This is a genomic window from Enterococcus sp. 12F9_DIV0723, assembly GCF_002174375.1.
In the GTDB taxonomy this organism is placed as follows: Bacteria; Bacillota; Bacilli; order Lactobacillales; family Enterococcaceae; genus Enterococcus_A; species Enterococcus_A gilvus.
Genome location: NZ_NIBK01000002.1, coordinates 502234 through 617576, shown reverse-complemented (window position 1 = coordinate 617576; position 115343 = coordinate 502234). Strand labels below are relative to the sequence as shown.

The window sequence follows — 115343 nt, the reverse complement described above, 5'->3', positions numbered from 1 at the left end:
AGGCGGATAAATGGGTCATGTAATCACGTTTATAAAAAAGCGGCTCTAAAGCTAAAAAAGAAGCGAAGTAGTTGGTGTTCCCCCAGCTAAAATCGACTAAATGATGTTCTTCAAAGAGCGCCTTGCGTTCATCAGTGATCGCTGTAAAATCTGCTAGCGACAACTGATACTTTTTATTTCCCCTTTTAAGCCATTGATTGATCTGTAAATTTACGTCGGGTGCTTGTTCAAATAGCGACTGGTTAAATAACGTACTATCAAATCTCTTCATCCCTTCATTCTCCCCTTTCATAGACGTAATAGCACAGGTCAATCGAAAAGGCAATCTTGAAATTTAGTCAAAAATGTGGTATTATAAAGAGAGTTGAGACTGTCTGTTTAAGCCTTTCTTAACTTTTTTTATTGCTTATTTTTTGTATCTAAAAATTTTGAGAAAATAAAAATAACAAAAGGAGCATAGTATGATTCAAGCAACCTTGCTCTATCTTCTCACCGCTGTATTCCTGATATGGGTTTGGAGTCCCGCCGCGCCGTTACGCTTCTTTCTACTTGTACTACTGATTTTTCTCTATTCGGTCACTTCAAAACGACTCCAATCAAAACGGCGAAAATAAGACGGCGTCCATCAATCATTCGTTAATCTACGTCTACAAATAAAAGCAAGCCAGATTAAATCTGACTTGCTTTTTTAAACGTGATGCTTTTTATCCTAATAAGCTCAAACGGCGCATCTTGATCGTCTGTTTCTTGGTTGGCAATCTTTCGGACAACCGATAGACCATCGATGACTTGTCCAAAAACAGTATAACGCCCGTCCAGTTCTGGGAGACCACCGACCGCTTCATAGTGGGAACGAACCTTTTCTGGCAGAGTCATGCGATACAGTTGTTCCTTGTCTGCCTGATTTCGTTCGACAATGAAAAATTGATTGCCATTGGTGTTCGGACCATGATTGCCTAAACAAACCGCGCCATCAAAGTGATATAGACCCTCATCGACTTCATCCTCAAAATACCCGCCGTAAATAGAGTGCTCCTCTTGCCCTGAACCGTCCAGGGCACCACCTTGAATGACAAAATCCTTGATCACTCGAGCAAAGGGGGTATTGTCATAAAACCCTTGTTTAGCTAGTCCACGCCAATTTTTGACGGCTTTTGGTGCATCCTGCCGAAACATTCGGAATGTAATTGTCCCCGCATCTGTTGCTATTTGGCAAAGCTCTTCGTTTGGTCCGACAGCCGACAACTGCATTAGGCGATCATTGGGGTATCTGATTCCTTGATCGGTAGCAATCACCTCTTGGATATACCAGTTCAGCTCCCTCACGCCTAAGCGAGCAATCTTGAGGGAATACGTATACTCCCTTTTTGCGGTCGCCACGCGATAAGACACGATGCCTCGCAAATTGTTGTGGGAATCTCCTTTGACTTTGAATAGACTCGTAAAATGCGCCTCTAAAAAAATAAGTTTTTGCCGTTTTAAGGTGCGAAAGTGTTTAGCTTCCTTGCCTAAAACAAAACGTTCGATTTTTTCTGTATCCCCTTCTGCCAATGCCTGCGTAAATGCTTGCAGCCGTTCAGTGATCTCTGCTTCATCCCAGTGACGAGGAATTAATTGATTGGTCACGGTCTCTGTTTCGATTTTTCGTTTCACAAAAACAGAAAGCGCTCCTAACGCTCCCGCTGTCAAAATAAACTTGGCCTTCTTCATAGCCTGCCTCCTAGCACGCGTTTTTTCTTATTGTAACAGAAAAAACATGAAGTAGTCATTCCGCTAGTGACAGAGGTCTGTATAAAGCGTTTATTTCTAATGCGATATTTATAGCGGTTATTCTCAAACGATGTCCGCTCAGCTACAGCGATTTCTTGAATTTGCGAATTTTCTTCATTGCCCACTCATAATGACTCGCAGTGGCGGACACAAAGTAACTCCCCAACGTACTGCCTCCCACCCACGAAAAGCTGCCCTTTGAGAACAATTCTTCGTTTGAGAACGTATCGGCTAATGCCATCACTTGCTTATGGCTTTCCGTTAAAAGCCGGCGTGCGGTCTCATAACTGGTGGTTTGGTGCTTCTCCCAAAATTCCACGTTCATTGCTCCGTAGTTCTTCCAGTTATAGCCCTCCTTCAAGAACTGCTTCGCCTCCCCTGCTTGATTCGCCGTCACCCAGTTCAACAGCAATTGATGCCATTCGTATAAATGGATCAGCACGTCGCGAAGATTTTTATCCCGCGTCCAATGAGCTTGCTTCTCATTTTCAACATCAAACTGAAACGTACTCATTAATTTTTCCTCTGGAATCGTTTCAAGTAGCGCGTTCATCTTTTCGTACGTGTCAGTCCCTGCTTGAATCAACTCTTTTTTTATTGTCGGTCTTCCCATAATAAACTCCTCCTCGAATCTCTTTGATACACTTATTGTAGACCAACACGTAACGTGGGAGTCAATACTTTTTCTTAGTACCACTGAAACAAAAAAAGCTTCTCCAGTGTAAACCAGAGAAGCCGTTCTTATTAAATGATGCCTTTATCGATTTGTTTTAGCTTTTGATAATGGGCATTGGTTCGTTGCAATTCTTCTGGACTGCCTTTCATCGTCAAGTGTCCATCTTCAATGAAAATGACTTGGTCCATTGCGTCGATCCCCTGCAAATGGTGGGTGATCCAAATCACCGTTTTCTCTTGCAATTCATGGAAAAAGGTATCGATCAGGGCTTGCTCCGTCACTGGATCAAGTCCCACCGTAGGCTCGTCCAACAAAATGATCGGTGCTTCCTGAAGCAAGATTCGTCCAAGCGCCAAGCGTTGGCGTTCTCCGCCAGAAAAGCGTAAGCCGGCTTCATCCACCATTGTTTCTAGTCCTTCCGGTAAACTCTCGACCAATTCCTTCAATCCTACACGCGCTAAAACTTGCCAGAGTGCTTTCTCTGTCGCCGCTTCATTTCCGATGCGCAAATTATTCGCGATCGTTGTATGGAATAGATACGGTGTCTGATGAATCACCCCTAGATAGTTGCTGATGGCATCATCAAATGCATAAGTCTCCTCTCCATTCAGCGTGACCTTTCCTTTTGTTGCCTTCAAATCGCCACGAATCAGATTCGCCAAGGTACTCTTTCCCGACCCACTTCGGCCAAGGATCGCGATCTTTTCACCAGGCTGCAATGTCAGATCAATCCCTGACAGCACTTGCTTGTGACTGTCTGGATAATGATAATGCACCTCATCAATGGTCAATGTCACCGGTCCTGAAACCGTCGGAATCGTCTCAAGATGTTCTTGGATTTCCGGCAGCTCATTCAGATTTTTAATGGAGTCTTGGTAACTATTTGTTTCTTGCGCCGCAGCCGGCAACGGTGCAAACGCATCGATCAATGGAAAGACCGAGAGTACAAAGGCAGCGATCCAATTCGCGGCTCCCCCGTGATTTCCTGGAAATTGCCGACTTGTCCATAGCAGCAACGCAATGGTGATCACACCAAACATCAATTGCAAAATAAAATTGCGTTTTCGTTGAAAGCTTTGAAGCTTGCGCGTGACTTCTCGTAGTGCTTCTTCGGATTTTTCGTGATGGTTCACATAATCCTGCCCCCGTTGACTAAAGATCCAATCCGACACCCCTAACACATTGTCGGTCAAATCGCTGTACAGTTGATTCTTCATTTGCTTTTGCTGCTCTTGCCGTGCACCGTTGATGATCACCGACCATAAAGGCAGTAAAAACACGACGATCCCCAGCAGCAACAGCATTGCCAATGCGAAAAAGGGCGAAAAATACCCGATCCCGATAATAATAAAGACGTACAACAACCAGGCGATGATCGTTGGAAAAATAGTTCGCAGATACAGATTTTGGATATGGTTGATGTCCTCTGAAAGAAGACCCAGAATATCTCCGGTGCGATGGTTCTGTTTAAAGAAAATCGCGTCCTGCTCCAACGAATCGTAAAGCTTCACCCGTAAATTCGACGTCATCTTCAATACCCAATTATGACTGACTAACCGTTCCACGTAGCGAAAGACTGGCCGACCGATCCCAAAAGCCCGTGTCAGCACGATGGGGATATAGATCAGCAAAATATTTTCAGGCAGCGAGGCAGCACGACTGATCAAGAAGCCTGAGTTGAACATCAACGCACCTGCACAGAAAAAAGTGATGAAGCCAAGCGTTAGCGCCAGTATCAACGATTTCTTGTACTGCTTGAAAAAGGGTTTAACCCATTCATCTGTTTTTAATACTTGAAACAAGCCGATTCGATTCATCCTTTTTCACCTCGCAATGCCTGACTCAACCTCATAAACGCGCCATTTTTTTGTTTTAATTCTTCCAAGGTTCCTTGCTCCACCAATTGACCGTGGTCCATTACCAAGAGATAATCCATCTCTGCTAACCAATGCAGTCGATGTGTCGCGAAGAAAACCAAATGATCGTCCATTAACGGCAGCATCCGTTCCTTCAGCTCAACTTCTGTCTCAATGTCTAAGTGGGCAGTTGGCTCATCAAACAGTAGAATTTTTCGTTCTTGATCTAAAAAGGCACGTGCCAAGGCAATTCTCTGTGCTTGTCCACCGCTAAGTGTGCGTGCGCCTTCGCCTAATTTCGTGTCCAATCCCTCCGACAATTCGTTGACCAAGTCCGTTAAGCCTGTTACCTCCACCGCTTTTAAAATCTCGTCATCCGTTGCTTCTGGATGATAAAAGGCAATATTTTCACGAACAGAGCGTTGGAAAATGTACGGATTTTGCGGAATGTAAATCAATTGTTCCTGCCACTGAGGCTGATCAAACGCAGGTAACTCATGATCGTTAAAGCGAATCTGACTTTCATTAGGACGTAAAAACCCGCTCAAGACATTGATCAGTGTTGATTTTCCTGATCCGCTCATGCCGATGATCCCGATTTTTTGATACCCCTTTACCGTAAAGTCTGCTTCTGCACCTAGCTTTTCTTCATAGTCATAGCGCACCTTTACCTGCAGTCGACTTTCTGGGGACCACGTCGGCAGACCGATCGTCACCCCTTTGTTCTCCGGCAGATCTAAAATAGCATTCACAGCATCCATCGCATTCTTCCCGTCCAAGGTCGCGTGGTAATCACTCGAAAAATCACGGATCGGCAAGAAATATTCTGGCGCTAAAATCAGCACCGTCAATGCAGGGAATAAAAGAATGACTTCATTGATTAGACGGAGCCCTAAAAGAACGGCGACTACCGCTACCGAAAGTGTCGTAAAGAAATCCAACGCAAAAGTTGAAAGAATCGCGATCTTCAGGGTATTCATCGTAGCCTGACGGAACCGCTCGCTGGTGGTGTAGATGCTCTTACTGTATTGTTTACTGATGCCAAAGAATTTCAGCGTGTCGATCCCTCGCAGAGAATCAATAAAATGATTCGACAGCACTTGGAACACTTTGTATTGCTTGTCCGCTTTGCTTTGTGCCGCATAACCTAAAATGATCATAAAAATGATGATCAAAGGAAATACCAGCAATAGAACCACGCCCGATTCCCAATCCAACAGAAAAATGGCGACCAGTAAGATCCATGGAATAATCATCATATTCAGCATTTTAGGCAGAATCAAATGAAGGTACTCTTCTACCTGATCGATCCCATCTAACGCTGTTGTGACGACACTCCCGGTCCCTTGTTTTTGCACCACCTGTGGACCTAAGCGGAAAATCTTTTGCAGCAGCTCGCTGCGCAAGTCTTTGGCCTGCTGGTACGCGTATTCTTCTAAAACGTGCTCCCGCAGATACGTCATCACATGCCGCAATGCGAAAGAAACAAAGAACAGCAGCAGCCAATTGATTTGATTGTTTAAGCCTTCCCCGTTCCATAAATGAGTGATCGTCATGGATAGACCATACGCTTGCCCAATTATAAAGATTGCTTGCAGGACAGCAGATCCTGCAAGCAACATCAGAATTTTTTTGATACCGGGAAGTTGTAATAACTTCTTGTCTATCATGAGTAAACTCCTAAATGATTAAATTGAAATGACTCTTTTGATTAATACGAACGACCTTCGCCACTGCTTAGAGCAGTATTAGTGATTTCATGTGGATTCTTGATCCGTTTGCGGAAAATATAGTACGACCAAGCCGTATATGCTAGGACAAATGGCAAGATCGTCAAAGAAATATAGGACATGATCTTCAACGTATACGGGCTAGATGAGGCATTTTGGATCAATAGATCATTGCCAGGGATCGAACTGATCAATAGCCGTGGGAACAATCCGCTGAACAACAATGCGACCAGCACGATCAATGTCAAACCGCTTGTAATAAAGGCGATCATTTCTTTGTTTCTAAAGACAGAAACATTTGCGATCACAGTAAGTACAACGATCAACGCTAGCAAGCCCAACGTCACGGCAAAATTATTTTGGAAGAAATCGGTTTTGATATACATCAATACCGCAAAAGCCACTAATCCAAAATAAAGCACGCCATAAAGCATTTGCGCATAATTCTTCGCGCGGTAACGAATCGGACCTTCTGTACGCAGCGCGATGTAATTCAAGCCGTGTAAGTAGCACAACAATGTCAGCGCTACGCCGCCTACGATCGAATAAAGATTGATGTAGTCTGTAAACGTCGCGGTCATGTTGCCATTCCCATCGATCGGCATCCCTTGAATCATACTGATAAACAAAACACCAAAGAAGAAGGGCACGATAAAGCTGCCAATACTCAATGTCCAATTCCATAGCTGTTTACGCTCTTTTGGCATATGACTGCGGAATTCAAAAGAAACGCCGCGAATGATCAGGCCAAAAAGAATGATAAACAAAATCAAGTAGTAGCCGCTGAAGAGTGACGCATACCAATAAGGGAAAGAAGCGAACATCGCCCCGCCCGCGGTTAACAGCCACACCTCATTGCCGTCCCAAACAGGTCCGATCGTTTCAACGATCTGGTCCTTCTCTCCTTCGTCGTGTGCCAATGATTGCACCGACATCCCGACACCAAAGTCAAAACCTTCAAAGAAGAAAAAGCCTGAAAACAAAATACCGATTAACACGAACCATAATAATTGTAAACTACTCATGTGTGAACGCCCCCTTATCAAAAGGATCAACAGAGCCAGTATCTTCATTCATTTGATCAAGACCAGGTCCTTTGTTCAATTCGCGTCTCACCAAATAGATCATCGTAACCGCTAATCCTGAGAATAATAAGAAGTAAATGATGTTTGAGATCAATAGCGAGGTGACCGACACATTAGGCGACACACTGTCTTCGATCGTAAACAAGCCATAGACAGTCCAAGGATAACGACCCAATTCCGTCACTAGCCAACCCGCTGTATTTGCTAGGAAAGGTGCGAAAGTACAAAGTCCCATCACCCAAAGCATCCAGCGCTTCTCATATAAAATAGGATTTTTCTTGCGGGTAAAGAACAAGCCCATGATGGATACTAACAGCATCAGCATTCCAAAGCCTGCCATGATCCGGAAATTCCAGAACAAGACATTGACTGGTGGGTAATAATTCCGATCCCCGTATTTTTTGACCAATTCTTTGTTGATGGTATCCATCCCTTTAATAGAACCAGAGGGTTTATTATAAGAAAGAATGCTCAACATGTACGGGATCTGTACGCCAAAGACCTGCTTGTGCTCCCGTTCGTTGTCCCAAGCGATCAACGTCCATGCGGCTGGATCCCCAGTATCCTCATAGGTACCTTCCATCGCCGCAAACTTCATTGGCTGACCTTCGATCAAAGCCTTCATTTGCGCGTCGCCCGCGCCTAAAACTAAGACCGAGCCAAACAATGTAATCACTAAACCAATACGCATCGATTTCATGAAAAACTCCCGCATTTTTTGGTCCTTGCGCTTCAATAATTGGAAAGCCGCAAGTCCCGCAGCAATCATTCCGCCCATCGTGATCGCAGCCGCGATGACGTGACCAAATTCATACCACACTTTAGGATTTCCAATCACAGCACCAAAATCAATCATCTCTGCTCGACCGTTACGAAGGGCATAGCCAACTGGATGCTGCATAAAACTATTTGCCGCTAAAATCCAGAAAGCAGATAACATCGAAGCTAGAGTAACTAACCAAATAAAGGTGACATGCATGAGCGGTTTTACCCGATCCCACGTGAAAATCCAGAGTCCCAAGAATGTGGACTCCAAAAAGAAGGCCAATAATGCCTCTACTGCTAATGGCGCGCCAAAAATATCTCCGACGAACCGTGAATAATCTGACCAGTTCATTCCAAATTGAAACTCTTGGATGATCCCGGTCACGACGCCTACCGCAAAACTTAATAGGAAAATGTTTCCCCAAAATTTCGCCAATTCACGGTATTTTTCATTTTTCGTTTTAACAAATAATGTTTCCATAATGGCAACAACTAATACCATCCCAATTGAGAACGGCACGAAAAAAAAGTGAAAAACCGTTGTCATGGCGAACTGAAAACGGGCCAACGTCACTATATCCATTTTAATTCCTCCCCTACTGTTGTGAATAACAAAACTAAAAATAAAATACCCTCTGGAATAACTATAGTCCTTAAGGAATAAATTGCCAAATGTTCAGCTTAAGCGCTTTTTATTGATGAAATTTGAGAAAAGAGGAAAATAACTATTTCAAAGAAAATTTACACAGACTTTTGGTCATAACAAGGCTATGTATTCGTTTTCCTTTTTAAGAATCTCACTAAAAAGCTATTTTTATAGCCAATTTCAGATGAGAAATTTGAGGGACAGGAATAATTCTTATTAAAAGAAAAAAATAAAAAACGATCCCCGTTTCAAGGATCGATTTTGTTAAACTAATCTTCGTCGTCCAATTTCTTTTCTAAGCGCTTTTGTCCGTATTCCTCAATGGAGAATATAACCCCAATCATTACAGCAGTAAATACCAAGGATGAAAGAAATGTAATCCCCAACACTGCTAAGAAATGACCATCAAAAATCCCAGTATACTTTTCGCCGTACATGGAATAATTTTTTACTCCATTGATCATTGAGATTACGATACTTATGCCGATAATCACTGCTGACCATACTTTTTTTCTCGTTTTCGGATTACTTGTCGTGCTATAACCTGCAAAAGAACCTCTGATCGCCAGATAAAACGCCGACACGATTAAGACGATCAATTCTGTCATATACTCGGAGACCGGCTGATTCATGAGGTATGCCTTAATAAAAATTGACAGCATTACCAACGTACTCACTAAAATGAACGCCTCACTTTGAAGCTGATTATTTAACTGCGTGATCCGTTCATCCCGGACTTTTTTATGCATTCTCATCTTATGATTCCTCCCAAAATAAATCGTTTAATGTTTTGTTGAGTGTTTTACAAATGGCGATACACAGCTTTAATGTCGGATTGTACTTTCCCGCTTCGATCAATCCGATGGTCTGTCTGGTCACACCAATGGAATTCGCCAAATCCTCTTGGCTCATGTCATTTTCCAATCTCGCGATCTTTATTCGCTTATTTTTCACTTTTCAACACAATCCTCCCTTTTCATTTCTACGATTTCATTGTAGCTTATAGCAAACATTTTGTAAACTATATATTGCATTTAGTTCAGTATACTTTACAAAGGATAGAAAGAACCAAACTTCCGCCTAAAATTCTGTGAACGAAAAAAACACCCGGCAGTTGATTGCTGGGTGTTGGTGCACGTTAATTGGTTACTTACTCCCTACCGCAATAGACTTCGATATGCTGCGGCAATACTTTGAATGACAAGGGCAGTTCAGGCCCTTCGTCGCCATCCACACTTGGGTGCAGGTCCGCGGATTCTTTTACTTCCAGACGGCCTTCAGTAAAGGGAGTGTACCCGATATTTTCTGTCGATTCATCGATACCTCTGATAATATCCGGTACACTTTTCAGTCGATCGGCAATGCTCTGATCCTTCAAATACAGCAGGTATAATTTTCCGTCATTGTTTTTTGCTTCAGGAACGATGTGGGTAAAGCCGCCAATGGTCCGTGTCAAAACGATCACCACCGCGCTGCTGTCGATCTCGGTGCTCTCGCCATCAATTTCCAATACGAAATGATAGTTTCCATCGTTAAAGACTTCTTTGACGCCATTCACAAAGTAAGCCAATTTCCCAAATTTTGTCTTTTCTTCCACGTCTACGTCACTAATGGCTTCAGGTATACTTCCCACCGAAACGATATTCATAAAATAGTCGTCATTGAGCTTTCCAATGTCTAGCGCTGTTTTTCGCTTAGGGTCAAAAGAATCGATCGCCTCTTCAGGGTCCATCGGAATATTCAGCGAACGACCTAAATCATTCACCGTTCCTAACGGGAAAAAGCCGAATGTTGGACGATACGGCTGTTCCGCCAATCCGCTGATCGCTTCATTGACCGTGCCATCCCCGCCCATCGCAAAAACACTATCGACCTCTTCTTCTGCGGCTTTTCTGGAAAACGCCGTCGCGTCTCCCTCCTGCTCCGTTTCAAGAACTTCGACTTCCTCATAAAATTGCTGCAATTTCTGTTGGGCACGGTCTTTATATTTCTTAGCCTCTTCATTCCCAGAACTAGGATTGACAATCAAGACTGCTTTTTTCATTGTTCGTTTCTCCCCTTCCATCTATCTGGAAAATACTGCGTATCCGTTTTCTATTTTTTCAGTATAACAGGTACAGGTTGATTTCCAGCGGGAGACGACTTATCCATAGAGTCTCTGCATAGTAATCAAAGAACTTCCGTAGTAAATCAAAATCAATTTATGCTTTCTTATATCGGGTATTTTTGATAGGTATAGCTTTTTTCTGACAGAATAAAGAAATTGTCAGATAATGAAAGCTTGTTTTTGTGACAACTGGGTCAAAATCAGATGCCAGAATCTTTGACATTGGCTAACGGAACCTTTTATTCGCTATAAGCGCATCGTTAAAAGAACCTAAAGCCTTCTTTAAACATCATAGCGCTGTGACAATTTTTGTTTGTGGGCAGACATGATCTCTTGAAATGAAATTCCATATTTGTCTGCGAGAATAACTATGTTGTCCAGCACATCCCCCAATTCTTCTGTCAAATTCTCTAATTGTGTTGGAAAATCTGAGGATTCCTCATCTGGACGGTCTCTGCCAATTTCAATCGTTCGAATTGCGCGACTTACCTCACCCACTTCTTCTGCTAAAAAATTTGCTCGAATAAACGGATCATACTGGTACCAATTTCGTTTTTTATAAAATTCACTGATCCATGCTTGATACTCATTCAATTCCATCATGCTCCCCCCTTTTACGAACGTAAGTTCTGACTCTATGGTATACTAATTTAAATGCAAAAGGAAGGGTTGAAAGAAATTGAATATTGTTGTTTATTGTGGCGCCAGCAGCGGGAATGATCCTATCTATCAGCAGGCTGCCGAAAAACTTGGCGGATGGATCGCTGAACAAAAACATACATTAATATATGGAGGCGGAAAGGCTGGATTGATGGGGATCATCGCTGATTCAGTGATTGCAAAAAATGGTGAAGTGATCGGTGTCATTCCAACTTTTTTAAGGAATAGAGAATTGGCACACCCCAATCTGACAAAAATGTACACGGTCGATACTATGTCTGAAAGAAAGCAAAAGATGTTGGATTTAGGCGATGCCTGTATTGCCCTTCCTGGCGGACCTGGTACTTTAGAAGAAATAACTGAGATGATCTCTTGGTCAAGAGTCGGTCAAAATCCCAACCCCTGTGTGCTATTTAACGAAAATGGCTTCTATGACCCATTAAAAGATCTGTACGATCATATGGTCAAAAGTGGCTTTCTTTCAACTCAAGACAGAGAAAAAACACTTTTTTCCAATTCACTCAATGAAATCAGTGAATTTATCCAAGAGTACACTCCGCCTGAAGTACGAACGTATTAACGATGAAAAAACAGTTAGGTGAAGTTGATCATCAACGATTTTTCACACAAAAAAAAGGGACTTTCAGATTTGTGAAAGTCCCTTGTTTTGATTCAGTCAATTAGTCATTCAAGTTGTACCGTAATTTCATATGCTCTGAGCCTGAGATGACCATATCGCCAAATAATTTTGTTTGACGCTTGAAGGATTCATCCGCCAATTTTTCGTTGGCTGCTGCTAGGAAGCCTTGAACGTCTTTTTCACCTGCTGCTGCTTTATCCGTTTCGTTTTGGATCACGTGGTAAGCGGACATTGCTTCTAATTCAAAGGTGTTGCGGAAATCTACATAAAAGTCGTAATCTGTATCCCCAAGCAACGCAGTCGCACAGCTCAACCAATACATATTGTTCATATCAAAAGTTCCCGTCGCATCTTTGTAGCATGACGGTGTGTCGTTGACATTGGAGTAGAAAGGCACCACTGTATTGAAGGTATTTGCCCCATAAGCCAACCAATGAACCCCAGCAATTTCAGCTGGTACATTGTTGCGAATTTGCAAAATGTGGACGTTGTGGTTACGGTTGATCCCGATTGGACGTAATTTCGTTTTTTCAACTTCTGTACCATCACCGTAAGGGTCAAATTCCGTGTTTTCGAAGTGAGAACTCAAGACAAATTTTACATCTTCGATAGAAATCTTACGGTTTGCCCGACAGATAAATGGTAAATCTTGATCCATAACTTCTTGTTCTACATCTGGTGTGAAATATTTTTGGCCATACCATGCCCGAGGATTGTTGTAAACCGTATCTTTAATAGAAGAGCTGCCAAAAATATGACGCAAGTTGTAGCCATCAAAATCTGGATTCAACTGATTGTCATCGATCAATGCCTTTAAATCCTTTGAACATAAAGTATCTGCGGAATCAAAATCAAAGTGATCAATGTTCATTCTGTTTGGTGCAACGACGTAAGCATCATCTGGGATACGTACGGCTGCCCAATGATGACCACCGATCGTTTCCAACCACCATACTTCTTCTTTATCAGAAAAAGCGATACCGTTTGGTTCATAAGTGCCGTATTCCTCCAATAAAAAGCCCATCCGTTCCACGCCTTCTTTGGCGCTGTGGATGTATGGCAAGACCAATGTCACGATATCTTCTTCACCGATGCCGCCTTCAACATAAGGATCAAGTCCTTGGATTCGTGGATTTGTCGTGATTGTTTCTGTCGCAGACATGGCGATATTCTCGCTATTGATCCCTGCTGCGGGCCAAATGCCGTTCGTTAAGATCGAGTTTGGCATAGATGTGTAACGCATTGGATTGTCAGGCAATTCAATCGTTACTCCGCTGATCACAGATTGATAAGATCTTGGTTGGTCTTCTGGTTGAACGACCACAAAACGTTGTGGGTCTAATGCTTCATGCCCATCATCGTTCCTTGAAATCATAGTTGAGCCATCGATCGATGCTTTCTTTCCGACTAAAATACTGGTACATGAACCTTTTACTCTCTTTGTCATACTTGAAACACTCTCCCTTTTCATGGTATCTCAAGTATAACGCTAATAAAAATAAACACCAAACGAAACCCTATTCAAAGATTTTCGCCACCAGTTCTCCTGTTTTTTCAGTTCCCTGTTCTTCTAATGAACGAACGATTTTTGAACCGATCACCACCCCATCACAGACTTCTTGGAAATTTTGTACCTGTTCCTTGGTCGAGATTCCGAAGCCAGCCAACACAGGAATCGTACTAACAGCTTTGACAGTAGCCAAATGGTCCATCAGATCTTGGCGGAAGTGTTGATCCGTTCCGGTGATGCCGTTGACTGTGACCGCGTAGATAAAGCCTTCCGCATCCTTTGTCAATTCCTCGATCCGCTCCTTTGGACTCGTCAAGGATACCAGCGTCAGCAGAGCCATATCTCCTAGATCAGGAGCCACTAGATCCCGGTGTTCATAAGGAAGATCAGGAATGATAAAGCCTTGGACATCCGTCTCCTTCAACTCTTCTACCAGCTCCTTGATACCATAATGGAAAAAAGAATTGCTGTAGCCCATCAAGATCAGCGGGACACTTGAACGCATGTTTTGCAGCTTCGCGATCAGCTTCTTTAAGGTTACTTGCTGAGCAAAAGCTCGTAGCCCAGCAGCTTGAATCGTCGGTCCATCCGCAACTGGATCGGAAAAGGGCACGCCCAATTCGATCGCCGCTGCACCTTGTTCCGCCAGCATCTCGATTTCTTCTTCCAATTTATCCAATCCCTGTGCGCCAGCCATGATGTAGGGCACAAATAGTTTTTCCGTTTCTCCTCGGCTTTTTAACGTCTTAGTTAAAGGTTTCATTCTGCTGCCTCCATTCGTTCTTTGATTTGCTGGACATCTTTGTCTCCACGACCAGAAAGATTCATCACAAGAATCTGTTCCTTACTCATCGTTGGTGCGACCTTCATAACTTGAGCCAACGCATGAGAACTTTCCAACGCCGGAATGATGCCCTCTAAACGTGATAAATAATGGAAGGCTTCCACCGCTTCCTCATCGTCGATCGCCGCATATTCCGCCCGACCGATAGTATGCAAGTAGGAATGCTCTGGCCCAATACCGGGATAATCCAACCCAGCCGAAATCGAGAAAGCCTCCAGCACTTGTCCGTCGTCGTCCTGCAGTAGATGCATCTTAGCCCCATGTAAAATGCCGACACTGCCTTTATTGATGGAAGCCGCATGCTCTTCCGTGTCCAAGCCGTGCCCTGAAGCCTCCACCCCCATCAAACGAACATCTTCGTCTTCAATAAATGGATAAAACATCCCCATCGCATTGCTGCCGCCGCCGACACAGGCGATCACTAAATCGGGCAAGCGGTCCTCTGCCTCCATGATTTGTCTGCGAGTCTCGATTCCGATCACACTTTGATAGTCACGTACGATCTCGGGAAACGGATGCGGACCTAAAACAGAGCCCATCACATAATGCGTGTCCTCTACCGTCGCCACCCAATAACGCAGCGCCTCATTCACCGCATCCTTCAAGGTCTTGCTGCCAGAAGTGACGCTTTCTACCTTGGCACCTAACAGCTCCATCCGAAAAACATTCAAGGCTTGACGCTTCACATCGACTTCCCCCATGAAGATCGTGCACTCCATACCGAAAAGTGCCGCTGCGGTTGCTGTTGCTACGCCATGCTGGCCCGCGCCTGTTTCAGCTACGACTTTGCGTTTGCCCATTCGTTTTGCCAGCAGCACCTGTCCAAGAGCGTTATTGATTTTGTGGGCTCCTGTATGATTCAAGTCTTCCCGTTTTAAATAAATCTTTGCGCCCCCCAGCTCACGAGTCAAGCGCTCCGCAAAGTAAAGAGGATTCTCACGGCCTACGTATTGCTTCAAATAATAATCCAGTTCTTCTTGAAAAGCGGGATCTTTTTTTGAAGACTCGTAGGTTTCCTCCAATTCCTTCACCGCGTACATCAAGGTTTCTGGAACAAACTTCCCGCCGTATTCTCCGTAAAAACCTGCTTCATTGGGTTCTTGATACATCTAATCACTCCTGTTTTTATTTTTTTGTGGTTTATTTTTAGTTTCGTATTGTTCTTTTTACAGCGTCACAAAATTGCTGGATTTTAGCCAAGTCCTTTTCTCCTGCCGTCTCTACGCCGCTGGAGACATCCACGACACGCGGATGAAAATACTGAATGGCTTCACCCACATTTTCAGCAGTTAATCCTCCCGCTAGCCAAAGTTTTTCTTTCGGAAGATTTCGCTGATCAATTAATTGCCAATCAAATGTGCAGCCATTCCCTCCCATCAGCTTGGCGGGCGGGGCATCCAATAAATAAAACGGATATTGCCCGTAAGTCATCGTTTCAGCTTCGTTACTGCCAAAGGCTCGAATGATTGGTCGAGAAAGCTTTGTTATATTCGTTGGCCCGTGGATCTGGACCATGTCTAATCCCGCTTCCGCGATGATGTCCTCCACTGCTTCGTTTGTCGGTGAAACAAATACACCGACCTTTTGAATTTCCTCTGGCAGATTTTGTGTTAATTTTCGAACCTGTTGCGGAGTTACTTGACGAGGACTTTCTGCAAGGACAAACCCTATATACGTTGCCCCGGCAGTTACCGCCGCCTCGATCGCAGCCGGAGTTTTTAACCCGCAGATTTTGATTTGAGTCATGTTCGTTTCACCCTCAATGCAGCGATTTTTTCTGCTGGATCACTTGCCCGCATCAGTGTTTCTCCTACGAGTATTCCATGAAAGCTTTGGCTGACTTTTTCGACATCTTCTCTGTCTTTAAAACCAGATTCACTGATATAAACCGTTTCACCTTCCGGCTGAACCAAATCAAGACTGGTTTGCACTGACACGTGGAAGGTTTTCAAATTACGGTTATTGATACCGATAATTTTCGCCCCAATTGCCTGCGCCTGCTTCAATTCGTCTTCGTCGTGTACCTCGACTAGCACTTCCAAGCCGCGAGCCGTTGCTTCTTGATAAAGGGCGGCTAATTTTGTGGCGGACAAGGCGGCGACGATCAGCAGTACGATGCTCGCCCCAGCCTGTTTAGCCCGCTCAAGCTGGCGCACATCAATGATAAAATCCTTGCAAAGGATCGGCACATTAACTGTCTGAGCGACTGCCGCCAGATCTTCGATGTGTCCCTTGAAAAAGACAGGATCGGTCAATACTGAAATGGCGCTGACCCCCGCCGCTTCGTACGCTTTGGCCTGCTTCAAAATATCGACCTCTTCATTAATATCTCCCTTTGATGGCGAGGCACGTTTGATCTCGCCGATCACATGCATGGTTTCCGGCTGGTCTTTGACGGTTTGATAAAAGGAAGGCCGCGTCTTAACAGGCATTGGTTCTACAGAAGCTAGGTCCTCGACCTCCTGTTTTTTTTCCTTCAAAATCGTGGTTAAAAAATCCATTACGCCACCTCCTGTTGTTTCATGATCAATTGCTGGAGACAATCATAGGCTGCTCCTGAGAGGATGGATTGCTCCGCCTCTTTGATTCCTTCTACCAATGTTTTTACCCGTCCGCTAGCTAAAAAGCCTAAGCCGGCATTCAGTAACACTGTCTCATAATATGCAGAAGGAACGCCTCGCAAAACAGATAATAAAATATCTTTGTTTCTCTCAACTGAGCCGCCGACGATTCCCTCCAGAGGAACCCGCTGAAAACCAGCTTCCTCAGGGTCAAAAGAAAATTCTTCCACCGCACCGTTTTGATACAGCGCGCAATGCGTCGCTCCTGCCAGATTCGCTTCATCCATTCCACCATGTCCATGAACAACGATGGCGCGTTTTCGCCCGAGTTGTCCCAAAGTCTTAGCCGTTTCCATAAGGGCTTCTCCTGCATAGGTCCCCATCAATTGATGTTCCAACGGGTACGGATTAATGATCGGTCCTAATAAATTAAAAATCGTGGGCGTCGCCAATTCTTTTCGAATGTGCATAACCGCCCCCATCGCTGGGTGTAAATTCGGTGCAAATAAGAAAGCAATACCTGTTTCCTTCAATAAATAATCAATTTTCCCGGGGCTGACTGTTAACGAAATCCCTAACGCCTCCAAGACATCCGCGCTGCCAGATTTACTGGAAATACTGCGGTTGCCATGCTTCGCCATCGGAATTCCTCCACCCGCCAAAACAAAAGCCGCCGTCGTACTAATATTGAAGCTGTGGGAATGATCGCCGCCGGTCCCACAGTTATCCATCACGCCGGAGGGAGCCGCCATCATGGGTGTCCCTTTCCCTTGCATGACTTGTGCTAAGCCTGTCAATTCAGCCGCCGCAACGCCTTTTACTTTCAGCCCTACCAACAATCCGCTGATCTGACTATCGGTCAATTGCCGGTCAAAAATGGCTTTGCCCACCTGCTGCATCTCACGAATGGATAAATCATTGCCGCGATATACTTTTTCAAATAATTCTTGCATTTAAATCCCTGCTTTCTGTAAAAATTGCGTAAGGTAACTGGCACCGTCTTCTGTTCCGATCGATTCTGGATGGAATTGCAATCCGAAAACGGGATACCTTTTGTGACGGATCGCCATGATGCAGCCGTCCACTTTCTCTGTTACTTCTAAATCCTGCGGTACAGCTTCTGGATCGATCATTAGCGAATGGTAGCGCATGACTTGCCGCTCCCCTGAGACCCGTGATTGTTTCCCGTGCATGATCGTGGGTGCACCGATGATTTTTCCACCGAACACTTCACCGATGGCTTGATGTCCGAGACAAATGCCTAAGATCGGTTTTCTGCGATAAAAACGGCGAATCAGCAGTTCAATTTTCCCAGCTTCTTCAGGCTTTCCCGGTCCTGGCGACAGGACGATCGCGGAAGCCTTCTCTGCGGTACGTAATAATTCTGGATCGTCGTTTCGTAAAATAGTTAAATCCTCTGGCAAAAGCTGGACCAGATTATACGTAAAGGAATCGTAATTATCGACAAGTAAAATCATTTTCTTACCTCCATCAATGCTTTGGCTTTTTGCAATGTTTCAAAATATTCACTCGTAGGATCAGAATCATAAACGATTCCTGCCCCGGCTTGCACATGCGCGTTGTTGTCTTTGATGACCATCGTGCGAATCGCAATGGCGAAATCCGCTTGATCCTCTACACCTAAAAATCCGACCGCTCCTGCATAGATCGAACGTTTGACCGTTTCAAATTGATAAATCCGAGTCATTGCTCGAATTTTTGGTGCGCCGCTGACGGTTCCGGCTGGCAGAGTCGCCTTCAGCGCGTCCATCGCGGTGCGTCCTGGCTGTAGCCTTCCTGTCACTACGGAGACAAGATGCATAACGAAGCGGTATCGCTCGATGGTCAAATAGGTCGGCACCGTCACAGAACCGCGAACCGCAACTTTTCCCAAATCATTTCTGCCAAGATCCACCAGCATTCGATGCTCCGCGATTTCTTTCGGATCGTTTTGCAGCTCGATTGCTAATGCTTCGTCCTCCTGTTTATCCGCCCCCCGTTTTCGCGTTCCCGCGATCGGGTTCGTCGTTACGGTATCGCCTTTGACTGTGACTAGGCTCTCCGGCGAGCTGCCGATAACCTGAACATCTGGAAAATCCAAATAGTAAAGATAGGCTGACGGGCTGCTTTTTCTCAACTGACGATAATAGTCAAAAGGCGCACTCGTGAATGCCGCCGACAATCGTTGGGAAGGAACGACTTGGAAGAGGTCCCCCTCCACGATTCGTTTCTTCGCTTGCCTGACGATCGCCTCAAACTCGCCTTGAGAAAAGTTACTGGTGAATGTCAACGGAGGAAGATTCCCCTCTGGCAATTCGATTTCCTGTTGAAGCGTTTCTTCGAGATTTCCCATTCGCTCTTCTAATCGAGCTTCTGAATCTTCGCTGTAGCAGTTTCCGACCACCAAAGTAGTGATTTGCTTCTGCTTGTCATAAATTACGTAGGATTCATACAGATAAAATTGTAGGTCTGGTACATTCAGCTCATCTTTCGGTATCTCCCCGATGTCTTCGTAGCACGCAGCAACATCGTAACCAACATACCCTATTGCCCCGCCTTGGAAAGGAAGTTCCTCCTGACACTCCTCATCAATCAGAACCTGTTTTTCCAATTCCTTTAACGGATCGGTACACGAAATTTTGTCATCGTTGATACGAAATTCTCCCGCTTGAAAAGTCAGCAGCTTGACTGGATCAAATGCGATGATCGCGTAATCCTGAACCTCAGATCTTCGTTCAAAGATGCAGGTTCCACGATTCTTCAAGCGATAAAAAATGGTGATTGGATCAAGCTTCTTATTAGATAACTGTTTAATTTTTTTCATCTTAAGGCTCCTTTATTTATTGATTGATTTTTACTGAAAAATGTTTTTTATTTACAACTAAGCGTGAAGATAAACTCGCAGCTACCTCGTTTTGAGGGTGTTCCTTTTTCAAAAAAACGAAAAAGTAACTTTGATTCTCGTCACGCATACGATTTTTCTAATCACGCTAAAGCGTGAAGATAAACTCGCAAAAAAAGCCCTCAAACCAAAAATAAACTTTGGTTTGAGGGCGCAAATAGCACGGTACCACCTCTTTTTACTGTTCGTAAACAGCAACTCTAATCGTCTAACAACGATCGTACTCTGTAACGGGAGCACCCGTCGTTCCCTACTGTAGTTCAAGAACGTGCCAACAAGTCCATTCACTAAGGAAAAAATGTTTCTTCTCATCAACCGAAACTTTCTGTGATTTTTTCTATCCTAGCTACTTCTCTTGTTTATGCTTTTGTTTTATTAAATTGATGCTTCTCTGAAGGACAAATTCATGCGCCTATCATTAATCTGAGGGAAAACTCTTTTCAAGGGTGGTCTTTTTTTTAAAACAAAAAAGCCCTCAGACCAAATAAACTTGGTCTGAGGGCGGATAATCCACGGTGCCACCTCAAGGATATGCCAAACAAGGCATTTCTCAATCAGTCGTCTAACAACGACCTTACTCTATATCGGGAGTTCCCGGAAGTTCCTACTATACGTTCAAAACTTCGTCCAAAAGTCCATTCGCATAATTCTCCTTACTGATTCGCAGCACCATCAGCTCTCTGAAAAAGGATTCGTTATGTTACTTCTCTTTTGTAAGACGCTTATTTCGTTGAATATTACGCGTTATCCTTCAACTTGTCAACCGTTTTTGACAACTATTTTTCTATGAGAGCCTAAAACTGTTCCCATTTTCGATATATTGCTAAAATAAATGTATTGGAGGCGAGTTCGATGAAAAACATGCACATTGGAACACTCACTTGGCTGCGCCATTTTTTATCAGGCAGTTACTTTAACCGCGGAAATGTCTGGCGCGTTTTCCCAGAGTTTTTTCAATCTGCGGAGGAGCAAACATACCCTGTTCCCGGCTTGAAAAAGGCCCGCTCAATCACGCGGGAAGGCGAAAAAGCAACGTGTTTAGACATGACACCGCAAGGACTGACGCTGACGGAAGACTATCTGCTGATTTCTGCCTATTGTCACACCCACGAACATCATTCTGTCATTTACGTCGTGGATCGCCGAAATGGCGCCAAGCTCAAGACGATCCTCTTGCCGGATCTGCCCCACGCAGGCGGTCTGGCCTATGATCCGACCCATCGGAAACTGTGGGTCAGTAATACACTTGGAAAAAACGCGGCGGTTGCAGCAATCACTCTCGAAGCGATCCTACACTATTCAGAAAAACAGGGCCCGATTGCTTATGAACAAAAAGTCCCTTTGAAAGAACTGCCTCGCGCCTCTGCTTTGACCTATGACAATGGGTATTTAGTGGTCGCCTTGTTTGCCTTGAAGGAACGTGGAACTGTCGTGTGCTACCCCTTTGATGACGAGGGGAATTTGACGCAGAAACCAAATGTTTCCAATCACTCACCGAACCTTGCACCCCTTGCTTCACCCTTTGGCTCGATGGCGATTCCGAAAAAAATTCAAGGCGTGACCTTTTATAAACAGTTCATGCTTCTTTCAAAATCTTGGGGCAAGCAGCCTGGGCAAATTTTTATTTTTGATATTCATAAAACCACTGATTTCTCAGATATTTCCCAAGCCATAAAAATCATCGAGACGCCCCCTTATCTCGAACAGATTTATGTAGAAGGCAACACACTCTTCGCACTATTTGAGAGTGGCGCTGCCGCTTACCGCAAAAAAACCTCTTTTGTCGTCAAAGAGGTTTTGCAGCTAGATTTACTTTCACTTATTCGATAAGTGCATCCCACCTCTTCAAATCGTTTTGAAGAGGTGTCACGTGACTGTTCCCAAATACAGGAAACCATCTGGAGCGCCCGGTGCACCTTTTGTGATTCCAAAGTTGAAATTCTTTCCGCTCTCTTCTGTCGCTACAGCTAAATGACATAGAGCGATCCCTACATCCAAATCTGTCATTTTATACATGATCCCCGGCAATCCGTTGATTTTCTTCTGCCTGTATACAAATAGCACACCTGGTTTTGCAATAATATACCACGGCTGACCATTTAATCCTGAGGGCGCTAATCGAACCGCATCTAAGCGAGAATCCGTTCCTTCAGAGATTTCCTTCAGCGGCTTGCGGTCAAAATCCGTTAATGTTCGCTTCTCTTCCTTTTCTGGATACCCAAAGGCCATCCCAATGATGAAATTCGGCTCGGCTTCTTTCGGCTTCAGCATCCCTAGCCAACGCGAAGCATACCCTTTGGAAAACAAATACAGATCCACATGCTGAAACAAAAATCCTGCACAGGTGTTTCTTAAAAATTGCTCCTTGCCATAAATCAAAAAATAATGAGGCGCCTTGGGAATCCCCATACCCTTGACTTCTTCTGGACCCACGATCTTATAGGTAATCTCCGCATCTGGCACTAAGGGAGGGATTGTTTGAATAAAGCTTTTGATATCAGCCAATGCCTCTCCTGATAGCGGCTGGTCCGTGAACTTACGTGTCGATTTTCGTGTGAAAATACTTGAATACAACGTCATAAAAAGCCTCCTTTTCCCGCTCGTTTCTTTCACTATAGGATACATCTCATTCCTTCGCAACAAAAAAAGCATCAGGGAAAAATCCCCGATACTTCCTAATCGACATATTTTGATTCTGTGTTATTCAACCATGCATAACCAAGTCCCATGACCAATCCGCCGCCGATAAAGTTTCCAATCAGCGTGAAGAATAGATTGTGGGCGACATTTCCAGCCGTCATCTCAGCAATCGTTCCATGAGAAGCAAAGTAAGCTAAAGAAAATGCTGGGAAATTCGCGATGACGTGCTCAAAACCTAAAAAGGCAAAGATGAAGATGATGAAGATGATCGCCATGACCTTCGCTGCATCGTCTTTCATTCGCAGACTGACTAAAACGGCAGTGTTTACGACGATATTCGCAAACATCCCTTCTACTAAGATTTGACCAGTGGATTTTGTCAACTTAGACGCGATCCCGGTAAACATATAGTTGTCTGGTTCTAAGTGTCCAAAAGGAGCGGTCAATGACAATAGATAGCCGCATAGAACGCCGCCAATCAAATTGAACAAAATACACGTAAATAATAATTTCACCGCAAAAGAGACGGACATCTTTTTCTTGTACACACCGATCGTGGTGTACAGCATATTCGACGTCCCTAATTCCGCATTCATAAATAGGATCATGACCAATGACCAGCTAAACATAAAGGCATACGCCATTTTTTCCAAACCAGGAATCGCTTCCTGCATTCGAATAGCGATATAAAAAGCAATAGCCGTTCCTAAAGCTAAAAAGAGACATGCAAGCATGGAACGTACTGCATAACGAGGCAAACTCGAATTAAACAAATCCATTTTTTTACTGATTGAATACTCCAACTGAGCCATCAAGTCTGAATGAGGCTTCACATGCTTTTCGTTTTCAGACGCAGGTGTTTCTTCAATTTCCATAAATAAATCCGATTTCATAAGGTTCCTTCCTTCTTGGCAAAAGCCATAATGTACAGGTATCATACAGGATTTCCAAAATATTTTCAATGAAAAGTTGTAAAAAAATGTAATGTTGAGAAAAATTGCACAAGTTATTTATTTTTTTTAATAAAAACCGTATGATTGAGTAAAAGAATGGAGGAATGTTTCATGACAAAGCAAACATTAAAAGCTGAAGTTGAATCACTCGGCGGCATGCGGCTGAAGTGCTCTTCTCGCGGATTTGAATTTATGATCGATGAACCAACCGGTGTCGGAGGAACAAACGAAGCGATGAATCCATTAGAGGCGCTGCTTTGTTCGTTGGGCGCCTGCAAAATGATGGTCGTTCGGTTCTTTTATCAAGCAAAACAGATCAACCTGCATTCAATGCGGGTCGAGATTTTAGGTGAGATCGATTCGGACCGTTTAAAGGGCAAACCGGATGTAAAGATCGGTTTTTCTAAAATCATTACCAACTATTACATTGATGCGGACAATACCGAGGAAGAGATCGAAGCACTGGTGGCTTTTATCGAAAAAACGTGTCCAGTCAAAGACACGATCGTCCATGCTCCAGAAATGGAGCTGCATATCAATCCCTAAACAAAAAGAAAGCCGAACGCTTGATTTCTTTCACTGTAGAAAGCAATCAAACAGTCGGTTTTCTTTTATTTATGGAGTTGCGAGTTTCATTGTCCCATTTTTATGCCAATTTTTCTTCTACTTTCGGGTCACTGCTCCCCTTTTTCGAGGCAAAGGAGAGAATGATCCCCAAGGCAATCGAACAAAAAGCAGCGACGATCACCCGAAGATTTTCTGGTAATAAAAACACGATCGTGTGTACAGGAATCCAGAAGAAGATCCCAACTTTTAACCAATTGAAGGTCACAAAGGACACCCAATCAATTTTCCCAATGATTTTTTTTAACGTCACTGGCTCGTTAGCCGCTGCTGATTCGATCCAAATGTCCATGACACGGTGGAAGGTATTCATCGCAGGGGCAAAGGTCAGATTCATAATACTGCTGCCGCAAAGGGCCTGGACGAAAGTCACTCCGGCAAAAGGAAGCAGTTTTCCTGCCTGTGCCGCGCCGGCACCACCCATAAAGACTGGAAAAACGAGGGTTACCATACAGCCGATGATTCCCCAAACGATCGCCCGGAATAAAACCTGCAGCGACAATTGATAGTTTCCCGAAGCGATCCGCTTGCCTAGGATATCCCCCATCGTCGCCAGTATCGCGAACTTGATAAAGCCGCCGATATAAGGATGAGCACTACTTGACGCTAAGATTGGATCTCTCGTCACAGGGATCACGAACAACGCCAGTAATCCAGCCAACAAAAGAACCCAGATAATGTCTCCTTTTTTCATAGTCTCCTCCTCCTATCATTTAGGCGGCTGGTATTCTTTGTCCATCACCACCACTGCTTTGATAACTTCGCCGCTAAGAGAATCCGCCTCTGCCTGATTGATATTCTCAAAATCATAGTATTTAATAAATTGGTCAAATGGAAATTCCCCGCGTTTGTAAAATTCGATCAGATTCGGCAAATGGTATTTAGCGATCGTATCTCCGATCAATACCCCGCGAACCTTTTTATTCCCGAAAACAAGATCAAAGAACGTATTCACTTCAAAGTTTTTCTGCGTAACCGCTAGTGGGACGAAGGTTCCAGAATTGCTGAGGGAGTGAAGCGCTTTGGTCATCACAGGTCCAACGCCTGTGGAGTCGATGACGTAATCCAACCCTTTTCCGTCGGTTAATTCCATAATGAATTCTTGCGGATCATTTTCTTTGCTGTTGAAAATATGACTGGCGCCTAATTCCTTCGCTTTTTCCAAACGACCGTCATTGATGTCGATTGCCACGATCGGGTAGCAGCCTGCGATTTTCGCTGCCATGACCGCTGAGAAACCAACCGCTCCCGTTCCAAACACCGCGATTCCTTCACCGACCTTTGGTTGCAGGACACTCAGGACCGCACCGCTTCCTGTTCCTAATCCGCAGCCCAATGGTCCCAATAAGCGCAGATCCACGTCTTTATCTACCTTCACGATATTGGATTCCTCAGTCAAGCTATAGGTAGAGAAGGAGGATTGATTAAAGAAGTTGTTGACCTCTGTACCATCTTCTGTGTGCAGCACAAATTCTCCCCGAGGATTTTTCCCGATATTGTTCACCGCAAACCATTTTTCACAAGAGGATGGGTGTCCTTCTACACAGTGCTTGCATTCCCCGCAATACGCGTAGGACAGAATCACGTGGTCGCCCGGTGCCACGGAAGTTACCGCATTTCCCACCTGCTCAACGATCCCTGCACCTTCGTGCCCCAAAACATTTGGAAAGTTGATGCTGTTTCCATTTCTTTCTCCGTAATCTGAACGACACAGTCCAGACGCGACGATTTTTACTAAAACGTCCTTCGATCCGACCTCGGCCAATTCTAGTTCGGTAATTTCATAGGGTGCGCCCTTTTCCTTTACTAATGCTGCTTTGATTTTCATGTGTGTTGCCCCTTTCCCTGTTCATTTGTTTTTTTACGAAATGTGTACGCTTCTTTTGTCCTTTTATTAAGACTGATCGTCTTAAGCGTCCGAGCTGGTAAATTGCTTCAATTCTTCCTGTCCTAAGACGACCCGTTCGGCTCCTTTTGACAGAGCAATCATTTCATGTTCCCCAGGAGCAGTGATGATCGGAGCAATGAAGCCTACCCGTTTTTTCAGTTCAGAAACGACCATTTTTGAGTAAGCGACGCCGCCGGTCAAAGCGATGCGATCCACTTGTCCGTTTGTCACAGTTGCCAGGCTCCCGATTCCTTTGGCAATTTGATAAATGTACCCTTCATAGACCGTCTTCAGCTCTTCATCGCCTGCCGCCACGCGTTCTTCGATTTTTTTGGCGTTGCTCGTCCCTGCGTAGGACTTCAAGCCGCCTTCCCGCTTGTAGATCCGCATCATTTCTTCCAATGAATGCTCGTAGCACATGGGCATCACGTACTTCAATGGCAATCCGCCCGTACGTTCTGTTGAAAACGGCCCCTCATCATCAGAGATCAAGTCGATCATCTTGCCTTTATGATGAATACTGATGGTATTTCCTCCACCTAAGTGAGCGACGATCACCGTCGCTGTTTGATAATCCAGTCCTTCTTCCCGTGCAACCTTCATCGCCACCGCCCGCATATTCAAAGCGTGACCGATACTCTTGCGTTCGATCCCCTTCAATCCAGAAATACGAGCCACATCCTCAAATTCATCTACTGACACCGGATCATAGATCAAGGCGAGCGTTTTTTTATTTCCCTGTTCTTTGATTTCGTTTGCTAGAATCGCTCCTAAATTCGAAGGATGCTCGATCTTCGTGACCCTTCTTAAATAGTCGATCATCTCTGCATTGACTTCATATGCCCCAGAAGAAACCGGTGGCAAACTCCCTCCGCGTCCAGCTACAGCGTCTAATTCTTTAGGATCAATGCCCTCCTCCTTCATAAAGGCTAATAATATATCTCGACGAAATTCCATTTGATCGACGACCTTTTGAAATTTTCTTAGTTCTTCTGTTGAATGAGAAATGCCCTGTTCCTTGATGATTTCTCCATCCACATAATAGGAAACTTTCGTAGAGGTCGATCCAGGATTGATTGCTAAAATTTTCATTTGTCATCCCCTCTTGCTGCAATACATAGCGACTAAAATTGAGTAGACCTTCTCCTCTTCCGTTGACCCGCGTGACACCATAACGATTGGCACGCTAGCGCCCATGATCAGGCCAGCCATTTGGGCACCCGCCAAAACAGTGAGACTTTTGCCTAAAACATTCATCGTGGTGATATCCGGGCCTACGACGATATCCGCATCGCCTGCAACAGAACTTTCATAATGCTTAATCCCCGCCACCTCTTTGCTCAAAGCCAAGTCCAACGAAATCGGTCCGTCGATCCAGCAACTTTCTGGTGCTTCGGACTGTATTTCCCGCATGATTTCTTCGGCCTCTACCGACGACGAAATTTTCGGATTCACTGTTTCCGCCGCAGCTAAAAGGCCTACTTTGGGTTTGGCAACGCCGATCTTATTCATGACTTCGATTCCGTGGGCGATCAGTGTCTTTTTCTCTTCTTTACTTGGTGCGGTGACCATCCCGCCGTCTGTTGTCAGTAATAATTTATGGTAGGTAGGAATTTCATTCAATGCTACATGGCTCAATAAGCCGCTGGCAGCAATGCCCTTTTCACGATCCACTACCGCTCTTAAAAAGGTCCGCGTTTGAAGATGACCCTTCATCAAAAAGTCGATCTCGCCCGCTCGTACCATTTCTACCCCTATCGCGGCACATTCTTCCTCCGTTTCCGCTGCAACGATCCGTGCAGAAAACGCATTTTGGGTGACGATTTCGAGTATTTTTGCCTCGTCTCCAATCAAGACCGGCTCCAAGTAGTCCCGCACCTTTTCATGAAAGACAGATTGAATCGTCACCTCGTCATTGGCACAAACCACACCGATGCGAATCTTCTCCTTACTAGAAAAATTTGCAAGCAACGCATCAAATTTCTGCATCGTCGTCACCTAATTCCACGGTTCGCCGTCATGCTTCGGCGCAATCGGCATCGCAACCCGGGAAATATTGATCAAATGAGTATAATTCAGATTCTCTGAGATAATATTGTTTCCCCAAGAGCCGCAGCCTAGCGAAACAGTCGGATTCAATCCATTAGCTGGAGATCCGCCCGCATCAATCGGTGGCTGATTCACCACGACACGACTGACTGGCAATACTTCTCCTGCATAAATTCGGTGCTCTTTGCTGTTGCTGAACAATCCTGCCGAGTGTCCTGAACCTTCCCACAATAGGTTTTCCCGAGCAAAAGCGACGGCCTGTTCAAAGGTATAGTAGCTTTTCAATGCGAGAACCGGCGCCATTTTTTCTTTACAGAACAGCTCCTTCTTGCCGACCGCATCGACCTTCACAGCGATGATCTCGCTATCTGCCGGAATGCTGAGCCCCGCCGCTTCTGCGATTCGTTGAGGGTCCTGTCCAATCATTTCCGGATTTGCTTTTCCTTCTATAAAAAGTACGTCCCGTAATTTTGTTAAGTCTTCTTCTTCTGTGAACAGCGCTGCCTTTTTATCCTTCAATTGTTCAAACAATTCCACTTCTTTTTCCTCTGGATAGAACAAGCTTTGCTGACACGCGCATACGATGCCGTTATCAAAAGAACGCCCGATCACTGAAAGCTCTGCGGCAATCTCAACATCGTAATCCCGGTCCAAAATTGCTTGTACATTTCCTGGTCCTACCCCATAGGCTGGGTGACCGCTAGAATAAGCCGATTTCACCAATCCAGGTCCGCCTGTTGCTACGATCAAGTCGACAGACCGCATAAGTTCTTGTGACAATTCGATACTTGGCTCTTCAATCACTTGCAGCAGGTCTCTTGGCGCACCAATGCTGACAAGTGCTTCGCGCATCAATTCAATGGTTTCCTTTGTTGTTTTCTTTGAACGAGGATGCGGGGATACGATCATGGCATTTCTTCCTTTTAATGCCATCAAACCATTTCCCAAAGGTGTGATCGTCGGGTTTGTCGTTGGCGTGACTGATCCGATGACGCCGCGAGGATGTGCAATCTCAATTAAGCCTTCCTCTGGAATCTCCCGAATCACGCCGACAGAAGGTTTGTCCTTTAAGCTCGCAAAGATGTTCGTCGCCATGCCTTGGTTCTTACCGATTTTATGATCCAAACGCCCTAATCTGGTCTCTTCGATCGCTAACTTTGCTAACGGCTCTGCTTGCTCAAATACTGCTTTCGAAATTACGTAAAGCATCTCATCCACTTGTGCCTGATCGTACCCACTGATTTTGTCCATTGCGATACGTGCCTGTTGTACCATTTCCTCAATTGCCATTTTCCCAAGCTCCTTTCATTTTTACATACAAACATGTATGTATCTTACAATTCCAATATAAGGATTAATGAAAGCGCTGTCAATTTAGTGAAAAAAAGAACTTGTTCACGAAAGACTGCTGTGAACAAGTTCTCCTTTTTTTTAAATGTTCCTAAAAATAATCGAAATACTGCAAGTGATGGCCTCTGGTGTGTAATTTTTTGTGACCTCGTCTGGCGTTCCAGAACCATACATTCCTTCAAAATAATTGTAAAGCATACTGGAAACAGCCGCTGCCTCATTCTCATTTAACCCTTCTTTTCTCAATCCCGTTAAAAAGAACTCGTACAAACGCCCGCGCGTCTCACGGAAAATATCCAGCAGCTCCGCAAATTCTGGATAGACCTCCATGGTTTTCAGTGATTGCTGCATAAATTTGAATTCCGCTTGATTTTGTGACGGTACGATCAGTATTTTTACGACTTTTTCCTCAAAGCTCAAGTCTTCGTCTCGCATGATCGCCCGTTTCTCTTCTTTGATTTTTTCGATGGTCATTTTGATCACTTCACTAAAGATCTCTGACTTATTCTTGAAATGCCAGTAAGCCGCACCCCGACTAACATTGGCATCTTTTGATATTTTGTCTAAAGAAGTATTTTCAAATCCCACTCCATAAAAATTTTGAAACGCGGTTTCTAATAAACGCCGCTTCGTTACTAGGCTCTCTTGTTTTCTTTTCATTGTCATCTCTCCTGCGTTAAAAAAACAAAAATAGAGTCTTTTCCTCTCTTTTTTTATTTTTCTTACTTTCTAAAATAAATTCACGAAATGTATTACTTTGTGAAATTTTTCTTTTCTAAATCATTCATTTACTTACTTAAATATAAATAGAATACGATTACATTTTCACACACTTTTCTTCCTTTTAAAAGAGAAAAAGCTGCTAAGTTTTCACTCAGCAGCTTTTCTATAATGATTCTTTAGTTGATCGGCGGGATGATCGCCAATAATCCATTGCTCAATGTGATGGAGATTGATGCGGCTGTCGGCAACGTGTCTACCGCTGCTTTTTTCGTTGGCAGAGCAGTCGTTGCTAACGCGATCAAGCTTTCACCACGGAACAAATTAACAAATTGTTTCGTCGACATGATCTGCGGAATACGCGGGCTGTCGATCAGACTGGCAATCAATTTGGATTGAATGCGGTCATTGACATCAAAAACTGTCTTCGCAGACTGAACTTCTGGTCCAGCCGCTTTTACTTTCGTTTCTTTTGCATGATCAAATTCAGTTAAATCGTAGGCAGCAATGATCGCATTTAGCTTTTCAGCATATTGCTTGTCTGTGGCATAGCGGCCCTGCAAATGATTCGTCGCATCCTTGTAAGAGTCCGTTTGGTCTTTCCAAGCAGACTTATAGAACTCCTCGTTGCCTGAGATCCCTTTTTTGATCAGCTTCGCATAATCCTCCAGTGATTCTTTATAGGAAGGATATTTTCTGAATTCTGATGTGATTTGGAAATTCGCGCCATCATTGTCTTGTTCAAGCGTTTGGAATGTCACGCCTTGATCCTTGAATTTCCCTTTGATCCCGAACAAATTATAATTTGGTTCGCTTGCTAATGAGCTGTTTCCTGAACCACTTTCCAGGATGGCTTGAGCGATCATGACGGAAGAATAGATATCGTTCTTCTGTCCGATCTCACGAGAAGTTTCACCGATTTTCTTAATGAATTGATCGGTTGTTTGATTTTTATTAAAAATGAATGGTTGATTGGTGCTATATTCCCCGAAGGCATTTGATAACGAGCCCGTTGCCTTTGGTAAGCCAGCAATGTTCACTCGAACGGCAAAGGTCGGTGTAAAATCGCTAATGTTTCCGATCTTAACGACATCGCCAGGCTGCGGTGCGTGAATGTATTGGCCATTGCCAATATAGATCGCCACGTGAGTCGTGACACTTGTTGGCGCTCCCCAAAAGAGTAAATCCCCTGGTTGTGCTTCGCTAACAGGAATCTGAGTTCCAGCGTATTGTTGGTCGCCCGTCCATCCGCCGATATTGTGACCTGTTGCATTTGCATAAACAACGTAGGCTAACCCAGAACAGTCAAAGGCATTAGGTCCTTTAGCTCCCCATACATACGGTTTGCCAAGGTAACGATACGCCTCTTGAACGATCGCGGTTTGTACATCGTTGCTAAATGTTGGTGCTGGTTGATTTGAAGGCACACGAACATCTGCTGGTGCAGCAGAGGCGTCCCCTTCTGGCTGCCGAGCTTCCTGTTGCGTTGGCTGACTAGAAGCTGCTTGATTTTCTGCCGGTTTTGGTGTGTTTTGAGCACCATTATTGGCTGACGTACCTGTTCCGCCAGTGTGATTGTTTTGATTGTTTGTGTTGCTGCCATTGCCATTGTCCGGTTTTGGTTTTGACTTTGATTTAACAATAAAATGTATTATAGCACCATTCGAAGGCATGATAAAACTATTGTTCATTTTATCAATATTAACCAAATTGTTATTACTATCTGTAATTTCCAAATTATTTAGTTCGAAACCATCCTTGATTTTTATAGTATAAGATGTTTTAGTATTTGGTTTTGGATTACCTTCTAATTTAAAAGAATTCCCATCATCTTCATAATAAGTCCCATTTTTCCCATTAATTACAATATTCAAACTTTCTATTTCATTCGATGAATTTGAATTATCTGGTACAGAAGTGTCTGTTCCTTCTGTACTCGAATTTTCTGTTGGCTGCGGTGCAGGAGTTGTACTCGAATTTTCTGTTGACTGCGGCGCAGGAGTTGTACTCGAATTTTCTGTTGGCTGCGGCGCAGGAGTTGTACTTGCGACGGTGCTGCTTTCATCCGCAAAAACTTGTTGTGAAGATAAAAGAGTCGGCCCAAATAAAGTTCCCAGCGCTAGCAAGCTTATCATTTTGTTGTACTTCACATGTATACCTCATTTCTTAATTTAAATACACGGTGGTATATAATTATTTTCCTTAATTACTCACTATATTAACATTAATTTAATGGTGTGTCTAAAGACCTGTCTCTTATACACATCTAGATGTGTATAAGAGACAGGCTTATTTATGTGTTTATATTTTCTTCTTAAAAGATATATTCAAAAAATATGATTGCGAATGAAATCAATTTATTAATAATAATTTTAAAATACGAATCATTTTAATGATTATTTTTTGACATTTTTATATAGTAAACATACGCATAAAATGAAAGAAATCTCGGATTATCATAATAAATACGACAATCCGAGATTTTTTAAAGTATCGCCTGTATTCCTGTCATCAGCAGCGTGCATACCACGATCGTCAATGCCGCGTTGTCTACGTGGCTGTCAACATTCGTATTGAAGCTCCGTTGGAAAAAATTCCCCAAAAAGCCCGCAAGTAATCCAAAGGCGATCGCAATCGCCATATTTCCAAACATCAAGGTCGCTGTTCCCGTCACTAAAGTAATATGATGGGTCACTGGTATCGGCAGTCCAAAATATAAGACGATCAAGGACAATCCGCTAAATCCGAACATCAGCACATCTACTTGAGTCATGCTCACCACTTGGAAGGTGACGACAGCCAGTGCAGCTATCCAGATAGCCGTGAAAAATAAATGATTCGCCGAGAGATCATAACGCTTTTCCCCGGTCGAAAACTTTCCAGTCAGCCCGCTTTTGCCAAATAGCAATCGCGCCAATATTCCTGTGGCAGCTACCGTTGTTGCACTAGCATCCATCGGCGATTCTATCACTGTCAAGGCAGTAACGAGTAGAAAACCCACCACTCCGAACAAACCGCCGACAAGCAACGTCGGAATATCTTTCATTTTCATTAAAGGGGTGATGGTGTCCGCCCCGGTAAATCCTTCGATACTTTTGGCAAATTCTTCATCATGAGACAAATTCATTCGGTGGCGCCCGTAAAAGGCCGCTGCCCCTACACCACCTACAAAGGCGATATGAGGCGCAAAGGATGTTCCAAATGCGACCTGCAGTAAAAATGTATCGCCCCCACCAGATAACGCGATCGCTGATCCCAAAAGCACCATCAATCCCATAAAGATGAAGAGCGTCGTGCCGCCGAACAAGGCACCGAAGACCCCGCCGGCAAAAGCGCCTACCAATGCTAAAAACATATCCATCGTTTTTTCCTCCTATTCTTCGTAGAAAGGAATCGGGATGATCGTCCCCGCATTCATCGTATTGTTTGGATCAAATGCCTGCATCAATTTCTTTAATACGATAAATGAAGATTCATACTCATCCTTCACATACGGTGCACGCGCTTTACCGATTCCGTGATGGTGACACATACTGCCGCCGCGTTTCAAGGTTTCCTCCACAATGATTTTATTTACTAAATGATGGTATTTCGTCACTTCATCCTCTGGATCATCCGATTTCACCTGATAGCCATAAACAAAATAGATATTCGTTCCATTGATATAGCTGTGAGACGAATGCCCGCCAATGCCATCCATGTTCGGCACTTCCTTCATCACCCGTGCGACTACTGCTTCAAAAATCGCGTGGATCTCGCTCCAGCCCGCAGATATTTCTGTCGTGTAGCCGACATGGCCTGTCTGTCCAAACTCCGCGATTTCCTCATTGATCCGCTGGTGATCCCAGTTTAAGTTATTTAGCCAATCAATCATTACTTGATTGTCCATCTCTTTAAATTCAGCATCCTGCGCGACGATTTCTTTGATCCCTTTTGCTGTCGCCTCAGAGATCAAGGCATTTCCTTCTGTTGAGAACATCAAGATGTGCTTGTCCTCGACTCCTTTTGAGAAGGAGTGGATGCTGGCATCGCCCGCATCATAAACCCGAGCAACAGCAGGCTTGTATCCAGCTATCATGACTTCCCGCAGCATTTCCCAGCCCTTTTCTAACGTTTCAAACTGCCAAATCATGTATTGGGAATTCTCTGGCAGATAGCTGAACAACTTCACCGTCACTTCGGTGATGAAGGCGATCGCCCCTTCATTCCCAACAAAAATATGCCGAATATCCGGGCCTGCTGCGCGTCGCGGCACATTCTTGATGCGAATCACTTCCCCCGTCGGCAAGACCGCCTCGAGACCAACGATCATATCCTCAATTCCCCCATATAAGGTAGACAATTGACCGATACTGCGCGTCGCTACTAATCCGCCGAGCTGTGCGGCCGGCTTAGACTGGGGTGAATGCCCCGTTGTATAGCCCATCTTCCGCAGGTGGTTTTCTAATTCCTCTAGGGAAGTCCCGGCTTGTGCCGTCACCTGCATATTTTCTGTATCGATGTTGATGACCGTATTCATTTCAGAGCCGTCTATTAGAATGTACAGCTTGCGGGCACTCTCTAGGCCTTGCTCGATGCCGGAATTTCCCGTCCGCGGAACGACATTGATCCCGTTTTGATCCGCAAAAACGAGAATCCTTGAGACTTCTTCTGCTGTGTGCACCTTGACGATGGCTTCTGGAATCGGCCGTGTGTAGGATTCTTGTGCCTTTTGCCATTTTCGGAAGGTATCGATACTGTTCTTTTCTCGTTCCTTCTGATCCGTCTCGACATGGTCTTTTCCGACAATTTCAATAAGTTTATCGACAATCTCTTGATTCGTGATTGTTTTATTTTTCGCTTCTTCGATCGTAATATCTGCTACATAGTTTTCTGTTGTTTTCATTCTGTAAACGCCCCTTCTGTTACTTCATTTGCTGTTTTATAGTATTGATCGGTGATGTCGCGAATAGACGCATAGTTTTTAACGGCTGTTTGATAGACGTCTGCGTTTTCCGCATTTGGTTCAAAGGTATCTGCTTGACGCACCATTTTTTCGATCGCTGTTTCATAATCGGGATACACACCCAATCCAACAGCGACATTGAGCGCTGCCCCGAGGGAAGCTGCACCGTTGATGACATTTCGTGTAGCTGGCAGATTGAAGACATCCGCAAAGATCTGCATGAAGAGATCACTATTTGATCCCCCACCAGTAATCACTAATTTACTGCGAGTGATTTTCTGACGATCCAGCATGGCATCTACATTTAATTTCATCGTGTAGGCGATGGCCTCTAGAATCGAACGATAGATATGGGCATTCGTATGCCGTTCATCAAAGCCAAGGATCGTTCCTTTGCGGTACAGCGCTTGCTGATGGGGCAGCCAGTCAAGGACGGTCATCAAGCCATCGCTTCCGGCTGGAACATCCAAGCCTGCTTGGTTCATCAGTTCTTCAGGAATCGTCTCCAGAGACAACGCCTCTTTCTGCCATGGTTTTGCTAAAACATCATTGATGAACCAGCTAACCATCCACATCCCCCGACGGATGCCGCCAGATTCATTTAAGAAAACATTCGGTATCGATGCTGGATTTGACCAATAAGGCAATTCGGGATCAAAGGGGGTGTACTCATTCGCGATCATTCCCGCGATATACGTCCCTAACGAGATCAAGACCGTATCTTCATCAATCAAGCCTGCCCCCAATGCCTCTACCGCTTTGTCATTGGCTGTCGCGATGATTGGTAAATGAGCGGGCACATTCATTCGTGCCGCCTCATCCGGCAGCAGTGTTCCTAAAACGTCGCCAGGCATTTTCAACTCCAATAGCATGTCTCGCGGCATCCCAAAGTAGTCAAATAGATCAGGATTGTCACTCCAATCCCACTTTTCAGGATCGATCGGCCATGCTCCTGCGTAATTCGAAAAGGTATCCACAAAATTCCCTGTCATCCGCACCGTCAAATATCCCGTGTCTGCCGATAAATAAGCCACTTCTGGATTTGTGCCTTGATATGGATAACCGATCCGTTCATCCATCCATGTTTGGATCGGCTCTGCCAATGTGCCGTCTTTCTTCATTAATACCCGATCAAAACGGATACTCCCCAGCCCGATTCCGATAATTTCCTTTGGATCACCAGTGAATCTTTCCATCAGCTCCTGCATGGTCTCCACGATGCTCTCGTAAATATCTTCATGCTGTTCAGCGACCCCGCCTGGTGCCGTGACCATCGCCTGTAAAGGGTGCTTGGCTGAACACAGCTCATTGCCTTCAAAATCAAACACACTGATTTTTGTCGATTGAGTCCCTTGGTCGATGGATAAAATATATTTCCCCATTCTAGTTCCTCCTAATTTTTAAAATAAAAAAAGGCACACTCAATGAAGAGCCTGCCTTTCCCTCGTTTCTAGCAACCTGTCAGTTTCTACTATTTAATTGTTAAATGCTCCAGCACTCTTTATTCGTCGTTGAGATGCCGATCGCGCCGGCATTCAGCGCATTTAAGATATCCTGCTTTTCACAAACCAGTCCGCTGGCGATCACGGGTGTTGGTCCCGCTTCATTCACCTGCTTGATGATTGAAGGCATCAAGCCAGGCATGATCTCAACCACGTCAGCGTTTGAGATCTGGTATTGCTTTTTCAAAGCGATCAGTGAGCGCGAATCCATCATAGAATAGCGATGGACTGTCATCAAACCTAACCGTTTCGCCTCAACGATCAAGGTTGCCTTCATAGAGACGATGCCGTCTGCCTTCGCCGTGCGCCGAATATAGTCAACAGCGATTCGATTTCCTGCCAGACCGTCGATCAAATCGATGTTGATTAAAACGGTCTTGCCTGCATCCTTTAGGCGTTTGACGATTTTGGGCAAGCTCATGATGTCGCCGCATAGTACAAAAACGACCTCCGCGTCAAGCGCGATCACTTCATCGATCTGCTTCATATGGTTAATAGCCGGGATTACCGGATTGTCCTCAATCAATTCTTTCAAATAAGCCATCTCTTTTTCCCCCTGTTAAGTTGTAAAACGGTGGTGTAGATCGGGTGCTGTAGATCGATAGTAGCCCACAGAGGAAAACGCTGTCAATATTAATGTTTCTCTTTGTACGCCTTCACGTAGCGATCCACTGCTAAGATCGCGTCTATCACACTCTCCGCAGAGACTTCGGCTGGCAATTTATGGATAGACTCCCATGGGGCCGTTGCCGTTTCTCCAACTGCTCTTAATTCATCCGCAGTAATATCCTCAAGCCCTTGATCGGCTAAAGTAGTCGGCAGATTCAATTCTAATAATAGCTCAAGGTAACGATCGAATTCTTCCGTTTCTACCCCTTCCATCATTAATTGGCACAAAATACCAAATGCCACACGTTCGCCGTGCATCAAGTTTTTGCCGCGACCAAGAACGAGAAAGGCATTTTGGATCGGATGAACCGCACAAGTTCCTCCACTTTCAAAGCCCAGTCCGCTCATTAAGATATTCGCCTCAATGACGTATTCTAATGCGGGCGTCACGACCTTCGCTTCATTCGCCTGGATGGCTTGACGGCTATAGTTAAAGATGATTTCCTCACATTTTTCCGCGATGGCAAGTGAGGTCAAGGTTTGATTGGCTTGCAATATCGTAGACTGCTCGGCTTTTTTGATGGCTCTCGCTTCGATCCACGTGGATAACGCATCGCCAAAGCCAGCGGCTAAGAATCGAGAAGGGGCATTTGCGACGACTTGGCTATCTACCATGACCAAATCAGGATTCTTTCCATAGAACAAGTAATTTTCTAAACTGCCGTCTTCTTTATAAATAACAGACATTCGCGATGTCGGCGCATCTGTTGACGCCAAGGTGGGGATGATTACTAGTGGGATGGATAGATTGTGGGCCACGGCTTTCACGGTATCGATCGTCTTTCCTCCGCCGATCCCGATAATGAAGTCCGCCGCCAAGTCTTTAGTTTGAGAGGTGAACTTCTCGATCGCTGCCATCGAGGCTTCCCCTTCAAACACCTGCTTCTGCACATCAAATTCTTCCCCATTGAGATAATCGGCAAAGTCGTTCCCGACCATTTCCATGACGAAAGAATCGCCTAATAAAAAGGGCTTCGTTCCGAATTTCGTTAAATAGTCTTTCCCCGTTTTTAAAATATTTTTTCCTAATATGAAATCTGATGGACTTACAAAAATTTTGGTCATCGTTTCTTCCTCCTCCATTTTTAGACACAAAAAAAGGCACACTCCAAGTAGGAGGTTGCCTTTCGCTTGTTTGTCTGTCAACCACTGACAATATACCACGTCAAGAAATCGTTTTCAACCCTTTTACTTTTCTACCTAATCCATTCAATGAATAAAAGCTGCTCACTCGCGCCAGAGCAAGGATCTTCACTTGTTATTTCTCTTCGCACGCTCGATCCTTCACGATTTTTTGCATCAATTTTGAGATGGAGCGCTCGTGGAAATGGGTCATCCGCACACTTTCGCCGCTTTCTGTGCGCCAAATCTTATTTTCATAAAATCCAACACAGTCACGGTTGCCATCCATTAACTCTTTCGCATAGCCCAAAACAAGACGAATAGCTTCTCGTGTCGGCTCGTCACTCTTGAAATACCCTGGGTAGCTGCGCAGGTACTCATCAAGGTCACTGTTCTTTGAAACTTTCCAATCTTCAATAAAATCATCTAGCGCTGTCACAACGTTGTTCGTTTGAATTTTCCATAAGGTTATATCTACATGGTTCTCCATATGTTTGATCCTCCCGTTTTTGAATCCCTTTACAACTACATTATAAAGTGTTTACATTTTAAATGGCTGAGATATCTGCAAATTTTTTATTAAAAATCGTCAAAAAATTACATTTATTTTTAGGTAAACTTCAAATAAATGGAGTTTACCTAAAATAATATGCATCAGTAGATTTAACTTCTTATTGTCAGAACTTTCAGTTATACTGGTACTAATTGATTTGAGAAGGATGATTACGATGTTACCATTTTTAATAAACAAAATTACCCAACGCTGGAAAGGCAACAAACGGACAAGCGTCGGCATACTAGCAGGGATTTTAGGGTTGATCTCTAATCTCATGCTTTTTTTAGCTAAATTTTTTATCGGTTCTATTTCAGGAAGCGTCTCGATCATGGCAGATGCCATGAATAACTTGTCAGATACCGCCTCTTCAATTATCACCCTAGCAGGCTTTAAGATTGCCGGAAAACCGGCTGACGAAGGACACCCCTACGGACATGAACGGTTTGAATACATCAGCGGCTTTATTATTTCTATTTTAGTCACCTATGTCGGCATCCGTTTCTTGGACAGTTCCTTTCTTAAGATTCTTCATCCCAGCAGCGTGTTACTGACCCCGATTGTCTATATCGTGTTGATTTTATCCATTTTAATGAAATTTTGGCAATCGTTTATGTATCAAAAATTAGGCAAGGAAATTCATTCAGATACGTTAAGGGCCACTGCGCAGGACAGTATCAATGACGTGTATACGACCATCGCTGTTTTGATCTCCGCGATCATTGAATGGTTCAGCGGTTGGCGCATCGATGGCTACATCGGTTTTTTGATTGCTCTGTACATTATTTACTCAGGGGTCAAAATGATCTTAGGCTTTATCAATGATTTGATGGGGGTTCGCCCGCCAGATACCGAGGTATTAGCCATTCGGAAGCACCTCGATAATTTCCCTAATATTATCGGGTACCATGACCTATTGATTCACAGCTATGGACCAAACAGCATCTTTGCGTCTGTCCATATCGAGGTTGATCAGGATTGGACCTTGTCACACGCTCATGAGGTGATTGATTCCATCGAATACGAGGTCAAAGAAAATTTAGGCGTTGACTTGGTGTGTCACGTGGACCCCTACCCTCTTGACGATCCAGACTTCAAACGGATTGCGCCGGAACTAAAAAAGGTTTTAAAAGAAAGCCATCAACACCTTCGCTTTCATGACTTGAGGGTAGATAAGACCACCACGCCTGAAACGATCTATTTTGACTTGGTGGTTCCTGAAGAATTAAAGAAAGTATCGAACTCGGAATTACAGGATCAAATCAGCGCCCGCTTCATTTCACAAGGGGAACCCGCAAAACTAGTGATCACCTTTGATCGCACCTATCTTTTATAAAGCGAAAGAGGCTGTGACATAAGTCTCTAAGTAAAAAGCCAGTGAAATGACGAGAATTCGTTCATTTCACTGGCTTTTTTGGGTAAACTAAAAGAGTACGAGATGACGCTCGTACTCTAAATCATTCAACCCCCGAAAGGATCAAAATCATGCATACAAATTATAACATGAATCAACTCACTTTAGATATCACAACTTCTTACATTCCAAAAGAAGATAGCACGGCTTGGTTTATCAATGAACTTGTCGAATCCCTTGAAATCAAAGAGCCTTATCTTTTTGGTCGACCGCGGAATTATGATTTAAGCGCGATGTTAAAACTAGTTCTTTTCGCTTATACGCGGAGTGTATTTAGCAGTCGGAAAATTGAGCAATTAGCTGAAGAGAGCCTACCGGCTCGATGGTTGACGCAAGAACAGATCCCGACTTACCGAACCATTGCCCGTTTCCGCGTATCTAATGAATTAGAAGCATTGATCGAAAAGGGGCTTGATTCATTAATTCATTATCTTAGGGAGCAACAATTGATTACTCATTCAATTTTTATCGATGGGACGAAGCTTCTCGCGGATGCCAATAAATATAGTTTCGTCTGGAAAAAGAGCACAATCAAATATGACAAAATGAACCGTGAACAGCTCGTCTCTTTGATGTCTGAACTCAAAGAGGCGCATTTAGCGAGTCATGTTCCTGAAGGAACCTCACTCACATTAGATATGTTGGATGAAGTACTTACAAGGTTGGAATTACGGTTAGAAGAATTGGAACAAGAAGTACTTGAAACCAGAAAGGTTTCACCAAATCCAGCCAAACAACAACGCCGTAAATTAAAAGCACAAAAACGAAAACTAAGCGAACGTCGGGATAAAATGGCGGAGTATCAACAGCGCTTAGCTATTTGTGGTGCCCGTAATAGTTATTCAAAAACAGATACAGATGCCACCTTTATGCGTGTCAAAGAAGATCCTATGCGTAATGGGCGATTAAAGCCTTCGTTCAACCTTCAAGTAGCCACTAGTAACCAGTTCATTTTAGATTATGATGTCTATCAAAATCCAACGGATACGAAAACCCTCCCAGCATTTATAGAAAAAATGAACGGGGCGGGTCGACTTCCTAAGTATATTGTGGCGGATGCCGGATATGGCTCAGAACAAAATTATCGGTATCTTGAGGATGAACTACCGAATCATATCGCATTGATTCCTTACTCTACGATGTTGAAAGAGCAAAGTAAGAAATGGCAGTCGGACGAACGAAAAGTCATGAATTGGACGTATAACGAACAAGAGGATTATTACATTGATCCCAAAGGAGTTCGTTTCAATTTCAATACATATAGAACAGATACGGATAAAGTCGATGGGTTTGTTCGAGACTTCAAAGAGTACAAAGCAGAAAAATATACGGAAAATAAAGAAGTGATTCAAGAAGCGTTGACCCAAGGGGGCAATACACGCATCATTAAGGTCAATCCTTCGTTAGAATACTTTAAAGCAAAACAACGCACCTTGCTTTCAGAACCTGAAAATGGAAAAATCTACGCACAAAGAAAAATTGACGTAGAACCAGTCTTTGGGTGGATGAAGGCTTGTTTGCATTTCACTCGATACCATGTTCGAGGCCTAGAAAAGGTGAAAAAGGAAACGGGTATCCTTATCATGGCATTAAATATGAGAAAGTTAGCCGCAATGAAACGGCTTGGCACCTTGAGTACATAAAAATTGGCTTCCAGAAATCATTAAATGATTTCTGGAAGCCAATTTTTGTTCGATTAAGGATTACGACTTATGTCACAGCCTCTTTTTATGCGTTTCGTTCAACTAATTGATAATAACTTCTCGCCGTCAGACGATACACGATGAAATACAAGATGGCAAAGACGATCGTCACGACTCCGCATACCATCAAGAAAAGCTGTCCGTTTACCAAACCAAATAAAATCAGTAATTTCTTGATCAAAGGAAACGCAAAGCACAAATGAATGATCGCCATAAGTAATGGGAAGGAGAACACCATCAGAATTTGACTGCTGATCACTCGTTTGACCTCCTGATGACTCATCCCCACCTTTTGCAGAATCTCAAAGCGTTCACGATCCTCTAATCCCTCAGAAATTTGCTTGTAATAGATAATCAACGCGGTCGCTAAAATAAACGTTCCGCCAAAAATAATCCCTAAAAACATGAAGCCTGCGGTGATGAGGCGATTCTCAGAAACAAAAGTCGCTTTGTCGTCAAATTTAAAGTTTTCAACGCCTACCTCTTGCTGCAGCCGATTTCTCAATGTATGAGCGACGTCTAATTGCTGCTTTTCACCGCTGTTCTGTAAATTGAAAGAGAAGCTGTATTTAGGAAGATGCAATTCACTCTTTGCATTTTTGGGCAGCCAATTTTTTAAACAGCGATCAATCACTTCCTGATTGGCCATCACGACAACATAAGAATCCGTCAATTCGACCTGCTGATTGATACCTGGAAAGGCGTCAATGCGTTTTTTGATTTGAAAGGTCTGATCACTCAATGTCAATTGTTTTCCTGAATGCGTACCGCTGACTGGGTAAAAATAGACCTCGTCTTGAGATAATTCTGCTTTTTGATTGGTTTGCTTCTCGTATTCTTGCGCAGTCATGAAAAGCATCATCGCAACTTTCGCTGATTTCACCTGATAAAAGTCATCTATATCAATGTATTGATACCGGTTCTCCTTCTTCAAAAACATCATACTTTGCGTTGACGTCAGATAGACCTTGTCAGAAAACGACAGACTATCTTCTTTACGAACGTCTTCAATCACCTTTTCTACCTTCTCCGGGTGCTGATTCGTTGAAATGGAAATATCCCGCGGATAACGACCATTTTCGACATCCTGTTTTCCGATATAAAGACTTGTCGTCGTCGCAACGGTCACTAAGACCATGGTCGATAGAATGCAAATACTTGCTAACCCTGCTGCGTTTTGCTTCATTCGATACATCATACTTGAGATAGAAATGAAATGATTGGTTTGATAGTAAAATCCCGCATTCTTCTTTAAAAGCTTTAGTAACGCAATGCTCCCTGTCGTAAATAAGAAATACGTCCCTATGATTACTAAGAGTACCGCGATGAAAAATTGTGACAAGGCGGCTAATGGCGCCTCAATGGTCACCGCGATCCAATACGCACTCCCTAAACAGCCCAACCCGATGAGTGCCAAGAGCCAATTAGCTTTTGATTCCTCTTCGCCTTTTTTGGTTCCCTGCAAAAGAGTAATGGGATTGGTCCGATGGATGTGAATGCAGTTGATCACAAATAACAAAAGAAAGACCGCAGCGAATAAAGCTACGAGAAGCCCTATGCTTACAAAAGACGTATAAAAAACAAAGTTCACTCCCGCACCGATCATCCGATGCAAAACAAGGAAAGAAAATTTTGCCAACACCAATCCCGTGATGACGCCGCTGATGATCACTAAAAGAAAGCTGAACAAGGATTCCCACAGCAGCAATTGATAAATCTCCCGTTTTCCTAAGCCTAAAATATTGTACAGTCCCAGTTCCTTTTTCCGTTGTTTCAATAAAAAGCTGTTCGTATAAAACGAGAAGATGACTGTAAAAATAATAATGATCACCTGTCCTAATCCGAACATCGTGCTTGCGGAAGCTCCCCCTGGCAAGGTACGCATTCCCTCATTTTTAACGAGCATTAGCGAAATCGTATTTACAGCTACCAGAAAGAGCATCGACAGCAGAAAGGGCAAGTAGCCACGATGATTTTTTCTCAAGTTCGTTAATGCTAATTTTGCATAAAACATCTGCTACGCCTCCTTTGATAGTAAGGCTGTCAGTGTTTCATTGATCGTCTCCAAAAACTCGTGATTGGCCTTGTTTCCACGATACAACTGATGATAAAGCTGTCCATCCTTAATAAAAAGAACCCGATTGGCATGGCTCGCGGCGATCGAACTGTGGGTCACCATCAAAATCGTTTGGCCCTTCTCGTTCAGCCGTTGGAAAACCTGAAGGAGCTGTTGGGAGGTTTTAGAATCCAACGCCCCTGTCGGCTCATCTGCCAAAAGCAGTTCAGGTTCAGTTATGATCGCTCGTGCAATCGCGACCCGCTGCTTTTGCCCGCCTGATAATTCATAAGGAAACTTTTCGATCAATTTTTCGATTCCTAGAGCGCTGACAATGGGCTTTAGTAAGCCTGACAGCTCTTTGACTGGCGTGCGGGATAGCACCAGCGGCAATAAAATATTGTCTTTGACCGAAAAAGTATCTAATAAATTAAAATCTTGAAACACAAAGCCTAAATGATCCCGTCGAAAAGCAGCCGCGTTTTTCTCCTTGATCGTATTCAAGCTTCTTCCATCTAATAAAATATTACCAGAAGACGGCTTATCCAGTGTCGCGATCAAATTCAATAAGGTGCTTTTTCCAGAACCCGACTCCCCCATAATCGCCACGTATTCTCCCTCGTCAACAGAAAAACTAATCGTCCGCAGTGCCTCCACCGGCAGCCCTTTAAATTGTGTTTGATAAATCTTTTTGACGCTCTCAACTTGCAATAATTCATTCATTGCGGCATCCTCCTAGTTCTTTTGATAGCAGTAAAGCAGCTTGGAGCTGCTCGTTTGCTCCTCTACTTCATCATAGAACCTTCTCTAAAAAAACACGACTTACGAAAAGAAATCCAAACTTACAATCATGAAAGTTTGGATTTATTCGAAGGCAGGGATTTCTTCAGGAAAGACGATCGTTACCGTTGTTCCTTTATTTACCTGAGAGTCGATGAGTATGCGGCAGCCCAATTTTTCAGCCGCCTGCTGACTAAGATACAGCCCCAGTCCACTCGCACGTTGCTGTTCCCGCCCATTTATTCCTGTGTACCCTTTTTCAAAGACCCGCGGCAGGTCCTCCGATCGAATGCCGATACCGGTATCTTGAATCATGAGCTGATTTTTCACAAAAAAAATCGTGATCGTGCCGTTCTCCGTATATTTGATGCCATTGAAAATCACTTGCTCCAAAATAAATATCAGCCATTTTTGGTCCGAATAAACAGTGCCTTCCAGTTGTTGAAGCTGCAGACTCAAATTTTTTTGAGAAAAAAAGGTCGCGTATTTTTTAACAACGGTTTTAACGATCGCTTCGATAGACAGTTGCTGAAACACAAAATCTGTCTGGTCTAAATGCTGCCGCATATAATTCAAGATCATTTGCAGGTACTCATTGATTTTAAACACTTCATTTTTCATCGTTCGAGGGTCCAACTGGCCCGATTGGATCACTAAGTCTAAAGCCGCGACAGGCGTCTTGATCTGATGCAGCCAAAGCCCAAAATCATCCATCATCGCCTTTTGTTTTTGCTGCAGCTCCTCTTGCTGCTGATTTTTACTTTCTAAAACAACCTGCAAAGTTTGTTGATACGTTTCTTCTGCCAGCGTCTCGGCCTTAGGCAAAAATAGCAGATTGCTCACCTGCAAATCTTTCGTTGCCAACAACTCCAGTTGCTGTTGTTTTCGAGAAAAGCGATAAAAGGAAACGATGGAATAGACCGCCAGTACAAACAGCGTAAACAATAGGCTATCCCAAATCGGTACAAAACTCGCGTCGTGGAGAAACGTCGTTAGGCAAATCAATCCCCAGAAAACAACGTACATGCCATAGAGGACACGGCGCTCAAAAAGAAAGGCTTTTAGTCGTCTCATGGCGTCTCCTCGATCAAATACCCTTTATTTTTGACCGTTTGAATCAGACTGTCGATGCCAAAATCCTTTAATTTTTTTCGTAAACGTGTCAGGTTGACCGCCAATGTATTGTTATCAATAAAATCATCACTCTGCCACAGCTTCTCAATAATTTGCTCGCGGGGAACGACCTGTCCCTGCGCAGCAAATAGGACACTCAAGATGCGTGACTCATTCGGCGTCAAAGGCAGATGATCCTCCGATGAACGAAGCTGGTTCATTGAAGGCAAAAACTGATACGATCCAAAGGAGTAGGTTAGCTGCTGACCGTATTGATAACTACGCCGTAACAGCGCTTGGATTTTCGCCTGAAGAATACTCAATTCAAACGGCTTTTCAATAAATTCATCCGCCCCCATATTCAAAGCCATCACTTGATTCATCTGATCCTTAGCTGACGAAAGAAAAATGATCGGCACCTCTGATACTTTTCGGATCTCCTGACACCAATAAAAGCCGTTGAAAAAAGGCAGCGAAATATCCAAGACAACCAGGTCCGGCTGCTCTGCCTGATACTCCTCAAAGACCCTTTGGAAATCCGTCGCCCTTACGCACGTGAATCCCCACTGCGTCAAATGCTGCTGAATCACAGAAACGATTGTTGCGTCATCTTCTACTAGAAAAATTTTGTTTGTCATCGTTATTCCTTCTGTTTTTCTTTCTATTATACTAAATATGAGAACGGCTCACCACTTAGGTAAGACGATGGGGCCTTCGTCGACGCCTAGTTAATTGACCGGCTGCGCAAGACATATAGTTACCCTTGTTATGGTAGTGATGCCGTTGTTCCAAAGCTATTCTTCAAGGTATGTATGATTACTGGATTTGATTTTTTGCAAAAAAACGACTTTCAGGCGGATTTCATAGGAAATCCGCCTCGTCTAGCTATAAAGTTGGTGCTCATCCCGCCTCAACGGTAGCATGTCTTCATGGTAAGACTGCTTTACCCTCTCCGATCAGTAAAAACCTTCCATCTTAGTCTTTTTTGTTATCCGCTGTCAACAAGCAACTTCGACTATCTCTAGCCAACTTAGAGTATTTACTATTGATAAATCAACGTTTTCCCTTCCCAAATACTCGATTTCCGAGGGTAACCATCGAAATTGCGGTTCGCTTTCTTTTTGAAAATCCGTTATCTTATAGTCACCGGCCGGAATAGCAACCTGATTACTAGAGAAAAACACAGGAATCAAAAATTAGGCAATTAGCTACAAGAATTAATGGAACAAAGACTCGAAAAAAGAAGCGCCTAAACTTGTAACATACAATCAATACAATTGATACTATCAATTACCCTAAGAAGGAGGAACAGATCCCATGAATGACCCACTTTTGACCCACCGTCAGCTTTTTTCTATGACGCCAAAGACACTTGAAAAACGCATTTCCGAACACTACTATACGACGCAAAACAGCAGCTTGACGATCAAGTATGCCTTGGCTTTACGAGTACGCTTTAAGCTGGGGGCAGTGGAGTTCAAGGACATTCTACGGGATCTGGTCCGCAAAGTCTTCTTAGAGACCAAAGCGACCCGCACCATGAAGCGCTTCTTCTATTATTTCCAAGATTACTTCATGGCGCCTGAATGGCAAGCCCTGACCCTTCAAACGTTTCCGATCCGAAAGTTCGGACAAAAGGCGTTGGCTGTTTTGCGTTCATTACTACCTGTTGCCCGTCCTGAAGAAACAAACGAACCGTGAGTTTAATGATTTTTCTGCGCAAAAAAACGAGAGAGGATGACAAAGATGACCAATGATCTAGTAACGACCTTCACGAAAGGCAATGGCAAGAACCATCGCTGGACCTATAAAAACATCGACACGACCCTGCCTGCCCACGAGATCAAAGAAGCTTGCGAACTCCTGACGACCTTAAATATTTTTGAACAAGACGGCGTAAAACTATTTGATACTGTTGTAACGGCAAAGATCGTGACGAAAAAAGAGACCGTGATTTTTGACAAACACTCAGAAAATGGGGCATCTGAACGTCCTGCCGCCTGCTTTCCTGGGGCTGATACTTTACCGTATTTGGCAACATCTAAAGCAGTACGTAAAGCAATATCTGAACCAGTGCCTCAAACAGTACCTGTCACAGCCAAACGCGCGCCGAAGCCAGTCTTTCCGACGGTCACACTGACAGACGGGTCAGACAACCAAGTCAACCAACAGTCATTAATAATAAAAGCACCATCAATCGGAGCCACGCACAAAAATGTCGGACAATTCCCGACTGTCAGTGGGTCGAAGCCCTACGAGGCGTCATCCAACCAAGTGACGCCCTCTCAGTCGAAGCCGCGAAAACGTCTGTTAAATAGGCTGTTTCACAAGAGTAAGCAGCAGGAATAACCTCGCGTATTTTTCGCATATTCTCTCGTAAAACGCGCAGAAATACCCTGTCGCTCACTGTGACACCCTCCCACACGGAAAGGAGGTGATGCATTCGTGAGCGATCTGATTCGATACGTCTTCGCCCCTCTTTTCGTGGGACTGATCATCGCCCTCGTCAACCACTGGCTGCGGGGGCGTGATCCATGACAAGACGCCAACGATCCCCCTGCGTATACGCAGGGGGATAAACGTGTTGTATTGTTTTTTAAAACGCACGATACACGTATTGATTTTTGGGTGCGCTGATAGTCGTTGCTTTCGTTACAGCAACTGATGGAATCTGCCGCTGAAAGGGTTCAAAGAAATCCAGCGTGATCGTCCCTTCGACATGCAGCCACTCATTATTTTTTACAGATATGTTTGGCGGCAGCTTGGTCATCAAGCCAAAAACGCCAGAATCAGCCACACAATGAATGATCCCAAATCGGAACAAGAAATCGTAAGTTTGGGTGTCTTTTTTTGTTTCATAAACGAAACCGTTAAAGGAAATCGTCTTACCGACAAAGGAATTTGGATAATTGTAAATTAATTCCATTACTTCTAAATAATTATCATCGGTCACTTCTAATTTTTGATCAGCCTCATATTTTTTCATTAGTTTCGTCATTTGATCATTATAGTCGCTCTTATTGTAATAAATACTTGTATCGGGTTTTAAATATTGCGTCGTCATTTCGGGATCTCCCACCGACTCCTTGCTGATTGGGAAGCTGAAGCCCTTTGCCTCAACGATCGTCGTATCTAAGCTGATCGTTGGAAACAGTGTCCCCACCACCAACGGCAGCGCCAGTAGAAGATAGGCAATTGCTCTTTGATAAGGCTTTGACAGTCCATGGTCATGTCCTGCGTGGTCATGATGAGCAGGATCATGTGCCCCCTTTTTCTCGCTTCCCGCCCAAATTTTTAATTGGACCAAGGCCAATACTAACGATAAAAACATCGTTAAGAAAATCAGATAGCGATAATGGACATTGATATATTGATCCAATCTGCCGGAAACCTGCAAATACATCATCAATTCAAAATAGCCGGATAAAATTAAAAAGCGTATCATGGGTCTCCTCCTATATCACGAATGCGTAGATCGTAACGATCACGCTGATCAAAGCAATCAATTGAATGATAAATTTCGTGTGAAAGCTGCGTTTCATCATTAATAAATTCTTGATATCTACCATTGGACCGAAGACTAGAAAAGCCACGATCGCGTTTGTTCCGAAAAGACTCAACAAAGAAGAGCCTACGAACGCATCGGCCTCGGAGCAAAGGGACATTGTGAAAGCCAAAATAAGCATGACTAGAATTCCGACGATTTTCGTCGAAGTCAATTGCAGCATAAAGTGGGTTGGTAGGTAGACCTGCATCCCGCTGGCGATCAGCGAACCAATGATCAAATAGCGCCCCGTATCGAAAAATTCATCGATCCCATGGGTGAGCACGGACCAGCTATTGCTGCGAAAGGTCTTTTTCGTTTCGGGCTCGTGTGTTTCTTCATGAAGGTGCAGCTCCTTCTTTAAAATCGGCGCGTGCTTGAAATAAGCCAGCCAAGAACCAATAAGCAACGCAACAAGCAAGCTGCCTACCGCACGTAAAAGCGCGAATTTCATACTATTCCCAAAAGCGATGTATGTTGAGAACAACACAATCGGATTAATGATGGGAGCTGTGACCATAAATGCGAAGGCTGTATGCTCAGGCACCCCTTTACGCATGAACTGTGTGATGATCGGCACGATCCCGCATTCACATGAAGGAAAAAAGAATCCTAAAAATGAACCCACTACAATAGCCAAAAATTTGTTATTTGGTAGAATCTTCTGTACTCTCTCCGGGGTCAAGAAAACCTGCAGGGCACCTGAAATGATGCACCCTAATAAAACGAAGGGAATCGCTTCGATCACGATCGATAGAAAAATCGTACTCATCTGCAAAACTGAATGTGGCAAAAAATTAAACATGGGTGTCCTCCATTTTTTTTACTGTTTTAAGATATACTCTTTTTGCTCAAAAGACACAAGAAAAATTTAATTCACAAACTTTTTTTTAGACTTTTTTATGCTTTTCACAACTTTTTGGGACAAAAAAAACCCACTCAGATGAGCGGGCGTTCGTTGACTATTTTACAGCGTCTTTTAATTGCTTACCAGCCTTGAATGCTGGTGATTTGCTTGCTGCGATCGTGATCTCTTCACCTGTTTGAGGGTTACGGCCTTTACGAGCGGCACGTTCGCGTACTTCAAAGTTCCCAAAGCCGATGACTTGAACCTTTTCACCCGCTTTTAATGATGATTGGATTCCTTCAAATAAAGCATCTACAGCTGATGTTGCGTCTTTCTTAGTCAATCCAGTTTTTTCTGCTACTTGTTCAACTAAACTTTGTTTATTGATCATAATGTATAGCCTCCACAATCTTTTTTAATGTATTCCAAAGACAATTCTATTCGTTATTGGATAGAAAGGCAACCGTTAACACTCTTTTTCTGCTTTTTTCAATTCTTTCTTTTTTGTTTAATAGCTGTCTCTTATACACATCTAGATGTGTATAAGAGACAGATCATAATGTATAGCCTCCACAATCTTTTTTAATGTATTCCAAAGACAATTCTATTCGTTATTGGATAGAAAGGCAACCGGTCTCTTATACACATCTAGATGTGTATAAGAGACAGGTATTACCCCTTTTTGAACATTATATTAAATAAAAAAAATTCAAGGGGTACGATTATATGAATCTAAGAGGGTTAATGAAAAAGGAAACGACCAGACGTCTAAGACTGGTTGAAGAATTATACTATTCAAAAGAAATTGTTACTTCTGATTATTTAATGGACAAATTAAAGTGTTCACTACCGGCACTGATTAGTGATATTCGTTTTTTAAATAGCGAGCCATTGCCGCTGAAGGTGACGAAAATCAAAGGGGTCTACACGGTGGATTTTGATTTTTATGCGACGATCGATACCGTGTACGCGTATATTCTGCGCACCAGCTTGGAGTATCAGACGATCCGTAGTCTCTTTTTTGAGAAAAGCAGCAGCATCCAGCCTGCAGCGAATCGTTTAAATTGTAGTTTTTCCAATATGCAGCGCTATTTGAAATCCATTGACAGTGAAGTAACCGGCTGGGATATCTCTGTTGAGCATCGCCCTATCCGGCTTGGCGGCGATGAGAACGCGGTCCGTCATCTTTATTATTTATTTTTTAAAGAATCGCGGCTTGCTTTTACTGAATATACTTTTTCCAAAGAAATCATCAAAGTCGTTGATCGATTGATCCGCAGAATTCTTGAGGACAATCACATCACAAACAATATGACGATCCATTTTCAATTGATGCATAGTTTTCTGATCGGCCTGCAGCGTCAAAAATGTGGGCATTACATCAGTGACCTTCCTTTAGACAGCGGTTTGATCATCCCGGATGTTAGCAGGCTTCAATACATGACTCGATTGTTCAAACGTGAATTGCGATTGGACTTCTCCGATCTTCAATTAAGAGAATGTTTGTGGCCTTTGTTTTCCCATCAGCTTATTTTAAATCGGCAACAGCAGTCACTGGCACATAAAAGAAACAAGCGTTTAGCGCAATTTTATGAGCTTCATCATTTGCTATTAGAAGAAGTGAGTCGTCTATTGGCGGTTCCGCTCTCTCAATCCGAAATAGTCGAAGCCTTGAGACTCTTGGGGAATGAATTGTTTTGTTATTATCCTCACAAAAAAACCATGGATATCCTGCAGGAAACGGATCAAATCATGGTGGATCTGATTGACAACAAATTTAGTCGCGAGATCCGCAAGTTGGAAGACATCGTCAGAAGATTTCTGATTCCTCAGGAACGCGAAGACTTTATCCCAAAATATATTCGCTGCCTGGTTACGAGCATTGATAATTTATTGCAGCGTTTGGTTGACTCTGATAAGCCAATCAAGATCTTATTATTATCTGATACTTCTACAACTCAGGAACGTTTTTGGCATGCGACGTTTCCTGCTTTTATTAAAGGCTCGGTTCAATATGAATACTTTGAAACGCCTTTTATAAAACAAGACCAACTAAATGACTTGACCAAGCAATACGATCTGATCGTCACAAATGTGACCATGCCAGATCTCATGCCAGCCTGCCCGTTGATCGCGGTCAATGCCTATCCAACGGCAAAAGATTTTGAGCGTATTCAACGATTTATTAATCAATATGAATCGCTCCCCTCACGAAAGGAACAATTTAATGAACTTACGCCGTCTACTTAAACGAGAAAGTCAGCGACAGCTACAAATGATCGAATTGCTTTATTACTCCAAACACCCTCGTTCCAGCGAGGAATTGGCAAAATTGATGGATTGTACGATACCGGTTATTTTAAGCGATATTCGATCCATCAATCTACAAAGTGAATATTACAAAATCACACGGGACAGCAGCCTGTATCAATTGGAATTAAAGGACAATGCGACGATCGATGTGATTTTTTCAACCATGCTGAATAATTCATTGGCCTTCAGAATTTTGGAGGCCCTCCTTTTCGAAGAGAGCTATACCCTGAAGGAGCTCTCTAAGAAAGCCTTTTGCAGCTTATCCAACCTTCAATACACAATGAAAAAAGTGGAAGATGCGTTAGCGAAATGGAAAATAACGATTTACCGACGTCCCTTTCGGATCGTCGGGGATGAAGTAGCGATCCGTCATTTGTTTTTTTTATACTTCTCAGAAAAAAAGGTGGTTCGAGAAAATACCCGTTTCAGTATGGAGTTTTTCAAATTTGGCGATGGTGTCGTTCGATCCATGATCGAAAAGAATCACTTATCGGTGTCTTTGGGGCAATACAATCGTTTGAGCATCACGTTTTTTGTTAGTTTGGTGCGAATCTCCAGAGGGCACCGGATGATGTATCGGAAGCTGAGATCGACAGCGATCGTGCCGCCAAGCTATCGCTCCATCAAAAATTTTAGTCCCTATTTACGGAAGGAATTACATTTGGTGTACTTAGATGATGTGATGAAGGACAGCTTCTGGCTGCTCTATTCCGATCTTTTTCTGCTAGGGGAAGAACAGAAGAACCATGTTTTGCTGACGAACCATGCGTTGGCCTTTCACTATGAGGTCCATTACGAACTGGTGGAGCGACTCAGCGGCATGCTTGTTACGCCATTGAACGAGGAGCAGCAGGAACAGCTCATTATCATTTTGATCAATCAGCACCTGTTTCACGCCAGAACAAAGGAGTTCATCAGCGTGCTGCAAGATCCGAAGAAGGATTGCATCACGCTTCTAGAGACCTTTCACGCCCACTGTGTCCATCAGCTGCGTAATCTAGTGATTGATTTCACGGAAGAATACCAGTTGTTTCGTTCACCGGAATTTGTCGAAAATTATATTTACCAAATCATCGCCACGATCCCAAGCTGCTTGAACGGAATGAAAAAATCAGAAAAACCCGTCAACCTTTTGGTCGTATCCACGGATTCAAAAATGCAGGAAAGCCTGCTGACGGAGCTTTTGCGCCTTTCTATCCGCGGAAATTATGCCATCCATCAAATAAATGTTACCCAAATACATAAAAGAAGTTATCGGGATGTCTTTGAAGAATATGATTTAGTGATCAGCAGTTCGACCTTCGACGTCCCCCGCTGCAAGACGCCGATCATCGCAGTCGAGCTGTGTCCAAGTGTCCAGTCCTTGAATAAGATCCAAAGCCTGGTGGACCAAATGAACGAGCAAAAAAGCAAAGCGGTATACGCATAAAAATGGACCTGAGCGCTTACTGCTCAAGTCCATTTTTAGCTGCAATTAAACGTGCCAGTTCCTTTTCCATCGAGGCCTTCTCCGCCGTTAAACTGTCGATCATTCGCTGATATTTTTCGGTCCCGTTTCTTTTGCGGATGACATTCAATTCGACGAAGGAATACAGGATGACGACGGCTGACAAGCCAATGATCACTGCAAAAATAATTCCTGTATTTAGTCGTAACAATGTATATAAAAAGACGATCGCCGCAACCACGATTTCAATGATACTCAGTTTGGCTCGGCGTCCTCCTCCAAATAGCACACGCTTCAATGTTGAACCATGAAGCAATTCCTCATAACGAGTCAAGCGCGCTTCAAGAAAGCTGACCTGCTCTTTTAGTTGATCGATTCGTTGATTATCTGACATAGTGTTCTCGCTCCTTAATATCTTGACTCTTATTATCCCTAGTAATCTCCGCTTTCGCAAATATTTTATTTGTTATTATAGAAATAATAACTTTTTAACGGCGTTGACAAAGAGGCATGTCCGTCGCTAGAAAAAATGAGAATATGTAAAGGGTACCATTTGGTCACAATGACCCTTCTGCCAGAAAAACTTCTTAAATTCTTATTTGAATAACGGGAAAAGTCTTGTACAATAACTTTGTAAGCGAATTCAATTCGCCCACTATCAGCAAAGAAGGAGTGTGTCAAATGATTATTGGAATTCCAAAAGAGATCAAGAACAATGAAAATCGTGTTGCCCTGCCCCCATCTGGCGTATTTGATTTGACCAATCGCGGCCATCAAGTATTAGTAGAAACGAATGCCGGTAAAGGCTCCGCCATTTCAGATGATGAGTATACCGCGGCAGGCGCTACCATTATCGAGAATGCTGCAGATGTCTGGGCAGCCGAGATGGTCATGAAGGTCAAAGAGCCCCTTCCAGAAGAATATCAGTATTTCCGTAAAGGATTATTATTATTTACTTACTTACACTTAGCTGCAAACAAACCGTTAACAGATGCCCTAGTAAGCAGCGGGGTCAACGCGATCGCCTACGAAAATGTGCAGCCTGCGGACAACACACTGCCTTTACTAGCGCCAATGAGTGAAATCGCAGGACGAATGGCGGCCCAAATCGGCGCGAACTTCTTAGAGCGTGTCAATGGCGGCAAAGGCATCTTGCTTTCCGGCGTTCCAGGTGTGAGACGCGGCAATGTCGTGGTGATCGGCGGCGGTGTCGTTGGGTTGAATGCCGCGAAGCTCGCAGTCGGACTCGGCGCTAACGTGACGCTTCTTGATGTCAGTGTGCCTCGTTTGAAGGAACTGGATATTATTTTCGGCAATAGCGTACAAACCATGATGTCTAACCGCTTCAACATTCAGGAATGCTTGAAGACAGCAGATCTAGTCATCGGGGCTGTCTTGATTCCAGGGCACAAGGCACCGACTTTAGTAACAAAAGAAATGGTAGCGACTATGCCGGATCATGGCGTGATCGTCGATGTGGCCATTGACCAAGGCGGTATTTTTGAAACAGAAGATCGAGTGACCACCCACGACGATCCGACTTATGTCAAAGAAGGCGTCGTCCACTACGCGGTAGCCAATATGCCAGGGGCTGTGCCGCAGACCGCTACCCACGCCTTGAGCAACAGCACGATGACTTATGCAAACCTGCTGGCTAACAATCCGCTAGAAGAAATCTTGAAAACCAATCTAGCCCTGCGTCGCGGAGTGAACACATACGGTGGAAAATTAACGATCGAGGCAGTCGCCAACGATTTAGGTATGGAATACACGCCAATCGATGAGTTGTTGAACACTGAGCTATTAATGAATTCATAAAACAGGAAGGACCTGTCAGCGAACTGCTGGCAGGTTTTTTGTTATAATAAGGTACATTCTTTGATTACAAGGAGGTTCACGGATGATTTTTTCAGATATTACCTATATACGCCCTGATTTGACGCGTTATGAAACGAATGTCGATCAGGCCATCCAGCAGTTTATCGAAGCTGGCGATTATGAAACGGCGAAGCAGGCCTTTGAGCGATTGGACCATCTGCGGGGCGAAATGTCAAAATACATGAAATTGGCGTATATTCGTCACTCGATCAATACAAAAGACAGTTATTACAGCGGAGAAAATGAGTATTGGGATCATCACACCCCTTTGGTCGAACAGGTCCACAATCGCTTTTATCAGGCGTTACTAACCTCCCATTTCCGATCTGAATTGGAGGAGGAATTTCCTGCAACACTTTTTCTATTTGCGGAGGACCAACTGCGGCTGTTAGACGACTCGGTCATCGAACTGATGCAAAAAGAAAATGACGTCATCAGCCACTATACGCAATTGATTGCTTCAGCCGAAATAATATTTAACGGAAAAACCTGCACGTTGTCCGAATTATCTGCTTTCTTCAGTGATCCGGATCGGGCCATTCGCAAAGGGGCTCATGAGGCCTACGAGGAGTTTTTTGTCACACATGAACAGGACTTTGATAGCCTTTATGATCAGTTAGTGCACCTGCGGCATCAGCAAGCCCAAAATTTAGGGTTTGATACTTATGTTGACTATGGTGACCGGTTGATGAATCGTTGGAGCTACGACAGAGACGCTTTAAGAGCCTTTCGCCAATTTATCATTGAGGAAGTCGTACCGATCAATCAAACCCTTTACCGACGCCAAAAAGAACGTCTCGGCGTCGATACGCTTCTGCATTACGACTTGCCCCTCGTCTATCCGAAGGGCAATCCACGTCCTCAAGGAAACGACAAAGAGCTCGTGGCACGTGCACAAAAGATGTACCATGAATTATCAAGTGAAACAGGCGCCTTCTTTGACCAAATGATCCAGCAGGAGCTGATGGATCTCGTCAGCCGTCCGGGCAAACAGAGCGGCGGGTATTGCGAGTTCATTGACGAAGTCCAAATGCCCTTCATCTTCGCCAATTTCAATGGCACTTCAGATGATGTCGATGTCTTGACCCATGAAACAGGCCACGCCTTCCAAAGCTATTTGTCTCGCTGGATCAGAGAACCAGAGCTGGTCTTTCCTACTTCGGATACCGCAGAGATCCATTCTATGAGTATGGAGTTTCTGACGTGGCCCTGGATGGACAACTTTTTTGGGACGGATAGTGAGAAGTATAAATATGCCCATTTAAGCAGTGCACTGCAATTTTTACCTTACGGTGCGCTGGTTGACCATTTTCAAGAAGAAGTGTACGCCCATCCAAATTGGACGGCTTCAGATAGGAAGAAATGTTGGCGAGAATTAGAACAGACCTATTGTCCTGAAAGAGACTATCGTACATCTGAGGCCTTGGAGCGCGGCATCTATTGGTATCGCCAAGGACATATCTTTGAAGTGCCTTTCTATTATATCGACTACACGCTAGCGCAGGTTTGTGCCCTGCAATTTTGGAAACGAGCGATTGTCGAACACGATCCGACTACTTGGGAGGATTATCTTGCCATTTGCCGGATCGGCGGAAGTCAGACATTTTTAGAAACCGTGGCGCTGGGGCAGCTCGACTCTCCCTTTGATCGCGAAAAGATGCGTGACCTATTGGACTCTGCGGCCCGCTACTTATCTGACGTACCAGAGTCAGAATTGAAGTAACAAAAAATGCTGAAGAAGACAGACTATCTAGGAAGATAGAGACTGCTTCTTCAGCTTTTTCTTAATTGTCCAACGGGTGAATCCGGGTTAAAAGGCACTTATCTCTTTTGCGATAATTTTAGCTCTTATTAACAAACCTAAAAAAATCTACTCATTGAGAGCAGATTTCTATTTGGGAATCACCATCCGCCGGTCATTGCTCATTTCGTGAATCATGATCGGTCGCTGATAAAAATCATTTAAAATAGGTTCTTCTAACAGCGCGTCTCGAGGTCCTTGCTGAACAATTTCCCCGCTACGAATCATCAGAACATGCGTCAATATCGGCAAAATTTCTTCCGTGTGATGGGTAACATAGAGCAAGCTTGGGGCGTCTGCCGCCTGCTTCATTCTCTCAATGCGTGCCAGCAGATCCTCTCGTGCAAATAGATCCAACCCGTTGCAAGGCTCATCTAAGATCAACAGCTCTGGTTTAGCCATCAGCGCTCGCGCGATCAGCACTAGCTGTTTTTCCCCTTGGGACAGCACCTGATAAGGTTTACCGATCAGTTTTTCAGCGCCTAGCGACGACAGCATCTGCTTCGCTTCCTTCATTTCAGCATCCGAAACCTGCTGATAAATCCCGATACTGGCAAATTTTCCCGATAGAACGATCCATTCCGCAAGCTCTTCTCGGTGAATTCGTTCTTGCAGAGACTGGCTCACCCAGCCGATCCGCTTCGTCAAATCGGGAATCGATGTCCGTCCAAAGACTTCTCCTAGAACCGTCAACCTCCCGCTTGAGGGCCACAAATTACCAGAAATCATATTTAGCATCAAACTTTTCCCTGCACCGTTCAATCCTAAAACTGCCCAATCTTCACCTGCTTTGATTCGCCAATCAATATCCTGTAACAATACGTTCTGCTGACGGACAAACTGAACGTTCTCAAAAGATAAAATATCCATACTTTCCTACCAACCCCTTCCCTTTTTACAATTTTAACAAAATTTCACAGGAATGATATGGGAAATGATATAATTTAGCAAATGTCTCGAAAGGAGTTTTATCGATGAATTATGAATTATCAGCCAGCACGTTTGCTCCAATCGCAAAGGTCCACTTGCAAAAGGGAGAGAAATTACGGATTGAACCAGGAGCGATGGTCTACCAACTCGGCCAAATCGAATTAGAAGGAAAAATGAACACCAATGGAAAAAAAGGGCTCGGCGGTGCGTTAAGCGCTCTAGGGCGATCCGTGACTAGCGGTGAAGGCTTTTTCATTAGTACAGCCACGGCGAATTCCAATGACGCGATGATCGCTATTGCTCCGGCCGTTCCAGGAAAAATTTTTGCTTTAGATGTCGGTGCTGAACACTGGCGCTTGAACACGGGGGCCTTTCTGGCGAGCGAAGAACAGGTGAATTATCAGATGAAGCGTCAAAAACTATCTGGTGCCCTATTGGGAGGAACCGGCGGCTTGTATGTTATGGAAACCACTGGCAGCGGCCAGATTCTTGTTTCTGCCTTTGGCGACATCGAAAAGGTTGATCTAGATGGCGAGCAGCCGGTCATTATCGACAACCAGCATGTCATCGCGTGGAGCAGCTCGTTGGATTACAACATTAAGGTCGCTTCTGGCACGTTTGGCTTTACAACAGGAGAAGGCGTCGTCAATGAGTTCCATGGTCGCGGGTCTGTCTATATCCAAACACGAAATTTTGAAAGTTTCGCGGAGCATGTCAGCACGTTGATCCCTAAATCTTAAATATTTTTAGGTAGGATTGTAAGTGGGCGGCAGAACAGGTAAAATATGGAGGACACTGTTGTAGAAAGCTGGTTTATATGACTGAAAAAAATACTTACGGAAACGGGTCTGTTGAACATCCTTCACGAATGGCTCGTTACCATGCAGATACGGCAATTCCGCCGAAAAAAGAAGTAAAGAAAACACTGGAACCGACTGACGAAGCAGATGCAATCGGAAACGGTCCTTCTAAACCGAAAAAACAGGCAAGTGCACAGGAAAAAATGGTCCAAAGCACTGCTTGGCTGACGGTCGGAAACATCTTCTCTCGATTATTAGGGGCAGTTTATGTGATCCCCTGGATCGCGTGGATGCAGCCTCACGGACTAGAGGCCAACTATTTGTACACCAAAGGATACAATGTGTACGCCCTGTTTCTCATGATCTCCACTGCGGGAATCCCTGCTGCTGTGGCGAAACAGACGGCTCGATACAACTCCATGAATGAATATGGACTTAGTAAGAAACTGTTATTTTATACTATGCGGTTAATGACTATCGGTGGGATTATCTGTGCCGCTATCATGTTTTTAGGTGCGCCCTACCTGTCTCAAGGAAATGCGGATCTTGTTCCTGTCATGCGCTCGTTAAGCGTCGTCTTGCTGATCTTCCCAGCGATGAGTGTTATTCGCGGGTTTTTCCAAGGAAACAACAACATGAAGCCTTATGCGATTTCTCAGATCGTTGAACAGATTGCCCGTGTTTGCTACATGCTGGCTTCTGCTTTCATCATCATGCAGGTCAATAATGGCAGCTATAAAACAGCCGTCGTGCATTCTACGTTCGCTGCATTTATCGGCGTTGCCTTTGCTATGGCCGTGTTACTGTTCTCATTACTGAAGGAACGAACGGCTTTTCGAGAGCTGATCAAGGAAAGCAACAACCAAATCAGCTTCTCAGGCCGCCAATTGGTCTTACAAATGATTGCCCAAGCGATCCCCTTCATTATCGTCGGCAGCGCCATCAGCATTTTCAAACTGATCGATCAATATTCCTTTGAGAAGATCATGCTGCTTGTCTCCGATTATTCTGCTGCAAAAAATGCGGATTTGTTCACGTTGATATCTGCGAATCCAGATAAATTGACCATGGTTGTTATTGCTTTGGGAACGGCGATGGCGACAGCGGGATTGCCGCTGATCACCGAACGCTTCAACAAAAAAGATCAAGCGGGTCTTGCGCAATTGGTGACTAATAACTTACAATTGTTATTTTTTGTCATGATGCCTGCTACGATCGGAATGATTGTCTTAGCTTATCCGTTGAATACGTTGTTTTATTGGCCTAATCCTTTAGGCGCGGAATTATTGGCAGCCTCTTGTGTCGTCGGCATCATGATGGGCTTGTTCATGGTCTCTTCAACCATGCTTCAAGGGCTAGACGGCAACATGCAAGCGGTATGGTTCCTGTGTATCGGTCTTTTCGTTAAGGTAGTCACACAATTTCCGTTGATTTATATGTTCAAAGCATACGGGCCTTTGATCGCGACTTTTGTTGGCTTATTCGTAGCCAATCTGTTCTTGCTTGACCGTATCCATGTGTTATCGAAATTCCCTTTCAGAGAAACACTAAGCTCTATCGGAAAGGTCACTGTGATGTCCTTGGTTATGGGTGCTGTTGCTTTCGTCGCCAAATTTGGCTGTGAACTGTTTTTAAGTTCAGACTCGAAAGTCCAGTCTATGATCATTATTCTGATTGTCGCGGCTATCGGCGGCTTCACGTACATTCTCTTAGCTTTAAAAACCCGGATGGCGGACAAATTATTAGGCCCTCGGGTCGACGGTATTCGACGTCGTTTGCGGATGCGTTAACAATTAAGCTCCTCTTGGCTTTACGGTCAAGAGGATTTTTATTGAAAAAAACAGCCTGACGCTTTATGCGTCGGGCTGTTTTTCGGGAATCGTACAATACAGCGGCTCAATACCCAGTTTTGCCAAAAAAAGAGTGAAATCACTGAAGGCAATGACCACTGTTGCGGTATTCGTATTTGGATGAAAGCCGATTTTTTCCCTTTGGTCAATGGCTTTATCGATGATCAAGGTAATTTGCTGTTTGGTATCATGGGACAAAGCAAGAGGTGTGACCGAGCCTCGCTCAAGGCCAAGCAACTCAAAAAGCTCTGCTTCCGAAGCAAAGGACAATTGCCGCTCCTCTAATTTCTTGGCAAGCGCCTTGATGTCTAGCCGCTTCTGACCAGGACAGACCACAAAATAATAGTTCTTTGTTTTCTTGCTTTTCATCAATAGGTTTTTCACGTCGCTGCCGTCGATCGTAAAATCGATCTCAGCAACCGTATAAACGGCCTGATGGTCGATCCGTTCATAAGGGATCTGCCACTCTTCAAACAATTGATACACTTCTTGGTCTGTCGCTTTTGACACCCTTCTCACCTGCTTTCTTTTAAGAGATTTCGCCATGTGATGATCGTCTTATTGACATGATTCAAGACTTCCAGCTCCAGCTTTTTCGTATCCGATACTTCCCGCTGTTGAAAATCAAGCAACGCGTCGTAATTTTTATGTAATTGCTCCTCTATCGACTGATTGGCCTCTGAAACGATCAGACTAGACGCTTCCGCCTTCAATTGTTCAAGAACGATCGGTGTCGTTTCTTGAAAATAGACATAGCCATAGCTGTTAAGATTTTTTTTATAGGATTGCAGTGTGTCTAAGGAGTGTTCAAGCACCGTTAGACCATCATTGGTTTGTTTGGGAATCTGAACAACCCCTTCTTTGGTACGCGGAGCCGCTGGTTTTCGTTTCAGGGCCCACCGGGTGATCAAAAAGGTGATGAGACAAACGATCACATTTGACAGCAGCACCTCTGGACGCAAAAGATTTTCGAGCATAACTATCACTTCCTCTAAGAGATGTTTCCATTATACCCAACAAGCCTCGTTTAATATATCCATTTCTCCAAAAAAGAAAGAAAAAGCCAAACCGATTTTTTACGCTCTCAATAGAACGTAAAAACCCGTTTGACTTTCGTGCGGTTCAATCTTCCGCTATACTACTTGTTCGGTTCACTTATTTTTGAGGAGACCTTTGACAATGCCTGTGCTAGATCCTCCAACAAATCGTCTGTGTCCTCGATGCCTACAGATAAGCGGAGCAGCCCTTCTGTAACGCCCTGCTTCTCCCGTTCTTCCTTTGGTACACACGCATGGCTCATCGTCACGGGATAGGATAAGATAGACTCTACTCCACCGAGACTGACTGCGGCGATTGGCAGCTTCAAGGCATCCGCAAATGTGTAGACCGCTTGTTGATCGGCTAATTCAAAAGACAGCACGGCGCCGCCTGAGGTTGCTTGCCGTTTGTGCACCTCATAGTCGGGGTGGCTCGGCAGCCCAGGGTAATGGACTTTTTTCACGGCAGGATGTGCCTCCAGCATTTGGCTGATTCGCTCAGCACTGGTCGCACTCTGCTCCATCCGCAGACCCATCGTCTTCAATCCCCGCATCGTTAGCCAACAATCCTCTACTCCTAAAATCCCCCCCAAAACTTTTTGCTGAAGGGTGATTTGATTGTGCCATTCCTCATCATTTGTCACAACTAATCCTGCGACCACATCGCTGTGGCCATTAATGAATTTCGTCGCGCTATGAATCACGACATCCACCCCCAAAGCAAGGGGCTTCTGAAATTGCGGTGTCATAAATGTGTTGTCCATCATCGTCACTAAATGGTGCGCTTTTGCGATCGCCACGACTCCAGCGATATCCGTTACTGACAGTAACGGATTAGACGGTGTTTCTAAGTAAAGACCACGGGTATTTGGGCGAATCGCTTGTTCCCACTCGTTAAGATTCGTCTCATCAATAAAGGTCACTTCGATGCCGAATCGTTTCATGACCTCATTGACCAATTGGAAAGTCCCGCCATAAATGCTTTTACACATGACTAAGTGATCGCCCTGATTAAAGCTCAGCAGGACCGCCGAGATTGCCCCCATCCCAGAAGCAAAGGCTGTCGCATATTTTCCATTTTCCAACGCCGCGACTGCTTCTTCCAGAGCCGTTCTCGTTGGATTGCCAAAGCGTGAATAGGTATAGGCCTGCCCATCTTTGATGGATGCCTGTTTAAATGTTGAACATTGATAAATCGGAATGGAGGAAGCGCCGCTCTCCTCATCAAATGCGTGATATCCGTGAATAAATTTTGTCTTATCCTTCATTACAAATCCTCCTCAACCATTACTTGTAAACCAAGCTTAACACCAATCGAAGCGTTTTCAGCGATCGTGTATAAATTCCCATAAGAAACTTAGCTTATTTTTAGGAATTCTAGGGGCTTTCTAATGGATGAAGAAATAAAAAATACCGCCTAATAAGAACAGCAATCCGAAATTCACAACACTAAATAAGCCTAAGAATTTCTTCGTTTCGTTTGGAAAATAGATCCGAAACAAATTGTAGCCGATCAGATTCGCTAAAGAGGCCAAAAGGGTTCCCAATCCGCCAATATTGACACCCAAAATGACGGCCTGTTGGTTAGTCGTAAATGGCGCAATCAAGAACGCTGCTGGGACATTTGAAATCACCTGACTGAGCCCCAAACCTGCCAAATAAATTTGTTTGCCATTCAATGACTGTAAAAACTGTTTGATAAATTGCGCTTCTCCGATATTTCCGACTATTAGGAAAAAACATACAAAGGTAAGCAGCAAACCGTAATCCACTTCCTTGAAGAGTTCGCGACGATACACCGCAACGATCAGCGCGACCAAAGGAATGACCCCTTGATAAGGCAGTACATCGAGCACCACCAGAATCATGATAAGCATCAATCCACTCAATAACATCGTTTCTTTACGGTCGAATCGGTGGTCTTCCATGTCTATTTCTTCTAAAGAATCATTTGCGACTAAACGCGTCAACAGTCCTAATGAAAGAACGCTGACCAGCAAGACTAAAAACATCCACGTCAAGAATTGACTCAACGGCACATGATAATAGTCATATAAATATAGATTTTGCGGATTGCCAAAAGGAAAGAAGCTGCTGCCTAAATTCGCTGCCACGATAATCAAGACACTGCCCAAAAAGCGCCCTTTGAATCTTGGAAGAACAGCTAACAGCTTTAAATAAATCGGCAGCAACGTCAAAATCGCCACATCATTTGTTAAAAACATCGAACCAACCAACGATAACAAAATCATTAGCTGAACTAATTGCCGTGTATTCTTTGAATAATGAAGGAGCTTCTGTGCAACGAACCGCAACACTCCCACTTGCTCAAACCCCTGAATCAGCAACATCAAACCAAATAAACTAAAAATCACTTTGTAATCAATAAATCCAGCGGAAAATCGACCGATCAAACAGCTAATGATTGCTAGAAGTAACGAAACACTCATCAATCGATTATTTATAAAATAGTTTGCCATACGCTTCACACGTCTACACCTTCTCATTCTAACTTTCTTTTCAATAGAATACTCCAAATACTTAAAATTAGGCAAAAAATAGACCCCTGACGAGAGGGTCTACTGAAATATTTTAATTAAGCATGTTCCTGATTCGCATAGCCTGCATACGAAGTTCGTTTACTACGATTGTAAAGCACAGAAATAATTTGAATTACAGAAATCACCACAATCACAAGGCTGATAATTAGTCGAATTGATGCGTTATCGCCAGTTGAGATATAGTGCAGCACATCTCCGCTGGACCAGGTTTGTTCCTGTAATAGTTCTACTAATTCAGAACTGAAGATATTTTCTCGCATCAGTAAAAAGACCCCTAGAATTGTCCATATCAAAATCTCAATGATCGACCATAAACACACGCGATTCGTCCAACGGCGATCGACCAGTTTTAATACGTTTGAATTTAAGGTCAACAGGACTCCAACGATCACTGTTGGTATTAAGAGCATCGTAAAGCTGTTACTAAACAACGGCACGTTGACAATCGCATGACCCGTTTTAGAAAAAACCTGCGGAAATAAATTCAAGGCTCCGAAGATCAGAAAAGCGCTAAAAAGCAACGTCGCAATGATCTCTGCCACTGGATCAGAAATTGGAATTAGTTTTTCAGTGGTCAGCGGCGGCAAGTCCTCCACTTTCCAATCATCCTTTTTCTTGCGATTGAAAGCTCCCGTCCGTTCAGCGATCACAAAGCCGATCGTTGTCCATACCAACGTCTGCATTACCCCTGAAACACCGCTCTGAAGACCAGATTGAAACATTGCCTGCAGGGCTCGGCCAACTTGCGGCCCGCTCTGTTGAAGGGTTTCAAAAACACCAGAAACGGCACCAACTATTAAGGTAATAATCCCAACGATCGGTACTAACAGCTTCAATAAACGAATATAGTCATCATAGACCTGCGGAGAGATAAGATAGCGCGGATTTTGCCGATATTGTTCCGCCAGTTCTGCTGGCGCCCCCATTGAGTGAAGGACCTTTTCAATTTCCGCATTGTTGGGTCGTTCTGATAACATATCGTAAATATTACTGCGTAGTTCCTTGGCGACTTCCTCCAGGTCCTTTTCCGGCAATTGCTGAACAACCGCCGCTATATAGCGCTCAATTAGATTTTCCATTTTCACCCCTCCGAATAAATGCCGATCAGACTTTTTTGCATATCCTTCCATTCCTCAAACAACTTTTCCCTAACTTTTATGCCTGTTTTACTGATTGAGTAATACTTACGCGGTCTACTCTCAGTCGTATCCCAATCACTTTCCAACAATTCTTGCTTTTCCAGCCTTCTCAGCAGCGGATAAAGCGTATTGGCTTCAATATCCATTCCTCGCTCCTGCAACGTCTGCAACAACGCATAGCCATAATGAGGCGTACTCAAACTGCCTAATACAGCCAAAACTAGATTTCCTCTTTTCAATTCTGTCACATAGTTTTGAACAATAACCTTGTCTGGCATATGATCACCTCTTCGTATTCATTATACTGTGCGACACACATTATAGTCAATAACACAATATTGTTAACCACAAAAAAACTCCCGAAAAAAATTTCGAGAGTTTAAACATTATTTCGTTTCTAAATCATGCAAGAACAATCCGCTCAAGAGCTTCGGTTCAAACCACGTAGATTTCGGCGGCATGATTTTCTTGGCATCTGCCACGTCTAATAAATCCGTCATTTGTGTTGGATACATGGAGAAGGCCAATTGCCAGTCGCCAGCGTCAACCAATTTTTCAAGTTCTTCGGTTCCACGAATTCCACCGACAAAATCGATCCGTTTGTCGGTGCGAATGTCGTTGATTTCAAAAATATCTTCTAAGACAAATTTTTGCAGCAAGGCTACATCTAGTTTCTCTACTGGATCATTTGGTACCTTCTCAGGCTTAATACTCAATGTGTACCAAGCACTCCCATCGTATAATTGACAATCCCCCGCTTTTTCAGGTTTTTTAGTCCCTGTTTTGGTAACATGATAATTTTCTGCCAAGCGTTCCATAAAATCGGCAGGCGGTGGTGTTTTTAACACGCGATTGTATTCCCAGATCGCTAATTCATCTTCCGGGAAGATGATCGACAAGAATTGTTCCGTTTCGGGATTCTGTTCACCGGATTGACGTTTTTCCAAACCGATTTTTACCGCTGATTCTGTCCGATGATGACCGTCAGCGATATATAATGCATCCACTTTTGTAAAAAGCTCTGCTAAACGATCGCTCGTTGCCGCGTGATCGATCACCCAGACACGATGTGTAACTTCATGATAGCTCACGAAATCATAGACAGGTGCGTGCTTCTTCTGCCAAGTTTTGATGATCGTTTGGATCTCTTCCTGTGGGCGGTAGCTCAAGAAGATCGGACTTGTATTTGCATCGCAGGTGCGGATATGATTCATCCGGTCGATTTCTTTTTCATGACGCGTAAATTCGTGCTTTTTGATTTTTTCATCAATGTAATCGGTGATTGAGGTGCAGGCCACTATGCCCGTTTGACTGCGGCCATTCATCACTAATTCATAAAGATAAAAGTTGGCTTCATTTTCCTTAAATAGCCAGCCCTTCTCTAAAAATGCCGCCAAATTGTCCGCCGCCTTTTGATAGACCTTTTCGTCATAAGGGGAAACATCGACAGGCAGATCAATCTCCGCCTTGTCAATATGAAAATAGCTGTAGGGATTCCCGTTTGCCAGCTCTTTTGCTTCCTGTGAATTCACGACGTCGTAAGGAAGTGCCGCCACTTGCTCGGCTAGGTCCTCTGCGGGTCGAATGGCTTTAAATGGATGAACTTGTACCATTAAAATTCACACTCCTCATCACGTTTGATCGCCCGAACGCGGACGATGCCGTCATTTTTACTTAATTGCTCCACGATTGCTGCTATTTTTCTTGGATTTGTTTCGGAAACGTCCACCAATGTGTAGGCATGCTCGTCTTTTCCGCGATTCACCATGTTGTCGATATTGACCTCTAAAGAAGCGATCTCAGACGCAATCAATCCCAGCATATTCGGCACGTTGCGATTGATAATGGTGATACGGTAGGGTGAATCAAAGGCCATTTCAACATTTGGGAAATTGACCGAACGCTTGATGACCCCTGTTTCCAAGAAACGCTTCAAGCCCCGCGCCGCCATTTTTGCACAGTTTACTTCTGCCTCTTCTGTTGAAGCCCCCAAGTGAGGCAAAACAGTGATCTTGTCATTATGAAGTAATTTTTCTTCCGCGAAATCGGTGGTAAACCCTGCGATTCGTTCTTCATTGACTGCCTTTACCACCGCACAGGTATCCACGATCTCCCCGCGAGCAAAGTTCATTAAATGCGCCGTTTTCTTCATTTGCATCAATTCTTCCGTACTGATCAAATGATGGGTATGCTCCGTCAAAGGAACATGAATCGTGACAAAATCACAATTCGTCAATACTTCCTTCAAATCCTTCGCTCGTTTTACACGACGAGAAATACTCCACGCCGTATCAACAGAAACATACGGATCGTAGCCGGTCACTTCCATTCCTAAACGGTAGGCATCGTTTGCCACCATCGCACCGATGGAACCTAACCCGATCACACCCAATTTTTTTCCTTCTAATTCTGTTCCTGCAAATTGTGCTTTTTGCGCTTCTGCCTGTTCATCGACATTGCTGCCTTCTAAGGTCTGTACCCAACTGATCCCTTGAACCATCGGACGAACAGCCAATAACAGACTAGCGACGACTAATTCTTTCACCGCATTCGCATTCGCTCCTGGCGTATTGAAGACAACGATCCCTTTTTCGGTGCACTCCTTGACCGGAATGTTGTTCGTTCCAGCACCCGCACGCGCCACTGCTAAAACAGATTCAGGAAAGTCATAGTCATGCAGCTTTTGGCTTCGCAGAATGATGCCATCTGGTTCTTCGCTTTCATTGATTCGGTAATTCTCTTTATCAAAACGCGTCATTCCTTCAGGAGCGATCGCGTTGAATGTTTTAATCTGAAACATCTATTTTCCCCCATTTTCCTTTTCAAACGTTTCCATGAATGCGACCAACGCCTCGACGCCTTCTACTGGAAAGGCATTGTACAGACTGGCCCGCATCCCGCCGACAGATCGATGGCCTTTCAAATTTTCAAAGCCTTGTGCTAAAGCTGCTTTATTGAAGGCCTTGTCTAGTTCTTCATCGCCTGTCACAAATGGAATATTCGTGATTGAGCGACTGTTCTTCGCCACTGGACTCGTGAACAGGTTCGATTTTTCGATCGCATCGTAAAGCAATTGCGCTTTTTGCTGATCCTTCGCTGTGATCCCAGCGACACCGCCCTGCTCCTTCACCCATTCAAAGACAAGCTTTGCAATATAAATGGCATAGGTCGGAGGTGTATTATAAAGAGAATTATTTTTCGCCTGCAGTGCATAATCCATCATTGGGGCGAAAACAGCTTCTTGATTGAGCAAATCTTCACGAATGATCACGACTGTAAGCCCTGCTGGACCAATATTTTTCTGTGCGCCGGCATAGATCACACCAAAGTCTTCTACGTTGTACTCATTGGCTAAAATATTCGAAGACATGTCAGCGATCACGGGAACATTGCCCACCTTTGGAATCTTCCCATAGGCTGTTCCTTCTATTGTATTGTTCGTTGTGATGTGCAGGTACGCAGCCTCTTGATCGACGGTCTCCGGCAATTCAGGAATATACGTAAAATTCTTGTCTTCACTTGAGGCGATCACGTCTACCTCTACCGTTTCGATGGCTTTGGCAGCGCTGATGGCTTTTTTTGACCATGATCCTGTGTTCACGTACAATGCTTTTTTTCCTTGCGCAAGATTCAGCGGCAGCATAGTGAATTGCAAGCTGGCTCCGCCTTGCAGGAATAAGACCTTGTAATTGTCTGGAATCGCCATGAGTTCTCTTAATAACGCTTCAGCCTGTTGAATGATGTCTTCAAATAAGGAGGAACGATGACTCAGCTCCATCACGGACATACCGCTGTTTTTGTAATCAAGCATTTCGGACTGTGCGATCTCCAATACTGTTTTTGGTAATACCGCTGGACCCGCAGAGAAATTATAAATCGTCATACTTATTCGCTCCTTTTCATTAGTGACATCCATTTAGATGTGATGATAATTATAACAGATGTCTTTATATGATAAAAGGCTAATTTAAAACTAATTTCTCTATAATATGGTTTTATACTGAAAAATTTCATCTTTGTTTGCAACAATCAAAAAAGCTTAACACTTTCGCGCTAAGCCAATTGGTCTTCTGCTCGTTTTAAAAAAAGTTCAAATTGGTGCCGCTCTTCTTTAGAAAATACCGACTCCATTTGACGACCCAATTCATCGAAAATCGTCTGGACTTTTTCTACCATCTGCTCCCCTTCAGGCGTCAGATAAATATTTTTTTGCCGCTCATTGTTTTTCGGAATTCTGCGATAAATCAATTTCTTTTCTTCCAGCACTTTTAGAATATTCGTTACGGTCGCCTGCTGCTTTCCCAGATAGTTCGCCAATTCTCGCTGCATCGTTCCCGGATACATTGCAATAAAATTCAGACTGCGAGATTGTAAGCTATTCAAATGCAGCGTCTTCAAACGTTCAATAACAAAATTCTGCTGCAAGGTGCTAACCGCATAAATTTTTTCGGCTAAATCTTCTCTTTTTGAGATCATCTGCTCCCTCATTTCTTTCTTAATAGTTTAAATCACAACTATTTATTTGACAACTGTTTTCAATCAGCGTATGCTGTCGATAGTTAAAATTACAACTATTTATGTTTAAAGAAAGAAGCGAATACTATGTCATTAACACCGCAAGAGATGCAACACACAAAAGAAGAATTCAAAGAAAATGTCGAACGAACAGGTCTTAGCCTCGAGCAAATTGCCGCTGACCTCCATACGACGCCTCAAACGATTAAAAATATTTTGACCCTTGATGTCAGTCATATCGAAGATCCCTGGATTCTCAAAAATTATTTAGAAGAAACACTAAAAATCAAAGGCAAAGCCGCGGTTCCCTTTACTGCATTGACAGGTGATCACCACAGCTATTGGTTCTTGAATAGTCGTCGGATCGATAAAAAGAAAATCGGATAGAAGGGAACTTTAATTAATTCATTACAAGGGAAAAATATTCTATTTCATCTTTTGTTAATGATAGATTATACTAAAATCCAACTAAAAAAAAACTGACAGACAAATTTTTTAACAGTCCTAAAAATTATAGCGCCTGATTTTTAAAAGACTTTTGTTTCCTTCTACAAGTTGGAATCAAAAGTCTTTTTTATCGTCCTTGATTTTCGAGTCAAATTCCTTTGCTACATATTGTCACATCGTTGAAATGAGGCCTGTTACAAAACATCTCTTTATGCACGCTTTTAAATCAGGTACACTGAAATTATCTTAAGTGAGTCAACTGGTGAAAGGTGGGATTTTTTATGAAAATAGGAAGCAAGCTAAAAGAACTTCGCATCGCTCATGGATATACTCAAGCGGAATTGGCAACGATTCTCAATGTCTCCCGTTCAACGATCTCAAGTTGGGAGATCAATCGAACCTACCCTGATCTCAGTATGCTTGTTTCATTGAGCCAACTGTATAACATTACGGTCGATCAATTGATCAATGAAGATGACAAGCTAGTGGATACGATGACGAAGGAGACGAAAAGGAATATGATCTTTAAACGAATCATTCTGTCATTGATCGTTGTGGTCCTCTCTTTTGCCGTAGTCTTTGCCTTTTTGCTCAGGGAAAATCACCAAGCAAATGAAGAAAAAGTCCTGTCCTATGAATTTTCAGATTATTCAAAATTCGTAGAAAAAAAGAAAGAGAACGACAATTCGATCTATTATTATAAAGATAATTTTGTTGAAGAAATCATTGATACCTTACCTGACGGAAATGAAACTAGTCTCTGGCAATCCGCTCACCTAAATACTGGCTTTGACAGTCAAGTCATTTTAAAGGTTAAAAGAGATCAAGAAAATCAAATCAAAAAAGTCTCAGTAGTTGAGATGAAAGATACAATTCAATTAATAGAGGACCCGTATGGCGGAAAAATTCATGCGGTGAAGTACAAATCAATAGAAGAAGCCAATGAAGCTATCGCAGCAACAGCTCGTGATGCGGAAGGAAATCCAGAAGGGCTGGTTGCTATGAGAGGTGATGATACCCATGCAACTGCTTATTTTAAAGTCACTGATTCTGACTAGTAATTCTACTCCCTCACGTTTGTACAAACTAGTAACCTCTTCTTCCGAGTGTCTTTCTTTGATTCCCGATTAGGTATCATGCTAAAACTAATTAGGACTCATTTTTTAGATAACGAAAGGATGTACGGCAAATGAACAAAGGTAGAGTTGAAGCTTTTTCTGATGCCATCCATCGTAGCAATCATTATGACGTTCTGAACGAACGAGGACCGTGATAAACTCTTTTTGAAATAAAAATTAATCCCAGCAATAGCCACCCTTTTAGATGTTTTTTGCTGGGATTTTCTCTTATAAGAGTCCGCTCACCCATAAACTTAGGAGTACGACACTTGAAACAATTGCTGTAAATACAACAACGATGAGGGTTTTCGCCATCAGATCTTTTCCAAAATGTCGTTCTTTCCGCTTCGCTTCGACGTCCTCCCCCTCCATGTAGGCGACGATTTCTTTGTAGGTCTTCACATTAGTTGCTTTCTTGATTTTTTCGATCTTTATTGCCGCCCACATTCCAATCGCCCATAAAATAAATGGAATCCAGAGACCTTTCTCGCCGAACAGCTTCCACGCAGGTCCAAATAAAATCGCTGCTGCACCGATCGTTCCAAGCATGATCCAACTATACTTATCCATCTCATCTTTTTTGATCATTTTTTTCATCGTTTCCACGTCTCCTTTGACAAGCTCATCTAAAGTCACGTCAAAAAGAACACTTAGCAATAACAGGTTATGAATATCGGGATAGCTCCGTTCGTTCTCCCAATTGGAAATGGTTTGACGAGAAACATAGATTTTTTCCGATAATTCTTCCTGGGAAAATCCTGCTTCTTCACGTAGTCTCTTGATCTGTTTGCTTAAGTTCATTTCATCCGCTCCTTCATCCTTACCCTAATCGTTCCCTCTGATACTCACTAGCAAAAGTCTTTGTCATTAGGGGTTTTCCGCTTGTCAAAAGCCTTTATCATGTTTAAAAACCTTGATTTATCAAGTCTAACGGAAAAATGGACAAAATAAAAGTCCCGACGAATTTTCGTCGAGACTGTTTATGATTATTCTGCTTTAGAACGACGGACATAGTTTTGGTAAAGAATAATACCAACAACTGTAAATCCGACTGGACCTGCGATCATCCATAATGTATCGCGTGCGCCTGCTCCTTCGATGATTGGTTGGAAGATCGTAAAGACATTCGCACCCAATACTAATAGGAAGACTACGACACTGATGACCATCGTCATGCTTTTAGATTTGTATACTTCGAATGGACGATCCAAGCCCGTTTTGTTCTTGAATTTAGGGAATGCATAGATCAAGAACAAGTATGGCAATGTCATCGAAACATTTGCCATCAAAGTCAAGATGTTGTAGAAGGCAGATGGATCTGGCGTTGCGAATGACGCGATCAAGATGATCGCAACAACGATCGCACATTGTGCCCACATTGCGTAGCTTGGCATGCCGTTTTCGTTCAATTCAGTGAATTTCTTCGGCCATAATTTCTTCGGTGTTCCCATGATCAACGTCTTCAATGGTGAATACGTCAATGTAAAGAAGGCACCACTATAGGCTAAGAACATCCCTAGACCAGTATAACGAGCAAACCAGTTACCCATACTGATCGCAGCTGCTTGGCTAAGGCCGATGCCTTTGCCAAATTCAACCCCCAAGTTGTTCATCATTACGTAAGAAATATTTCCCAAGTTTGTTGAATCGCCTGATAATACGTCTTGCCAGTTTGTGCTTACACCCCATAGGAAGATTCCTAATGCGTACCCTACAGAAATGATCAAGGCTGAAAGAACGACCGCTTTCGGGAATGTTTTTTCAGGATTGCGTGTTTTGTCGACCATCCCACCAACAGCTTCAAGACCGCCGTAAGCGAAGATCGCGAACACCGCAAACCCTAACAAACCGATTGGGCTTTGGTAACTAGGATTTGGAGAATGTAAAATGTGGTCAAATGGTTGAGCCAAGTGTCCACCATTTACAACCAGAATAATACCTGAAATCACAATAAGAACCACGTTCAAACTAGTTACTGCTAAACCACCAAGACTGGTGATTTTAACGATTCCTTTGACCCCTTTGATTGAGACCAACGTTACGATGATCATCCACACACACGCTAAAAGCCCAACCATTTGTGTTGAGTTTAACCCGAACATGTGCAGTTTTTGCGTTTGGTCGCTTCCGGCGAAAGCCGTTGTGAAGGGAATCCAAACTTTTGATGATGTTGACACCATCCAGACAACATAGGAAGCAAACCACATGAATGTTCCGATAAATGCGAAACGTGGGCCTACGCTGACTTCCAACCATTTGTACATTCCGCTGTTTTCGCCTTTGATCGTTGAACCATATTCAGCCATCATTAACGCGAAAGGAATGAAAAATAGAATTGCAGCAATGACATAAAAGACGATTGAGCCATACCCCATCAAGTAGAATGCTACTGGACCGTTAGCAAACCCGAATACTGAGGTAAAGATCATCATGACCAGAGCGCCAAGCGTCATGCCTTTTTCTGCTTTGGACATTGAAACCACTCCTATTCAATTTTATCTCGGGTGCTCCTTCGTCTGGTCTATTCAAAACTTCAATTAGTTATTAATTGAGCAAGAATTTTTTAAAGACTAGAAAACCCTAAATGTAACTTTACAATGAAAAAACACAGAACGCAAGAAACGGACTAGTTTAAATATTCAGAAAATTCTTGTCAAAGAAACCTTTTGCGCCAGAATAGAGCGGGAATAATTAAATGATAAAATAACTAGCCTTTCCCAGTAAATACTAAGCAAATTATAGCTGTTTTTTTATTGTAATTATTCGCATCACATTAATGCTGTTATATCGAATTTTTATAATGTATTTAAGCATAGGCAAACGCTTCCTTTCCAGATGTTTTTTTTATTTAAAATTAAAAAACGACAATGTATTTCCTAATAAACCTTCGTAAGAGCGTGTATTAAAAAATTTGCCGATTTATTTATGAAAAATCCATTTAAAATATTTTAGTTATTTGCCATTTAGAAACCATCATTTAGAAACGGAAAAGTCCTCCAATTTTAATCTTTCTTGTGCGCATTTTTGACCAAAGTGACACAAAAAAAGGACGAAACGCCCTCTCTTCTGAGAGTCTTTCGTCCTTTTTAACCTATTATTCGCTGATTTTTTTCCAAAAATTGCTTTGATTGATCCACAGCCAAGCACCAGATAAAATCGCCAACCAAATCATCACTCCACCATTTAGAAGTAACGGATTGAAATTCATCACTACGGCGATCACATAAAGTGCGACTACGATCACGCCCAAGATCAATGAGCCGAAGAGCCACAGCATGAGCCCATAGTTTCCGACACCTCGAGTAAAGAGCTGGCTGACATTGGTCCATGTAATGTTCAGTAAACGGTAATCGCGGCTGAAAAAATATAACGACAACAGATAAGTCCCCCACAGTATTCCTGCTAAAAAAGGAATCAGTAAGTACAACGGTGCTTTCAGCACGAGGGCAATGATCAGCCCAACGCCGCCTGCGATCCCCATTTGAATTTTACAACCGACCCAGAATTTTTGTCGAAGATATTTTCTCATGGACAACGGCAACGACTGGATGAAGAAGAAATTCTCCCGATCCAGCGAGATCAAGTTACTGACAAAAGACGTTTGGTTCAACATAACACTGGAAAAGACTATACCCGCCACAAAGAACACGCCTATAAATGTCATCGGCAAAGTTTGCAGATCGATCGGGTTCGTCGTCACCATTGTTCCCACCATCACGACAGGCATGATCAAGGAAGACGTCAACACCTGCATGATCAGATTGGGATTTTTAAGCAGTTGCACATTGTAGCTGCCTAATTGCGTTTTCAACGATTGATTGGTCTTTCGTTTTCGTTTGGTCGCAATCGTGCGAGAGCCCTCATCACTGAACTGTTCATATAAACTTGGAACGACGAAATAGCGTAGCGCAAGTAACAGCAACGCGGTTGCAACAAACAGTCCAACAAGGGTCAGAAGTCCTTTCGTCGTAAACAAGGCGTGCATCACATGGTAGAACGGCATAAATATCGCAAAGGGATGGCGATCCGTAACGCCCGCTGAATGATCCACGGAGTTTTGAGAAAAATTGATCGCGAGGATTCCTCCAACAGAAACGACCATTGAGAATCCCAGCATCAAACTCGTAAATAATTTTTTATGCTGTCGGAACAACTTGGTTTTCGTCATCCCAAACACGATCAAGCTGCACAAACTAAAAAGCAGGATAAAAAAGATGATAAATAGTAGAATGGCTCCAATCACCGCAAAGACAATGGAATAGCCGCTTTTAAACGCCGTTAAGAAAAATAAGATCAACAGCGGCAATAAAAAGGGCACGATCGTCATTCCGACCGCCAGGAATTTTGCGATGAAAACCTCCCCTTGCTTGATCGGCAACGGCAGATAATCCTGCAGGTCTTTGCTTTCGAAAAAGACGTTAAAAATGGCAGACAAGGATTGAGAAAAGCCGATCAACGCAAACAATGCCATATAATACGTAAAGAATCCCGGCAACTTTGAAAAATCGATCATGACCATCGTCAATCCGTAAATAGCTAAAAAAATGACCCCAGACAACAGATACTGCTGAACGATACTGCGAAGGACCTGCTTTCCTTTCCGTCCCTTTTTTCGAATTTGATTCGTCGCCGACGGATTGACATATAGCATATTGACGCCAATCAACCGTTTGATGATTCCGCTATTCATGAGCATCCTCCTCAATTTCAGCCACCAAATCCCCGTTCGCCTGTCGACCAGCCATCTTCAGATAGATACTCTCCAGTGATTCATTTGGATGTTCCGCTAACAAATCATCAACGGAGCCGTTATAAATCAGCTCTCCTTTTTTCAAAATCGCCAGATCATCGCACAATTGCTGCGCGGTGTCTAACACGTGTGTCGAAAAGATGACGGTTTTTCCTTTTTCCGCATGACGTTTGATCATTTCTTTCAAGTCGAAGGCGGCTTGCGGGTCTAATCCTTGCAAGGGTTCGTCCAAGATCCAGATATCCGGGTCCGGCAGCAGTGCCCCGATAATAATGGTCTTTTGCCGCATCCCATGAGAAAAGCTTTCCAGCGTTTCATCTTCATGTCCCACAAGATCGAACAATTCGATCAGCTCTTGATGCCGCTTTTCTTGCCCCTTCAGCTCATAAGCTGCGGAGATCAAATCCCAGTATTCATTAGCAGTTAATTGCAAAAACATATCTGGAGAATCCGGTACATAGGCGATTTTCTTTTTGATTGCCAAACGGTGCTCTTTTAAGTTTTTACCGTCAAACAAAATCTCGCCGCTCGTTGGTTCAATAATACTCACTAAGCTTTTGATCGTAGTGGATTTACCAGCGCCGTTATGTCCTAAAAATCCAAAGATCTCTCCTTCTCTAATCGTTAGGCTTAACTGATTCAGCGCTTTTTTCTCTCCATATACTTTCGTGATCCCTGTTAATTCAATCATTGTTCCATCTCCTCGTTTCCCCTACCAGCATCCAGAATGGCCTGCTAACTTAAGATTTTGGTCACCTTTTTAAATATAACGCGTGATTGCTTTTATTCACTATACGAGAAAAAGCAGCGACTTACAATAGAATGGGCCTTATTAAACAGAGGACTCTTGTTTCAGTAACAACGCCTTTTGCATCATTTTATGATAATAAGGCCGCATCTCCTCTTCGGCTACCGCCTCGTCCAGCTCCGCCACAGCGATCCATTTGACATCGCTATTTTCGTCCTCTTTGATTGTTAATTGCTGATCTTCCTCCGCCATAAATAGAAAGGTCGTATTGACGTGTACGTGTTTTTTGATACGCTTTCCATTTTTATAATGTTCCTCCACAGGTAAAATATCGAAGGCAAACAGCCCGTCATACATTAAGTGATACTCTGTTATCCCAGTTTCTTCCTCTAATTCCTTTTTGGCAACGTGCAGAAGGTCTGCATCACCGTCAGCGTGTCCACCAGTCCAGGAGTAGGACTGATAAATATGATGGAAGACCATCAACACCTTGTCATACGTTGGATTGACGACCCACGCAGAGGAAGAAAAATGAACCTCTGGATTGTCACGCGTCAAAAGATCCTTTTGAAATTGCAGCTTCGTCAAAAACAACGTCTGATCCGCAGCCTCCTGTTTCGTGAAGGGGACGTATTCGCTGATTTGTTTTATTATTTCTTTCATTCTTTTCACCTCATACCATTGATTTTGACTCCTGTATCTACCGATTATAACAAAAGACCTCCGGCATCAGGATAGAAAAAAGACTCGATCAACGTGATCGAGTCTTTTTGTCTATGGGATGAATCGGTAGCCTGCACCCCAAACCGTCTGGATATGTACAGGCTCTGAAGGATTTTCTTCGATTTTTTCTCGAAGGCGGTTGATGTGGACCGCTACGGTGCGGATCTCTCCAATCGATTCCATTCCCCAAATTTTTTCGTACAATTCTTCCTTGCTGAATACCCGTTGGATGTTTTCCATTAAAAACAGCAACAGCTCAAATTCCTTGTGCTTCATCACCACTTCTTTTTCTCTGACAAACACCTTCATCGCTTCCGGCTGGATCACGATATCTCCCATGCCTATCGTGTGTTGCTTTTCAGATAGCGACTGCTGCGTATTCAGGCGTTCAACCTGTGCGAGGTTGGCACGAACACGTGCGACCAATTCTGTTGGCGAAAAAGGTTTACTGATGTAATCGTCTGCCCCTAAGCCAAGTCCGCGTAATTTGTCTAGCTCCTCACTTTTTGCAGTGACTAGAAGAATCGGCACTCGCACCTCATTTCTAAGCTGGCGTAATACCTCGATGCCATCCATGGTCGGCAGCATCACATCCAATAAAATCAAATCATAGATGTTTTTTAGGGCTTCGGTCAAGCCTTCCCCGCCATCATGGATCACCGTACTCTCAAAATGATTGATCGTCAAAAAATCTTGTACAATATCTGCGATCGCCGCATCGTCTTCTATGATCAAAATCTTCTTCATCATTTTCCCCTTTACCTGCTGCAGGTTGTTTTTCTCTAGTTAATCCCTCATGTTGCTTCGCTAATGGGCAATTGGATTCTAATTTGCAGCCCGCCGCTATCAGAAGCTCGTGCTTCGATGGTCCCTGCCTGACTTTCAACAACTCGACGAGCAATTGCCAGCCCCAATCCGCTGCCTTTTCCTGATTGCGTTCGTGATTCGTCCCCGCGATAAAAAACATCAAAAAGTTTTTCTCGTTGTTGAGGCGGAACCCCTGGACCATTGTCACTGAAGGTAAGGATTACTTGTCCTGACTGCTCGTACTGTTCGATGAACAATTGATTGTCCTTTTTGGCGCCATACTTTACTGTGTTTTCAATAATATTGAGGATCACATTTCGCAACTGTTCCGAGTCGATCGCTGCCATCGTTCGATACGAATGCACGCCAAGTGTGAGCGTCAAGCCACGCTGCTTGTACTCCTCTGAAATCCCCTGAATCAGCTCAGCAATATATTTTCCAATATCGACAGGCTGTATCCTCAAGGCGTATTCCCCTAGATCGATCTTTGAAAATAGGAAAAGCTGGTCCACCAATCGTGTGAGGTCATCCGTTTTTTGAGTAATAATCTGCAAATACTTGTTCTTCATCGCGGGCGTTGTGGCAATCCCTTTGTCTAAGCCTTCCACATAAGCTTTGATCGCTGTCAGCGGCGTACGAAGGTCGTGGGAGATCCCGGCGATCAATTCTTTCCGGTTCTCACTCGTTTTTTCTTGTTCCGTCACCATCATTTCTAAGCGCTCAGCCATTTCATTGAGACTCGTCACGACTGGACGAAATTCATCATTCGCCTGATACGTTGTCCGCCAACTCAAATGGCCATCACGAATTTGTTCTACGCCATAGAGTAACGTGTTCAGTCCTTCATTGATAGGTCGGAAAATAAAACGTGCTAACACGTAATTGGTTAAAATAACAAAAAGAACCACACAAAGTACAGTCAAAAAAGCGATCAAAAGAATCATTTCCTTGTTATCAATGATTTTTTCTTCCAAATTCATATGGTAATTCGGATTGACCAGCAAAAGGGTGAAATCCCCGATAGGAAGTCGATTAAGCAAAACGTTATTGACTACAAGAGTTTCTTGTTCTGGATTCCCCACCATACCAGTGACAATGTTATTTTCTTTGTACGTTCCTTCATGCGTTACCAATGTGTGTTCCTTATCATAAATAAACAAACTATAGGCATGACGAGGATGCTCTGCGGCTAACCGATCGAGGGCGCTTGTTAGCTGCGCTTCTGTCGGCGGCTTCGAATCAAAGGATTCCTGCAAGTCTTCGAGACGTTCGTATTCTTGCGCATACCCCTTATTTTCCTGCCACTGAGTTATGAAATCACTGCCCAGCGTTTCAGAGAAAATAAAAAAAACGCCTCCTAAAACAATCGTCGTCAAAACGATCGGCATGACGATCATCAAGACATTGGAAAAATATAATCGTTGTCGAATCGTCATTTTTGCACTCCTCACTGTTCGTTTCTCTCTCTTCTTATTTAACACGAATGTTTTGTGTTTTCACGAAATAAAGCAAGTATTAATAAATAGTTTATAAATTGTTTATTCTTTCCACCCTGTTTATTTGCTTTTGTTTCTTATCATAGAAGGTGCTTTATCGATAAGATATTGACTGAACTGCTTCGGAGGAACTTTTTTATGGATGAATTTACAGGATTAACAGAAAAACAAGTAAAGGAAAAAATTGCTGCTGGGCAGACCAATGAGCATCGGATGAATCCCGCGAAGTCGACAACGACGATTATCCGGGAAAATACGCTGACACTCTTTAATTTGCTGAATTTTCTTTTGGCCTTGTGTCTTTTCGCTGTCGGCGCCTACAGCAATATGTTCTTTATCTCGATCATTATTCTCAACATGATCATTGGGATCGTGCAAGAGATTCGTGCAAGAAATATGGTCGAGCGCCTGACTTTATTGGCTCAACACGATATCACTGTGATCAGAGACGGAAAGAAACAATCCATCTCACCAGAATCATTGGTACTTGGAGACCATGTCTTGCTGAAGGCGGGGGAACAAATTCCTAGTGATATGCTGGTCTTGGATGGATTGGCAGAGGCAAATGAATCTCTGCTCACCGGCGAATCTGATACGATTCCCAAAAGAAAAGGATCGGAAATTTTATCAGGAAGCTACTTAACCAGCGGGCAGCTACTCGCCGAAGTCCAACATGTGGGAGCTGAAAACTATGCCGCAAAAATCATTAATGAGACAAAAACGGCAAAACCGATCAAATCGGAGCTGATACAGTCCATTCGAAAAATCTCAAAATTTACAAGTGTTATCATTCTACCCATTGGACTCTTACTTTTTATTGAAGCATTTTTCTTACGCGACAGCTCTACCCATACCGCAGTGGTCACTTCTGTTGCGGCGCTTTTAGGGATGCTGCCGAAAGGATTGGTCTTGCTGATCAGCATTGCATTGACCACAGGCGTCATCAAATTGGCAAAGAAACAGGTTCTTGTTCAGAATATGTACGCCATTGAAAATTTTGCGCATATGGACATTCTATGTTTGGATAAAACGGGAACCTTGACTGAAGGAAACATGCAGGTGGAGAATCTCTATTTGCTAGATGAGGACTATCGCGAGGCACTGCCTAATTTAATGACCAGCTATTTAGCTGCCACCGAGGATAGCAACCCAACAGCTCAAGCCTTGAATCGGTATTTTGGCTCAGGGGCGCACGACCCGGCAAAGCAAGTCTTGCCCTTCTCGTCCGAGAGAAAATACGGCGCGGTCACCTTTGAAAACAATACAACTCTCTATTTAGGATCGCCAGAAAACCTGTTGCCCGCGGAAGAGATCCCCAAGATCATTCAACACTATCAAGAATCCGGACTGCGCATCTTAGTGATTGCCTTATCGCCAACAGTGCTTTCAGAGCAGCCCAGCGGCTTAGCACCTATCGCCTTCTTGACCTTGAGTGATCCCATTCGCGAAAATGCAAAAGAAACCTTGGATTTTCTAACTGAACAAGGTGTGACACTAAAAATTATTTCCGGCGACAATCCGAAAACCGTTGCTGCGATTGCTGAAAAAGCAGGCTTTAAAGACTATCAGCAAGCCGTCGATCTTTCGGCATACACAAAAGAAGAAGACGTTCGTGCACTCGCCCACACCCATTCGATTTTTGGACGGGTAACGCCACAACAGAAAAAGCTTTTGATCCACGAATTGAAATCTCAAGAGAAAACAGTTGGTATGACGGGGGATGGCGTCAACGACATCCTTGCCCTTCGCGAGGCGGATATCTCTATCGCCATGGCTGAAGGCGATGACGCGACTCGTCAAATCGCTGACGTGGTGCTTTTAGATTCCAACTTTGGCAGTCTGCCGAACATCATTTTTGAAGGCCGCCGTGTTGTCAATACGATCACGCGTTCCTCTGGCGTGTTCTTCATTAAGACGATTTATTCCTTGCTAGTTTCCTTGTTCTGCATTTTGACTGTCTCGACGTTCCCTTTTATTCCGCTTCAAATCACCTTGATTGATTTAGCGATCGAAGGCTACCCTTCTTTCTTCCTATCCTTCGAGGAGGATAACAGAAAAATCAAGGGACGGTTTTTACCAACCGCGATCAAACGCGCGCTGCCAAGTGGACTATTAGTCTTGGTCAATGTCGTTCTCGTCTGGCTATTTGGACAGTTCTTCTTGTCAGCATTAGATACACGTACCTTGATGTACTATTTACTAATCGGAATCAGCTGCTTTGCGGTGATGAAGTCGTGCCAGCCCTTCAATCGTCTACGACTATTTTTAGTTGTTACGACGACGATCGGCAGTTTTGTAGCAGCTTTACTGTTCCACAACCTGTTATCTATCGGCTTGGTCACATTTCCGATCTTCCTCTTCTTTTCAATAATGATGATCGGAAATATTCTACTATGGCAACCGCTTGCCAGCAGAATCAACAAAATGAAGTTGGCGTTTCTCTAATTTATAAATAACAAAAAACCTGTCCGATTGGACAGGTTTATTTGTTATTTTGCTCTTACCGGCAACCAGACTTGGAATGTTGCATTTTCTGGATTGGCGTCCAGATACAGTTCAATATCCGGCAGTTCTGCATACTCAAAACCAGATGTCGGAAGCCATTCGGTGAAGATTTGTGTTTGAAGCTCTTGGATCGCACCGGGCATAGGTCCCGTTCCAGAAAAGATCGCCCATTTAGCTGCGGGAATTTCGTATTGCTTGAAGTTTTCAGGCACGTCATCACTGGCAACACCGATGACATATTCCCACTCTTCTTGACTTTCTGCTGTCATTAAACTAATGCCCATGACCCCTGGATTCTGCTGATCCATGATGGGAATGAGCAGCTCTAAACAGCCGTCCTTACTTGTTTCCGCCCAAAATTCTGGAATCTGTTTTTTAAACTTCTCCATGTCTTTGTCTAACGTGATCCCTACTCCTGTTACATTGAAAACGGACTTGTCGATTAATTGATATTCCATCGCATAAACTCCCTTTACTGTAATTTTGAAGGTCAACATGGGATAGCTGGTTAATTTAGCGCCAGATTGCTTTGCTTCTTTCGGGGTGATTCCGTGGACACTCTTGAACACCCGATTAAACGACGTCGGTGAATCATAACCGAATGCCGCCGCGACATCGATCACCTTTTCACCTCGTTGCAGTGCCACACCTGCCAAACTCATCTTACGGCGTCGAATGTATTCACCCAAAGTTACGCCGGCGATATACGAAAACATTCGCTGATAATGATAGGTCGAGCACTGCGCCAATTGCGCGATCCGATCAAGATCAATCGTTCCCGTCAAGTGCGCCTCCACATATTCAATACTGTCGTTAAAATGATCCAACCATTCCATTCATCTTCCTCCTACATTTACTATACTGGGAAATGGAGCCGTATACCTCTTAAAACGTGCCGAGTTTGAAGAGCTTAAAAATGCAGCTTCGCCAAACGATCAAAAGCTTCCGCCAATACCTCTAATGGTTGTGTCGCTGCCAAGCGAATATAGTCGTCCCCCACCGTTTCACCAAAGGCTTTTCCGGGAACAAACAACACGCCGCTTTGTTCCAAGACCGTTTCAACAAACGTCACTGAATCTAGCCCGCTTTTACGGATATTGATAAACGCATACATGCTGCCCGTCACGGAACGCAAGGATAAATAAGGAATCTCTGCCACTCTTTTTTCAATATACGTCAATCGTTCCTTAAAAATCTCGACTGTCGGCGGCACGAGTTCTTCATAATGGTTCAACGCATAGATCCCGCCGCGCTGAGAAGCTGTCGGTGCCGAATACGTGATGCTCTCATTGATCATGCCGGCGACTTGATTAATATAGGCGGGTGCGATCATGTAGCCTAGTCGCCAGCCAGTCATCGCAAAGCCCTTCGACACTCCACTGATGGTGATGGTATTTTCAGGGGCAAGACGCGCCATCGGGACAAATGTTTCTTTGAAAGCAAAATCCTCGTAGATTTCATCAGAAATAATGAATAAGTCATTTTCAATAGCAACCTCCGCGATTTTTTTCAACGTTTCTTCAGAGAAAACCGCGCCTGTAGGATTGTTTGGCGAATTGATGATGATTGCTTTCGTCTTATCTGTAATCGCTGCTTTTAAATCTGCCACGTCTAATTGAAAGTCGTTTTTCTCATAGGTCGGGACAAAAACGGGCGTTCCGCCAGATAAAACAACTTGTTCGCGATAGGGTGAAAAATAAGGCTCATGGATGATCACTTCATCACCTGGATCAAGCAAGACTTGCATGACGAGGTACATTCCATGAAGAGCCCCCACGGTTGCTCGAACCTGATTGATCTGAAAACTCAAATCGTATTTTTTTTGATAAAAGTCAACGACTGTCGTTAAAAATTCTTTACTGCCATCCGGTGCCGTATAATTTGTGGCGCCCTTTTTTACGTCTGTATAGGCCGCTTCAATGATTTTTGGATTGGTGATCAAATCTGGGTCACCGATCGACAGATCAATAATATCTTCTTTTTCCTTTGCTAAAACAGCGATCTTCATCAGCAAATTTTCTGCCGGCTGCTGGAAGCGCTGTGCAATTTTATCTTTGTTCATCCTGGTTCCTCCGCCTCTGCTTACAATACTTTATTTAAGAAATCCTGTGTCCGGCTGTTTTGCGGATGCTCGAAGATTTCTTCTGGTGTCCCCTCTTCTTGAATGATGCCGTCCGCCATGAAGATCACACGGTCCGCTACCTCTTTCGCAAAGCCCATCTCGTGGGTCACGACGACCATCGTCATGCCTTTTTTGGCTAAATCCTGCATAACCGCCAACACTTCGCCGACCATTTCCGGGTCAAGGGCGGAGGTTGGTTCATCGAATAGCATCACATCTGGATTCATTGCTAAAGCTCGGGCGATCGCCACCCGCTGCTGCTGCCCGCCAGACAAACTCGCAGGGTAGCTGTCTGCTTTTTCCTTTAAGCCTACTTGATCCAACAGGGCTAATGCCTGTTCTTTGGCCTTTGTCGGATCTTCTTTTTTGATTTTTACTGGCGTAATCGTTAAATTCTCTACTACACTCATATGCGGGAACAGATTGAAACTTTGAAAAACCATACCCATTTTTTGGCGAATTTGATCGATGTTGCTGTCGGGTGCTGTGATATTTTGCCCCTCGAAAAAGATCTCGCCAGAAGTCGGCTCTTCTAAAAGATTCAAGCAACGCAGAATGGTACTTTTCCCGCTTCCTGAAGGACCGATGATGACTACCACTTCGCCTTCTTTGACCGTTAAATCAATGGCTTTTAAAACTTCATTGTCGCCAAAACTTTTCGATAGTTGTTTTACATTAATCATTTAAGCCCATTCTCCTTTCAACTAATCCCAATAGACGGGAAATACAGAAGGTCATTACGAAGTAAATCAGCGAAACGAGCACGTAGGGTAAGAACGGCTTGAAGCTGGCTCCTTGTACGACTCCTGTTTGGAAGATCAGCTCGGACACCCCGATGACTGAAACGACTGAGGATTCTTTGATGATCGTCACGAATTCATTACCTAATGCTGGGAGAATGTTCTTGATGGCCTGTGGGAAAACGATAAACCGCATCGCTTCTTTTTGATTCATCCCCAAGGAACGCGCCGCTTCCATCTGACCTTTGTTCACCGCGTTGATCCCGGCACGGACGATTTCTGCCACATAAGCCGCACTGTTTAATGAAACGGCGATACAGCCGGCTAGAAGTTTGGATAAATCTAGGCCTAATACGCCTGTACCAAAGTAAACGATAAAGATCTGAACCAATAGCGGGGTTCCCCGAACATATTCAATATAAATTACTGCAAGAGCCTTCAAGATCTTGCTTTTGCTTAACTTCATCAACGCCAGCAAACTACCAAAAATCAATCCGAAGAGTACACCAACAAATGCTAATAAGATGGTATATTTCGCCCCATTCAAATAGTATGGACCGTATTTTTGCAAGAAAGATTGGTCTCCTTGAAACATTAATTCATTGGCATCTTTTTGATAGCCTTTCAGAAGTTCTTCATCATTGATCGTTTTGATCGAGGCATTGACGTGCTTCTTCAATTCTGGGGTGTTTTTTGACATCGCAATCGCGGTCACTTTTTCACCTTGTTCAAATTTCACTGGTGCCAGCTCCACATTGTCGCTTTGCTGTACATAGGCTTCAGCTACTGGCTGCTCCAGCACAACGGCTTCCACTTTTTTATTCAGCAAATTATTGACTAGGTCGGGCACTTTTTGCAGAGAGGTTGGTTCTGCCCCCGTCATTTCATTTTTGACGAGGTCTTCTTGTGTCGTTTGTTTTTGAGCTCCGACGGCTAATCCATCAAAATCAGCGGTCGTTTTGAATCTGTTTTTGTCTCCTTTACGAACCAGTACCTTTTGCTGAACGACAAAATACGGATCAGAGAAGTCTACTTCTTTTAACCGTTCCTCAGTAATAGACATCCCTGAAATAACTAAGTCGATCTTTCCAGTCTTCAAGGCACCGAGTAATGCATCAAAACCGAGTTCTTCGATTTTTAGTTTGACCCCCATATCCTTTGCGATTTTCTCTGCAATCGATATGTCAAAGCCAACGATTTTATCTTTTCCATCCACTTCTGCGTGGAATTCATAAGGCGCATAGTCTGCCGATAGACCAACGACCAATTCCCCGCTTTGTTGAATGCGTTCGTAAATTTCATCTTTTTCTGCTCCTTGTGCGGTTGCCGGTAAAATACTCAACAACACGAACAGCACGGTGATCAACGCACCAATTTTCTTTTTCATCCGTCCCACTCCTTCTTCTTATCTCCTGATTCACTCTTTTCAATGCAATTATCAATTTTGATCTTTATTCTTTGATCCGCGCGATTAAGGCTGTTGCAAGATCGCAGGTGGAAAAACCTCCTGCCGACACTTTATGAATAATAATATAACTATGCAGATATTTATAGAATAAATATTCAAAATCAACTTGCATTTATACTACCACAACTATTATAATAAAAAAAGATTTATCTAAAAAAATAATGAAAGAAGTTTTTCGATGACCAAACAGTTGATTGTACGTGGTGCACCACAGGAATATGAACTAAAAATCAATGCCTGGAATTCCTTAGAATCCCACCTAAATAGAAGAAAGATCACAAACATTCTCGTCCTCCATGGCGACACCTCTTGGAAGTCCGTAAAATCCTTTTTCCCTGAGCTATCAATAACAAAAACGTTTCATTATTATGGCGGTCAATGTACGGATTCTGCCGCTGAAGAATTTGCGTCTTTATGCAAGAGGGAACAGTTTGACGGTATCGTGGCAGTCGGTGGCGGAAAAGTGGCTGATTTAGGAAAGTTTGTCGCGTTCAAAGCACAGCTGCCGATCCTTATTTTGCCAACGTTGGCTGCAACCTGTGCTGCTTATACCCCATTAAGTGTCGTCTATGATGAGGCGGGCGTTATGCTGCGGTATGATATTTTTCCAAAGGCCAGTGATCTGGTTTTGATCGATCCTACCATTCTTTTGCACTCCCCTCGTGAATTGATGATCGCAGGGATCGGTGACACGCTCGCGAAATGGTATGAATCTCACGCCATCATTTCTCAATTGGAGGTACTTCCTGTCGAGGTTCAAGTCGCAGCCTTTGCCGCTGAAAAGTGCCGCTGGATTCTTTTAGAAAAGAGTACCGACGCATTATCAGCAATGGCGAAGAACGAACTGAATCAAGCCTTTGTCGATGTCGTTGAAGCAAACATTCTACTGGCGGGCATGGTCGGCGGATTTGGCGATGAATATGGGCGGACAGCAGGCGCGCACTCGATCCACGATGCGTTGACCGTTTTGCCTGAGAGCCATCAGCAGCTTCACGGGAATAAAGTCGCCTACGGAATTTTAGTTCAATTGATGATCGAGGACAATCTAGCAGAGATCCAACGGCTGCTCCCGTTTTATCATCAATTGAATTTGCCAACGAGTTTGGCTGATATGTCCTTGCAGTTGTCAGAGGCAGACTATCAAGCCGTGGGAGAACGTGCTTGTGCCCCCGGCGAGATGATCCATTTAATGAAGGAAACGATCACACCAGCGCTCGTCATTGAAAAAATGAAAGCTCTGGAGTCCTTGATGAAAAAATAAGAAAGCGGAACTTGTTTTGACAAGTTCCGCTTTTTTGGTCTAGCTTGAAAAAAAGTGCAAAAAAAAGATACGAATGAAACGTATCTTTTTTAGAAAAGTTTCCCAGTTCTAATGGCATAAATAGTTAAGGAAATCAGGATGAACAACGCCAACATTTCTACTAGAAAGTCAGTGGTTTTTACTCCGTTTTTCGAAGTGTTCTTCTCTTGTTTCATTGCTCTATTAGGGCCCTCCTTACGTTTACAATGCAAGGATAGCAAACCATTGGTATAGGCTCGTAACAATTCTTATTGAATTTGATTAGAATACTGTGAGACGACCCTCATTCAATCCAATTTCTTTATAAAAAGGTCGCCTTCTGCCTTTCTCATCATTAAGGAAAGGCCCAACAACTGAAGGACTTGGATCAAAGGAACGCCCGCTCCAGTATAGAAGAACATGAACAAGCCCTTTCCCTTCGGTGCCCAAGTAGCGAACCACGACACGCCAAATAGATAGACAACATACGTCAGCAGCAGACCAAGAACTATGATCAAATACTCTGACAAAACAGCCCGCGTTTGTTTCTTTTTAGCGTAGGTGTACGTCGACAAGATGAACATCCCCAAGCTGATCAGCATTAATAGAGGAGAAAGAATACGGTAGATCCAGATCATGCCATTGACGATTCGTACGATTGGCCGCGTTCGTTTCGCTTCTGCCTCCATGCCCTTTTTAATAGTAGAAACAGAACGTACATTTACCAAGTCCAGGACTTTTTCCGCAGGTTGCTCTGGCACGAAGATCGAACCCCCGTAACTTGTTTGATAGCTTTTATAGAGGGTAGTCTCAATGATTCCAGCTTTCATATAATTTGCTACTTTGCCCAGATCTTCCAGTTTTTTCCCATTGCTTTGTTTTGAGACGAAAAGCATATTCTTCTTGGTTAACTGCCCAGACTTGAATCCTTGCTCCAGTTCACGATTGATCTTTTTAAAGACTTTTTCGTTTTCACGGCCATCTTTATACAGACCCTCTCGCTGGAACATCTCCCTTAAGCCCCAGACAAACATGTCTCCAGGCAGCTCGCCATTTTTGACAGGCCAAGAATCAGGCCAGATTGAGTCGTTCAACATCCAGTGAATCCCTTGATGGTACTTCGCAAATGTCGGTGAGACTTCCTCCGCCTTCGCGAATGTTTTTTTCGACACCCATATCCCGCTGTCTTCAGCGATCTCTGGTGTATCATACCCGCGATTATCAATTTGGATCAGATGTTCCGTCATCTTGGCAAAGGATGTCTTTGTTCGATCATTCGTTGTGAAGATACCGTAATGATCTTCATTCATCTTGGAGATCAGCAAGGACTCACCGACCGTAAATAAAACAGGTGCGATTAAAAGTAAAAAATTCCCAAGTATTTTTCTTTTTTTCGTCGTTTTTACAGACTGCCAAAAGGTACGAATCTTTTCCTTCGGTGACCCACCCAGCGGTCCTTTTCCCGCTAGGATACCCAAAAGTGTAAAGACCGTAGCGACGACATAGAAAGGAACCAACCAAATCGAATCTTCTCGTAAAAACCAGAAAAAAGGAAAAGCTGCCATTAGCAGGATCGACCACGGAAGGCGCTGATGGATCGTGTCTTTCCTTCGTAAATACAGCCCTAAGATCCCTGCCAAAACAAAGAGGACAGCCGCAAACACTAAGCTGTTTCGGTAAATTCGCAAAGAAAAATCGGAGGCTAAAGTCGCTGGTGAGTAAATGAGAAATAAGAAGCCAAAAGCACTTAGGTACTTATTATTAATCAGCGGCGCTAACGCCTTCACCATCGCAACTGCTGCGAGCATATCGATCAAACATAAAAAGAGCGGATATGACAGCCTTGAAAAATGATTCACTAGTAAAAAGAAGGTAAAAGACAATCCTTTAGTCAATATCCCTGCATTGTAGGGTCCTAGCCACTTACCGGCTAAAATGTTCAACGCCTGATTGATGGATAGCGCGTCATCATACCCTGCCTGCATATACACTTTGACAGGCATCTCTACAGCAATCAGAAGCCGAAAAAGAATTGCTAAAACAACAAAACCAACAAGGATTTTTTCTTTTTTCGTATTCAGGTGCCATCGTTTTATAAGGTTCATAGTTCAGGGAAAGGGATAAAAGGCGGCATTTCCCCTTCTACCTCCATTAAAAACTTTTGCAGCCAAATGACATCTAGCCATTGCTCAAATTTATAGCCGATTTTAGGGAAATTCGCGACCTCGCGATACCCTAATTTTTCATGAAAATGAATACTGGCTTGATTTCCGCCTGTGATACATGCTGTTAGAATCGCCACGTTCTGCTTTCTCAACGTTGCTTCTAACGCTTGATATAGTTTTCTTCCTGCACCATTGCCACGTTTGTCACGGTCTACATAAACACTGACCTCCACCGCCCAGTCGTAAGCTGCTCGTTCTTTATAAGCATGCGCATACGCGTAGCCTAAAATGTGTCCCTCTTCTTCTGCCACTAAGTAAGGGTATTTTTCACTAGTTTCTGCGATTTTTTGAACAAAATCCTTCGCATTCGGTACGTTATAGTCAAAAGTAATTGTCGTTTCTTCAACGTAAGGTGCATAAATCGCGGCCAAAGACGCGGCGTCCGCGGGTACTGCTGCTCTAATATTCATCATAGACCTCCTCGCTGTCCCAATTCTAACACTCCACTCTATAAAAAAACACCCTGTTCCAAAAGGATTACGACAAAACTTTAAAAATAATAAGGACTTATCTGCGAAGGCGAGGCTTACTTGAACCCTCCATAAACATGACATCACGATGGCATCAATAACACGTTGCTACATTTTTATACAAAGTTATTTCTCATTTATACAGCACTATTTTTTGTTTAAAAAGATGTGAATTTGCGGATTTTACCTGTTTGTCCGTATTCCTTGAATCCTATTAAAAGAAAATGGCAATTATTTAAGGCAAAACTGATTAGTTTTACCCCCTACTTCTGGTTATTTTTGCATAAGTATGCTTATATAGAAACTGTGTTTCTTGAATCCTCCATTTTCAATGTCACAACGAAAGTGAGTGTTTCAATAGAAGCCGTAGTTCACTAAATAAAGAGCATTTTTCGTTTTTCGAAAGATACGTCTATGCCTATGGATTAAAGGAGAAGTTATGGATCAGAATCAAATGCCGGATAATCATACAAAAGAAATGAGTCTGCTAGGACTGAGCATGATCGTGATCGGCTCGATGCTTGGCGGCGGTGTATTTAATTTACCAAGCAGTATTTCCCAATCAGCGGGGGTCGTTGCTTCCTTGCTTGCCTGGCTGATCACTGGGATCGGTGTGTTCTTCATCGCTAAAGTTTTTCAGACTCTTTCAAAGGAGACACCAGAGATCATTGGGGGAATCTATTATTATGCAAAAGACGGTTTTGGCGATTATGTCGGCTTCAATTCCGCTTGGGGCTATTGGCTGAGTAATATAATCGGAAATGTATCTTTCGTTATTTTATTCTTAGACGCATTGAGCAAATTCATCCCGTCGATCGGCGGCTCGGGCGGTCGAATCGGTTTATTTTTAGGGACATTTATGATCTGGGGCGTGGTCTTTTTAGTCGCTCGCGGAATTCGTACAGCCAGTCTTTTAAACACCATCGCCACGAGTGCAAAAGTGGTGCCCATCTTGATGGCGATTTTTCTGTTGTTTATTCATTTTAAGTACCAGACATTTTCAATGGACATCTTCGCTAAAAATATGAGGCTGAATGGCAAACAACTCGGCGGAATCCCCACTCAGATTCGCCACGCGATGCTCCAAACCATGTGGGTATTTGTCGGGATCGAAGGCGCCGTTGTCCTATCTGGTCGTGCGAAACGGGCACGGGATGTGGGCCGCGCGACACTGATCGGCTACAGCACGACGCTTGCGATCTACGTGCTGATCGTGATGCTGAGCTTTGGTTCATTGCCGCAGGAACAGCTTGCGAATTTGCCAAGCCCTTCATTGAGCGGTGTGTTGCGGGCATCCACAGGCCCTTGGGCGGCTCATATGATCGATGTCGGTGTCATAATTTCCGTATTGGGCGCTTGGATTTCTTGGACGATCTTAGCAGCGGAAATTTCATTTGATGCGGCACAGGACAAAATGTTCCCCGCTTTCCTAGGAAAAGCCAATAAACAAAACGCACCAGTAAATGCCTTGATCCTGAACGGTGTGATCATGCAGGTCGTCTTTTTGATTTCTCGTTGGGCGATGGATGCCTTCCAAGCGGTGACCGACACGGCAACAACAATGGTGCTCGTCCCTTATGTCTTGTCTGCCGCTTTCTTATGGCAGATCGCGAAAGGGAAAAAACATAAAGGACAACAAGTGTTAGCTATCGGCGGGATCCTCTATGGCATCTATATGCTGTATTCCTCTGGCATTTTAAATTTACTTTATTGCATCGGTATTTATGCGTTGGGCATTGTCTTTTGGTTATGGAACAGCCATACGTACCTCCGTCCGATTTTCGCCACCAAACGAGACAAACTTCTATTTGTGCTCGTGACCGGTTTAGGCGTCGTGAGCCTTGTGACTTTTTTGATCCAATTAATGTAAAAAAAAACAGCGAATCAATTGTGAGCCGACCCCCAAAAGTTAGACCAAAATCTAACTCTTGGAGGTCGGTATTTTTATGGCTAAATATAGTTTTGAATTCAAATTGAAAGTAGTTCAAGAATACTTAGATGGGAAAGGTGGTTATAGCTATTTAGCAAAGATACATTCGGTTAAGGATAGGAGACAAATACTAGATTGGGTGAACTCCTACCGGGAATTTGGCGAAGAAGGTCTTCTCAGAAAACGTAAAAATGCGAATTATTCTGTTCAATTTAAGTTGGATGCGATAGAGTTATATCAAACTAGTGAGCTGTCTTATCGTGAAATTGCCAATGTACTTAAAATGAATAATCCGTCTCTCATTGCCAATTGGATGAGAAAATTTCGGGATGATGGTATCGATGGACTCACAAAAACGAAAGGATGTCCATCCGCCTTGGCTGAGAAAAAAGAACAGAAAAAGAAACGTTCAATTGAGTCAACACCGGAAGAACAAGACCGTATTAAAGAATTAGAAAAACAAGTGCGTTCCCTTCAGATTGAAAATGCCTTTTTAAAAGAGCTGAGGAAGCTGCGAAAACAGGAAGCCCAACAAAGACGAACGAATCAATCGCACGAATCATCAACAGCCTCCGAGGATCATTCAAATTAGTTGAGCTTCTTGAGACGTTGAACTTTCCTAAAGCGACGTTTATGTACTGGCAAAAACGATTTGACAGAGAAAATCCCAATCAAAGAATCGAAGCCGAAATGCTTCGTATTCGTAAAGAACACAAAGATTATGGCTGTTTACGAATGACCAACGAACTAAAAGATCGAGGCTTTCATGTCAATAAAAAGAAAGTTCAACGTTTGATTCGAAAACTAGGGATCGAAGTCCGTTCCTACACACGGAAATCACGTCGCTACAGCTCTTACCGAGGAAAGGTCGGCAAAGTGGCGAAACACCGAATTCGTCGTCATTTTTACACGAGCATTTGTCATCAAAAAATTACGACCGATACAACAGAATTCAAGTATTTTGAAATAGATACCAAAGGCGTGATCCGACAAAGAAAGTTATACTTAGACCCGTTCATGGACATATATAATAGCGAGATTCTTTCGTACCGCATTTCAGAAAAGCCGAATGCCTTGGCAATTATGGAAGGTTTAGAAGAAGCCATCGCGATCACGGCTGATTGCCCCTATCGCCGCACCTTCCATTCGGATCAAGGTTGGGCTTATCAAATGAAGGACTATCGTCAAGAACTAAAGAAACAGAAAATCTTTCAAAGTATGTCTCGCAAAGGAAATTGTTTAGATAATTCAATCATGGAGAACTTCTTCAGTCTTCTGAAACAAGAAATCTTTCATGGAGAAACCTATCACAGTTTTGATGAACTAAAAAAGGCGATCGATGACTATATCTATTACTACAACAATCACCGGATGAAACAGAAATTGAACTGGAAAAGCCCTGTTCAATTTCGAAAAGCTGCACAGAAAGCGGCATAATTGCCAGCTTAACAAACAAAAAACGGAGTAGAGAAATCTACTCCGAAATAAGTCTAACTTTTTGGGGTCACTTCATTGATCGCTGTTTTTTTTATATACGTTGTAAAATCATCGTAATCAGAAGCCCTGCCGCATAGCAGCTATTGAAGACAATCAAGTTTTCAACGGCCATCGGAAATGTTTTAGTTTTGATCTGTACCTGAGTGAAGCGGGCGGTTTGAGGAATCACTTTTACCAGACTGACAAAAACCAGCAGAATCGGCCACTGATAGATGCCAGCGAGCATTCCAACAAGGATCACGCCATAACAGCTATACATCAACCCATTGAATAAGCGAATCCCCCACTCACGTCCGATATAAAAAGGCAGCGTGTACCGATGATTTTGAATATCTTGTTCCAAGTCACACAGGTTATTTGCCAGCATAATATTCGCAATCGTCAGCATCAAAGGCAACGCTGCCCAAATGACGGCCAATACAGCCCTCGTTTCACCAGTCACTGCAAAGTGATCCATGTCTAGCTCCATGAAAAAAAGCCGCTGGTCGTAGGTGTTCAAGTAGATCGTAATCGCAAAAATCCCTAACCCTTCCGTCACGCCACTAAAGATTTCTCCTAAAGGCATCCGTGACAGCGGAATGGGACCATACGTGTAAAACACGCCAACAAAAAAGCAAGCCGCTCCCATCGGCAACAGCATCCAACCCGTTTGGACAACTAATACGAGCCCTATGATCGCCGCAAACCCTACTAAACCAATAATCAGTCGTTGAATCTGCTTTTCGGACAAATTTTCGCGTCCAATAATGTTTTCTTCGTACTTATAGGTCTCTGAATGGGCCTTTTTAAAATCCATATAATTATTGATTGCTGTGATCGCCAAATCAAAAGCGAACATCCCGAAAAAGAAAATCATTGTTTTTCCTGGATGAAACGAATGGAAATAGGTATTCGTAAACAGCACAGCTATGACAAAAGGAAAAATCCCAGCGAACTTTGTGCGTATTTGCACAAGCTCAAAGAAATGTTCTTTCGTCATTTTTTTAGAGGCGTGTTTCAAGTCCTTCATATTCTCCATAGTGTCAATTCCCCATTTCAGTTCCTTTTTTCTAGATATATACATAAAAATAGACTACACCAGCAGGCAAGTGACGGCTCCACCTGCCTGTGGTGTATGTCTATTTAGCCAATAAAAATCTGCAAGAGAATGGTCGCAGCAAGACCTATCGCGTAACAGCTATTGAAGGCGACCAAATTTTTGATCGAAAATATAAAGGTTTTTCTTTTGATCTGTTCTTTTGTAAATGCCTTTGTCTGGGGATAGACCCTCACTAAACTCAGGAAAGTCAAGAGGATCGGCCACTGATAAATCCCAGCGATCCATCCAATAACAATCGCGATGTACGAACTGTACATAAGAATATTGAACAAGATCACCGCATTTCTTTTACCCAAATAAAACGGCAAGGTGTATCGGTGATTCGTAATATCCTGCTCCAGATCGCAAATATTATTAGCCAGCATAATATTTGCGATCGTAGCGATCAAGGGCAATGATGCCCAGATAACAGCCAACGCTGCGGTGGTACTTCCGGTAATCGCAAAATGCTGCACATCCAGCTCCATGAAGAATAGTTTCTTATCATACGAATTGATATAGATCGTAATGGCAAAAATCCCCAGTCCCATCGTTACCCCGCTGAACACTTCACCTAACGGCATCCGAGATAACGGAATCGGACCGAATGTATAGAAAACACCAATAAAACAACAAGCACAGCCCATGACAAGTAACAGCCAGCCCGTTTGAATTGCCAAGGTGATCCCTACAATTGCCGCGAAACCGATCAGTCCAAAAATGATCAGTACGACGGTTTTTTCAGAAAGCTTGTCTCTTCCGATAACATTTTCTTGATATTTATATTCTTCTGAGTGGGCCTTGCGAAAATCCATGTAATTATTGATGGCGGTCGTTGCCATGTCAAAAGCCAGCATCCCAAAGAAGAAAAAGAACGTTTTTCCCCAATGGAAGGAATGGAAATACGTATTCGCAAACAGCACCGCAATTATAAATGGAAACAGACTTGCTAATTTGGTGCGTATTTCTACTAGATCAAAAAAGCTTTCTCTTGTCATATTAGTTCATATCCTTCTCGTCGCCCATCGTATAGCCTGCCTCTTTGTTCAGCTCGAAAACATCCTTCAGGCCAGAGGTCACATAGACTTTGTCATCGCGTGTAACGAAAATAGCTTCCGTATCCTTTAGATCCTCCACGTATTTCATCCCATCTTTCACGCCCATTGAAAAGACTGCCGTAGACAGACCGTCCCCGTCAATGGATTTTTTCGACACGATCGTTACGCCTGCAAGATCGTTATCAAAAGGATACCCCGTCTTCGGATTGAACAGATGATGGTACGTCTTTCCATCTACTTCCAAATAGCGTTCGTAAATTCCAGAAGTGACTAGTGACATATTGGTCTCAGGAACACTTCCCAAAACGACATTTCGAGCCTGGTTCGGGTCTTGAATCCCCACAGTCCAATCTTCTTTTTGATTTCCGCGAGGACTGTTTCCCATTACAAAGACATTTCCCCCAAGGTCGATGATCGCTGTAGTCACACCATTTTCCTTCATAACTTTCACGACTTCATCTGTAATATAGCCTTTGGCGATGGCACCTAGGTCTAATTTCATGCTCTTTTCTTTTAAAAAGACGGTCTGTTCATCGTCGTTGAATACCACATCGTGATAATTGACCAGCTTCAAGGCCTGATCGATCTCACTTTGATCCGGCTTGCGCGCATCAGGGAAGCCGATTCGCCATAGCGAAGTGATTGAGCCGATCGCCATGTCAAAGCCGCCCTTTGAATCTTCACTGTATTTGTAGGCTTCTTTCAGCAAATAATACATATCATCGGTAACTTTAACTGGCTTTACGCCCGCCTCTTGATTGATCTCGTCAATCTCGGAACCCTTCTGATTGACCGTGATTTTATCCGCCAATTCTTTTACCCGCTTAAAAGCAGGCTTCAAGACCTCTTTTTTCCCATCATCATAGATGCGCATTTGGACATATGTACCCATTAAAAACTGTTTATCTTCATAAGGTTTTTGATTGATCTTCGGTTTGCTGCCTCCGCAGGCCGCTAGAAAAATCGTTAATAGACCAAAAACCAAAATTAACGCTCGTTTTTTCACTTCCATACTTCCTTTACTAAAGCTAAATTTTTTTCACCTTATCATAGCCTTTTTGAACCTATTTTCAAAGTACTTTAAGAAACTTTTTGTCAGGAATAGGAGTCCTGTTTCTTCTATAGTAATAAACATTTGATAGTTATTGATTGCCAACTAAGAAAAGACTGACAGTCATCTAAGCTTCTAGGAAATAAATTTTTGACAAAATTTATCTGCAGGTTCGCTGACATATCATCCAACTAAACTTCATTATTGCTTTACTTGATAATCATTTTATACTGATTGCACTATTCTGGACTGACAGCTCTCTCCGTTTTTATGAATTCATTTTTCTAAAACCTTGAAAAATGAGTCTTTTTTTCGTTACGCCTATCATTTTACTAACCTGCTAAAGCAGGAAGTAAAACTGACAGTCATCTCAACTTCTAGGAAATAAATTTTTGACAAAATTTATCTACAGGTTCGCTGACATATCATCCAACTAAACTTCATTATTGCTTTATTTGCTAACATTCTTTACCAGTCCAACATTTTTAAACACTGCGAAAAGTTGGACTGACAAAAAGAGCCGGGGAAACCCCAGCTCTTCTAAGATCCCCTTCTGATAAAGGAATTATTTTTTCATTACGATGTTGTCTACTTGGATTGTTTCTGTGTTGCCTTTTTCTGCAGCGTTTACTAATTGTGCGGCATATGTTTGGAAAGCGTGTGAAGAATGAGTAGCACCAGTGACAACTTCTACATCTGCTGGAGCGCCTTTTTCTACTAAGCCTTTGTTCAAGTCTTCGATGTATTCTTTTGGTCCTACACCGCTTTTAGCTTTCATGTTCTTTTCGTAGTCAGCGTCATCTTTTTTAGATTTGCCGTCTTTGTCCACGTTATCGTAGTTTGATTCAGTGATTTTTCCACCAGCAACAGTGATGCTGAAGTCTGTACGGTAGCCGTTAGAATAGTTCTTTTCTTCTAATTTGTACGTGCCGTCTTTCAAGTCCGCACCATTGTCGATTTCAATCGTATCTGTTTTACCAGCTTGAGCAGCTTGTACTAATTGTTGAGAGTAGTTTTTGAAGCTTTCGCTTGAATGAGTCGCGCCTGTCACTACTTCAACTGCATCTGGATTTTGCGTTTGTTCTAAAGATTTATTCAATTCTGGAATGTATTCTTTAGGACCAGTTTTTGTTTTTTCTTTCATTTTCTTTTCGTAGTCGGCATCTTTTTGTTTTGATTTGCCGTCTTCGTTCAGATAATCATAATTTGATTTTGTGATTTTGCCATCTTTAACTGTCATATCGAAGACAACGCGATAGCCATTTGCATAATTTTTTTCTTCAAGCTTGTATGTTCCGTCTTTTAAATCGCCGCCTGCTTCTTTTTCTGCTGGTTTTGCAGCTTCTGAAGAACTTGCAGTTGAACTTGAGCTTGACGCAGCGTCTTTATCATTGTTTCCGCCGCAAGCAGCTAAAGCTAGTGTAGAAAATGCAACGACAGCAAACCCTGATACTATTTTTTTCATTTTCATGAGTAACTCCACCTTTTTTCTTTTTTTGTGATTCATTAAACAAGAATCATTCTAAATCACTTCTCAAGTTTTGTACATAGTTTTTTTACATATAACCTTAGTTTTTAATTTAATTATTAGAATACCACCATTATCAAATGAGAATAATTACCGTAGACAAAGAAATAAAGTAAATGTATAATATATTCGATTGTTCATTTATTATCAATACATATTCATTGTGCAGTCATTATCATTTAAAAGGAGCGGATTATCAATGGCGAAAGAGAAAATTGTCGTTGTGGGTGCAGGGTATGCAGGTGTTGCAGCAACGAAATTTATGGCCAAGAAGTTAAAAAAAGATGATGTTGAGATCACCTTGATCGACCGTCACTCTTACCATACAATGATGACCGAATTACACGAAGTAGCGGGCGGACGGGTAGAACCGGAGGCTGTGCAATACGACCTACAACGTTTATTTGCTCGTCAGAAGAATGTTTCATTAGTGACAGATACAGTTACTGGGATCGACAAAGACAAAAAGATCGTTAAAACGAAGTTAGGCAAATACCCATTTGATCAACTGATCATCGGTATGGGTGGTGAACCAAATGACTTTGGTACTCCTGGCGTGAAGGAACACGGATTTACGTTGTGGTCCATGGAAGATGCGATCAAGATCAGAAAACACATCGAAGATACCGTGGCAAAAGCAGCCGCAGAACCAGATGAAGCAAAACGTCGCGCGATGTTGACCTTTGTCGTTTGTGGATCAGGGTTTACAGGAATCGAAATGATCGGCGAATTGATGGAATGGAAAGCGGTTTTAGCGAAACAGCACAAATTGCGTCCTGAAGAATTTACATTGATGGTCGTAGAAGCTCTTCCTACTATCTTGAATATGCTGGATCGGAAAGATGCTGAAAAAGCAGAACGCTTCATGATGAAAAAAGGCATCCAATTGAAAAAAGGCGCCCCTATCACTGAAGTGACCGCAGATCACATCATTTTGAAGGATGGTTCACAAATCCCTACAAACACCTTGATCTGGACTGCCGGAGTCAAAGGAACTTCTGACGCGGCGGACTTTGGACTTGAAGCTGCGCGCGGGCAACGGTTATTCGCCAACGAGTACATGCAAGCAAAAGGCTACGAAGAGAAAGACATCTATATTATCGGTGACTTGGTTCATTACGAAGAGAACAGCGATGGCCGCCCTACTCCGCAGATCGTTCAAGCAGCGGAACAAACAGGACACACGGCAGCAGCGAATATTGTCGCGAAGATCAAGAACACACCAAAACACGAATTCAAAAGCAATTATCAAGGATTTATGGTTTCGATCGGTTCTAAATGGGGCGTCGCGAACTTGATGGACAAGTTCCACCTGTCTGGTTTTCTGGCGATCGTCGTAAAACATTTAGTGAACCTGTTGTACTTCTTCACGATTCGTTCTGGGTACTACATGTTCCAATACATGATGCATGAATTCTTCCATATCAAGAATGATCGCAATGTTACGCGTGGACATTCTTCCCGTTACGGCAATGTTTTATGGAGCGTACCACTGCGTGTCTTCTATGGCTCAATGTGGTTGATCGAATCTTCGAAGAAAATTGTTGGAGACGGTCAGTATTTAAATCCTACTTCTTGGTTCGGAGACGGTTCATGGTTTACAGATAAAGTGGTCTTTCCTTTCCCTTGGTTGCAAGAACAAGTGACTACTGGCGCTTCTGCGGCAGGTGCTCATGCAGCCGAAGCAACGACTGCGGCAACAGGTGCTGCTGGCGGTGCAACAGATGCCGCTGCGACAGCAACACATTTTGGCTTCAGCTATGCTTTTGGTGAAAATCCAATGCCGGTCTTTGAAAAAATGCCCCACTGGTTCGCAAACATCATGGAAGTTATGATGCCAAATAGAGACGTTGCATTGTTCATGCAGAAGTTCATGACCTTTGTGGAAATCGGTATCGCTTTAGCCTTGATCTTCGGATTGTTCACTTGGTTGGCAAGTGCTGCGACGATCGGTTTGACTGTTGTCTTCTGTCTGTCAGGCATGTTCTACTGGGTCAACATCTGGTTTATCTTTGTTGCCTTTGCTTTGATGAACGGCTCTGGTCGTGCTTTAGGACTTGACCGTTGGGTGATTCCTTGGATTCAACGTAAAACAGGCAAATGGTGGTATGGTACGCCACGATCCATTTATGGAAAAAACGATTCAATTTAATTGAATGAATAATGAAGGAAAGTTCTAAAGGGCTTGTTTTTCTCTTTAGAACTTTCTTTATGTTATGATAAGAAAAGATTTATACCCGAATCAACCTACAAATCAAGAGAACAAGTAAGAGGTGTTTATGTTGAAGCTGAAGGATCTTGCAAAAAATAGTTTGCTGCGCCCTTGGGATGGCCTCATTATTCTTCTTCTTGTGCTGCTCTCCTTTGCACCTGTCGTGGTCTTTAGTCTGAATCGCGCCTCTAGCTCGACACAAGAAGCGGTCCTTTCAGTCGATGGAGAAGAAATCAAAACCTTCGATCTATCTGATAAATCCCAAACCTACACGTATCGTTACGAAGAAAAAGACAGAGATTATAACCTGATCGAAGTCAAAGATGGTCGGATTCGAATCAAAGAAGCCGACTGTGGAGATCAAATCTGTGTTCGACGCGGATGGATCGACCAATCTGGCGAGACCATCGTGTGCTTGCCTCATAAATTGTTGATTGAAATCAAATCCTCAGACGGAGGGGAACCTGGCAGCGTCATTTATTAGCTGTCTTCATTATGAATAAAACACAAAAGTTGATTTATATAGCCCTACTCGTCGCCCAAGGTGTTATTTTGGGCTTGATCGAGAATATGTTCCCGTCCCCTTTCGCATTTGCGCCAGGAGCAAAGTTGGGACTTGCCAATTTAATAACAATCGTTGCTATTTTTACGATGCCAAAACGCGACAGCTTTCGCCTGATTTGGATGCGTCTGATCTTAACGACCCTCTTAGGCGGAACCGTGTCAACGTTTTTATATAGTATGAGCGGCTCTTTGTTGAGTTATTTCGGCATGCTTCTCGTCAAAAGTCTCGGCCCTAAGCGTGTCAGCATCATTGGTATCAGTGCTGCCGGCGGGTTTCTTCATAACGTGGGTCAGCTTTTAGTTGCTAGCTGGATCGCTCAATCCTGGACGGTCATGCTGTACTTGCCTGTCATGTCTTTCATGGGCATCCTTGCCGGGATCGTTATCGGGATCGCTGGGAACTACCTACTGAAGCATGTACGAGCGCTGCAAAAATTCCAATTAGATTATGAGCAGACCAAGAAATCGAATAAAGGCTCAGGAGGCCAGCCAAAATGAAACTTCATCCTATGTGGCAAGATTATCCTGATCTTGCGAAGCAATTGACGACGACACTGCACTTAATGGAAGACGTCGTGAAATTAAAAAATAAAAAAGTGGAATCTGCTGTACTGGATATGATCCATGCTGGCGGCAAGCTTCTGCGCCCGGCATATCAGCTTCTATTCGCTCAATTCGGTCCCGAACAGGACGAAAAAAAAGCCACGGCCCTCGCCGCATCGATCGAAATGCTGCACACAGCGACATTGATCCATGACGATATCGTCGATGATTCTGAATTACGCCGTGGATTGCCGACGATTCGTTCGACCTTTGGAAATGACACGGCCGTATACGCCGGCGATTATCTATTTATTTGCTGTTTCAAATTATTATCGGACTATTCAACGTCACTGAGAAGCTTGCAGCTAAATTCCCGCAGTATGGAAAAAATCCTCGATGGCGAATTGGGACAAATGGATGATCGTTACAAATTAGATCAAACAGTAGAAGAATACTTAGAAAATATTTCTGGTAAAACCGCTGAGCTCTTTGCTTTGAGCTGTTCTGTCGGTGCTTTTGAGAGCGGGAATAGTGAACGCTTCGCCAAAAAAGCTGGAATGATCGGACAAAACATCGGCATCGCTTTTCAAATCATGGACGATCTCCTCGATTACGATGCGGCTAGCGATACATTAGGCAAGCCCGTTTTGGAGGATGTCCGTCAAGGCGTCTATTCCCTGCCTTTGATTTATGCCATAAATCAGGACAACGAAGAATTGCAACACCTGTTGGAAAAGAAAAATCAACTGACGGCTGAGGATGCTTTGGCTGTCCAACGTCTGGTTCATCAATTAGGCGGCACGACCTATGCGCAGCAATTGGCATCTGATTATACGGATCAAGCCTTAAAGGACATTCGCAAATTACCGGATAATTATTTCAATACGAAGGAAACCTTAGAGCGTTTGACACGTCAAATTTTATTGCGTACTAATTAAAAGCCTCCAAAAGTTAGATTGTCTGTCTAACTTTTGAAGGCTTTTTTCATTATTCGACTAAGCCGAAGCTCATACCGATGATCAAAATAATCAAGACGAGGATCGTGATCGCCACATACAAATAGTCTTTCTCTTTTGCAAAGGCAAAAATCGAAACTACCACTCGCAAGACAGGCGTCAAGATCAGACAAAAGAGTCCGAACATCACAAAGGCTTCCCCGTTGAACTGGGCCATTCCTTTGAAAATCGTTTCTAATGTAGTCGGTGTTTGGTGGGCGGCTGTTGGGTTTAAAAACAATAATGCCAATCCAACTAGAATGATCGCCGCTGAAACAATGACACCGATCCGTAAAATGTACCCGATGGAACGCTCGATTTTCAGCATTTCTTCTTTATTGTCCATTACATGATCACCCCAAATCCACGAAGAACCATTTGAAGTCCCATAAAGAGTAGTATTGGAATAAAGATCATACGAATCACGATCGGCTTCAAGCGTGTCATGATGCGGGAACCGATCGTCGCTCCAGCTAACACCCCTAACGCTACCGGTGCCGCGATCTCCGGCAAGATCGTCCCATTAAAAAAGTAGACCATCGCAGAAGCCGCTGCTGTGACGCCCATCATTAAGTTACTCGTGGCGCTTGAGGGTTTCATCGGCATTTTCATGATGGTATCCATTGCTGTCACTTTGAAGACCCCGCTGCCGATCCCCAATAATCCCGAAGCAAGTCCTGCCCCCAGCATCATGGCGAAGCCCCCCGGTACCTTTTCTACTTGATAATCAATTTTTTTATTTAAGACTTTATCGTAATAAGACCCGTTCAATTTTAATTTTTCAGCTAAAGGATCATTGGCGACTTGAACAGCCTCTTCTCCAGATTTACTGCGAATCTTTTGGATCATATTGAGGACCGAAAATAACAAAAAGCTGCCAAACAAAACAAATAGAAAGCCTGTCGGCGCAACGCCTGAAAGCAGCGCCCCAACGATCGCTCCGATGGTTGTCGCGATCTCCAAAAACATGGCCACTCGCAAATTCAGCATGTCGTCCTTCAAATAAGCGATCGTTGCACCTGAACTGGTGGCGATCACACAGACGATGCTGGTCGCGATCGCATATTTGATGTCCAATCCCATGATCAACGTCAAATACGGTGTCAAAATAATGCCGCCGCCGATCCCTAAGATCGAGCCCAATACGCCGGCCAGTAAACCGACTACAAGTAAAATTCCAATCTGACTAAGCATAACTTCCCGCCTTTCTGCTGCTATTATAGCGCAACATTTCTTTTGCGGCAGAACGTGTAGCGGATACATCAGACAATCAAATAAATTACTTTAGCAAAACCAATCATTTTTTAGTTTGTCCCGTTTGTCGAAGGGGACAAATCTAATTGCGTGTGCAGAATTTTTTTCACGCGATCCACTTCTTCTTGCGGAATACTTTGATACGAGATGCCCTCTTCTCCTGTAAATCCATCCCCTGTGAACCCTTCCCCTTGAACCTGCTGACTGTCAATTTTGGTTAAGCAGGAATGATAATTCGTAAGGATCTTTTGCATTTGGTTGAAGGTCAAATCTGTTTTTCCGTTTTCCCCGATCCCATCAAAGATTTTTTGATAGTTGAAGAGGCTTTTCGTGGAGAGCATTTTTTGGATCAGCAACTCGATGACCTCCCGCTGTCTTCCCTGACGACCATAGTCTCCGGTGGGGTCTTCATACCGCATCCGTGAATATTGCAGGGCTTCCCAGCCATTCAAATGCTGTTTTCCCTTTGGATAATCGATGCCCTCTGCGGAAAAGGCAAATTTGTTGTTTACATCCACGCCGCCAACTGCATCGACCAGCGTCTGCATGCCATCCATATCTACCGACACATAGTGATGGATCGGGATATCTAAAAATTTCTCCACCGTGTCCATGATCATTTCTGGTCCGCCGATAGAATGCGCATGATTGATCTTATCTTCATAATCGGCACCCACGATCTCTACGTAGGCATCCCGAGGAATACTCACCAGCGTGGTTTCTTTTGTTTGATTGTTTAACGTAGCGACCATGATCGTGTTCGCTCGAAAGTCGGTTTTTCTTTTTGAGTCGTTGGCGATTCCTAGAATCAAAATACTCATCGGCTCCGAAGCTTCGGGTGTTTTCACCTTGCCTGTACGCGCAGTTGGTGAATACATGGAGTCCGCCATTTTTTGCGAACTGTGATACATCTTCATCGCAAAAACACTGACTCCTGAAACAAGAAGAACCAAAAGCGCGACACCGCTCAAGACGACTTTTTGCCAGGTTCCTCTTCTAGCACGTCCGCTGCGTGTCCGACGAACATCGGCAGTAATCTCAGGTTTACTTTGTAGATAAGGGTAAAGGACACCCGCCGTTCCAAAAGTAAGGCCCGCTCCCAGCAGAAGTCCAGCAAGTACGTCGCTGAAATAATGGACGCACAGATATATCCGTCCGCCTGCGATCGTGATCCCTAAGAAAACAAACCCTAGTTTAATGAATCGCGGCAGCTTCTTTTCGTCAAATAAATACAACAGCGCGATGGTACTGATAAACGTCATGATCAATAACGAGTGACCACTTGGAAAGCTGTAGGAAGAGCGTGAGATGTATTGCAGCTGTTCTGGTCGTGAACGCTGGATCAGATGCTTTAGCACGTAACCTACACCACTAACGAAAATCAGATTGGCAAGAGACCAGATCGCCAGCTTTCTCTCGTTTTTTCGCCAAAAAAGAAACGCAAATCCGGCAATCAGCAGCAGCATCGGCCCGATCGTCGCAAGCTTAGAGAGCCCTCCGACACCTGCTGTTAAAAAAGAAATATTTGGTACTCGATGATCCATAAAAAAGTGATCTGCTTGTTTCAACCACTGTGCGCCGCTTGCGACTGACAAAGTCAGCAGGCTAACGAAGGCGAGCGCAGCTCCGCTAAATAGTAACATTTTCTTTCGCATAGTTTTCCTCGATTCTTTGTTCGATCCTCGCTTGATCGAATACTTATTTTTCTTTGAAGCCCATCATGATTCCTAGGCCTAGGCCTAATACGATCAAGGATGTTCCTCCCTGACTCAAGATCGGCAACGGGATTCCTGTTAACGGCAAAATGCCGATCGCTGCACCGATATTTTCAAAAATTTGAAACAGCAAACCGAAGACAAACGCGACGGCAATGTAAAGATTGGCCTTGTTGTTTGTTTTGATCGCGGCGGAAAGGATCTGGTAAAACAAATAGAAATACAAAAAGATGACCAGCGTTCCGCCGAAGAAGCCAAAACCTTCACCAACAACCGTAAAGATCATGTCCGATTCGCGCACGGGAACGTAAACCGACGCTTGCTCAGCACCGCGTCCGAACAAGCCGCCGGAGCCGATCGCATACAGACTCTGGACCTGCTGATACGCGATCGAGTCACGGTATTGAAAAGGATCGACCCAGGCACGCACACGATCCAATTGATAGGTTTTAAAATGCAGAAAATAAAGCAGCTTGTTTCCCCACTCGCTGAATACCAACACCAGCAAGCCGCCGCCTAGCGCCGCACCGATTCCAGTAATCGTCGTCAGTATCTTCCAATGAACACCAGAAATCACAAACAACGCACCCAGAATGGCGATAAACACCAGACTCGTTCCAAAATCTCGCTGCATAAACATCAGTAAGAACGTGGGCAAGCTGAACAGCAGAACTTTTCCGAGATACCTCAGATCTGTTTTTAATGTCCGATGCTTGCGATTCATCTCATCCACGATCGTCAAACGAACCATCAGCAAAATAAAACTCAGCTTCATCAGCTCCGAGGGCTGAAATGAAAAACCGCCGAATCGCAACCAGCGTTTGGTTCCCGTCACAGCGTACATCGCTGGATCATAAAACCAATACAGCAGCGCCATTACGCCAAGGGAAAGGACATAAAAAACAGGTGCATACTTCAATAGAAAGGAGGTGCTTATTTTACTGACTATCCCCATCGCTGCAAGCGAGATCAGGCAAAAAACAATCTGCTTGGTCACAACATTTTTCACATCTGCTCCATCTAGATCAGCCGCCAGCGATTGCACACCGACACTGATCAAATAGAACAAGAAAATCGGCAATAGCAGCGAATAATTACAGTCATTGCTTAATCGTTTGATCATTGACTCGAACCTCCGAAGAAAATTTTAGACAGACCCCCAAGGCCGCCGATAAAATCAAATAACTTGTTCCCCCGTAACTGATAAACGGCAGCGGGACACCCGTCATAGGGATCAGCCCTAAGATACTGGCGATGTTGATGCTGGTTTGCAGCAAAATCAACGCGCCGACCCCGAAGTAGATCAGACTGACTTGCTGGCTGACCTCTTTTGATGCCAATACGAACAACCGCAAAGCGATCAAAAAGAGCAGCGCGAGTACGAGAAGGCCGACGATCATTCCCAATTCTTCTACTAAGATCGAATACACGAAATCTGTCTCTGCAACGGGCAGATAGCCTTTTTTCGTGATACTATTTCCCAGCCCTCGTCCGAAAAATCCACCGTTGTAAAGGGCATAATAGGAGTTGCTCATCTGAAATCCTTTTCCGTAAGGGTCTAAAAAGGGATCTCTCACCAATCGGATACGGTCATAGGTGTGGGCGAACAATTCCGGCAATAACTGGTGACTCCCTAGGAAGAGAATGATGCCGCCGATCAACACGATCCCGGCGAAAATCGTTGCAAAGACCATGACGGACAATTGATACGGCAGTTCCGCAGTGGTGATGATCACCAATGCAACACCCCAGATAATGATCGCTCCGGTAACCTTCGGCTGAAGCAGGATCAACAACCCGCTGAGCAGTACCAGCCCGCAAGGAACCAGCAGCTCCCGTTGGGTCCGTTTTACTCGGAAATAATAGGCCAAGTAGAGAATCAGCGCGACATTCGTTACCTCTGAAGGCTGAAACTGAATTCCCATCACGGAGACCCAGCGTTGGGCACCGTTGATGTTCACTCCGCTGATTTTCACCAGTATCAAACTGACCAGCCCTGCTGCCAGCAATCCCTTAGCCAACGTCCCCTTTACTAATACATTGCTTTTCACCCGATAAATGAAGGCGATCAGCAACCAGCTCAATCCCATAAAAATGGCTTGCTTGCTAAATAAGGACAGTGGATTCTGACCTTCCGCCATCAGCCGGTAGGAACTTGCGCTAAAAACCATTAAAAGACCGATCAGGCTTACTCCCAAATAGGGTAATAATAACAGCCAATCGATCTTTTTTCTCTTCATCATGTGCATCTCTCCCCTTCGTCAAGTAATTGTTTGAGACGAGAGAGCCCACAGTTAAATAACCTAAAAAAAGAGACACCAAACGTTAGTAGAAAAAAACTAACTAGTTTGGTGTCTCACACAATCAATCTCATCGTCTGAGTTTTAGCACTAAACAACGTAAAGAATTACTCTTAGCTATTTTATGAAAAGCCTTAATCCGACAATTCCTATTTTACACATTGGCGTCTTTCGACGTTTCTGCGCAATAGCCTGTGTTTGTTTAGGAGCCTCACCTAACAAGTTTACTTATATTCACTTTCACAATGAATACTACGTCCTTTATCTTTCGATAGCAAAAGTTTCCCTAGAAAATATCATTTTCTTATCATTTGCTTATAAAATCTTTTAAAAAAAATTTACTAGGCAACCGTGCTATTTTCTGGTATTAGGGAAATTCCCTGTTTTAATCACGAAATGGTCAAAAATAACAAAGAGAAAGACAAAAGTTGAACGTTTTCTTTGTAATTAAATAGTTATTATTAACACGTTATAAATTAATTAAAAAAGAGTTACATTTGTGAAAACTATATTTATTTATGACGTTACACTATTACCTTTACCCTAAACTAATTTTTATCCCCTATTCAACATACATAGACTTTTCTAAGAATGGCACGAACGTCGTTACTTCAAGACGCAGCTTCAACAAGGATCAAATGCCTATTCAGTCGAAAAAAGCACCGGATATTTCTCCCTGAACGATTCAGATACCCGTGCTTTCATCGATTTTTTAATACAGAGCGGATCACTCACGAAAACGATCACCTAAACATCATATATAAAGGAGTTTTATTTTTGAAAAAGAATCTATATGTTTTAATGGCGAGTATGTTGGTCGCGGGACCAGCGCTAAGTTTCCCTATACAAAGCAATGCCGAAGCAACAGCCGCAACAAGCAGCGACTCTATCCCCACCCCTGCTAGTGAGCCTGTCTCTTCGACGCAAGCATCACAGGCACTGCCTTCAACGCCGCCAGTGAGCAGCACGACTGCAACCACTCAAGCATCCGTACCAACAACGGCTTCTTCCAGCACAACGGATGCACCAGCCAGCACCACGAGTGATTCTCAGTCGACTTCGACTACAAGCACTACCTCAAGCACTCCTGAGACCCGGTCAGCCGATTTGACTACGTGGATGCCGGACCCAGTATTGCAGCAAATCGTCGCAAAAGCAGTCGGAAAAACGGTCGATACATTGACCAAAGAAGACATGCCGAAGCTGACAACGCTGTATATCCAAAACGCGGATAGCGCGATCGCAACTCTTAGAGGGCTGGAATTAGCAACAAATCTGGACTCTTTTTATATGAACGCGAACAGTCAGATCAGTGATTTTTCATTGCTTGCTGCATTGCCAAAATTAAGCCAAGTATATTTAATGGGTGCCAATGTCAACGATCAGAACGTACCGAATTTTGGAACAGGGATTACCCGTTTGAACCTTTCAGGAAGCAGTGTAACGGACAATGTCTACGATAAAATAACAAAAATGACAAGTCTGTTATCTTTGACCTTTGAGTCTAATATGAACATCACGACGATCAAACCAGCAACTGCCTTGCCTCAATTAAATGAGCTTCGAGTACAATTTTGCGGTATCACGGACTTCACGCCCATCAATCAAATGCCTGCCCTGACTCAACTGGCCGCGTTCGGGCAGAATACAGGACGTAACGATCCGGCTACAGCGATCAATGCCAAGGAATTAAATTACGATGCTGAAAAGCAAACGGTCTACATTCCTTTTTCAATGATGCCGAACCGAATGACCAATTTTGATGGCTATGTTCCTCCGTTCAGTACATCAAACAGCGCCAGTCAAACCTATCTTGATTTCAATGGGGCGCAATTGGCGAGCAGCCGTTTGGCAATAACAGATGAAGGGATTACCGTATCTGGGGTAACACAGGACGAATTCGATAACTTGCAGACCTTTGAATACAACGCGCGGTTGAACAATCCGGTCGGAAGCTATAAACAGCCGGAGCGCTTTACCTTCTACGCGATTTCATCAGGCACCTATTTGCACCAATTCACGATTCAGCATACTGCTGTTTCTCCTGGATTGACGGTCAACTATGTGGATGAAGACGGCGACGAGATCGCTCCTTCTCAAACAGTCGAAGGCAATGTGGGTGATCCCTACGATGTTACGACGGAAACGTACCAACCAGAGATTCCCGGCTATCTTTTAGATCAAGATCAGCTGCCAGCGAACGTCGTCGGCACATTGACCGCGGAAGCTCAGACAGTCACCTATATTTATCAACAAAATAAGGCGGTCCTGAAAACCCATGATTCTAAAATCTACGTTGGTGATCCATGGACAGCGAAGGACAACTTTGATGGCGGGACTGATACGTGGGGAAATCCTATCACTTTTGAGGACGTGACTTTCGAGGACAATGTCGATCCTTCCAAAGTCGGTCAGTACGAAGTCAAATATACCTATGATCGTGTGCCAAATCGGATGTGGACCGGCGATTATGCTACTGCAACGGCAACTGTGACAGTCGTTGACCGCAGCAAAGAAGCTCAACCTGTCACGATCCGCTATGTCGATCCTGATGGAAAAGAGATCCATAAGAAGAAGGAACTTCATGGAACGATCGGTGAAGCCTTCGATGTTTCTGACAAAAAGTACCAACCTGCAATTCCAAACTATACATTGGATAACAAGCAGTTACCGAAAAACGCTAAAGGACTCTTCAGTGACAAAGCGCAGACTGTTACCTATGTGTATCAGCCCGTGACGACACCGACAACCACTACAAGCGACTCGTCTTCAGAGACGACTCCGCCTAGCACCACGACGGACACTAGCACGACAACTGAAACTAGCTCTAGCAGTCAGTCAAGTGGCAAGATTTCTGATTCCAGCAGCAGTACGAGTGGCGGAAATGGGACTCCGGCAGGAACATCCAGCACGCCTCCAAGCAATCGGAGTACGGCAAAACAAACCGATAAAAAACTGCCGCAAACAAACGAAAAAATAACCCCTGCTTATCTTTTAGCTGGGCTTGCCATTCTCAGCTTTGCTACAGGACTACTCATCGTTAGTCGAAAAAAAGTCAACTAAAACAAAAGCATCCTAGCCGATTTGGTTAGGATGCTTTTATTATTTTTCCTTCAATAGAAGGACGTTCTATAGAAAATGGGGCTCTGTGAAGGCGAACGATTTCTCAAACTACGAATCGCTCTCACGAAAGCGTCCTTTTCTCCTTACCCCTCTTGGATCTGCAGGCCTAGACCTGCGGCGATGGTCAATGCTTGGTAGCTGTTGACCTTCAGCCCCTTCAGTTGTTCCATTGAAAAAGCGATCTTGCTGAATTGGTTAGAGGTCAGATCCAAATCAGACAATTTCGTCCGCATCCAGTTGCTGTTGTCCAGATTATTAGTATCCAAAAATAAGTGCTTCCACGTGACTTCAAAAAATTCGCTGTCGGTCATCTGACAATTTTCAAAAGCGACATGTTTAAGATTTGTCCCACTGAATGAACCAAAATTGATCACACAGTCTTTGAAGCGACAATCGCGCAAATAGCTTTCTGCGAAGTTGCAGCCGGTCAGTTTGCAGTTTTCAAAAACCACTTGATGAAAGCTGCCGCCGATCCATTCCAGATTTGAAAAATCGCAATTTTTAAATAGAACATTTCCCGCCTCGAAACGGGTCAGTTTCCCACGCTGCATCGTAACCTTTTCTAAAATCGACCGTCGAATAACAAGGTTCTCACACGTTAAATAACTATAATCCACCTCGCTGCCATGGACCGCTTCGATGATGGCCTCATCTTCTAAATAAAAATCCGTTGAAAATGTCGCAGGTAAAATCGGGGCTGCCGGATCATGTTTACGCATACCCTCCCCCTCCGTTCCTTCATAATGCTTTTAGTTTCCCACATTCCTCCGCTTTTCTCTAGTCCCATTTGTATATTCTTTAAGAATGAGTGTTAAAAGAGCTTTTTATTTAGAAGAATGATAAAATTTAGCAATGAGGTGACCGTATGAACAATAAAATAAAAGAATGGCTCCCTGTAGTCATTATCATTGTGCTGATTTTTCTAGCCAGAATGTTTGTCTTTTCTCCAGTAAAAGTGGAAGGACATTCGATGGACCCAACGCTTCACGACAGTCAGCGCTTGATCACATCTAAAATATCCACGCTGAAACGCCAAGATATTATTACCACAAAAGAACCAGACAATCAGAATATCTATGTGGTCAAACGAATTATCGGTGTACCTGGTGACCGTGTTGCGATGAAAAATAACGTCCTGACGATCAATGGCGAAGAAGTGCCTGAGCCCTATCTGGATGACTTTAAAGAAAAATTCAAAAAGGACAAGCTCGCTGAAGAATACTCCTACAGCACAGCCTTCCAAGAACAAGCCGCAAATGCCACCAGCTTTACCAACGATTTTGATGTGACGGTCCCCAACAATCAATATTTTGTTTTAGGGGATAATCGCTTGATTTCTAAAGACAGCCGGATCTTCGGCTTCGTGGACAAATCCTTGATTCAAGGAAAAGTCGTCTTACGCTTTTGGCCGTTAGACGAATTCAAACTATTTTAATCACATAAAAAAACAAGATCGTCGTACGCTCATACGGTGATCTTGTTTTTTTATATGCGCGTCGCCTGCTAACGGTACAAAATCAACTCGTTGAACAGATGACTCAGTTTTTTTAAATCCTTTTCAGACAGTTGGGAGTGGATGATGAGGTGCTTTTGCTTTTCCGACAACACCTGCTTATTTAGCGGTGTCGTCGTAAGGATTATATCAGCGGCTTGAAGTTCTTCGATAAATTGAATTTGATACGTCTGGTTGAATCGGGAACGAATCAACTGCTTTAGCATCCCTTCATAAAGCACATCAAAATCAGAGGAAAGATGAACCTTGATGAGTGGTCTGCAGCTATCGATCGGGAATGCTTCGAGACAAATCATCAAACAGCTATACCTCAGATACGAAGACTGTTCAGAAATAGGCAGCGTTTCTTTAAGCTCTTTCCAAAAGGCGACAAAATTTTTCCAATATAACGGATTCACCTTTTTGATCATCGTAAAACTCAAAATATGTTTGGTGATCGATCGCAATTCACTTTTCGTATTCGGTTCGATAAATACCTTTAGCAACTGATAACGATGGACCAACCGTGTAATGGTCGCAACAGATGCTGCTTCCGCAGGACCAAAATAGGTTTCTGAACATTCAAGGAATGTCTCTGGGCTCAAATCTTCCGCTTTAATAAAATAACCTAATTTCTCTTCATCAAATACCAAATCAAAGGGATAGATCCCTGTCACGTTCATGATCCCCACTAACGCATACCAATCGTTCTCATTCCAAAAAGGTAAAAAGTCAGGCTTCTCTGGAATGGAAAAACTTTGCATCAACGCTTCTTTTTCAGGAGACATACGGAGCTGCTGCTTCTTCGCTATCCCAATAGAAAATAATTTCATCCATAAGGCAATTGAGCGAACATTGAGAGGATCATAGGGCTTTTCTAAATAAGCGACGACCCTTTCAGCTTCTTTTATGTAATGATCATAGTCTAAAAAGAACAAATTATTGCTTATTTCTCGATGCAGGCTCCAGAAAAAAAGATGAGAAAAGGAACGAATCAACAGCTCATCAGAATTAAATTTTATTCTATGGGAGCACGTAATATGTACTTGGAAAGGATTGATTTCTTTATTGATGGCCTTTACTTTTCTCTGCACTGTAGAAAAACTGACATGATGCTCTTCACAAAAATCGTGGGTGGAAAACTCCCGATCTTGAATAACAGTCATTAAAATTAGATACGACAGATCCGTCTCAAAAATCGCCTTGTACAAGCTCTGTAAATTCGTGCTTTGTCGTTCCAATCGGTACGAGCCTCTTTCAGGCGTCTCGATTCTAACAAAATAATCGTCATTTCCATATTCATTGCTGGCAATGTACATTAAATGCTTACACACATCGTTGATCGTGATCACATTACTTCTGCCAAGCTTTTTTTGGATTTTTTCCGCAGAGAGAGCTTCATCTGAATTATCCAAAAGATTGATGATATCTCTCGCCAGCATGGTTCTATTGTCTAAACCGAACAACTAAAGGACCTTCTTTCATTCACTCGGATCGCTGATTGCTTCTATTCAATCAGTATCCACCCACTTTAATTAATTTTTTTCGATTCGTCTATATTTTTTTATTTATTTTATAAAAAAAAGACAAGAAAAACGCTTCCTGTCTTT

Annotated in this window: 103 protein-coding genes, 1 riboswitch and 2 other annotated features (1 of these 106 running past the window's edge); of the genes, 26 read left to right on the top strand and 77 right to left on the bottom strand. The window is 43.5% G+C overall.

The window, feature by feature from the left end:
- From A5868_RS16010 to A5868_RS15960, 11 genes are all read right to left on the bottom strand, one after another.
- Positions 1-271, bottom strand: partial view of a DUF6323 family protein gene (locus tag A5868_RS16010; RefSeq protein ID WP_086304799.1) — the 5' portion only. It extends 155 nt beyond the left edge of the window; only the first 271 of its 426 coding nucleotides appear in the window; the start codon lies at positions 269-271; the stop codon falls past the left edge of the window.
- A gap of 398 nt (positions 272-669) precedes the next feature.
- A complete protein-coding gene (locus tag A5868_RS16005; protein ID WP_086304798.1) occupies positions 670-1710 on the bottom strand; it encodes a peptidylprolyl isomerase in 1041 nt (346 codons plus the stop codon).
- A 142-nt stretch (positions 1711-1852) separates the two neighbouring features.
- Complete coding sequence (locus tag A5868_RS16000) at positions 1853-2383, bottom strand: ClbS/DfsB family four-helix bundle protein (protein ID WP_086304797.1); 531 nt, start codon at positions 2381-2383, stop codon at positions 1853-1855.
- A 131-nt stretch (positions 2384-2514) separates the two neighbouring features.
- Entirely contained in the window at positions 2515-4263 is a 1749-nt protein-coding gene (cydC, locus tag A5868_RS15995; RefSeq protein WP_086304795.1) for a thiol reductant ABC exporter subunit CydC, read from the bottom strand.
- On the bottom strand, positions 4260-5972 hold the full coding sequence (cydD, locus tag A5868_RS15990) for a thiol reductant ABC exporter subunit CydD (protein WP_086304793.1): 1713 nt from the start codon (positions 5970-5972) through the stop codon (positions 4260-4262). The genes cydC and cydD overlap by 4 nt, the downstream gene beginning before the upstream one ends.
- Before the next feature lie 41 nt (positions 5973-6013).
- Complete coding sequence (gene cydB, locus A5868_RS15985) at positions 6014-7057, bottom strand: cytochrome d ubiquinol oxidase subunit II (protein ID WP_010779291.1); 1044 nt, start codon at positions 7055-7057, stop codon at positions 6014-6016.
- Positions 7050-8465, bottom strand: coding sequence for a cytochrome ubiquinol oxidase subunit I (locus A5868_RS15980; protein WP_010779292.1), 1416 nt, complete (start codon positions 8463-8465; stop codon positions 7050-7052). Before A5868_RS15980 ends, cydB begins: the two co-directional genes overlap by 8 nt.
- A gap of 332 nt (positions 8466-8797) precedes the next feature.
- A complete protein-coding gene (locus A5868_RS15975) occupies positions 8798-9283 on the bottom strand; it encodes a DUF6773 family protein (protein ID WP_086304791.1) in 486 nt (161 codons plus the stop codon).
- Position 9284: 1 nt separating this feature from the next.
- A complete protein-coding gene (locus tag A5868_RS15970) occupies positions 9285-9482 on the bottom strand; it encodes a helix-turn-helix transcriptional regulator (protein WP_086304789.1) in 198 nt (65 codons plus the stop codon).
- A 196-nt stretch (positions 9483-9678) separates the two neighbouring features.
- Positions 9679-10572 (bottom strand): diacylglycerol/lipid kinase family protein, encoded by an 894-nt coding sequence (locus A5868_RS15965; protein ID WP_086304787.1) that lies wholly within the window; start codon positions 10570-10572, stop codon positions 9679-9681.
- A gap of 345 nt (positions 10573-10917) precedes the next feature.
- Positions 10918-11235 (bottom strand): MazG nucleotide pyrophosphohydrolase domain-containing protein, encoded by a 318-nt coding sequence (locus tag A5868_RS15960; protein WP_086304785.1) that lies wholly within the window; start codon positions 11233-11235, stop codon positions 10918-10920.
- A 79-nt stretch (positions 11236-11314) separates the two neighbouring features.
- Between A5868_RS15960 and A5868_RS15955 the strand changes: the two genes are divergently transcribed.
- Positions 11315-11875, top strand: a complete 561-nt coding sequence (locus A5868_RS15955) for a TIGR00730 family Rossman fold protein (protein WP_086304783.1) — start codon at positions 11315-11317, stop codon at positions 11873-11875.
- Between the two features lie 100 nt (positions 11876-11975).
- Here A5868_RS15955 and A5868_RS15950 read toward each other — a convergent pair whose 3' ends face one another.
- The 8 genes from A5868_RS15950 to trpE all read right to left on the bottom strand — a co-directional run bounded on the left by A5868_RS15950 (position 11976) and on the right by trpE (position 19674).
- Positions 11976-13382: a C69 family dipeptidase gene (locus tag A5868_RS15950; protein WP_086304781.1), complete on the bottom strand. Its 1407-nt coding sequence runs from the start codon at positions 13380-13382 to the stop codon at positions 11976-11978.
- A 70-nt stretch (positions 13383-13452) separates the two neighbouring features.
- A complete protein-coding gene (trpA, locus tag A5868_RS15945) occupies positions 13453-14208 on the bottom strand; it encodes a tryptophan synthase subunit alpha (protein WP_086304779.1) in 756 nt (251 codons plus the stop codon).
- Positions 14205-15398, bottom strand: coding sequence for a tryptophan synthase subunit beta (gene trpB, locus A5868_RS15940; RefSeq protein ID WP_086304777.1), 1194 nt, complete (start codon positions 15396-15398; stop codon positions 14205-14207). Before trpB ends, trpA begins: the two co-directional genes overlap by 4 nt.
- A gap of 37 nt (positions 15399-15435) precedes the next feature.
- Positions 15436-16035: a phosphoribosylanthranilate isomerase gene (locus A5868_RS15935; protein ID WP_086304776.1), complete on the bottom strand. Its 600-nt coding sequence runs from the start codon at positions 16033-16035 to the stop codon at positions 15436-15438.
- Positions 16032-16790: an indole-3-glycerol phosphate synthase TrpC gene (gene trpC / locus A5868_RS15930; protein WP_086304774.1), complete on the bottom strand. Its 759-nt coding sequence runs from the start codon at positions 16788-16790 to the stop codon at positions 16032-16034. Before trpC ends, A5868_RS15935 begins: the two co-directional genes overlap by 4 nt.
- Positions 16790-17803, bottom strand: coding sequence for an anthranilate phosphoribosyltransferase (gene trpD / locus A5868_RS15925; RefSeq protein ID WP_086304772.1), 1014 nt, complete (start codon positions 17801-17803; stop codon positions 16790-16792). Before trpD ends, trpC begins: the two co-directional genes overlap by 1 nt.
- Positions 17804-18328 carry an anthranilate synthase component II gene (locus A5868_RS15920; RefSeq protein ID WP_086304770.1) on the bottom strand — a complete coding sequence of 175 codons (525 nt, stop codon included), beginning with the start codon at positions 18326-18328 and terminating at the stop codon, positions 17804-17806.
- Complete coding sequence (gene trpE, locus A5868_RS15915) at positions 18325-19674, bottom strand: anthranilate synthase component I (RefSeq protein WP_086304768.1); 1350 nt, start codon at positions 19672-19674, stop codon at positions 18325-18327. The genes A5868_RS15920 and trpE overlap by 4 nt, the downstream gene beginning before the upstream one ends.
- Before the next feature lie 222 nt (positions 19675-19896).
- Positions 19897-20123 (bottom strand) — a binding site (T-box leader).
- Positions 20124-20246: 123 nt separating this feature from the next.
- Positions 20247-20478: a binding site (T-box leader), on the bottom strand.
- Positions 20479-20604: 126 nt separating this feature from the next.
- Here trpE and A5868_RS15910 point away from each other — a divergent pair.
- The gene (locus tag A5868_RS15910; protein WP_086304766.1) at positions 20605-21582 is read left to right on the top strand and encodes a YncE family protein; all 978 of its coding nucleotides are present in this window, start codon (positions 20605-20607) and stop codon (positions 21580-21582) included.
- A 36-nt stretch (positions 21583-21618) separates the two neighbouring features.
- Here the strand turns inward: A5868_RS15910 and A5868_RS15905 are convergent, their stop codons facing one another.
- Complete coding sequence (locus A5868_RS15905) at positions 21619-22332, bottom strand: nitroreductase family protein (RefSeq protein ID WP_086304764.1); 714 nt, start codon at positions 22330-22332, stop codon at positions 21619-21621.
- Positions 22333-22427: 95 nt separating this feature from the next.
- Positions 22428-23225: a formate/nitrite transporter family protein gene (locus tag A5868_RS15900; protein WP_374044137.1), complete on the bottom strand. Its 798-nt coding sequence runs from the start codon at positions 23223-23225 to the stop codon at positions 22428-22430.
- A gap of 231 nt (positions 23226-23456) precedes the next feature.
- On the opposite strand from A5868_RS15900, the gene A5868_RS15895 reads away from it, so the two are divergent.
- Positions 23457-23891 (top strand): OsmC family protein, encoded by a 435-nt coding sequence (locus A5868_RS15895; protein ID WP_086304760.1) that lies wholly within the window; start codon positions 23457-23459, stop codon positions 23889-23891.
- 100 nt (positions 23892-23991) lie between these two features.
- Here A5868_RS15895 and A5868_RS15890 read toward each other — a convergent pair whose 3' ends face one another.
- The 13 genes from A5868_RS15890 to A5868_RS15830 all read right to left on the bottom strand — a co-directional run bounded on the left by A5868_RS15890 (position 23992) and on the right by A5868_RS15830 (position 38704).
- Positions 23992-24663 (bottom strand): Mpv17/PMP22 family protein, encoded by a 672-nt coding sequence (locus A5868_RS15890; protein ID WP_010779311.1) that lies wholly within the window; start codon positions 24661-24663, stop codon positions 23992-23994.
- 15 nt (positions 24664-24678) lie between these two features.
- Positions 24679-25797 (bottom strand): NAD(P)-dependent alcohol dehydrogenase, encoded by a 1119-nt coding sequence (locus A5868_RS15885; RefSeq protein WP_086304758.1) that lies wholly within the window; start codon positions 25795-25797, stop codon positions 24679-24681.
- An 81-nt stretch (positions 25798-25878) separates the two neighbouring features.
- Complete coding sequence (buk, locus tag A5868_RS15880) at positions 25879-26949, bottom strand: butyrate kinase (protein WP_086304756.1); 1071 nt, start codon at positions 26947-26949, stop codon at positions 25879-25881.
- Positions 26950-26952: 3 nt separating this feature from the next.
- Positions 26953-27846 (bottom strand): phosphate acyltransferase, encoded by an 894-nt coding sequence (locus tag A5868_RS15875; RefSeq protein ID WP_086304754.1) that lies wholly within the window; start codon positions 27844-27846, stop codon positions 26953-26955.
- A 9-nt stretch (positions 27847-27855) separates the two neighbouring features.
- The gene (locus tag A5868_RS15870; protein ID WP_086304752.1) at positions 27856-29196 is read right to left on the bottom strand and encodes an aldehyde dehydrogenase family protein; all 1341 of its coding nucleotides are present in this window, start codon (positions 29194-29196) and stop codon (positions 27856-27858) included.
- Positions 29197-29337: 141 nt separating this feature from the next.
- Positions 29338-29916 (bottom strand): TetR/AcrR family transcriptional regulator, encoded by a 579-nt coding sequence (locus tag A5868_RS15865; protein ID WP_086304750.1) that lies wholly within the window; start codon positions 29914-29916, stop codon positions 29338-29340.
- Between the two features lie 239 nt (positions 29917-30155).
- Positions 30156-32126, bottom strand: coding sequence for a glucosaminidase domain-containing protein (locus tag A5868_RS15860; protein WP_176281333.1), 1971 nt, complete (start codon positions 32124-32126; stop codon positions 30156-30158).
- Positions 32127-32461: 335 nt separating this feature from the next.
- Complete coding sequence (locus A5868_RS15855) at positions 32462-33337, bottom strand: hypothetical protein (RefSeq protein ID WP_086304748.1); 876 nt, start codon at positions 33335-33337, stop codon at positions 32462-32464.
- 12 nt (positions 33338-33349) lie between these two features.
- Positions 33350-34861 (bottom strand): FAD-binding oxidoreductase, encoded by a 1512-nt coding sequence (locus tag A5868_RS15850; RefSeq protein ID WP_086304746.1) that lies wholly within the window; start codon positions 34859-34861, stop codon positions 33350-33352.
- Positions 34858-36303 carry an FGGY-family carbohydrate kinase gene (locus A5868_RS15845; protein ID WP_086304744.1) on the bottom strand — a complete coding sequence of 482 codons (1446 nt, stop codon included), beginning with the start codon at positions 36301-36303 and terminating at the stop codon, positions 34858-34860. Before A5868_RS15845 ends, A5868_RS15850 begins: the two co-directional genes overlap by 4 nt.
- Before the next feature lie 100 nt (positions 36304-36403).
- Positions 36404-36967 (bottom strand): glycerol-3-phosphate responsive antiterminator, encoded by a 564-nt coding sequence (locus A5868_RS15840; RefSeq protein WP_010779322.1) that lies wholly within the window; start codon positions 36965-36967, stop codon positions 36404-36406.
- 89 nt (positions 36968-37056) lie between these two features.
- Positions 37057-38157, bottom strand: coding sequence for a glycerol dehydrogenase (locus A5868_RS15835; protein WP_086304742.1), 1101 nt, complete (start codon positions 38155-38157; stop codon positions 37057-37059).
- A 193-nt stretch (positions 38158-38350) separates the two neighbouring features.
- Positions 38351-38704 carry a hypothetical protein gene (locus A5868_RS15830; protein WP_071875837.1) on the bottom strand — a complete coding sequence of 118 codons (354 nt, stop codon included), beginning with the start codon at positions 38702-38704 and terminating at the stop codon, positions 38351-38353.
- Positions 38705-38942: 238 nt separating this feature from the next.
- On the opposite strand from A5868_RS15830, the gene A5868_RS15825 reads away from it, so the two are divergent.
- Together A5868_RS15825 and A5868_RS15820 are read left to right on the top strand one after the other, a co-directional pair.
- Positions 38943-40103: a cation diffusion facilitator family transporter gene (locus A5868_RS15825; protein ID WP_086304740.1), complete on the top strand. Its 1161-nt coding sequence runs from the start codon at positions 38943-38945 to the stop codon at positions 40101-40103.
- A 149-nt stretch (positions 40104-40252) separates the two neighbouring features.
- Positions 40253-41824, top strand: coding sequence for an IS1182 family transposase (locus tag A5868_RS15820; protein WP_086304605.1), 1572 nt, complete (start codon positions 40253-40255; stop codon positions 41822-41824).
- Between the two features lie 85 nt (positions 41825-41909).
- On the opposite strand, the gene A5868_RS15815 is transcribed toward A5868_RS15820, so the two are convergent.
- The 4 genes from A5868_RS15815 to A5868_RS15800 all read right to left on the bottom strand — a co-directional run bounded on the left by A5868_RS15815 (position 41910) and on the right by A5868_RS15800 (position 46471).
- Positions 41910-43898 carry an ABC transporter permease gene (locus A5868_RS15815; protein WP_086304738.1) on the bottom strand — a complete coding sequence of 663 codons (1989 nt, stop codon included), beginning with the start codon at positions 43896-43898 and terminating at the stop codon, positions 41910-41912.
- A gap of 3 nt (positions 43899-43901) precedes the next feature.
- Positions 43902-44663: an ABC transporter ATP-binding protein gene (locus tag A5868_RS15810; protein WP_086304736.1), complete on the bottom strand. Its 762-nt coding sequence runs from the start codon at positions 44661-44663 to the stop codon at positions 43902-43904.
- Between the two features lie 141 nt (positions 44664-44804).
- Complete coding sequence (locus A5868_RS15805; RefSeq protein WP_139843617.1) at positions 44805-45794, bottom strand: ATP-binding protein; 990 nt, start codon at positions 45792-45794, stop codon at positions 44805-44807.
- Positions 45791-46471, bottom strand: coding sequence for a response regulator transcription factor (locus A5868_RS15800; protein ID WP_086304735.1), 681 nt, complete (start codon positions 46469-46471; stop codon positions 45791-45793). Before A5868_RS15800 ends, A5868_RS15805 begins: the two co-directional genes overlap by 4 nt.
- Positions 46472-47150: 679 nt before the next feature.
- On the opposite strand from A5868_RS15800, the gene A5868_RS15795 reads away from it, so the two are divergent.
- The 3 genes from A5868_RS15795 (at position 47151) to A5868_RS18830 (ending at position 48371) form a co-directional block, all read left to right on the top strand.
- Entirely contained in the window at positions 47151-47534 is a 384-nt protein-coding gene (locus tag A5868_RS15795; protein ID WP_086304733.1) for a hypothetical protein, read from the top strand.
- A 45-nt stretch (positions 47535-47579) separates the two neighbouring features.
- On the top strand, positions 47580-48182 hold the full coding sequence (locus tag A5868_RS15790) for a DUF2922 family protein (RefSeq protein ID WP_176281332.1): 603 nt from the start codon (positions 47580-47582) through the stop codon (positions 48180-48182).
- Positions 48183-48278: 96 nt separating this feature from the next.
- On the top strand, positions 48279-48371 hold the full coding sequence (locus A5868_RS18830; protein ID WP_114525459.1) for a type I toxin-antitoxin system Fst family toxin: 93 nt from the start codon (positions 48279-48281) through the stop codon (positions 48369-48371).
- A gap of 58 nt (positions 48372-48429) precedes the next feature.
- On the opposite strand, the gene A5868_RS15785 is transcribed toward A5868_RS18830, so the two are convergent.
- The 3 genes from A5868_RS15785 to A5868_RS15775 all read right to left on the bottom strand — a co-directional run bounded on the left by A5868_RS15785 (position 48430) and on the right by A5868_RS15775 (position 50615).
- Positions 48430-49278 carry a TIGR03943 family putative permease subunit gene (locus A5868_RS15785; protein ID WP_086304729.1) on the bottom strand — a complete coding sequence of 283 codons (849 nt, stop codon included), beginning with the start codon at positions 49276-49278 and terminating at the stop codon, positions 48430-48432.
- Between the two features lie 10 nt (positions 49279-49288).
- Entirely contained in the window at positions 49289-50182 is an 894-nt protein-coding gene (locus tag A5868_RS15780; RefSeq protein ID WP_086304727.1) for a permease, read from the bottom strand.
- A 157-nt stretch (positions 50183-50339) separates the two neighbouring features.
- On the bottom strand, positions 50340-50615 hold the full coding sequence (locus A5868_RS15775; protein WP_010779334.1) for an HU family DNA-binding protein: 276 nt from the start codon (positions 50613-50615) through the stop codon (positions 50340-50342).
- A 335-nt stretch (positions 50616-50950) separates the two neighbouring features.
- On the opposite strand from A5868_RS15775, the gene A5868_RS15770 reads away from it, so the two are divergent.
- Positions 50951-52474, top strand: a complete 1524-nt coding sequence (locus A5868_RS15770) for a helix-turn-helix domain-containing protein (RefSeq protein ID WP_086304725.1) — start codon at positions 50951-50953, stop codon at positions 52472-52474.
- On the top strand, positions 52452-53966 hold the full coding sequence (locus A5868_RS15765; RefSeq protein ID WP_010779336.1) for a helix-turn-helix domain-containing protein: 1515 nt from the start codon (positions 52452-52454) through the stop codon (positions 53964-53966). Before A5868_RS15770 ends, A5868_RS15765 begins: the two co-directional genes overlap by 23 nt.
- A 16-nt stretch (positions 53967-53982) precedes the next feature.
- Here A5868_RS15765 and A5868_RS15760 read toward each other — a convergent pair whose 3' ends face one another.
- Positions 53983-54378 (bottom strand): hypothetical protein, encoded by a 396-nt coding sequence (locus A5868_RS15760; protein ID WP_010779337.1) that lies wholly within the window; start codon positions 54376-54378, stop codon positions 53983-53985.
- Positions 54379-54665: 287 nt separating this feature from the next.
- Between A5868_RS15760 and ald the strand changes: the two genes are divergently transcribed.
- Both ald and A5868_RS15750 read left to right on the top strand, forming a co-directional pair.
- The gene (gene ald, locus A5868_RS15755) at positions 54666-55802 is read left to right on the top strand and encodes an alanine dehydrogenase (protein ID WP_086304723.1); all 1137 of its coding nucleotides are present in this window, start codon (positions 54666-54668) and stop codon (positions 55800-55802) included.
- 82 nt (positions 55803-55884) lie between these two features.
- On the top strand, positions 55885-57585 hold the full coding sequence (locus tag A5868_RS15750) for a M3 family oligoendopeptidase (protein WP_086304721.1): 1701 nt from the start codon (positions 55885-55887) through the stop codon (positions 57583-57585).
- A gap of 168 nt (positions 57586-57753) precedes the next feature.
- Here A5868_RS15750 and A5868_RS15745 read toward each other — a convergent pair whose 3' ends face one another.
- A complete protein-coding gene (locus tag A5868_RS15745) occupies positions 57754-58533 on the bottom strand; it encodes an ABC transporter ATP-binding protein (RefSeq protein WP_086304719.1) in 780 nt (259 codons plus the stop codon).
- A 104-nt stretch (positions 58534-58637) separates the two neighbouring features.
- Here A5868_RS15745 and A5868_RS15740 point away from each other — a divergent pair, with 104 nt between their 5' ends.
- Positions 58638-59333 (top strand): TIGR00266 family protein, encoded by a 696-nt coding sequence (locus tag A5868_RS15740; RefSeq protein WP_086304717.1) that lies wholly within the window; start codon positions 58638-58640, stop codon positions 59331-59333.
- A gap of 77 nt (positions 59334-59410) precedes the next feature.
- Positions 59411-61183: a putative polysaccharide biosynthesis protein gene (locus A5868_RS15735; protein WP_010779342.1), complete on the top strand. Its 1773-nt coding sequence runs from the start codon at positions 59411-59413 to the stop codon at positions 61181-61183.
- Between the two features lie 63 nt (positions 61184-61246).
- Here A5868_RS15735 and A5868_RS15730 read toward each other — a convergent pair whose 3' ends face one another.
- The 10 genes from A5868_RS15730 to A5868_RS15685 all read right to left on the bottom strand — a co-directional run bounded on the left by A5868_RS15730 (position 61247) and on the right by A5868_RS15685 (position 70456).
- Entirely contained in the window at positions 61247-61753 is a 507-nt protein-coding gene (locus A5868_RS15730; protein ID WP_086304715.1) for a prolyl-tRNA synthetase associated domain-containing protein, read from the bottom strand.
- Between the two features lie 5 nt (positions 61754-61758).
- A complete protein-coding gene (locus A5868_RS15725) occupies positions 61759-62220 on the bottom strand; it encodes a hypothetical protein (RefSeq protein ID WP_086304713.1) in 462 nt (153 codons plus the stop codon).
- A gap of 161 nt (positions 62221-62381) precedes the next feature.
- A complete protein-coding gene (locus tag A5868_RS15720) occupies positions 62382-63548 on the bottom strand; it encodes a trans-sulfuration enzyme family protein (protein ID WP_086304711.1) in 1167 nt (388 codons plus the stop codon).
- A gap of 120 nt (positions 63549-63668) precedes the next feature.
- Positions 63669-64760 (bottom strand): SLC13 family permease, encoded by a 1092-nt coding sequence (locus A5868_RS15715; protein WP_254908356.1) that lies wholly within the window; start codon positions 64758-64760, stop codon positions 63669-63671.
- A gap of 116 nt (positions 64761-64876) precedes the next feature.
- Positions 64877-65920: an HAAS signaling domain-containing protein gene (locus A5868_RS15710; protein WP_086304707.1), complete on the bottom strand. Its 1044-nt coding sequence runs from the start codon at positions 65918-65920 to the stop codon at positions 64877-64879.
- A gap of 2 nt (positions 65921-65922) precedes the next feature.
- A complete protein-coding gene (locus A5868_RS15705; protein ID WP_086304706.1) occupies positions 65923-66258 on the bottom strand; it encodes a PadR family transcriptional regulator in 336 nt (111 codons plus the stop codon).
- Between the two features lie 108 nt (positions 66259-66366).
- A complete protein-coding gene (locus A5868_RS15700; protein ID WP_086304704.1) occupies positions 66367-67593 on the bottom strand; it encodes a DUF1015 domain-containing protein in 1227 nt (408 codons plus the stop codon).
- The gene (locus tag A5868_RS15695) at positions 67593-68780 is read right to left on the bottom strand and encodes a 3-phosphoglycerate dehydrogenase family protein (protein WP_086304702.1); all 1188 of its coding nucleotides are present in this window, start codon (positions 68778-68780) and stop codon (positions 67593-67595) included. Before A5868_RS15695 ends, A5868_RS15700 begins: the two co-directional genes overlap by 1 nt.
- Positions 68781-69863 (bottom strand): 3-phosphoserine/phosphohydroxythreonine transaminase, encoded by a 1083-nt coding sequence (gene serC, locus A5868_RS15690; protein ID WP_086304700.1) that lies wholly within the window; start codon positions 69861-69863, stop codon positions 68781-68783. It abuts the gene before it with no gap.
- 170 nt (positions 69864-70033) lie between these two features.
- Complete coding sequence (locus A5868_RS15685) at positions 70034-70456, bottom strand: MarR family winged helix-turn-helix transcriptional regulator (RefSeq protein ID WP_086304698.1); 423 nt, start codon at positions 70454-70456, stop codon at positions 70034-70036.
- A 126-nt stretch (positions 70457-70582) separates the two neighbouring features.
- On the opposite strand from A5868_RS15685, the gene A5868_RS15680 reads away from it, so the two are divergent.
- Both A5868_RS15680 and A5868_RS15675 read left to right on the top strand, forming a co-directional pair.
- Complete coding sequence (locus tag A5868_RS15680) at positions 70583-70882, top strand: DUF2316 family protein (RefSeq protein WP_086304696.1); 300 nt, start codon at positions 70583-70585, stop codon at positions 70880-70882.
- Positions 70883-71223: 341 nt separating this feature from the next.
- Positions 71224-72000, top strand: a complete 777-nt coding sequence (locus A5868_RS15675) for a helix-turn-helix domain-containing protein (RefSeq protein WP_086304694.1) — start codon at positions 71224-71226, stop codon at positions 71998-72000.
- 288 nt (positions 72001-72288) lie between these two features.
- Here the strand turns inward: A5868_RS15675 and A5868_RS15670 are convergent, their stop codons facing one another.
- The 7 genes from A5868_RS15670 to A5868_RS15640 all read right to left on the bottom strand — a co-directional run bounded on the left by A5868_RS15670 (position 72289) and on the right by A5868_RS15640 (position 80524).
- A complete protein-coding gene (locus A5868_RS15670; protein WP_086304692.1) occupies positions 72289-72861 on the bottom strand; it encodes a helix-turn-helix domain-containing protein in 573 nt (190 codons plus the stop codon).
- 185 nt (positions 72862-73046) lie between these two features.
- On the bottom strand, positions 73047-74534 hold the full coding sequence (yjeM, locus tag A5868_RS15665; RefSeq protein ID WP_010779353.1) for a glutamate/gamma-aminobutyrate family transporter YjeM: 1488 nt from the start codon (positions 74532-74534) through the stop codon (positions 73047-73049).
- Between the two features lie 620 nt (positions 74535-75154).
- Entirely contained in the window at positions 75155-76750 is a 1596-nt protein-coding gene (locus A5868_RS15660; RefSeq protein WP_086304690.1) for an ABC transporter, read from the bottom strand.
- On the bottom strand, positions 76743-77501 hold the full coding sequence (locus tag A5868_RS15655; protein WP_010779355.1) for an ABC transporter ATP-binding protein: 759 nt from the start codon (positions 77499-77501) through the stop codon (positions 76743-76745). The genes A5868_RS15660 and A5868_RS15655 overlap by 8 nt, the downstream gene beginning before the upstream one ends.
- Before the next feature lie 141 nt (positions 77502-77642).
- A complete protein-coding gene (locus A5868_RS15650; protein ID WP_086304688.1) occupies positions 77643-78221 on the bottom strand; it encodes an NUDIX hydrolase in 579 nt (192 codons plus the stop codon).
- 111 nt (positions 78222-78332) lie between these two features.
- On the bottom strand, positions 78333-79028 hold the full coding sequence (locus A5868_RS15645; protein ID WP_086304686.1) for a response regulator transcription factor: 696 nt from the start codon (positions 79026-79028) through the stop codon (positions 78333-78335).
- A 47-nt stretch (positions 79029-79075) separates the two neighbouring features.
- Positions 79076-80524, bottom strand: a complete 1449-nt coding sequence (locus A5868_RS15640; RefSeq protein ID WP_086304684.1) for a sensor histidine kinase — start codon at positions 80522-80524, stop codon at positions 79076-79078.
- 198 nt (positions 80525-80722) lie between these two features.
- On the opposite strand from A5868_RS15640, the gene A5868_RS15635 reads away from it, so the two are divergent.
- Positions 80723-83029 (top strand): HAD-IC family P-type ATPase, encoded by a 2307-nt coding sequence (locus A5868_RS15635; RefSeq protein WP_086304682.1) that lies wholly within the window; start codon positions 80723-80725, stop codon positions 83027-83029.
- 44 nt (positions 83030-83073) lie between these two features.
- On the opposite strand, the gene A5868_RS15630 is transcribed toward A5868_RS15635, so the two are convergent.
- The 4 genes from A5868_RS15630 to A5868_RS15615 form a co-directional block, all read right to left on the bottom strand.
- Complete coding sequence (locus A5868_RS15630) at positions 83074-83925, bottom strand: AraC family transcriptional regulator (RefSeq protein WP_086304680.1); 852 nt, start codon at positions 83923-83925, stop codon at positions 83074-83076.
- 74 nt (positions 83926-83999) lie between these two features.
- The gene (locus tag A5868_RS15625) at positions 84000-85151 is read right to left on the bottom strand and encodes a pyridoxal phosphate-dependent aminotransferase (protein WP_086304678.1); all 1152 of its coding nucleotides are present in this window, start codon (positions 85149-85151) and stop codon (positions 84000-84002) included.
- Positions 85152-85171: 20 nt separating this feature from the next.
- Positions 85172-85894 carry an amino acid ABC transporter ATP-binding protein gene (locus tag A5868_RS15620; protein WP_086304676.1) on the bottom strand — a complete coding sequence of 241 codons (723 nt, stop codon included), beginning with the start codon at positions 85892-85894 and terminating at the stop codon, positions 85172-85174.
- The gene (locus A5868_RS15615) at positions 85887-87338 is read right to left on the bottom strand and encodes an ABC transporter substrate-binding protein/permease (protein WP_086304674.1); all 1452 of its coding nucleotides are present in this window, start codon (positions 87336-87338) and stop codon (positions 85887-85889) included. Before A5868_RS15615 ends, A5868_RS15620 begins: the two co-directional genes overlap by 8 nt.
- Before the next feature lie 259 nt (positions 87339-87597).
- On the opposite strand from A5868_RS15615, the gene A5868_RS15610 reads away from it, so the two are divergent.
- The gene (locus tag A5868_RS15610; RefSeq protein WP_086304672.1) at positions 87598-88680 is read left to right on the top strand and encodes an iron-containing alcohol dehydrogenase family protein; all 1083 of its coding nucleotides are present in this window, start codon (positions 87598-87600) and stop codon (positions 88678-88680) included.
- Positions 88681-89006: 326 nt separating this feature from the next.
- On the opposite strand, the gene A5868_RS15605 is transcribed toward A5868_RS15610, so the two are convergent.
- Both A5868_RS15605 and A5868_RS15600 read right to left on the bottom strand, forming a co-directional pair.
- Positions 89007-90701, bottom strand: coding sequence for a hypothetical protein (locus A5868_RS15605; RefSeq protein ID WP_254911054.1), 1695 nt, complete (start codon positions 90699-90701; stop codon positions 89007-89009).
- Between the two features lie 98 nt (positions 90702-90799).
- Positions 90800-91333: a GNAT family N-acetyltransferase gene (locus A5868_RS15600; protein WP_086304668.1), complete on the bottom strand. Its 534-nt coding sequence runs from the start codon at positions 91331-91333 to the stop codon at positions 90800-90802.
- A 499-nt stretch (positions 91334-91832) separates the two neighbouring features.
- On the opposite strand from A5868_RS15600, the gene A5868_RS15595 reads away from it, so the two are divergent.
- Both A5868_RS15595 and A5868_RS15590 read left to right on the top strand, forming a co-directional pair.
- The gene (locus A5868_RS15595) at positions 91833-93263 is read left to right on the top strand and encodes a basic amino acid/polyamine antiporter (RefSeq protein ID WP_086304666.1); all 1431 of its coding nucleotides are present in this window, start codon (positions 91833-91835) and stop codon (positions 93261-93263) included.
- A 76-nt stretch (positions 93264-93339) separates the two neighbouring features.
- Positions 93340-94760 (top strand): IS3 family transposase gene (locus A5868_RS15590; protein ID WP_441316144.1). Its coding sequence is split into 2 segments (ribosomal slippage): positions 93340-93817 and positions 93817-94760, totalling 1422 coding nucleotides; the frame shifts between segments, so codons are not numbered across the junction.
- A 91-nt stretch (positions 94761-94851) separates the two neighbouring features.
- On the opposite strand, the gene menA (A5868_RS15585) is transcribed toward A5868_RS15590, so the two are convergent.
- From menA (A5868_RS15585) to pplA, 4 genes are all read right to left on the bottom strand, one after another.
- Positions 94852-95838, bottom strand: a complete 987-nt coding sequence (gene menA, locus A5868_RS15585; RefSeq protein ID WP_086304664.1) for a 1,4-dihydroxy-2-naphthoate polyprenyltransferase — start codon at positions 95836-95838, stop codon at positions 94852-94854.
- Positions 95839-95942: 104 nt separating this feature from the next.
- Positions 95943-96896, bottom strand: a complete 954-nt coding sequence (gene menA / locus A5868_RS15580; protein ID WP_086304662.1) for a 1,4-dihydroxy-2-naphthoate polyprenyltransferase — start codon at positions 96894-96896, stop codon at positions 95943-95945.
- 1 nt (position 96897) lies between these two features.
- Positions 96898-97962, bottom strand: a complete 1065-nt coding sequence (locus A5868_RS15575) for an FAD:protein FMN transferase (protein ID WP_086304660.1) — start codon at positions 97960-97962, stop codon at positions 96898-96900.
- A 610-nt stretch (positions 97963-98572) separates the two neighbouring features.
- Positions 98573-99478: an extracellular electron transfer flavoprotein PplA gene (gene pplA / locus A5868_RS15570; protein ID WP_010778538.1), complete on the bottom strand. Its 906-nt coding sequence runs from the start codon at positions 99476-99478 to the stop codon at positions 98573-98575.
- A gap of 256 nt (positions 99479-99734) precedes the next feature.
- Here pplA and A5868_RS15565 point away from each other — a divergent pair, with 256 nt between their 5' ends.
- From A5868_RS15565 to A5868_RS15550, 4 genes are all read left to right on the top strand, one after another.
- Complete coding sequence (locus A5868_RS15565) at positions 99735-101687, top strand: FAD-dependent oxidoreductase (protein WP_086304658.1); 1953 nt, start codon at positions 99735-99737, stop codon at positions 101685-101687.
- A gap of 130 nt (positions 101688-101817) precedes the next feature.
- Positions 101818-102231: a NusG domain II-containing protein gene (locus tag A5868_RS15560; protein ID WP_086305402.1), complete on the top strand. Its 414-nt coding sequence runs from the start codon at positions 101818-101820 to the stop codon at positions 102229-102231.
- Between the two features lie 11 nt (positions 102232-102242).
- Positions 102243-102809, top strand: coding sequence for a Gx transporter family protein (locus tag A5868_RS15555; RefSeq protein WP_010778541.1), 567 nt, complete (start codon positions 102243-102245; stop codon positions 102807-102809).
- Positions 102806-103792 carry a polyprenyl synthetase family protein gene (locus A5868_RS15550; protein ID WP_010778542.1) on the top strand — a complete coding sequence of 329 codons (987 nt, stop codon included), beginning with the start codon at positions 102806-102808 and terminating at the stop codon, positions 103790-103792. Before A5868_RS15555 ends, A5868_RS15550 begins: the two co-directional genes overlap by 4 nt.
- A gap of 49 nt (positions 103793-103841) precedes the next feature.
- Here A5868_RS15550 and A5868_RS15545 read toward each other — a convergent pair whose 3' ends face one another.
- The 5 genes from A5868_RS15545 to A5868_RS15525 form a co-directional block, all read right to left on the bottom strand.
- Positions 103842-104195 (bottom strand): DUF1634 domain-containing protein, encoded by a 354-nt coding sequence (locus A5868_RS15545; protein WP_010778543.1) that lies wholly within the window; start codon positions 104193-104195, stop codon positions 103842-103844.
- Positions 104195-105043 (bottom strand): sulfite exporter TauE/SafE family protein, encoded by an 849-nt coding sequence (locus A5868_RS15540; protein WP_010778544.1) that lies wholly within the window; start codon positions 105041-105043, stop codon positions 104195-104197. The genes A5868_RS15545 and A5868_RS15540 overlap by 1 nt, the downstream gene beginning before the upstream one ends.
- A gap of 110 nt (positions 105044-105153) precedes the next feature.
- Complete coding sequence (locus A5868_RS15535) at positions 105154-106758, bottom strand: phosphatase PAP2/LCP family protein (RefSeq protein WP_086304656.1); 1605 nt, start codon at positions 106756-106758, stop codon at positions 105154-105156.
- A 43-nt stretch (positions 106759-106801) separates the two neighbouring features.
- Positions 106802-107941: an FtsW/RodA/SpoVE family cell cycle protein gene (locus A5868_RS15530; protein ID WP_086304654.1), complete on the bottom strand. Its 1140-nt coding sequence runs from the start codon at positions 107939-107941 to the stop codon at positions 106802-106804.
- A complete protein-coding gene (locus A5868_RS15525) occupies positions 107919-109061 on the bottom strand; it encodes an FtsW/RodA/SpoVE family cell cycle protein (protein WP_086304652.1) in 1143 nt (380 codons plus the stop codon). The genes A5868_RS15530 and A5868_RS15525 overlap by 23 nt, the downstream gene beginning before the upstream one ends.
- A 119-nt stretch (positions 109062-109180) precedes the next feature.
- Positions 109181-109348: riboswitch (M-box (ykoK) riboswitch) on the bottom strand.
- Positions 109349-109895: 547 nt separating this feature from the next.
- Here A5868_RS15525 and A5868_RS15520 point away from each other — a divergent pair.
- On the top strand, positions 109896-112181 hold the full coding sequence (locus A5868_RS15520; RefSeq protein WP_086304650.1) for a MucBP domain-containing protein: 2286 nt from the start codon (positions 109896-109898) through the stop codon (positions 112179-112181).
- 143 nt (positions 112182-112324) lie between these two features.
- Here A5868_RS15520 and A5868_RS15515 read toward each other — a convergent pair whose 3' ends face one another.
- Positions 112325-112960 carry a pentapeptide repeat-containing protein gene (locus A5868_RS15515; protein WP_010778549.1) on the bottom strand — a complete coding sequence of 212 codons (636 nt, stop codon included), beginning with the start codon at positions 112958-112960 and terminating at the stop codon, positions 112325-112327.
- A 146-nt stretch (positions 112961-113106) separates the two neighbouring features.
- On the opposite strand from A5868_RS15515, the gene lepB reads away from it, so the two are divergent.
- Entirely contained in the window at positions 113107-113676 is a 570-nt protein-coding gene (lepB, locus tag A5868_RS15510; RefSeq protein ID WP_086304648.1) for a signal peptidase I, read from the top strand.
- 68 nt (positions 113677-113744) lie between these two features.
- On the opposite strand, the gene A5868_RS15505 is transcribed toward lepB, so the two are convergent.
- Complete coding sequence (locus A5868_RS15505; protein ID WP_086304646.1) at positions 113745-115199, bottom strand: helix-turn-helix domain-containing protein; 1455 nt, start codon at positions 115197-115199, stop codon at positions 113745-113747.
- Between the last annotated feature and the right edge of the window lie 144 nt (positions 115200-115343).

Coding starts and splice junctions, on each gene's coding strand:
- A5868_RS15815 (WP_086304738.1), bottom strand. CDS start 43,898: ATGTTTTATGCAAAATTAGCATTAACGAACTTGAGAAAAAATCATCGT.
- trpC (WP_086304774.1), bottom strand. CDS start 16,790: ATGGATTTTTTAACCACGATTTTGAAGGAAAAAAAACAGGAGGTCGAG.
- A5868_RS15630 (WP_086304680.1), bottom strand. CDS start 83,925: ATGGAATGGTTGGATCATTTTAACGACAGTATTGAATATGTGGAGGCG.
- A5868_RS15620 (WP_086304676.1), bottom strand. CDS start 85,894: ATGATTAATGTAAAACAACTATCGAAAAGTTTTGGCGACAATGAAGTT.
- A5868_RS15785 (WP_086304729.1), bottom strand. CDS start 49,278: ATGATACGCTTTTTAATTTTATCCGGCTATTTTGAATTGATGATGTAT.
- A5868_RS15540 (WP_010778544.1), bottom strand. CDS start 105,043: ATGCTTAGTCAGATTGGAATTTTACTTGTAGTCGGTTTACTGGCCGGC.
- A5868_RS15805 (WP_139843617.1), bottom strand. CDS start 45,794: ATGAGACGACTAAAAGCCTTTCTTTTTGAGCGCCGTGTCCTCTATGGC.
- A5868_RS15885 (WP_086304758.1), bottom strand. CDS start 25,797: ATGAAAATCAAAGCAGCATTAGTAAAGGAAAAGGGCGCACCCTATGAA.
- A5868_RS15645 (WP_086304686.1), bottom strand. CDS start 79,028: ATGAAGAAGATTTTGATCATAGAAGACGATGCGGCGATCGCAGATATT.
- A5868_RS15890 (WP_010779311.1), bottom strand. CDS start 24,663: ATGAAAAAAGGAGACATTATCTGGGTTCTTTTGTTGGCTGGATTACTG.
- serC (WP_086304700.1), bottom strand. CDS start 69,863: ATGACGATTTATAATTTCTCTGCGGGTCCAGCGGTATTACCAAAAACA.
- A5868_RS15800 (WP_086304735.1), bottom strand. CDS start 46,471: ATGACAAACAAAATTTTTCTAGTAGAAGATGACGCAACAATCGTTTCT.
- A5868_RS15640 (WP_086304684.1), bottom strand. CDS start 80,524: ATGACGATTCGACAACGATTATATTTTTCCAATGTCTTGATGATCGTC.
- A5868_RS15680 (WP_086304696.1), top strand. CDS start 70,583: ATGTCATTAACACCGCAAGAGATGCAACACACAAAAGAAGAATTCAAA.
- A5868_RS15720 (WP_086304711.1), bottom strand. CDS start 63,548: ATGAAGGATAAGACAAAATTTATTCACGGATATCACGCATTTGATGAG.
- A5868_RS15745 (WP_086304719.1), bottom strand. CDS start 58,533: ATGGATATTTTATCTTTTGAGAACGTTCAGTTTGTCCGTCAGCAGAAC.
- A5868_RS15705 (WP_086304706.1), bottom strand. CDS start 66,258: ATGCCAGACAAGGTTATTGTTCAAAACTATGTGACAGAATTGAAAAGA.
- A5868_RS15565 (WP_086304658.1), top strand. CDS start 99,735: ATGGCGAAAGAGAAAATTGTCGTTGTGGGTGCAGGGTATGCAGGTGTT.
- A5868_RS15635 (WP_086304682.1), top strand. CDS start 80,723: ATGGATGAATTTACAGGATTAACAGAAAAACAAGTAAAGGAAAAAATT.
- A5868_RS15950 (WP_086304781.1), bottom strand. CDS start 13,382: ATGACAAAGAGAGTAAAAGGTTCATGTACCAGTATTTTAGTCGGAAAG.
- A5868_RS15530 (WP_086304654.1), bottom strand. CDS start 107,941: ATGATCAAACGATTAAGCAATGACTGTAATTATTCGCTGCTATTGCCG.
- A5868_RS15855 (WP_086304748.1), bottom strand. CDS start 33,337: ATGGATATGTTTTTAGCATTGGTAGGCGCTTTTGCCGGCGGGGTCTTC.
- buk (WP_086304756.1), bottom strand. CDS start 26,949: ATGAAAATTTTAGCAATCAATCCTGGATCGACCTCTACGAAAGTTTCC.
- A5868_RS15750 (WP_086304721.1), top strand. CDS start 55,885: ATGATTTTTTCAGATATTACCTATATACGCCCTGATTTGACGCGTTAT.
- A5868_RS15650 (WP_086304688.1), bottom strand. CDS start 78,221: ATGAAAGAAATAATAAAACAAATCAGCGAATACGTCCCCTTCACGAAA.
- A5868_RS15765 (WP_010779336.1), top strand. CDS start 52,452: ATGAACTTACGCCGTCTACTTAAACGAGAAAGTCAGCGACAGCTACAA.
- A5868_RS15535 (WP_086304656.1), bottom strand. CDS start 106,758: ATGCGAAAGAAAATGTTACTATTTAGCGGAGCTGCGCTCGCCTTCGTT.
- menA (WP_086304662.1), bottom strand. CDS start 96,896: ATGACAAGAGAAAGCTTTTTTGATCTAGTAGAAATACGCACCAAATTA.
- A5868_RS15910 (WP_086304766.1), top strand. CDS start 20,605: ATGAAAAACATGCACATTGGAACACTCACTTGGCTGCGCCATTTTTTA.
- A5868_RS15715 (WP_254908356.1), bottom strand. CDS start 64,760: ATGGCAAACTATTTTATAAATAATCGATTGATGAGTGTTTCGTTACTT.
- trpA (WP_086304779.1), bottom strand. CDS start 14,208: ATGAAACCTTTAACTAAGACGTTAAAAAGCCGAGGAGAAACGGAAAAA.
- A5868_RS15920 (WP_086304770.1), bottom strand. CDS start 18,328: ATGATTTTACTTGTCGATAATTACGATTCCTTTACGTATAATCTGGTC.
- A5868_RS15700 (WP_086304704.1), bottom strand. CDS start 67,593: ATGGTACAAGTTCATCCATTTAAAGCCATTCGACCCGCAGAGGACCTA.
- A5868_RS15675 (WP_086304694.1), top strand. CDS start 71,224: ATGAAAATAGGAAGCAAGCTAAAAGAACTTCGCATCGCTCATGGATAT.
- A5868_RS16000 (WP_086304797.1), bottom strand. CDS start 2,383: ATGGGAAGACCGACAATAAAAAAAGAGTTGATTCAAGCAGGGACTGAC.
- A5868_RS15615 (WP_086304674.1), bottom strand. CDS start 87,338: ATGAAAAAGAAAATTGGTGCGTTGATCACCGTGCTGTTCGTGTTGTTG.
- A5868_RS15555 (WP_010778541.1), top strand. CDS start 102,243: ATGAATAAAACACAAAAGTTGATTTATATAGCCCTACTCGTCGCCCAA.
- A5868_RS15660 (WP_086304690.1), bottom strand. CDS start 76,750: ATGAATAGCGGAATCATCAAACGGTTGATTGGCGTCAATATGCTATAT.
- A5868_RS15550 (WP_010778542.1), top strand. CDS start 102,806: ATGAAACTTCATCCTATGTGGCAAGATTATCCTGATCTTGCGAAGCAA.
- A5868_RS15775 (WP_010779334.1), bottom strand. CDS start 50,615: ATGATCAATAAACAAAGTTTAGTTGAACAAGTAGCAGAAAAAACTGGA.
- A5868_RS15870 (WP_086304752.1), bottom strand. CDS start 29,196: ATGGCAATTGAGGAAATGGTACAACAGGCACGTATCGCAATGGACAAA.
- A5868_RS15865 (WP_086304750.1), bottom strand. CDS start 29,916: ATGAAAAGAAAACAAGAGAGCCTAGTAACGAAGCGGCGTTTATTAGAA.
- cydB (WP_010779291.1), bottom strand. CDS start 7,057: ATGAGTAGTTTACAATTATTATGGTTCGTGTTAATCGGTATTTTGTTT.
- A5868_RS15760 (WP_010779337.1), bottom strand. CDS start 54,378: ATGTCAGATAATCAACGAATCGATCAACTAAAAGAGCAGGTCAGCTTT.
- A5868_RS15625 (WP_086304678.1), bottom strand. CDS start 85,151: ATGAACAAAGATAAAATTGCACAGCGCTTCCAGCAGCCGGCAGAAAAT.
- A5868_RS15905 (WP_086304764.1), bottom strand. CDS start 22,332: ATGACGTTGTATTCAAGTATTTTCACACGAAAATCGACACGTAAGTTC.
- A5868_RS15975 (WP_086304791.1), bottom strand. CDS start 9,283: ATGAGAATGCATAAAAAAGTCCGGGATGAACGGATCACGCAGTTAAAT.
- A5868_RS15850 (WP_086304746.1), bottom strand. CDS start 34,861: ATGAAAACAACAGAAAACTATGTAGCAGATATTACGATCGAAGAAGCG.
- A5868_RS15735 (WP_010779342.1), top strand. CDS start 59,411: ATGACTGAAAAAAATACTTACGGAAACGGGTCTGTTGAACATCCTTCA.
- cydD (WP_086304793.1), bottom strand. CDS start 5,972: ATGATAGACAAGAAGTTATTACAACTTCCCGGTATCAAAAAAATTCTG.
- A5868_RS15695 (WP_086304702.1), bottom strand. CDS start 68,780: ATGTTTCAGATTAAAACATTCAACGCGATCGCTCCTGAAGGAATGACG.
- A5868_RS15795 (WP_086304733.1), top strand. CDS start 47,151: ATGAATGACCCACTTTTGACCCACCGTCAGCTTTTTTCTATGACGCCA.
- A5868_RS15685 (WP_086304698.1), bottom strand. CDS start 70,456: ATGATCTCAAAAAGAGAAGATTTAGCCGAAAAAATTTATGCGGTTAGC.
- A5868_RS15895 (WP_086304760.1), top strand. CDS start 23,457: ATGACAAAGCAAACATTAAAAGCTGAAGTTGAATCACTCGGCGGCATG.
- A5868_RS15710 (WP_086304707.1), bottom strand. CDS start 65,920: ATGGAAAATCTAATTGAGCGCTATATAGCGGCGGTTGTTCAGCAATTG.
- A5868_RS15770 (WP_086304725.1), top strand. CDS start 50,951: ATGAATCTAAGAGGGTTAATGAAAAAGGAAACGACCAGACGTCTAAGA.
- A5868_RS15875 (WP_086304754.1), bottom strand. CDS start 27,846: ATGCAGAAATTTGATGCGTTGCTTGCAAATTTTTCTAGTAAGGAGAAG.
- A5868_RS15725 (WP_086304713.1), bottom strand. CDS start 62,220: ATGCTCGAAAATCTTTTGCGTCCAGAGGTGCTGCTGTCAAATGTGATC.
- yjeM (WP_010779353.1), bottom strand. CDS start 74,534: ATGTCCAAAGCAGAAAAAGGCATGACGCTTGGCGCTCTGGTCATGATG.
- A5868_RS15790 (WP_176281332.1), top strand. CDS start 47,580: ATGACCAATGATCTAGTAACGACCTTCACGAAAGGCAATGGCAAGAAC.
- A5868_RS15780 (WP_086304727.1), bottom strand. CDS start 50,182: ATGTTTAATTTTTTGCCACATTCAGTTTTGCAGATGAGTACGATTTTT.
- A5868_RS15610 (WP_086304672.1), top strand. CDS start 87,598: ATGACCAAACAGTTGATTGTACGTGGTGCACCACAGGAATATGAACTA.
- cydC (WP_086304795.1), bottom strand. CDS start 4,263: ATGAATCGAATCGGCTTGTTTCAAGTATTAAAAACAGATGAATGGGTT.
- pplA (WP_010778538.1), bottom strand. CDS start 99,478: ATGAAAATGAAAAAAATAGTATCAGGGTTTGCTGTCGTTGCATTTTCT.
- lepB (WP_086304648.1), top strand. CDS start 113,107: ATGAACAATAAAATAAAAGAATGGCTCCCTGTAGTCATTATCATTGTG.
- A5868_RS15980 (WP_010779292.1), bottom strand. CDS start 8,465: ATGGATATAGTGACGTTGGCCCGTTTTCAGTTCGCCATGACAACGGTT.
- A5868_RS15545 (WP_010778543.1), bottom strand. CDS start 104,195: ATGGACAATAAAGAAGAAATGCTGAAAATCGAGCGTTCCATCGGGTAC.
- A5868_RS15810 (WP_086304736.1), bottom strand. CDS start 44,663: ATGAATGAATTATTGCAAGTTGAGAGCGTCAAAAAGATTTATCAAACA.
- A5868_RS15655 (WP_010779355.1), bottom strand. CDS start 77,501: ATGATTGAATTAACAGGGATCACGAAAGTATATGGAGAGAAAAAAGCG.
- menA (WP_086304664.1), bottom strand. CDS start 95,838: ATGGAGAATATGAAGGACTTGAAACACGCCTCTAAAAAAATGACGAAA.
- A5868_RS15845 (WP_086304744.1), bottom strand. CDS start 36,303: ATGGGGAAATATATTTTATCCATCGACCAAGGGACTCAATCGACAAAA.
- A5868_RS15960 (WP_086304785.1), bottom strand. CDS start 11,235: ATGGAATTGAATGAGTATCAAGCATGGATCAGTGAATTTTATAAAAAA.
- A5868_RS16005 (WP_086304798.1), bottom strand. CDS start 1,710: ATGAAGAAGGCCAAGTTTATTTTGACAGCGGGAGCGTTAGGAGCGCTT.
- A5868_RS15525 (WP_086304652.1), bottom strand. CDS start 109,061: ATGATGAAGAGAAAAAAGATCGATTGGCTGTTATTATTACCCTATTTG.
- A5868_RS15935 (WP_086304776.1), bottom strand. CDS start 16,035: ATGACTCAAATCAAAATCTGCGGGTTAAAAACTCCGGCTGCGATCGAG.
- trpE (WP_086304768.1), bottom strand. CDS start 19,674: ATGAAAAAAATTAAACAGTTATCTAATAAGAAGCTTGATCCAATCACC.
- A5868_RS15670 (WP_086304692.1), bottom strand. CDS start 72,861: ATGAACTTAAGCAAACAGATCAAGAGACTACGTGAAGAAGCAGGATTT.
- A5868_RS15825 (WP_086304740.1), top strand. CDS start 38,943: ATGTTACCATTTTTAATAAACAAAATTACCCAACGCTGGAAAGGCAAC.
- A5868_RS15840 (WP_010779322.1), bottom strand. CDS start 36,967: ATGGCTTATTTGAAAGAATTGATTGAGGACAATCCGGTAATCCCGGCT.
- A5868_RS15835 (WP_086304742.1), bottom strand. CDS start 38,157: ATGACCAAAATTTTTGTAAGTCCATCAGATTTCATATTAGGAAAAAAT.
- A5868_RS15605 (WP_254911054.1), bottom strand. CDS start 90,701: ATGCCTGTCAAAGTGTATATGCAGGCAGGGTATGATGACGCGCTATCC.
- A5868_RS15515 (WP_010778549.1), bottom strand. CDS start 112,960: ATGCGTAAACATGATCCGGCAGCCCCGATTTTACCTGCGACATTTTCA.
- A5868_RS15595 (WP_086304666.1), top strand. CDS start 91,833: ATGGATCAGAATCAAATGCCGGATAATCATACAAAAGAAATGAGTCTG.
- A5868_RS15740 (WP_086304717.1), top strand. CDS start 58,638: ATGAATTATGAATTATCAGCCAGCACGTTTGCTCCAATCGCAAAGGTC.
- trpD (WP_086304772.1), bottom strand. CDS start 17,803: ATGCAAGAATTATTTGAAAAAGTATATCGCGGCAATGATTTATCCATT.
- A5868_RS15965 (WP_086304787.1), bottom strand. CDS start 10,572: ATGAAAAAAGCAGTCTTGATTGTCAATCCTAGTTCTGGGAATGAAGAG.
- ald (WP_086304723.1), top strand. CDS start 54,666: ATGATTATTGGAATTCCAAAAGAGATCAAGAACAATGAAAATCGTGTT.
- A5868_RS15820 (WP_086304605.1), top strand. CDS start 40,253: ATGCATACAAATTATAACATGAATCAACTCACTTTAGATATCACAACT.
- A5868_RS15830 (WP_071875837.1), bottom strand. CDS start 38,704: ATGGAGAACCATGTAGATATAACCTTATGGAAAATTCAAACGAACAAC.
- A5868_RS15600 (WP_086304668.1), bottom strand. CDS start 91,333: ATGAATATTAGAGCAGCAGTACCCGCGGACGCCGCGTCTTTGGCCGCG.
- trpB (WP_086304777.1), bottom strand. CDS start 15,398: ATGTATCAAGAACCCAATGAAGCAGGTTTTTACGGAGAATACGGCGGG.